At 67.7% G+C, this 115,343-nt stretch carries 102 protein-coding genes and 1 pseudogene (1 of these 103 running past the window's edge); 48 read left to right on the plus strand and 55 right to left on the minus strand.

Annotated features, from left to right (window positions below; translation table 11 throughout):
- Positions 1-826, minus strand: an 826-nt coding sequence (gene sucD / locus CHC08_RS22780) for a succinate--CoA ligase subunit alpha (protein ID WP_089209385.1), incomplete at its 3' end; no start/stop codon positions are given.
- Positions 827-905: 79 nt separating this feature from the next.
- Positions 906-2,069 carry an ADP-forming succinate--CoA ligase subunit beta gene (gene sucC, locus CHC08_RS22785; protein ID WP_089209386.1) on the minus strand — a complete coding sequence of 388 codons (1,164 nt, stop codon included), beginning with the start codon at positions 2,067-2,069 and terminating at the stop codon, positions 906-908.
- Between the two features lie 100 nt (positions 2,070-2,169).
- On the opposite strand from sucC, the gene CHC08_RS22790 reads away from it, so the two are divergent.
- The 3 genes from CHC08_RS22790 to CHC08_RS22800 all read left to right on the plus strand — a co-directional run bounded on the left by CHC08_RS22790 (position 2,170) and on the right by CHC08_RS22800 (position 5,673).
- The gene (locus tag CHC08_RS22790; RefSeq protein WP_143653316.1) at positions 2,170-3,618 is read left to right on the plus strand and encodes an MFS transporter; all 1,449 of its coding nucleotides are present in this window, start codon (positions 2,170-2,172) and stop codon (positions 3,616-3,618) included.
- A 127-nt stretch (positions 3,619-3,745) separates the two neighbouring features.
- A complete protein-coding gene (locus CHC08_RS22795; protein ID WP_089209388.1) occupies positions 3,746-4,498 on the plus strand; it encodes a GntR family transcriptional regulator in 753 nt (250 codons plus the stop codon).
- Positions 4,499-5,493: 995 nt separating this feature from the next.
- Positions 5,494-5,673, plus strand: a complete 180-nt coding sequence (locus tag CHC08_RS22800; protein ID WP_089209389.1) for a hypothetical protein — start codon at positions 5,494-5,496, stop codon at positions 5,671-5,673.
- 55 nt (positions 5,674-5,728) lie between these two features.
- Here CHC08_RS22800 and CHC08_RS22805 read toward each other — a convergent pair whose 3' ends face one another.
- The 7 genes from CHC08_RS22805 to CHC08_RS22835 all read right to left on the minus strand — a co-directional run bounded on the left by CHC08_RS22805 (position 5,729) and on the right by CHC08_RS22835 (position 15,430).
- Positions 5,729-6,778, minus strand: a complete 1,050-nt coding sequence (locus CHC08_RS22805) for a TerC family protein (protein ID WP_089209390.1) — start codon at positions 6,776-6,778, stop codon at positions 5,729-5,731.
- Between the two features lie 58 nt (positions 6,779-6,836).
- Positions 6,837-7,385 (minus strand): hypothetical protein, encoded by a 549-nt coding sequence (locus CHC08_RS22810; RefSeq protein WP_089209391.1) that lies wholly within the window; start codon positions 7,383-7,385, stop codon positions 6,837-6,839.
- 8 nt (positions 7,386-7,393) lie between these two features.
- Positions 7,394-8,899, minus strand: coding sequence for an Nramp family divalent metal transporter (locus CHC08_RS22815; RefSeq protein WP_239514170.1), 1,506 nt, complete (start codon positions 8,897-8,899; stop codon positions 7,394-7,396).
- Between the two features lie 68 nt (positions 8,900-8,967).
- The gene (locus CHC08_RS22820; protein WP_089209392.1) at positions 8,968-11,103 is read right to left on the minus strand and encodes an acetate--CoA ligase family protein; all 2,136 of its coding nucleotides are present in this window, start codon (positions 11,101-11,103) and stop codon (positions 8,968-8,970) included.
- Positions 11,103-12,326, minus strand: coding sequence for a formyl-CoA transferase (frc, locus tag CHC08_RS22825; RefSeq protein ID WP_089209393.1), 1,224 nt, complete (start codon positions 12,324-12,326; stop codon positions 11,103-11,105). The genes CHC08_RS22820 and frc overlap by 1 nt, the downstream gene beginning before the upstream one ends.
- A gap of 13 nt (positions 12,327-12,339) precedes the next feature.
- Positions 12,340-14,031, minus strand: coding sequence for a thiamine pyrophosphate-binding protein (locus tag CHC08_RS22830; protein ID WP_089209394.1), 1,692 nt, complete (start codon positions 14,029-14,031; stop codon positions 12,340-12,342).
- A 76-nt stretch (positions 14,032-14,107) separates the two neighbouring features.
- Positions 14,108-15,430, minus strand: coding sequence for a molybdopterin molybdotransferase MoeA (locus CHC08_RS22835; RefSeq protein ID WP_275937196.1), 1,323 nt, complete (start codon positions 15,428-15,430; stop codon positions 14,108-14,110).
- Positions 15,431-15,688: 258 nt separating this feature from the next.
- On the opposite strand from CHC08_RS22835, the gene CHC08_RS22840 reads away from it, so the two are divergent.
- The 7 genes from CHC08_RS22840 to CHC08_RS22870 all read left to right on the plus strand — a co-directional run bounded on the left by CHC08_RS22840 (position 15,689) and on the right by CHC08_RS22870 (position 21,490).
- Positions 15,689-16,678 (plus strand): 2-dehydropantoate 2-reductase, encoded by a 990-nt coding sequence (locus tag CHC08_RS22840; protein WP_089209396.1) that lies wholly within the window; start codon positions 15,689-15,691, stop codon positions 16,676-16,678.
- 468 nt (positions 16,679-17,146) lie between these two features.
- On the plus strand, positions 17,147-18,112 hold the full coding sequence (locus CHC08_RS22845) for a metal ABC transporter substrate-binding protein (protein WP_245878483.1): 966 nt from the start codon (positions 17,147-17,149) through the stop codon (positions 18,110-18,112).
- A gap of 9 nt (positions 18,113-18,121) precedes the next feature.
- Positions 18,122-18,901, plus strand: coding sequence for a metal ABC transporter ATP-binding protein (locus CHC08_RS22850; protein ID WP_420823584.1), 780 nt, complete (start codon positions 18,122-18,124; stop codon positions 18,899-18,901).
- Complete coding sequence (locus CHC08_RS22855; protein ID WP_089209398.1) at positions 18,898-19,731, plus strand: metal ABC transporter permease; 834 nt, start codon at positions 18,898-18,900, stop codon at positions 19,729-19,731. Before CHC08_RS22850 ends, CHC08_RS22855 begins: the two co-directional genes overlap by 4 nt.
- Entirely contained in the window at positions 19,728-20,135 is a 408-nt protein-coding gene (locus tag CHC08_RS22860) for a Fur family transcriptional regulator (protein WP_089209399.1), read from the plus strand. Before CHC08_RS22855 ends, CHC08_RS22860 begins: the two co-directional genes overlap by 4 nt.
- A gap of 224 nt (positions 20,136-20,359) precedes the next feature.
- The gene (locus CHC08_RS22865) at positions 20,360-20,908 is read left to right on the plus strand and encodes a CGNR zinc finger domain-containing protein (protein ID WP_089209400.1); all 549 of its coding nucleotides are present in this window, start codon (positions 20,360-20,362) and stop codon (positions 20,906-20,908) included.
- An 87-nt stretch (positions 20,909-20,995) separates the two neighbouring features.
- The gene (locus CHC08_RS22870) at positions 20,996-21,490 is read left to right on the plus strand and encodes a beta-class carbonic anhydrase (protein ID WP_089209401.1); all 495 of its coding nucleotides are present in this window, start codon (positions 20,996-20,998) and stop codon (positions 21,488-21,490) included.
- On the opposite strand, the gene CHC08_RS22875 is transcribed toward CHC08_RS22870, so the two are convergent.
- Both CHC08_RS22875 and recO read right to left on the minus strand, forming a co-directional pair.
- Positions 21,480-22,274: an isoprenyl transferase gene (locus tag CHC08_RS22875; protein WP_089209402.1), complete on the minus strand. Its 795-nt coding sequence runs from the start codon at positions 22,272-22,274 to the stop codon at positions 21,480-21,482. The two genes, CHC08_RS22870 and CHC08_RS22875, sit on opposite strands and share 11 nt — an antisense overlap.
- Positions 22,271-23,008 carry a DNA repair protein RecO gene (gene recO, locus CHC08_RS22880; protein WP_089209403.1) on the minus strand — a complete coding sequence of 246 codons (738 nt, stop codon included), beginning with the start codon at positions 23,006-23,008 and terminating at the stop codon, positions 22,271-22,273. Before recO ends, CHC08_RS22875 begins: the two co-directional genes overlap by 4 nt.
- Positions 23,009-23,321: 313 nt before the next feature.
- Here recO and CHC08_RS52470 point away from each other — a divergent pair, with 313 nt between their 5' ends.
- From CHC08_RS52470 to rocD, 5 genes and pseudogenes are all read left to right on the plus strand, one after another.
- The gene (locus CHC08_RS52470) at positions 23,322-24,899 is read left to right on the plus strand and encodes a CDP-alcohol phosphatidyltransferase family protein (protein ID WP_089209404.1); all 1,578 of its coding nucleotides are present in this window, start codon (positions 23,322-23,324) and stop codon (positions 24,897-24,899) included.
- Positions 24,896-25,606 carry a DUF5941 domain-containing protein gene (locus CHC08_RS52475; protein WP_089209405.1) on the plus strand — a complete coding sequence of 237 codons (711 nt, stop codon included), beginning with the start codon at positions 24,896-24,898 and terminating at the stop codon, positions 25,604-25,606. The genes CHC08_RS52470 and CHC08_RS52475 overlap by 4 nt, the downstream gene beginning before the upstream one ends.
- A 162-nt stretch (positions 25,607-25,768) precedes the next feature.
- Positions 25,769-26,242 carry an Lrp/AsnC family transcriptional regulator gene (locus CHC08_RS22895; protein ID WP_089209406.1) on the plus strand — a complete coding sequence of 158 codons (474 nt, stop codon included), beginning with the start codon at positions 25,769-25,771 and terminating at the stop codon, positions 26,240-26,242.
- 102 nt (positions 26,243-26,344) lie between these two features.
- Positions 26,345-27,169: pseudogene (gene ddaH, locus CHC08_RS22900) on the plus strand (dimethylargininase); the annotation flags it as partial.
- A gap of 54 nt (positions 27,170-27,223) precedes the next feature.
- A complete protein-coding gene (gene rocD / locus CHC08_RS22905) occupies positions 27,224-28,435 on the plus strand; it encodes an ornithine--oxo-acid transaminase (RefSeq protein ID WP_089209408.1) in 1,212 nt (403 codons plus the stop codon).
- 150 nt (positions 28,436-28,585) lie between these two features.
- Here rocD and CHC08_RS22910 read toward each other — a convergent pair whose 3' ends face one another.
- Both CHC08_RS22910 and CHC08_RS22915 read right to left on the minus strand, forming a co-directional pair.
- Positions 28,586-30,190: an alkaline phosphatase D family protein gene (locus CHC08_RS22910; protein ID WP_089209483.1), complete on the minus strand. Its 1,605-nt coding sequence runs from the start codon at positions 30,188-30,190 to the stop codon at positions 28,586-28,588.
- 440 nt (positions 30,191-30,630) lie between these two features.
- On the minus strand, positions 30,631-31,104 hold the full coding sequence (locus CHC08_RS22915; RefSeq protein ID WP_089209409.1) for a MarR family winged helix-turn-helix transcriptional regulator: 474 nt from the start codon (positions 31,102-31,104) through the stop codon (positions 30,631-30,633).
- 74 nt (positions 31,105-31,178) lie between these two features.
- Between CHC08_RS22915 and CHC08_RS22920 the strand changes: the two genes are divergently transcribed.
- The 3 genes from CHC08_RS22920 to CHC08_RS22930 all read left to right on the plus strand — a co-directional run bounded on the left by CHC08_RS22920 (position 31,179) and on the right by CHC08_RS22930 (position 34,919).
- Positions 31,179-32,267 (plus strand): substrate-binding domain-containing protein, encoded by a 1,089-nt coding sequence (locus tag CHC08_RS22920; RefSeq protein WP_089209410.1) that lies wholly within the window; start codon positions 31,179-31,181, stop codon positions 32,265-32,267.
- A gap of 76 nt (positions 32,268-32,343) precedes the next feature.
- A complete protein-coding gene (locus CHC08_RS22925; RefSeq protein WP_089209411.1) occupies positions 32,344-33,759 on the plus strand; it encodes an APC family permease in 1,416 nt (471 codons plus the stop codon).
- Positions 33,760-33,908: 149 nt separating this feature from the next.
- Positions 33,909-34,919 (plus strand): acetamidase/formamidase family protein, encoded by a 1,011-nt coding sequence (locus CHC08_RS22930; RefSeq protein ID WP_089209412.1) that lies wholly within the window; start codon positions 33,909-33,911, stop codon positions 34,917-34,919.
- A gap of 96 nt (positions 34,920-35,015) precedes the next feature.
- On the opposite strand, the gene CHC08_RS22935 is transcribed toward CHC08_RS22930, so the two are convergent.
- Both CHC08_RS22935 and CHC08_RS22940 read right to left on the minus strand, forming a co-directional pair.
- Positions 35,016-35,906: a Gfo/Idh/MocA family protein gene (locus tag CHC08_RS22935; RefSeq protein WP_089209413.1), complete on the minus strand. Its 891-nt coding sequence runs from the start codon at positions 35,904-35,906 to the stop codon at positions 35,016-35,018.
- Positions 35,907-36,057: 151 nt separating this feature from the next.
- Positions 36,058-36,402 (minus strand): YrdB family protein, encoded by a 345-nt coding sequence (locus CHC08_RS22940; protein ID WP_089209414.1) that lies wholly within the window; start codon positions 36,400-36,402, stop codon positions 36,058-36,060.
- A gap of 115 nt (positions 36,403-36,517) precedes the next feature.
- Between CHC08_RS22940 and CHC08_RS22945 the strand changes: the two genes are divergently transcribed.
- Both CHC08_RS22945 and CHC08_RS22950 read left to right on the plus strand, forming a co-directional pair.
- Positions 36,518-37,216 carry a TetR/AcrR family transcriptional regulator gene (locus tag CHC08_RS22945; protein ID WP_089209484.1) on the plus strand — a complete coding sequence of 233 codons (699 nt, stop codon included), beginning with the start codon at positions 36,518-36,520 and terminating at the stop codon, positions 37,214-37,216.
- 164 nt (positions 37,217-37,380) lie between these two features.
- On the plus strand, positions 37,381-39,567 hold the full coding sequence (locus CHC08_RS22950; protein WP_089209415.1) for a GmrSD restriction endonuclease domain-containing protein: 2,187 nt from the start codon (positions 37,381-37,383) through the stop codon (positions 39,565-39,567).
- A gap of 274 nt (positions 39,568-39,841) precedes the next feature.
- Here CHC08_RS22950 and CHC08_RS22955 read toward each other — a convergent pair whose 3' ends face one another.
- The 3 genes from CHC08_RS22955 to CHC08_RS22965 form a co-directional block, all read right to left on the minus strand.
- Complete coding sequence (locus CHC08_RS22955) at positions 39,842-40,096, minus strand: hypothetical protein (protein WP_143653317.1); 255 nt, start codon at positions 40,094-40,096, stop codon at positions 39,842-39,844.
- Between the two features lie 427 nt (positions 40,097-40,523).
- On the minus strand, positions 40,524-41,798 hold the full coding sequence (locus CHC08_RS22960) for an FAD-binding protein (protein ID WP_089209417.1): 1,275 nt from the start codon (positions 41,796-41,798) through the stop codon (positions 40,524-40,526).
- A gap of 319 nt (positions 41,799-42,117) precedes the next feature.
- Positions 42,118-42,504, minus strand: a complete 387-nt coding sequence (locus CHC08_RS22965; RefSeq protein ID WP_245878484.1) for a TraR/DksA family transcriptional regulator — start codon at positions 42,502-42,504, stop codon at positions 42,118-42,120.
- Between the two features lie 198 nt (positions 42,505-42,702).
- Between CHC08_RS22965 and CHC08_RS48430 the strand changes: the two genes are divergently transcribed.
- From CHC08_RS48430 to CHC08_RS22980, 4 genes are all read left to right on the plus strand, one after another.
- Positions 42,703-42,903 carry a hypothetical protein gene (locus CHC08_RS48430; RefSeq protein ID WP_143653318.1) on the plus strand — a complete coding sequence of 67 codons (201 nt, stop codon included), beginning with the start codon at positions 42,703-42,705 and terminating at the stop codon, positions 42,901-42,903.
- Positions 42,904-42,915: 12 nt separating this feature from the next.
- Positions 42,916-43,614, plus strand: a complete 699-nt coding sequence (locus tag CHC08_RS48435) for a type IV toxin-antitoxin system AbiEi family antitoxin domain-containing protein (protein ID WP_143653319.1) — start codon at positions 42,916-42,918, stop codon at positions 43,612-43,614.
- Between the two features lie 80 nt (positions 43,615-43,694).
- Positions 43,695-45,899: a GmrSD restriction endonuclease domain-containing protein gene (locus CHC08_RS22975; RefSeq protein WP_089209419.1), complete on the plus strand. Its 2,205-nt coding sequence runs from the start codon at positions 43,695-43,697 to the stop codon at positions 45,897-45,899.
- A 112-nt stretch (positions 45,900-46,011) separates the two neighbouring features.
- Positions 46,012-47,643, plus strand: a complete 1,632-nt coding sequence (locus CHC08_RS22980) for a GmrSD restriction endonuclease domain-containing protein (protein WP_179282163.1) — start codon at positions 46,012-46,014, stop codon at positions 47,641-47,643.
- 94 nt (positions 47,644-47,737) lie between these two features.
- On the opposite strand, the gene CHC08_RS22985 is transcribed toward CHC08_RS22980, so the two are convergent.
- The 4 genes from CHC08_RS22985 to CHC08_RS23000 are packed head-to-tail and all read right to left on the minus strand — an operon-like array spanning position 47,738 to position 51,904.
- Positions 47,738-48,796, minus strand: coding sequence for a UDP-N-acetylmuramate dehydrogenase (locus tag CHC08_RS22985; protein ID WP_089209421.1), 1,059 nt, complete (start codon positions 48,794-48,796; stop codon positions 47,738-47,740).
- A gap of 21 nt (positions 48,797-48,817) precedes the next feature.
- Positions 48,818-49,858 (minus strand): serine hydrolase domain-containing protein, encoded by a 1,041-nt coding sequence (locus CHC08_RS22990; RefSeq protein WP_218825430.1) that lies wholly within the window; start codon positions 49,856-49,858, stop codon positions 48,818-48,820.
- Positions 49,858-51,162, minus strand: coding sequence for a UDP-N-acetylglucosamine 1-carboxyvinyltransferase (locus tag CHC08_RS22995; protein ID WP_089209422.1), 1,305 nt, complete (start codon positions 51,160-51,162; stop codon positions 49,858-49,860). Before CHC08_RS22995 ends, CHC08_RS22990 begins: the two co-directional genes overlap by 1 nt.
- A gap of 7 nt (positions 51,163-51,169) precedes the next feature.
- The gene (locus CHC08_RS23000) at positions 51,170-51,904 is read right to left on the minus strand and encodes an LbetaH domain-containing protein (RefSeq protein ID WP_143653320.1); all 735 of its coding nucleotides are present in this window, start codon (positions 51,902-51,904) and stop codon (positions 51,170-51,172) included.
- 819 nt (positions 51,905-52,723) lie between these two features.
- On the opposite strand from CHC08_RS23000, the gene CHC08_RS50760 reads away from it, so the two are divergent.
- Positions 52,724-53,473: an NsdA family TPR-like regulatory protein gene (locus CHC08_RS50760; RefSeq protein WP_218825431.1), complete on the plus strand. Its 750-nt coding sequence runs from the start codon at positions 52,724-52,726 to the stop codon at positions 53,471-53,473.
- Positions 53,474-53,912: 439 nt separating this feature from the next.
- Here CHC08_RS50760 and CHC08_RS48440 read toward each other — a convergent pair whose 3' ends face one another.
- The 4 genes from CHC08_RS48440 to leuA all read right to left on the minus strand — a co-directional run bounded on the left by CHC08_RS48440 (position 53,913) and on the right by leuA (position 61,277).
- Positions 53,913-55,049: a restriction endonuclease subunit S gene (locus CHC08_RS48440; RefSeq protein WP_143653321.1), complete on the minus strand. Its 1,137-nt coding sequence runs from the start codon at positions 55,047-55,049 to the stop codon at positions 53,913-53,915.
- Positions 55,046-56,527, minus strand: a complete 1,482-nt coding sequence (locus CHC08_RS23015) for a class I SAM-dependent DNA methyltransferase (protein ID WP_089209426.1) — start codon at positions 56,525-56,527, stop codon at positions 55,046-55,048. The genes CHC08_RS48440 and CHC08_RS23015 overlap by 4 nt, the downstream gene beginning before the upstream one ends.
- Before the next feature lie 196 nt (positions 56,528-56,723).
- The gene (gene hsdR, locus CHC08_RS23020; RefSeq protein WP_275937197.1) at positions 56,724-59,186 is read right to left on the minus strand and encodes an EcoAI/FtnUII family type I restriction enzme subunit R; all 2,463 of its coding nucleotides are present in this window, start codon (positions 59,184-59,186) and stop codon (positions 56,724-56,726) included.
- A 378-nt stretch (positions 59,187-59,564) separates the two neighbouring features.
- Positions 59,565-61,277 carry a 2-isopropylmalate synthase gene (gene leuA, locus CHC08_RS23025; protein WP_089209428.1) on the minus strand — a complete coding sequence of 571 codons (1,713 nt, stop codon included), beginning with the start codon at positions 61,275-61,277 and terminating at the stop codon, positions 59,565-59,567.
- 368 nt (positions 61,278-61,645) lie between these two features.
- On the opposite strand from leuA, the gene CHC08_RS23030 reads away from it, so the two are divergent.
- Positions 61,646-61,891 carry a DUF2630 family protein gene (locus tag CHC08_RS23030; protein ID WP_089209429.1) on the plus strand — a complete coding sequence of 82 codons (246 nt, stop codon included), beginning with the start codon at positions 61,646-61,648 and terminating at the stop codon, positions 61,889-61,891.
- Positions 61,892-62,043: 152 nt separating this feature from the next.
- Here the strand turns inward: CHC08_RS23030 and CHC08_RS23035 are convergent, their stop codons facing one another.
- From CHC08_RS23035 to urtA, 7 genes are all read right to left on the minus strand, one after another.
- Positions 62,044-63,087 (minus strand): hypothetical protein, encoded by a 1,044-nt coding sequence (locus CHC08_RS23035; protein ID WP_089209430.1) that lies wholly within the window; start codon positions 63,085-63,087, stop codon positions 62,044-62,046.
- Between the two features lie 4 nt (positions 63,088-63,091).
- Positions 63,092-64,510 carry a transporter substrate-binding domain-containing protein gene (locus CHC08_RS23040; protein ID WP_089209431.1) on the minus strand — a complete coding sequence of 473 codons (1,419 nt, stop codon included), beginning with the start codon at positions 64,508-64,510 and terminating at the stop codon, positions 63,092-63,094.
- Positions 64,511-64,640: 130 nt separating this feature from the next.
- Complete coding sequence (urtE, locus tag CHC08_RS23045) at positions 64,641-65,330, minus strand: urea ABC transporter ATP-binding subunit UrtE (protein ID WP_089209432.1); 690 nt, start codon at positions 65,328-65,330, stop codon at positions 64,641-64,643.
- Positions 65,308-66,057 carry an urea ABC transporter ATP-binding protein UrtD gene (gene urtD / locus CHC08_RS23050; RefSeq protein ID WP_089209487.1) on the minus strand — a complete coding sequence of 250 codons (750 nt, stop codon included), beginning with the start codon at positions 66,055-66,057 and terminating at the stop codon, positions 65,308-65,310. The genes urtE and urtD overlap by 23 nt, the downstream gene beginning before the upstream one ends.
- Positions 66,058-66,062: 5 nt before the next feature.
- Positions 66,063-67,172 carry an urea ABC transporter permease subunit UrtC gene (gene urtC / locus CHC08_RS23055; protein ID WP_089209433.1) on the minus strand — a complete coding sequence of 370 codons (1,110 nt, stop codon included), beginning with the start codon at positions 67,170-67,172 and terminating at the stop codon, positions 66,063-66,065.
- The gene (urtB, locus tag CHC08_RS23060) at positions 67,169-68,035 is read right to left on the minus strand and encodes an urea ABC transporter permease subunit UrtB (RefSeq protein WP_089209434.1); all 867 of its coding nucleotides are present in this window, start codon (positions 68,033-68,035) and stop codon (positions 67,169-67,171) included. Before urtB ends, urtC begins: the two co-directional genes overlap by 4 nt.
- Before the next feature lie 121 nt (positions 68,036-68,156).
- Positions 68,157-69,392 carry an urea ABC transporter substrate-binding protein gene (gene urtA, locus CHC08_RS23065; protein ID WP_179282164.1) on the minus strand — a complete coding sequence of 412 codons (1,236 nt, stop codon included), beginning with the start codon at positions 69,390-69,392 and terminating at the stop codon, positions 68,157-68,159.
- A 396-nt stretch (positions 69,393-69,788) separates the two neighbouring features.
- On the opposite strand from urtA, the gene CHC08_RS23070 reads away from it, so the two are divergent.
- From CHC08_RS23070 to CHC08_RS23095, 6 genes are all read left to right on the plus strand, one after another.
- Positions 69,789-70,091 (plus strand): urease subunit gamma, encoded by a 303-nt coding sequence (locus tag CHC08_RS23070; protein ID WP_089209435.1) that lies wholly within the window; start codon positions 69,789-69,791, stop codon positions 70,089-70,091.
- A 48-nt stretch (positions 70,092-70,139) separates the two neighbouring features.
- Positions 70,140-70,466, plus strand: a complete 327-nt coding sequence (locus CHC08_RS23075; RefSeq protein WP_089209436.1) for an urease subunit beta — start codon at positions 70,140-70,142, stop codon at positions 70,464-70,466.
- Positions 70,456-72,171, plus strand: coding sequence for an urease subunit alpha (locus CHC08_RS23080; RefSeq protein ID WP_089209437.1), 1,716 nt, complete (start codon positions 70,456-70,458; stop codon positions 72,169-72,171). The genes CHC08_RS23075 and CHC08_RS23080 overlap by 11 nt, the downstream gene beginning before the upstream one ends.
- Positions 72,172-72,315: 144 nt before the next feature.
- On the plus strand, positions 72,316-72,981 hold the full coding sequence (locus CHC08_RS23085; RefSeq protein WP_089209438.1) for an urease accessory protein UreF: 666 nt from the start codon (positions 72,316-72,318) through the stop codon (positions 72,979-72,981).
- A gap of 21 nt (positions 72,982-73,002) precedes the next feature.
- Positions 73,003-73,689 carry an urease accessory protein UreG gene (ureG, locus tag CHC08_RS23090; protein ID WP_089209439.1) on the plus strand — a complete coding sequence of 229 codons (687 nt, stop codon included), beginning with the start codon at positions 73,003-73,005 and terminating at the stop codon, positions 73,687-73,689.
- On the plus strand, positions 73,676-74,746 hold the full coding sequence (locus CHC08_RS23095; protein WP_245878485.1) for an urease accessory protein UreD: 1,071 nt from the start codon (positions 73,676-73,678) through the stop codon (positions 74,744-74,746). Before ureG ends, CHC08_RS23095 begins: the two co-directional genes overlap by 14 nt.
- A gap of 119 nt (positions 74,747-74,865) precedes the next feature.
- Here the strand turns inward: CHC08_RS23095 and era are convergent, their stop codons facing one another.
- The 7 genes from era to CHC08_RS23130 all read right to left on the minus strand — a co-directional run bounded on the left by era (position 74,866) and on the right by CHC08_RS23130 (position 80,723).
- Positions 74,866-75,786: a GTPase Era gene (gene era / locus CHC08_RS23100; RefSeq protein WP_089209440.1), complete on the minus strand. Its 921-nt coding sequence runs from the start codon at positions 75,784-75,786 to the stop codon at positions 74,866-74,868.
- Positions 75,787-76,065: 279 nt separating this feature from the next.
- Positions 76,066-76,398, minus strand: a complete 333-nt coding sequence (locus CHC08_RS23105) for a cytidine/deoxycytidylate deaminase family protein (RefSeq protein WP_089209441.1) — start codon at positions 76,396-76,398, stop codon at positions 76,066-76,068.
- Between the two features lie 187 nt (positions 76,399-76,585).
- On the minus strand, positions 76,586-77,185 hold the full coding sequence (locus CHC08_RS23110) for a hypothetical protein (protein WP_089209442.1): 600 nt from the start codon (positions 77,183-77,185) through the stop codon (positions 76,586-76,588).
- Positions 77,186-77,421: 236 nt separating this feature from the next.
- A complete protein-coding gene (locus CHC08_RS23115; protein ID WP_089209490.1) occupies positions 77,422-78,726 on the minus strand; it encodes a hemolysin family protein in 1,305 nt (434 codons plus the stop codon).
- Positions 78,723-79,205, minus strand: a complete 483-nt coding sequence (gene ybeY, locus CHC08_RS23120; protein WP_089209443.1) for an rRNA maturation RNase YbeY — start codon at positions 79,203-79,205, stop codon at positions 78,723-78,725. The genes CHC08_RS23115 and ybeY overlap by 4 nt, the downstream gene beginning before the upstream one ends.
- Before the next feature lie 7 nt (positions 79,206-79,212).
- Entirely contained in the window at positions 79,213-80,277 is a 1,065-nt protein-coding gene (locus CHC08_RS23125; RefSeq protein WP_143653322.1) for a PhoH family protein, read from the minus strand.
- A gap of 92 nt (positions 80,278-80,369) precedes the next feature.
- A complete protein-coding gene (locus CHC08_RS23130) occupies positions 80,370-80,723 on the minus strand; it encodes a histidine triad nucleotide-binding protein (protein ID WP_089209444.1) in 354 nt (117 codons plus the stop codon).
- Between the two features lie 281 nt (positions 80,724-81,004).
- Here CHC08_RS23130 and CHC08_RS23135 point away from each other — a divergent pair, with 281 nt between their 5' ends.
- Positions 81,005-81,484 (plus strand): SigE family RNA polymerase sigma factor, encoded by a 480-nt coding sequence (locus tag CHC08_RS23135; RefSeq protein WP_089209491.1) that lies wholly within the window; start codon positions 81,005-81,007, stop codon positions 81,482-81,484.
- Complete coding sequence (locus CHC08_RS23140; RefSeq protein ID WP_089209445.1) at positions 81,481-82,143, plus strand: hypothetical protein; 663 nt, start codon at positions 81,481-81,483, stop codon at positions 82,141-82,143. The genes CHC08_RS23135 and CHC08_RS23140 overlap by 4 nt, the downstream gene beginning before the upstream one ends.
- A 144-nt stretch (positions 82,144-82,287) precedes the next feature.
- Here CHC08_RS23140 and CHC08_RS23145 read toward each other — a convergent pair whose 3' ends face one another.
- From CHC08_RS23145 to hrcA, 3 genes are read right to left on the minus strand one after another with little or no spacing between them, the layout of a single operon-like run.
- Positions 82,288-83,019 carry a 16S rRNA (uracil(1498)-N(3))-methyltransferase gene (locus CHC08_RS23145; RefSeq protein WP_089209446.1) on the minus strand — a complete coding sequence of 244 codons (732 nt, stop codon included), beginning with the start codon at positions 83,017-83,019 and terminating at the stop codon, positions 82,288-82,290.
- A 42-nt stretch (positions 83,020-83,061) separates the two neighbouring features.
- Positions 83,062-84,201 (minus strand): molecular chaperone DnaJ, encoded by a 1,140-nt coding sequence (dnaJ, locus tag CHC08_RS23150; RefSeq protein ID WP_089209447.1) that lies wholly within the window; start codon positions 84,199-84,201, stop codon positions 83,062-83,064.
- Positions 84,202-84,213: 12 nt separating this feature from the next.
- Complete coding sequence (hrcA, locus tag CHC08_RS23155; RefSeq protein WP_089209448.1) at positions 84,214-85,227, minus strand: heat-inducible transcriptional repressor HrcA; 1,014 nt, start codon at positions 85,225-85,227, stop codon at positions 84,214-84,216.
- Positions 85,228-85,411: 184 nt separating this feature from the next.
- Here hrcA and CHC08_RS23160 point away from each other — a divergent pair, with 184 nt between their 5' ends.
- The 3 genes from CHC08_RS23160 to CHC08_RS52480 are packed head-to-tail and all read left to right on the plus strand — an operon-like array spanning position 85,412 to position 87,811.
- Positions 85,412-86,161, plus strand: a complete 750-nt coding sequence (locus tag CHC08_RS23160; RefSeq protein ID WP_089209449.1) for a hypothetical protein — start codon at positions 85,412-85,414, stop codon at positions 86,159-86,161.
- Positions 86,162-86,218: 57 nt separating this feature from the next.
- The gene (locus tag CHC08_RS23165) at positions 86,219-87,034 is read left to right on the plus strand and encodes a DUF3097 domain-containing protein (protein ID WP_089209450.1); all 816 of its coding nucleotides are present in this window, start codon (positions 86,219-86,221) and stop codon (positions 87,032-87,034) included.
- 24 nt (positions 87,035-87,058) lie between these two features.
- Positions 87,059-87,811 carry a DUF4870 domain-containing protein gene (locus tag CHC08_RS52480; protein WP_089209451.1) on the plus strand — a complete coding sequence of 251 codons (753 nt, stop codon included), beginning with the start codon at positions 87,059-87,061 and terminating at the stop codon, positions 87,809-87,811.
- Between the two features lie 135 nt (positions 87,812-87,946).
- Here the strand turns inward: CHC08_RS52480 and hemW are convergent, their stop codons facing one another.
- Together hemW and CHC08_RS23180 are read right to left on the minus strand one after the other, a co-directional pair.
- Entirely contained in the window at positions 87,947-89,158 is a 1,212-nt protein-coding gene (hemW, locus tag CHC08_RS23175) for a radical SAM family heme chaperone HemW (protein WP_089209452.1), read from the minus strand.
- Between the two features lie 423 nt (positions 89,159-89,581).
- The gene (locus CHC08_RS23180; RefSeq protein ID WP_089209453.1) at positions 89,582-90,220 is read right to left on the minus strand and encodes a hypothetical protein; all 639 of its coding nucleotides are present in this window, start codon (positions 90,218-90,220) and stop codon (positions 89,582-89,584) included.
- 1,050 nt (positions 90,221-91,270) lie between these two features.
- On the opposite strand from CHC08_RS23180, the gene CHC08_RS23185 reads away from it, so the two are divergent.
- Positions 91,271-92,545, plus strand: coding sequence for a glycoside hydrolase family 18 protein (locus CHC08_RS23185; protein ID WP_245878487.1), 1,275 nt, complete (start codon positions 91,271-91,273; stop codon positions 92,543-92,545).
- Between the two features lie 293 nt (positions 92,546-92,838).
- Here CHC08_RS23185 and lepA read toward each other — a convergent pair whose 3' ends face one another.
- Positions 92,839-94,677 carry a translation elongation factor 4 gene (gene lepA / locus CHC08_RS23190; protein WP_089209454.1) on the minus strand — a complete coding sequence of 613 codons (1,839 nt, stop codon included), beginning with the start codon at positions 94,675-94,677 and terminating at the stop codon, positions 92,839-92,841.
- Positions 94,678-94,799: 122 nt separating this feature from the next.
- Between lepA and CHC08_RS23195 the strand changes: the two genes are divergently transcribed.
- Together CHC08_RS23195 and rpsT are read left to right on the plus strand one after the other, a co-directional pair.
- Positions 94,800-95,753, plus strand: a complete 954-nt coding sequence (locus CHC08_RS23195; RefSeq protein WP_245878497.1) for a glycoside hydrolase family 18 protein — start codon at positions 94,800-94,802, stop codon at positions 95,751-95,753.
- A 147-nt stretch (positions 95,754-95,900) separates the two neighbouring features.
- On the plus strand, positions 95,901-96,173 hold the full coding sequence (rpsT, locus tag CHC08_RS23200; RefSeq protein WP_089209456.1) for a 30S ribosomal protein S20: 273 nt from the start codon (positions 95,901-95,903) through the stop codon (positions 96,171-96,173).
- 170 nt (positions 96,174-96,343) lie between these two features.
- Here rpsT and CHC08_RS23205 read toward each other — a convergent pair whose 3' ends face one another.
- Positions 96,344-96,964: a GNAT family N-acetyltransferase gene (locus CHC08_RS23205; protein WP_218825432.1), complete on the minus strand. Its 621-nt coding sequence runs from the start codon at positions 96,962-96,964 to the stop codon at positions 96,344-96,346.
- A gap of 146 nt (positions 96,965-97,110) precedes the next feature.
- Positions 97,111-98,082 (minus strand): DNA polymerase III subunit delta, encoded by a 972-nt coding sequence (gene holA, locus CHC08_RS23210; RefSeq protein ID WP_245878488.1) that lies wholly within the window; start codon positions 98,080-98,082, stop codon positions 97,111-97,113.
- Between the two features lie 109 nt (positions 98,083-98,191).
- On the opposite strand from holA, the gene CHC08_RS49690 reads away from it, so the two are divergent.
- Positions 98,192-98,347: a hypothetical protein gene (locus tag CHC08_RS49690; RefSeq protein ID WP_179282165.1), complete on the plus strand. Its 156-nt coding sequence runs from the start codon at positions 98,192-98,194 to the stop codon at positions 98,345-98,347.
- 209 nt (positions 98,348-98,556) lie between these two features.
- Positions 98,557-99,498 (plus strand): MFS transporter, encoded by a 942-nt coding sequence (locus CHC08_RS23215; protein WP_245878489.1) that lies wholly within the window; start codon positions 98,557-98,559, stop codon positions 99,496-99,498.
- Positions 99,499-99,609: 111 nt separating this feature from the next.
- Here CHC08_RS23215 and CHC08_RS23220 read toward each other — a convergent pair whose 3' ends face one another.
- Entirely contained in the window at positions 99,610-101,910 is a 2,301-nt protein-coding gene (locus tag CHC08_RS23220) for a ComEC/Rec2 family competence protein (RefSeq protein ID WP_245878490.1), read from the minus strand.
- Positions 101,911-102,103: 193 nt separating this feature from the next.
- Positions 102,104-102,505, minus strand: a complete 402-nt coding sequence (locus CHC08_RS51635; protein ID WP_245878491.1) for a ComEA family DNA-binding protein — start codon at positions 102,503-102,505, stop codon at positions 102,104-102,106.
- 853 nt (positions 102,506-103,358) lie between these two features.
- Between CHC08_RS51635 and CHC08_RS23230 the strand changes: the two genes are divergently transcribed.
- Entirely contained in the window at positions 103,359-103,889 is a 531-nt protein-coding gene (locus CHC08_RS23230; protein ID WP_179282166.1) for a GNAT family N-acetyltransferase, read from the plus strand.
- A gap of 17 nt (positions 103,890-103,906) precedes the next feature.
- On the opposite strand, the gene CHC08_RS23235 is transcribed toward CHC08_RS23230, so the two are convergent.
- From CHC08_RS23235 to hutI, 5 genes are all read right to left on the minus strand, one after another.
- Positions 103,907-104,338 (minus strand): hypothetical protein, encoded by a 432-nt coding sequence (locus CHC08_RS23235; protein WP_089209460.1) that lies wholly within the window; start codon positions 104,336-104,338, stop codon positions 103,907-103,909.
- A gap of 123 nt (positions 104,339-104,461) precedes the next feature.
- Positions 104,462-105,226 carry an SDR family oxidoreductase gene (locus CHC08_RS23240; RefSeq protein WP_089209461.1) on the minus strand — a complete coding sequence of 255 codons (765 nt, stop codon included), beginning with the start codon at positions 105,224-105,226 and terminating at the stop codon, positions 104,462-104,464.
- A gap of 141 nt (positions 105,227-105,367) precedes the next feature.
- Complete coding sequence (locus CHC08_RS23245) at positions 105,368-108,514, minus strand: ATP-binding protein (protein ID WP_089209462.1); 3,147 nt, start codon at positions 108,512-108,514, stop codon at positions 105,368-105,370.
- A 103-nt stretch (positions 108,515-108,617) separates the two neighbouring features.
- A complete protein-coding gene (locus CHC08_RS23250) occupies positions 108,618-109,472 on the minus strand; it encodes a DegV family protein (RefSeq protein WP_089209463.1) in 855 nt (284 codons plus the stop codon).
- A 199-nt stretch (positions 109,473-109,671) separates the two neighbouring features.
- Positions 109,672-110,880, minus strand: a complete 1,209-nt coding sequence (gene hutI / locus CHC08_RS23255) for an imidazolonepropionase (RefSeq protein ID WP_089209464.1) — start codon at positions 110,878-110,880, stop codon at positions 109,672-109,674.
- 949 nt (positions 110,881-111,829) lie between these two features.
- Between hutI and CHC08_RS23260 the strand changes: the two genes are divergently transcribed.
- The 5 genes in view from CHC08_RS23260 to CHC08_RS23280 are tightly spaced (at most 2 nt apart) and all read left to right on the plus strand, a layout consistent with a single transcriptional unit that may run on beyond the window.
- Positions 111,830-112,705: an STAS domain-containing protein gene (locus CHC08_RS23260; RefSeq protein WP_179282167.1), complete on the plus strand. Its 876-nt coding sequence runs from the start codon at positions 111,830-111,832 to the stop codon at positions 112,703-112,705.
- Complete coding sequence (locus CHC08_RS23265; protein WP_179282168.1) at positions 112,705-113,085, plus strand: STAS domain-containing protein; 381 nt, start codon at positions 112,705-112,707, stop codon at positions 113,083-113,085. The genes CHC08_RS23260 and CHC08_RS23265 overlap by 1 nt, the downstream gene beginning before the upstream one ends.
- Positions 113,086-113,087: 2 nt before the next feature.
- Positions 113,088-113,483: an anti-sigma regulatory factor gene (locus CHC08_RS23270; RefSeq protein ID WP_089209465.1), complete on the plus strand. Its 396-nt coding sequence runs from the start codon at positions 113,088-113,090 to the stop codon at positions 113,481-113,483.
- Entirely contained in the window at positions 113,471-114,484 is a 1,014-nt protein-coding gene (locus CHC08_RS23275) for an ATP-binding protein (RefSeq protein ID WP_089209466.1), read from the plus strand. Before CHC08_RS23270 ends, CHC08_RS23275 begins: the two co-directional genes overlap by 13 nt.
- Positions 114,481-115,343: the 5' portion of an ATP-binding response regulator gene (locus CHC08_RS23280; RefSeq protein ID WP_245878492.1), read on the plus strand. The gene runs 862 nt beyond the window's last position; 863 of the gene's 1,725 nt are visible here — the first part of the coding sequence; its start codon is at positions 114,481-114,483; its stop codon lies beyond the right edge, outside the window. The genes CHC08_RS23275 and CHC08_RS23280 overlap by 4 nt, the downstream gene beginning before the upstream one ends.

Below are 115,343 nucleotides of genomic sequence, written 5' to 3' on the forward strand. Positions count from 1 at the left end.
GGACGCCGACCTTCTCCAGAGCCTCCTTCTTGCCCTGCGCGGTGCCGGCCGAGCCGGACACGATCGCGCCCGCGTGACCCATGGTCTTGCCCTCGGGGGCGGTGAAGCCCGCGACGTAGGCGACGACCGGCTTGGTCACGTGCTGCTCGATGTAGGCGGCGGCACGCTCCTCGGCGTCTCCGCCGATCTCCCCGATCATCACGATCGCGTCGGTGCCCGGGTCGTCCTGGAAGGCCTGCAGGGCATCGATGTGGGTGGTGCCGATGACCGGGTCGCCGCCGATGCCGACCGCGGTGGAGAACCCGATGTCGCGCAGCTCGTACATGAGCTGGTAGGTCAGCGTGCCCGACTTCGACACCAGGCCGATCCGGCCGGCGCTGGTGATGTCGGCCGGGATGATGCCCGCGTTGGAGGCACCGGGACTGATCAGTCCGGGGCAGTTGGGGCCGATGACGCGGGTCCTGCCGCCGGCGGCCCGGGCGTGCGCCCAGAAGGACAGCGTGTCGTGGACGGGGATGCCCTCGGTGATCACTACGCAGAGGCCTATCCCCGCGTCGATCGCCTCGATGACCGCGGCCTTGGCGAACCTCGGCGGCACGAAGACCACCGACACGTCCGCCCGGGTCTCGGCGATCGCCTCGGCGACTGTTCCGAACACCGGAACCTGCCGCTCGGCGAAGTCGACCGTGCCGCCGCCCTTGCCGGGCGTGACCCCCGCGACCACGTCGGTGCCCGCCGCGAGCATCCTGGCCGTGTGCCGTTTCCCCTCCGAGCCGGTCATGCCCTGCACGACCACCCTGCTGTCGCCGGTCAAGAAGATCGCCATAATTGCCACTCCCTCTCAGCGCCCGCGTGCCCTCCGTCTGCCGGATCCGCGGGCTGGCCGTGTCTGGTGGTCGGCCCGCTCATGCCGCCGCGAGCCTGGCGGCCTCGTCGGCGGCGCCGTCCATGGTCGTGATCTGGTGGACCGCCGGGTGTCCGGCCTGGCTGAGGATCTGGCGGCCGAGCTCGGCGTTGTTGCCGTCGAGCCGTACGACGATGGGGCGGCCCATGCCGCGGTCGCCGAGCAGTCCGAGGGCGGAGACGATGCCGTCGGCGACCGCGTCGCAGGCCGTGATGCCGCCGAAGACGTTGACGAGGACCGATCTGACGTCGGGATCGGAAAGGATGATCTCCAGGCTGTCGGCCATGACCTGTGCCGAGGCCCCGCCTCCGATGTCGAGGAAGTTGGCCGGGCGGACGCCGCCGAAGCGCGCACCGGCCTGGGCGACGACGTCGAGGGTGCTCATCACCAGGCCCGCGCCGTTGCCGACGACGCCCACCTGGCCGTCGAGCTTGACGTAGTTCAGGCCCTTGGCGTGGGCGCGGGACTCCAGCCCGCCGTCTCCCTCCTGACCGGCGAGCGCCGCGTGGTCGTGGCGGAACGCGGCCCCGGCGTCCAGGCTGACCTTTCCGTCGAGGGCGAGGATCGCGCCGCCGGCGGTCCAGGCCAGCGGGTTGACCTCCACCAGGAGGGCGTCCTCCTCCACCATGACCCGCCAGAGGCTGACCAGCACCTCGGCCGCGGCCTCCCGGACCTCGGCCGGGAACCCCGCGCGTGACAGGAGCTCGTGCGCGGCGCTCGCGGTCATCCCGGTCAGGGGGTCGATCTCCATCCTGATCAGCGCCTCCGGCCGGTTGGCGGCGACCTCCTCGATGTCCATGCCGCCCTCGGTCGAGGCCATGGCGAGAAAACACCGGTTGGCCCGGTCGACGAGATAGGCGGCGTAGTACTCCTCCACGGCGACCGTGGCCGACTCCACCAGCACGGTCTCCGCGATGTGGCCCTTGATGTCCATGCCGAGGATCCGCCGCGCCTCGTCCTCCGCGGAGGCCGGGCCGGGGGCGGCCCGCACGCCCCCGGCCTTGCCCCGGCCGCCGGTCTTCACCTGGGCCTTGACGACCACCGGGACTCCCAGGTCCGTCGCGACCCGGCGGGCGTCCTCCGGAGTCCCCGCGACCGCGCCTTCGGGGACGGGAACCCCGTGCCGTGCGAAGAGCTCCTTCGCCTGGTACTCGAACAGGTCCACGCGGCCTCCCTGAATACGGTTCTTGTAGACGGTATACCGTATGGAAATCTGGCCGTCCAGACCTCGACAAGGACCATCCATGGCGGATATTCCATACAGTATGGAAAAAACTCAATTGATCCGGGACTGGCGCGGACGTGACTACCTCGTCGGCGACACCCCGCAAGAACTGATCAACCGCCCCAGGTCATGGATGTTCTGGCTCCCCTGGGCGGCCATGGCCGCCATCGGCCCCATGCAGTACGGCTACGCCGCCGCCGTGCCCGCTCTGCTGGAGGCGCACGGATGGTCGGCGATCGCGACCCTGACACCGCTGGCCGTCTGGATCGTCTGCCAGGCCGCCGTCGCCCTGCCCGCGGCCCTCCTGTTGCGGCGCGGCGCACTCGGGATCCGCGTCGCGCTGTGGGCCGGGGGCCTGCTCAGCGGAACGGCGCTGCTCACCGTGGCCCTGGCCCGCGATCTCCCGACGATCATCGCGGGCTACGCGCTGCTCGGCGGCGTGGGCGCCGGCCTGGTGTACGGCGCGTGCACCGAGGCCGTGGCCCGCTGGTATCCCGAGCGCCCGGCCGCGCGCGTGGGTTTCACGACCGGGGCCTTCGCCTACGGCACCGCCCCGCTCGCGGTGGCGATCGGCCTCGACGGGCGCGGCCTCCAGCCGTTGTTCGTGGCGGCGGCGGTCGTCGCCTGGGCGGCCGTGGGCGCGGCGGCGGTGTTCGTGCGCCTGCCGCCCCGGAACTGGTGGCCTTCACACCTCGACCCGCGCATCTGGGCCCTCGACAGACTCGCGCTGCGCAGGGAGCCTCGGGCGGTGCGGCAGTTCTCCCTGGGCCAGGCGCTGCGGACGGGCTCGCTGCCCACGCTGGTGTCGATCCTGGTCTGCGCGGGCGCGGTCTCCATCTTCGACGTGGTCGCCCTGGCGACCTCCGGCGTTCTGGTGCCCTCGGCGACCACGCCCGGGATTGCCGAGGCGATCTTCGGCGGTGCGGCGCCCCCTGCGACCACACCCGAGGTGGCCGGGGCAATCTTCGGCGGTGCGGCGCCCCCTGCGACCACGCCCGAGGTGGCCGGGGCAATCTTCGGCGGTGCGGCGCCCTGGGCCGCGGTGGCCCTGCTTCTGGTGCTGAACGGCGCCGGCCGTGCCTGCGCGATGCTCGCCGCCGAGGTCGCCGGGCGCGGACGCACCCTCAGCGCCGTCCTCGCGCTGCTCACCCTCGGACAGTTACTCCTGGCCTGGGGTGCCGTGACAGGATCGGAGGCTATGCTTTTGGTGGCGACAGTGCCCGCCGGCTTCGGTGGGGGGGCGTTCTACCCACTCATCGCCAGCCTGGTGCGCGAATACTTCGGCGAGGAGCACACCGCTCCGATCAACGGCGTGGTCTACAGCGCCAAGGCGGTCGCCGGACTGGTCGGCGTCGGCCTCGCGGGCCTCGCACTGACCGTGTCGGATCACGCGGCGGTTCTCTTCCTCGCCGCGGCACTGGTGCTGGCCGCCGCGGTCCTCAGCGTCACACTGCGTCAGCCGGGTCACCCGGTCACACTCCCGCGATGAGCGATGATGTGATCAGGCTCACCACGGAGAGTCCACCCTGAACTGTATACTGTAGGCAGTCGACGACAGACAATAGGCCATCCAAACAAAGGAGGGCCGGGTCGTCTCATCCTGGAGCTGAACACACATGGTGCGGTCGGAATTGGCGAACTCGGGGGCGGCGCCCAAGATCCCGCGCCCGGCCACTCTCCGGGAGAGCGTCTTCGAGGCGATCCTGGAGCTCATCATCAACGGCAGTCTCAGCCCCGGTCGGCATCTCGCGGAGAGCGATCTCGCGGAGTTGCTGGGCGTCTCCCGGCAGCCGGTCCGTGAGGCCCTCCAGATGCTCAACGGAGAGGGCTGGGTAGATCTGCGTCCCGGTCACGGGGCGTTCGTCCACGCGCCGACCGTGCAGGAGGCCGACCAGCTGCTCGCCGTACGCTCGCTGCTGGAGACCGAGTCCGCACGGCTGGCCGCCCTGAACCGCGAGGCCGACGGCGTGGCACGGCTCCGCGAGCTGTGCGCCCGGGGGCTCAGCGCGCTGGAGGCCGACGACATCGAAACCTCCGTGGCGGCCAACTCGGATCTGCACGCCCTGGTCACCGAGCTCTCCGGCAACAAGGTGCTGGCCGAGCTGGCATCCCAGGTCTCCCGCCGCGTCCGGTGGTACCACACGCCGGTGGCCCGCCAGCGCGGCCGCGCCTCCTGGGAGGAGCACGAGCTGCTGATCGACGCCATCGAGGCGGGCGACGAGACGCGCGCCGCGCAGATCATGCGCGACCACACCGAGCACACCCGCTCGTCATACCTCGATCAGCGGACGTCCCAGCCGGACGGAGCCGACGAGCCCGAGGCACCCGCCACACGCCGGAGGCGCCCGCGCTCACTGAGCCCGAGCTGACCCGATCCGGAGCGATCCGGCCCACGCCGAGCCGGTCCAGGCCGAGTTGGCCCGGACCGATGTCGACCCGGACCGATATGGCGCGTTCGCTCCGGTGCGCGCCGACCCCAGTGAGTCCAAGCAATGTGTGCGGACCCGGCACGAACCGACAGGACCCGGACCCGACACGAGTTCAAGCATGTCAGCGTGGTCCCCGCGTGAGCCGACCGGACCCGGACCGAACCCGGCGCGAGCCGACCGGACCCGTGCCGAACCCGGCGCGAGCCGACCGGACAGGCGCCGGATCCGGCGCGAGCTCGCTCGGCGTGAGCCGATCCGGCTCCCGCCCGAGACGACACGGACCGGCCTGAGACGTGCCGGGCCGCTGCCGGACCGACCTGGGGCGAGCCGAGCCGTTGCCGAACCGGCCTGAGGCAGGGCGGCCATTCCCGGAACGGCCGGGAGTGCTTCTCATTGATCTGGCGCGATTCGGGAATTTCCCAAAAAACCGAACGCGCGTCAAGCCGCTTCGACCGGCCTGCTGCGAATCAGGCATTTCCGACCAGCTATCGCAAGCCGACCACTTTCGACCCGGTTAAACCCGATTCACATCCTTCCCATGTCGAAGCCGGGAAATTCCGATCCCACGTATCGGGTCTCCCGCCTCACCGGCAACCGCCCGCCCGGCTCACGCCGTTCGGGTTCACATCGCCTCCACAGGCGTTTCACCTCTCCGCCGACCGCGGAGAACGCACCGCCGAACGGCGGGAAGCGCACTGCCGAACACGCGCGCGAGCGGCATGGTCACCGCCGTCGCCGAACGCGCCACCGAACCGCGCGACACTCCGCCGCGTTTCCTTCCCGGGATTAAAATCGGAGGTTTTCACGCTGGAAAGATGCAGATGAAAGGCCCGGCGCGAGCCGGCCAAGCTCAGTTGACACAGAGTTCACCCGCGGATTGTTTCAACGAAACACCCGGGGCAGATACTTAAGAACAGAATTGGTGGTGATGATCGATGAAAGCGTTTCTTCAGCGCTTCCGTTCTCTCTCCGACAGACTCGGAGGCTACAACGCCGATGGCCGGATGATGGGGCTCGGCCTCGCGACGGCCATGCGGAAGTACGGCTCGGCCGACGGCGCCGAGCGCCATCTGGGCCACTGGACGACCGAGCAGAGGGTCAACGTGCGCAAATGAGCGAGCGGGAGGCCTCCCCCGAGGAGACCACCCGCTCGCGACGACCATCCGTGCCTCAGCCGTCGGCGTGAACCTCGCTCCGCTTTCCGTCCGGATCAGTGGGATCGACCTGGCCGGCCAGGTCACCCGGACCGGAACCGGCCGGTGGGTCGGCGAGGGCGCGACTGCGGTCGCTCCTCGACTTGATCAGGCTGAGGACCGCGGTGATCAGCAGAGTGCCGACGATGACCCCGAGCGAGACCATGATGGGGATCTCCGGAGCCCAGGAGACGCCGTCGTGGTGCAGCGCCTCCAGCACGAGCTTCACACCGATGAAGGCCAGGACGATCGACAGGCCCTTGCTGAGATAGATCAGGCGATCCAGCAACCCTCCGATCAGGAAGAACAGCTGCCTCAGCCCCATCAGCGCGAAGGCGTTGGCGGTGAACACCAGGTAGGGCTCCTTGGTGAGCCCGAAGATGGCGGGGATCGAGTCCAGGGCGAACAACAGGTCCGTGGTCCCGATCGCCACCATCACGATCAGCATCGGTGTGACGGCCCGGCGGCCGTTGATCTTCACGGCGAGTGCCGAGCCGTGATAGGCGTCCGTCGTGGGGACGATCCGCCTGACCGTGCGGAGCGCGATGTTCTCGGAGAACTCCGCCTCCTCGTCCTCGTGGCCTATCAGCTTCCACGCGGTGTAGATGAGGAAGGCGCCGAAGATGTAGAAGAGCCAGTCGAACCGGGTCACGGCCTCCGCACCGGCCGCGATGAAGACACCCCGCAGGAGGAGGGCCAGAACGACCCCGACCAGGAGCACCTTCTGCCGGTAGCGGGTCGGCACCGAGAAACGGCTCATGATGAGCAGGAAGACGAACAGGTTGTCGACGCTGAGCGAGTATTCGGTGATCCAGCCCGCGAAGAACTCGCCACCGTGGGCGGGTCCTCCGATCAGCAGTATTCCCGTACCGAAGGCGCCGGCGAGAAGTACGTAGAAGATCACCCACCACGTGCACTCGCGAAAGGAAGGCTCTCGCGGGTTACGCGCGACAAGATAGAAGTCGACCGCCAGCACGAGCATGAACCCTGCGATCGTGACCAGCCACACCCAGGTGGGGAGGTTCATCGCGCTCCTTTCCGCGCCAGACGGCGCTCTTTCACCTGCCACCCCCGGATGGCGATGTTCATCGCGCTCCTCTCTGCGCGCGACTCTGAGCTCTCTGTGCGCGGACCTGAGCGCGGCGGCGCTCCTTGGCCGTCCACATCGACTCGGCGTGAACGACGTAGGTGGCGAGCAGCTCACGCGCCTTCGGGTTGCCCTTCAGACGCATCAGCCAGTGCGGCATGAGCCTCTCGTGCAGCCAGATGAAACCGATCGCGAAGCCGAGGCTCACGATCGCCTGGTAGGCCAGGAAGCCGCCCACGCCTCCGGGCAGGTAGATCTGCCCGTGGATGGTCAGGCCCGTGACGGTCTCCTGGAACAGCCGGGCCAGCGGGAAGCCGGCCAGCCAGTACAGTCCGGCCGGGGCGAACACCCCGGGCCTGAACAGGCCGTGGCCCAGCAGCATGCTGTATCCGGTCCCGAGAAGCCCGAGGGCCAGGGCCAGTGCCAGCGCGGAGACCGCGGCCCAGCCGGCGGGCTGCCCCGCCAGCAGGGTCAGTCCCCCTGCCATGGCGCCGGCGACGACTCCGATCAGTGACCCGGGAAGGGCGAGTTCAGTGAGGTGTCGCATCGGCCGGATCAACCCACGACCACGCCGAAGGCGAACAGGCTGTAGAACAGCATTCCCAGGTAGAACACCGCTCCGAAGCCGATGATCAGGTTGGTCCAGATCTTCGGCCGGATCGGTTTGGGCAGCATGCGGTTGTTCACCAGGAGCAACGTGACGCAGTAGGCGCCCATGGCGAACGTCGACAGGAAGGCCAGCGTGTCGAGAATCCCGCTCGGGCCGTCGGCGGGGCCGAACAGCAGGATCAGGATGCCGAATCCGATGACGCCCCAGAGGAAGGCCGCATACAGGCGGGACATCCCGAGCTTCTTCGCACCGCGTACGAAGTGGAAGGACATGTCCGCCTGACCCCTGGAGAAGGAGTCGAACAGGCCGAGCGTGGCGTTCAGCCCGATCAGCGCGATGAACCCGAGGAAGACCGCGCCCAGCACCGAGCTGCCGGCCGAGGCGAAGGAGTTGGCCATCGCGTTCAGCGCCACCTCCCGGTCACCGGTCTCGATCACGGCGCGGACCCCGGGGGTGTTCCTCGCCGCGGCCTGGGCGATCACGGTGAAGGAGACCGTCACCAGCATCGTGATGCCCCAGAAGAGCAGGAAGGCGTCGAAGGTGACCCAGCGCCGCCAACCCTTCCACTTGCGCATCTCCTCGGGGTTGTCGGTGTCGAACATGAAGCCACGCGCCGGCATGACCTCTTCCTCACCGGCGTGCCGGAGGCCGCGGATGGTCGGGATGTGAGAGCCCATTCCTGCACCGGAGTCACGCAGGTGCAGGGTGTACCACATCTGCTGCATTCCGGACGGTCCCGCGAAGGCGATCGAGCCCACGATGACCGGGAACCAGGCCGCGGTGAGCGCCTGGTCAGGCAGGTAGCCGAAGGCGAACATCCCGGTGATCGTGCTCGTCACGTCGCCCCAGGTGCCGACCATCGCCGCCACGACGGCGGTCCCGACGACAAGCGTGCCGATCAGGATCGACAACAGGCTCTCCAGCAGGTTGTAGATCACCTTCGCCAGGCTGAAGACGACGCCGACCAGCACAAGCCCTATACAGGCTGTGACGAGCCAGGGTATTCCGGTTATCTGCTCCAGGGCCGCGGCGCCCGCCGACAGGTGACCCGGCCAGATGTAGACGAGTATCGCGACGACGAAGAAGAACCACATCAGGGGCTTGAACACCCGGGCGGCGCCGAAGAAGATGCTCTCCCCCGTCGCCATGGCGTAGCGGGCCATCTCCAGCATCACCACGGCCTGCAAGGTGACGCCGATGAGGAACAGCCACCGGATCTCGGGCCCGAACAGCAGGACGAGCCGGGGCCACATGTAAGACTCGCCCATGCCCACGCCGAGGGCGACGAGGAACACCGTCGGTCCAAGGATGTGGATCGATGGGGGCGCATCGGGCAGGGTGCGGATGGGCATCGGCTCCAGGCCGCCCGCCCGCCATACTCGTTCTTCCTGACCCGGCGCGGCGTTGACCTGGCTGGCCTCCGCCGGCACCGGTGTTTTTGACGTGTCCACCTGAGGACCTCCTGGGGGGTTGGTTGATCCTGGTAGTGCCCCGATTCGCCCCCTAGCTCATGACCCGATCAGCCGCGCAGCAGACCTGCCGCCCGCGCCCAGCGGTATTTGGCGCCGAGCACGGCCACCGGCTTCTCGGTCGTGTAGGGGTAGGCGATGACTCCGTTGGCGAACAGGTGGTCGCAGGCCTCCTCGACCTCGGTGTCACCTGCCAGTGACGCCACGACGGGCTTGTTGTTGCCCTTGGCCCGCTCCTCGGCCACCACGCGTGCGACCAGTTCCGCGAAGACCATCGGCGGGGTCACGATCGTGTGCCAGTAACCGATCACCAGCGCGTGGACGCGCGGGTCGGCCAGGCCGAGCCTGATCGTGTTCTCGTAGGTGCTGGGCGGCTCGCCACCGGTGATGTCGATGGGGTTGCCCGCCGCACCGAAGGGCGGGATGTAGGCGCGGAAGGCCTCATCGAGATCCGGCGGGATCTCCATGAGGGACAGTCCGTTGTCCACGCAGGCGTCGGAGAGCAGGACTCCCGAGCCGCCCGCCCCGGTGATGATGACGACGTTCTCACCCTCGGGCGTGGGCATCAGCGGCAGCGACCGCGCGTATTCGAGCATGTCGTTGAGGCCCGGGGCCCGGACGACCCCGGCCTGGCGGAGGATGTCGTCGTAGACCTTGTCGTCGCCGGCCAGCGCGCCCGTGTGCGAACCGGCCGCCCGGGCGCCCATCGCGGTGCGCCCGGCCTTGAGCACGATCACCGGCTTCTTGCGGATGATCCGCTGGGCGGCCTCGACGAACCCGCGCCCGTCCTTGAGGTCTTCCAGGTGCATGGCCACGCAGTTGGTGTTGTCGTCCTGCTCGAAGAACGTGAGCAGGTCGTCCTCGTCGACGTCGGCCTTGTTGCCGACCCCGACGATCGCCGACACGCCCATGCCCGACGACCGGCTGAAGCCCAGGATGGCCATGCCGATGCCCCCGCTCTGCGAGGTCAGCGCCACACCGCCCTTGACGTCGTACGGCGTGCAGAACGTGGCGCAGAGGTTTTCCGGGGTGTAGTAGTAGCCGTAGATGTTGGGGCCGAGCATCCGCATGCCGTGCTTGCGGGCGATCTCGACGATCTCGTTCTGGCCCTCGACGTTCCCGGTCTCGGCGAAGCCGGACGGGATCATGATCGCGCCCGCCACGCCCTTGCGCCCGGCCTCCTCCAGCGCCGAGGGCACGAACTTGGCGGGAATCGCGAAGACCGCGACGTCGACCTCGCCCGGCACGTCGGCGATGCTGCGGTAGGCGGGCAGCCCGAGGACCTCGGGGGATTTGGGGTTGATCGGGTAGATGTGGCCCCGGTAGCCGCCGTTGATCAGGTTCCGCATGACCGAGTTGCCGATCTTCCCGGTCTCCTCGGACGCTCCGATCACCGCGACGGCCCGCGGCTTGAAGATCCGGTTCATCGAGGCGAGGATCTCCTCGCGCGACAGCCGTGTCCTCTCCTGCGGGATCTCGTCGGCGAGCAGGATCCGCACGTCGGCCGCGGTCGCGCCGTGCGCGGTGGCGAAGACGGGGTTGAGGTCCACCTCCGCGATCTCCGGGAAGTCGCCGACCAGGGCGCCGACCCGCTCGATCATGTCCGCGAGTGCCTCCCTGTTCGCCGGCTCCGCACCACGGACACCACGCAGCACTTCGGCCGCCTTGATGTCGTCGAGCATCCCGAGTGCATCATCACCCGAAAGTGGGGCCAACCGGAAGGTCACGTCCTTGAGCACCTCGACCAGCACGCCGCCGAGACCGAAGGCGACGATCTTTCCGAAGGTGTCGTCGGTGACGGCGCCGATGATCACCTCGTGCCCGGCGCCGACCATGGCCTGCACCTGGATGCCGTCGATGCCCGCCTCGGGGTTGTAGGCGCGCGCCGCGGCCATGATCTGGTCGTATCCGGCGCGCACCGCCTCCGCGTCGCGCAGGCCGACGAGCACGCCTCCCGCCTCGGTCTTGTGCAGGATGTCGGGGGAGACGATCTTCAGCACCACCGGCAGGCCGATCTCCTCCGCGACGGACACCGCCTCGTCCGCCGAGGTCGCCAGCCCCTCGCCGGGCGTCGTGATGCCGTACGCGTCGCAGATCCTCTTGCCCTCGGGGGCGGTCAGCGCCGTGCGGCCCTCGACCCGGGCCTTCTCCAGCACCTCTCGCACGGCGGCCTGGTCATGCGTCATCAAATGACTCCGTTCGTCTTCAGGTCTGCCAGATCCTCGGCGGTCAGGCCCAGACCCGCGTAGATCTCGGTGTTGTGCTCGCCGAGCAGGGGCGGGCTGGTGATGTCGACCGGGGAGTCGGACATGTGCAGCGGGCTGCCGACCGTCGTGAAGGAGCCCCGCTCGGGGTGGTCGACCTCGACGAGCGCGCCCTCCTGCCTGAGGCTCTCGTCTTCCAGCAGCTCCTTGGTCGACAGGATCGGCCCGCAGGGGATGCTGACGGCGTTGAGCCGGTCGAGGACCGTCCACTTGTCCTGGCCGATGCTCCACTCCTCGATGAGCTGGAACATCTTGTCGAGCTTGGGCAGCCGCGCCTCGGGGGTGGCCCACTCGGGGTCATCGGCCAGCTCGGGGCGGCCGATGATCCCGGCGAGCGGCGCCCAGCCGACGGGTTGCACGATGACGTAGATGTAGTCGTTGGGACCGCCGGGGGCGCACCGTACGGCCCAGCCGGGCTGGCCGCCTCCCGAGGCGTTGCCCGAACGGGGGACCTCGTCGCTGAAGGTCTTGTTGGGATACTCCGTCAGCGGGCCGGAGGTGAGTCTCTGCTGGTCGCGGAGCTTCACCCGGCACAGGTTGAGCACGGCGTGCTGCATGGCCACCTGCACGCGCTGGCCCCGGCCGGTCTGCTCGCGCTGGTAGAGGGCGGCCAGGATGCCGGCGAGGGCGTGGACGCCGGTGCCCGAGTCGCCGATCTGGGCCCCCGTGGCCAGCGGCGGCCCGTCTTCGAAACCGGTGCTGGTCATCGAGCCGCCCATCGCCTGGGCGATCACCTCGTAGGCCTTGAAGTCGGCGTAACGCCCCGGGCCGAAGCCCTTGATCGAGGCGTAGACCAGCCGGGGGTTGAGCTCCTGGAGCCGCTCCCAGGGGAAGCCCATCCGGTCGACGGCCCCGGGGCCGAAGTTCTCGACGAGGATGTCGGACTCGGCGACCAGCTTGGTGAAGATCTCCTTGCCGCGCTCGCTCTTCATGTTGAGGGTGATGCTTCGCTTGTTGCAGTTCAGCATCGTGAAGTAGAGGCTGTCGACGCCGGGGACGTCGCGCAGCTGCTTGCGGGTGATGTCGCCCGAGGGCGCCTCCAGCTTGATCACGTCAGCGCCGAGCCAGGCCAGGAGCTGGGTGCAGGACGGACCCGACTGCACATGGGTCATGTCGAGGACGCGGACACCATCCAGTGCCTTCATGGGGAGCTCTCCCTCACTTGTACATGGTCTGGTTCATGGTTCCGGGGGCGTATACGTCTGGATCGACCCATACGTTGATCAGCGCGGGCTTGCCGGACTCACGCGCCCGCTCCAGGGCCGGCCTGATGTCCGCGGGGTCCCTGACCTCCTCGCCGTGGCCGCCCAGCATCCGGGCGAACTCGTCGTATCTGACGTCGCCGAGGGTGTTGCCGACCCGGCCGCGGTTGTCGCCGTATTTGGCGGCCTGGCCGTAGCGGATCTGGTTCATCGAGGAGTTGTTGCCGATGACCCCGATGAACGGGAGGTTGAAGCGGACCATGGTCTCGAAGTCCCAGCCGGTGAGGCTGAACGCTCCGTCGCCGAAGAGGCAGAGCACCTCCTTGTCCGGCCGGGCGTACTTGGCCGCCATGGCGAAGGCGACGCCGACGCCGAGCGTGCCGAGCGGTCCGGGGTCCATCCAGTGGCCCGGTGACTTGGGCTGGACGACCTGGCCGGAGAAGGTGACGATGTCGCCGCCGTCACCGATGTAGATGCTGTCCTCGGTGAGGAACTCGTTGATCTCGTGCACGAGCCGGTAGGGGTCGATCGGCTTGGAGTCGGAGAGCTGGCGGGGCAGCCGCTTCTCGTAGGCGGCCGTCTCGACGGCGCGCAGCTCCTCCAGCCACGCCTTGCGCCCGGCCGAGCCGTTCTCGATGCGACCGGAGGCCGCCTGGGCGGCGGCCGAGAGGATCAGCCCGGCGTCGCCGACGATGCCGAGGTCGACGTCGCGGTTCTTTCCGACGGTCCGGTAGTCGAGGTCGATCTGGACCACGGTCGCCGTGGGCGACAGGCGCTTGCCGTATCCCATGCGGAAGTCGAACGGCGTGCCGACGATGATGATGAGGTCGGCGTTGTTGAAGGCGTAGCGCCGGGAGAGCTGGTAGTGGTGCGGGTCGCCGGGAGGCAGCGTGCCGCGGGCGGAGCCGTTCATGTAGGCGGGCACGTTCAGGGCGCGGACGAACTCGATCGCGTCGTCGGTGCCCCGGGTGGTCCAGACCTGGCTGCCCAGCAGCACGCAGGGCTTCTCGGCGTGGGCCAGCAGGTCGGCCAGCCGCTCGATCGCCTCGGGGTCGCCGGCCTGGCGGGTGGAGGCCCGGTAGCGGCCGGCCTCGGGGATGCGCGCCTTGGACAGCGGAACGCTGGCGTCGAGCACGTCCCGGGGAATCTCCAGGAAGGACGGCCCCGGGGCGCCGTTGAAGCACTCCCTGAAGGCCATGGAAACGAGGTCCGCCACGCGCTCGGTCGAGGGGACCGTGGCCGCAAATTTGGTGATCGGGGTCATGATGTCGACGTGCGGCAAATCCTGTAGGGAGCCCATTTTGTGCTGGCTGAGGGCCCCCTGACCTCCGATGAGCAACATGGGGCTCTCCGCCCTGAAGGCGTTGGCCACCCCGGTGATCGCGTCGGTGGTGCCCGGCCCCGCCGTCACAACCGCGCACCCCGGCTTGCCGGTGATCCGCGCGTAACCGTCGGCGGCGTGCGCGGCCACCTGCTCGTGGCGGACGTCGATGACCTCGATGCCCTCGTCAACGCAGCCGTCGTAGATGTCGATGATGTGGCCGCCGCAGAGCGTGAAGATCACATCGATCCCCTCCGCCTTCAGCGCCTTCGCCACCAGGTGACCTCCGGAGATCGTTTCCGGTGCCGTGTCCGCTGGCTGGGTCATTCTGGATCCTCTCGATTGTGTTCTCCATACTGCATACCGTATGAGGGCAATGGTTACCCCCACGGTCGGGCGATGTCTAGCCCCTTTGTGCGGGCAGAGCCACAAGCTCCACCGGTCCGCCCTCCCATCCGGGCGGCACGACCGCCAGCGCGTCGGCGAGCGCCGCCCCCCACAGCGACCCCGGCCGGTCGTGCCCGACCGGCGTCACGCCCTGGGCGCAGCGCCGTACGGCGACCATCCGGGTGTCGGTGGCGTGGGGTCGCACCGAACCGGCCGGCGCGGCCGTCACCTCCGGCGCGACCGTCACAACCGGCACGTCCGGCCCATGCGACGCAGCCGTCGCGGCCGGCGTATCCGACCCGGTCGGCACGACCAGTGCGGCCGACTCTCCGGGGATCTCCGGCTCTCCCGAGAGCGCCCTGAGCGCGGGTACGAGCAGCGTCAGCGCGGCGACCAGCGCCGCGTAGGGATTTCCGGGAAGCCCGACGGCCAGACGCCCGTCGGGGAGCCTGGCGAGAAGCTGCGGGTGCCCTGGCCGCACGGCGACGCCGTCGACGAGGATCTCCGCGCCGAGCCCGGCGAGCACCTCCCTCAGGTGGTCCGCGGGCCCCTTCGAGGAGGCGCCGCACACCACGACCACCTCGCCCGGCGGGCCGCCGTCGGTCCCCGAGACCCCCGAGAGCGCGGCGGCGAGGGCCGAGGCGCCGTCGGGCAGCCAGAGCGGCTCCTCGGCCCGGCCTCCCGCCCACTCGACCAGGCCCGGCAGCATCGGCCCGATCGCGTCACGCACCCGGCCGGGGCCCGGGAGCCCCCGGGTGACCACCTCGTCGCCGGTGACCAGCACGGACACCACGGGTCTCGCCCTGACCGGGAGCGTGTCGTGCCCGAGCCCGGCCGCGAGACCGAGGACCGCGGGCGTGACGACCGACCCCGCGGTGAGCACGACGGCCCCCTGCGGGCAGTCCTCGCCGCGTCGGCGGATGTGCCGCCCCGGCTCGATCACTCCTGAGACGACCTTCGCCCGCCCCGCGGCCGGCGAGATCACCCGCACCGCCGCCTCGTAGGGCAGCACCGCCTCGGCGCCCTCCGGCACGGGGGCGCCGGTGGCGATCTCCACCGCCGTGCCCGGCACGAGTGCCGCGCCGAAGACCGCCCCTCCGGCCAGCACGAGGCCCACGACCCGCCAGGGCGGATCACCCGCGACCGCGTAGCCGTCCATGGCGGCCACGTCGGCCCCGGGGACCGGAACGAGGGCGTGCAGCGGCCGCGCCAGGCGGTGACCGTACGCAAGCCGGAGGGGAACCTCCGCGACGGGAAGCGGCCCCGCGGCCGACGCCGCCACCCGGCGGGCGGACTCCCAGGAGAGGCCCCCGGCGGCGCCGGCGCGATGCCCGCTCACCGTGGGCGGCGGTCGCCTCCCGGGGGTCGGATCCGCGCACGACTCTCCGGTGTGACCTTCGCCCGGTCCCCCGGGTGAGACTCCGGACGGCTCCCCGCCGGGACCCTCACGCGAGCGCCCCGGTGGCGCCCCGAGTGCGCCCTGACCTTTGAAGATCCTTTGAACGGCGGACCGGATGATGACCATCAGCGGCTCCTTGACCGGCGTTTTTCCATACTGTATACCGAATGCAATATGGACGCGAGAACGGAGTCACTTGTGAAAGTCGCTGTTCTTGGCGCCGGCGCTATCGGCGCCTACGTCGGCGCCGCCCTGCACAGGGCCGGTGCCGAGGTGCATTTGATCGCCCGGGGCGAACACCTCGCGGCGATGCGGAAGTCCGGCGTGCGGGTGCTGAGCCCGCGAGGAGACTTCACCGCCTACCCCCACACCACCGACAACCCCCTTGAGATCGGCAAGGTGGACCACGTCTTCCTCGGCCTGAAGGCCAACTCCTACGCGGCGGCCGGCCCCATGATCCAGCCACTGCTCCACGAGACCACCGGCATCATCGCGGCCCAGAACGGCATCCCGTGGTGGTACTTCCATCGGCTGCCGGGCCCTTACCAGGGCCACCTGATCGAGAGCGTCGACCCCGGCGGGACGGTCACCGCGGCACTGCCGCTGGAGCGCGCGATCGGATGCGTGGTCTACGCGGCGACCGAGATCGAGGCGCCCGGCGTGATCCGCCACCTCGAGGGCACCCGTTTTTCCATCGGGGAGCCCGACGGCTCCCTCTCACCCCGCTGCGTCGCCTTCAGCCAGGCCATGGTCGAGGGCGGACTGAAGTGCCCGGTCGAGGCCGACCTGCGACGCGACATCTGGATCAAGCTCATGGGCAACATCGCCTTCAACCCGATCAGCGCCCTCACCCGGGCGACGATGGCGGGCATCTGCCGCCACCGGCGGACGCGCGACCTCGTCGTCTCCATGATGCGCGAGACCGTCGAGGTGGCCCGCCGGGTCGGCTGCGACCCGGAGATCTCGATCGAGCGCAGGATCGCCGGCGCCGAGCGGGCCGGGGAGCACAAGACCTCCACGCTCCAGGACCTGGAGAAGGGCAAGCCCCTGGAGCTCGACGTGATCCTCGCCGCCGTCGTCGAACTGGCCGACCTCACCGGGACGGAGGTCCCCACGCTCCGTGCGATCCACGCGGTCGCCGACCTTCTCGACGAGCAGGTTCGGGAGAACCTTGTCGCGGCGAACTAATAGGGAATACCGTAGACCGTATACAACTCCGTCTTCACCGGTCGTGGAGCCGACCGCCAAGCCGATCGCCGAGGCGGGCCTCACCCTCATCGGGTTCGTCGGGGGCAGCTCGATGAACGTCCATGCCGGAGAGCGGCGGATCGACCCGGATCACCGCTGAACCCGGGCCCCCGCCGCCCGATCCCGTCGGCGGGTGCCACGGCCCGAAATCCTCGCCGGGCCGTGGCACCCGCCGCGACATTTGACTCCCCCACCCAACAAAAACACCCACAGACCGTCGACGCCGGGGTACGGCGGTTCGCCGGCGCGACGACGAGAGCCCGGCCCGCGATTCGCCCCCTTCGCCGGCCGGGCTCTCTGACGTCCGCCGGAGACCCCGAGGCCCTCCCGGCACGTGTCGATATCTTCCCGGGGCACCTTGACGTGCGACTTTGACAACGATTTTCATTTACGCGCATACTGGTACCCATGATGTCCGACTTCTCCCGACGTATCTATATGCGTGCCGCGGGTCCGCTTGCACTCACCGCCGTTCTCGTTACCTCCGCCTGCGGTGCCGACCCGGCCGGCTCCGCCACCCGGGCAGACGGCTCACAGGGAGAGAAGACCGACGTCACCGCCGCCATGTATCCCCTGCAGTGGCTCGCCGGGCAGGTGGGCGGTCCCGATGTGACCGTCACCGGCCTGACCAAGCCCGGCACCGAGCCGCATGACCTGGAGCTGGCCCTGACCCAGGTGGCGGGGCTGGAGAAGACCGGACTCGTCGTCTACATCAAGGGCGTCCAGCCCGCCGTGGATGAGGCGGTCGAGGAACACGCCCCCGACCGGGGTTTCGACGCGGCGACCATGGTCAAAACCCTCCCGGCGGTCGCCGAGGAGGGCCACGAGGGCGGTGCTCAAGAAGAACACGGCCATGAGGTCAGCTATGACCCCCACCTCTGGCTCGACCCGGCCCGCTTCGCGACGGTCGCGACCCAGCTCGGCGAGAAACTCGCCGCCGCCGACCCCGCCCACGCGCAGGGTTACAAGGACCGCGCGGCCAAAACGGCATCCGATCTCGGCACGCTGGACGGCGAGATGTCCCAGGGCCTGAGCACGTGCGCCTCTGACGCGATCTTCACCAGCCACACCGCGTTCGGCTACCTCGCCGACCGCTACAAGCTCCGCCAGGTCGGGATCAGCGGTCTCGATCCGGACGCCGAACCTTCTCCCGCCCGTCTCGCCGAAGTGGCGAAAGTGGCTAAGCAGGAGAAAGTGACTACGATTTTCACCGAGACACTCGTCAGCCCAAAGGTCGCCGAGGTTCTCGCCCAGGAGGTCGGTGCCAAGACCGCGGTCCTCGACCCGGTCGAAAGCCAGCCGGCGAACGGCGACTACCTGTCCGCCATGCGCCAGAACCTCACCGCACTTCAAGCGGCGCTCAGCTGCTCGTAAAGGCCACATGTGACATCCAACCAAGCGGTTTTCACCATGATCGGCGGCCAGGTCAGCCTGGACCGCCGACAGGTGTTGCGCGGCATAGACCTGACCGTCAAGCCCGGCGAAGTGGTGGCCGTGCTCGGTGCGAACGGGTCGGGCAAGTCCACCCTCATCCGCGCCCTGCTCGGCCTGATCCCCATGACCGGTGGCACGACCCTGCTCTACGACACTCCGCCCGCGCGGTTCCGCGAGTGGTGGAAGATCGGCTACGTGCCGCAGCGGCTCTCGGTGGGCGGCGGCGTGCCGACCACGATCCGCGAGGTCGTCGCCTCCGGCAGGATCGCCAGACAGCGGCGCCTCCGGCGGACCGGTGCGGCCGACCGCGAGGCGACCGCCAGGGCACTGGCGGTCGTCGGCATGACCGACCGGGCCTCGGACCCGGTCCAGGCCTTGTCCGGCGGGCAGCAGCAGCGGGTGCTGATCGCCCGCGCCCTCGCCGGGGAGCCCGACACCTTTGTCATGGACGAACCCACGGCGGGTGTCGACTCCGAGAGCCAGCAGCTTCTCGCCGACACCCTGTCCGGGCTCGTCGACCAGGGGAAAACGGTCCTGCTGGTCGCTCACGAGCTCGGCCCGCTGGAGCCCCTGATCACTCGCGCGGTGGTACTCAGGGACGGATTCGTCTGCCATGACGGCCCGCCGCCCCGGGCGGTCGGCACCCACGCTCTGCCCGGCCACGACCACGTGCATCCCCACTGCGCGGAGACGCCCGTGAGCCCGCTCGACTGGAGGCCCACGTCGTGATCGAGCTTCTGCAGTTCGACTTCATGCGGCGGGCGCTGATCGCCGCCCTGCTGGTCGGCCTGGTCGCCCCCGCCATCGGCACGTTCATGGTGCAGCGCCGCCTGGCCCTGCTGGGTGACGGCATCGGGCACGTCGCGCTGACCGGCGTGGCGCTCGGATTCCTCACCAACCAGGCTCCCGTGCTGACCGCGGTGGTGGTGTCGGTCCTCGGCGCCGTGGCCATCGAGCTGGTCCGCGAACGCGGCAGGACCAGTGGCGACGTGGCGCTCGCACTGCTGTTCTACGGCGGCATCGCCGGAGGCGTGCTGCTGATCTCACTGGCCCCCGGCGGCAGCAACGCCACGCTGATGTCCTATCTGTTCGGCTCGATCAGCAGCGTCCCCACGGAGGACGTGTGGGTCATCGGCTTTCTGGCGGTGGCCGTGCTCGGCGTGGTCGTCTTCTTCGGCCGCGAGCTCTATGTGCTCTGTCAGGACGAGGAGGTCGCCAAGGCCAGCGGCCTGCCGGTGCGCTTCCTGAGTTTGCTCATCGCCGTCACCGCCGCGCTGACCGTGGTCATCGCCATGCGTGTGGTTGGATTGCTTCTCGTCAGCGCGTTGATGGTGGTTCCCGTGGCGACAAGTCAGCAGCTCACCAGGGGTTTCAGGAGCACGATGCTGCTTTCTATGCTTTTCGGAATGATTGCCACTGTCGGCGGGTTGACCTCCTCGTTCTATGTCGAGGTTCCGCCAGGCGCAATCATTGTGATCGTTGCCCTCGCAGGGTTCGTTCTCGCCCTCGGGCTCGGTAGATTCGTACGCCGAAGCCGACCACAGGAGGCCAACTTATGAGCAACAGACGTGATGCCGTCCATGCGATTCTGCGCCAGAGCGAGGGTTTTCGCAGCGCGCAGGATGTATACGCAGAAATGCGCGCAGAAGGCGCCAAAATTGGACTTACAACGGTTTATCGGGCTTTACAGGCACTCGCCGACATCGGTCATGTCGACATGCTCAGGACCGACGACGGAGAATCCGTCTACCGCGCCTGTGCCAGCGGCCATCACCACCACCATCTGGTCTGCCGCACGTGCGGACGGACGGTGGAGGTGGCCGGGCCCGCGGTGGAGCGCTGGGCCGAGACGGTCGGCTCCGAGCACGGCTTCACCGAGATCACCCACACGGTCGAGGTCTTCGGCACCTGCGCCTCCTGCTCCGAAGCCCTCAAGATGGCCGGAGCGTCGAGCAGCTTCTGAGCGCCGGGCCGTGCCCCCGGACGCGGAGGTCTTCGAGGCGACCGTCACGCCCGGCGAGGCCGCGGAGCGCCGGTGCCCGAGCGCCACGGCCGCCGCTGGACGCGGGGCGGCGGGAAGACCTCGGCGATACGGGGCCGCGGGAGCGCCGCGATGGCTCGCCGGAGAGATACGCTTCCGAGACGGCGAGCCGCCGTACGCTGGAATCACCTCCAACAGGAGTCAACATGCCATTCGGACATGACATGGTGCACTCACTCGCCGTTGTGGTCGACCTGGTCAACACCTCCCCCTCCACCGGAGGCGAAGACCGGCTGACCGACCTGCAAGAACTCGGCGACTTCGTGGAGCGCTGGCAGATCAGCGGCATCGGAGAGCTCGGTGCCGCGGACCTGAGCCAGGTGCGCGCCCTGCGCGAGGCCTTTCACCGGGTCTTCACCGTCTCCGACCACGCCACCACGGCCACCTGGCTGAACGCCCTGCTGAGCGAGACCCGCATCACCCCGCGCCTGACCGAGCACGACGGCCATCCCCTGCACGTCCACTACTTCGCGCCGGACGCCTCCCTTCACGAGCACCTCTCGGCCGACCTGGGCGTCGCCCTGGCCCACCTGCTCGTCGAGAACGAGTGGGAACGGCTGCGCACCTGCTCGGCCCCCGACTGCGACAACGTCTTCTTCGACGAGTCCCGCAACCGCTCCCGGGTCTACTGCGACAGCCGCACCTGCGGAAACCGCATGCACGTCGCCGCCTACCGCGCCCGCCGCCGGGTCTGATGTCACGCTCCGCTATTACCTATTGACTGAGTAGGTAATAGCGGTAGGTTGGCCTGTGATGCCGCCTACTTCCCCCGGGAGAGCTTCATGAGTGTCACGGACGAGCTTCTCGCCAACGCCGAGCGTTACGCGGACACCTTCGACAAGGGCGACCTGCCCCTGCCACCCGCTCGCGGGGTGGCCGTGCTCGCCTGCATGGACGCACGCCTCAATCCCTACGGCCTGCTCGGGCTCACCGAGGGCGACGCGCACGTCATCCGCAACGCCGGCGGCGTCGTGACCGCCGACGAGCGCCGCAGCCTCGCCATCAGCCAGCGCCTGCTCGGCACCACGGAGATCATCCTCATCCACCACACCGACTGCGGCATGCTCACCTTCACCGACGACGACTTCAAGCGGCAGATCCAGGAGGAGGTCGGGACCAAGCCCGACTGGGCGGCCGAGTCGTTCACCGACCTCGACGCGGACGTCGTCCAGTCCATCAACCGGATCAAGAACGACCCCTACATCCCGCACACCGACTCCGTACGCGGCTTCGTCTACGAGGTCGAGACCGGGCGCCTGCGAGAGGTCAAGGCCTGACGGCCGGATCCGGCACGGCGTTGGGCACGGCTCCGCCGTATCTCCTGTCGCGCTTGGCGTAGGTCTCGCAGGCCTCCCAGAGGTCGCGGCGATCGAAGTCGGGCCAGAGACGGTTGAGGAAGACCATCTCGGCATAGGCCGTCTGCCAGATCAGGAAGTTGGAGGTGCGCTGCTCACCCGAGGAGCGCACGAACAGGTCCACGTCCGGGATCTCCGGCTCATCCAGGTAGCGGGCGAAGGTCTCCTCCTTCACCCGGCCTGGCTTGAGCCGGCCCTCGGCGATGTCCTGGGCCATGCGCAGGGCCGCGTCGACGATCTCGGCCCGGCCGCCGTAGTTGACGCAGAACTGCAGGGTCAGCGTGGAGTTGTCCTTGGTCATCTCCTCGGCGTCCCGCAGCTCCTGGATGACGCTCTTCCACAGCCGTCCGGGGCGACCGGCCCAGCGGACCCGCACCCCCATCGCGTTGAGGCCGTCTCTCCGGCGGCGGATGACGTCGCGGTTGAAACCCATCAGGAAGCGCACCTCGTCCGGGGAGCGCCTCCAGTTCTCCGTGGAGAAGGCGAAGACCGACAGATAGGGGATGCCGAGCTCGATCGCACCCTCGATCACGTCGAAGAGCGAGGCCTCGCCCCCCTTGTGGCCCTCGGTCCGCGGCAGGCCGCGCTGCTTGGCCCATCGGCCGTTGCCGTCCATCACGATCGCCACGTGCCGGGGCACGAGATCTCGGGGGATCGGGGGCGGGGTCGCGCCGGAGGGGTGAGGAATGGGTGGACGGACGTTCACGTGGCAAGCTCCCTTTCTACGTGTCGAAGAGAGCGTATGCCGTGTTCGAGATGCCACTGGAGGTAGGCCGCGACCAGGCCGCTGCACTCGGCGCGGTGCCGGGGGATGGAGGCGTCGGCGGCGGGCCAGTCACCCCGCAGGAGCGCGATCATCAGGGCCAGGGTCTCCCCCTCGGGCACCGCGGCGCCGGCGGGACGGCAGGCCCCGCAGACCACGCCTCCCGCCACGATGGCGAACGCCCGCACCGCGGGGGCCTTGCACCGGGCACACGATTCGAGGGCCGGGGCGTAGCCGGCGACGGCCAGCGAGCGGAGGAAGTAGGCGTCGAGGACGAGCCTGGCCTCGTGCTCCCCCGAGCCCAGCGTGCGCAGGCCGCCGACGAGCAGCAGGAACTGGCGGAGCGCGGGCTCCTTCTCCCCCATGACCAGCCGGTCGGCGGTCTCCAGCATCGCGACGCCCGCCGTGTAGCGCGGATAGTCGACGACGAGCGCCTCGCCGTACGGGCGGATGGTCTCGGCCTGGGTGATCACGTCCAGCGTGCGGCCGACGTGGAGCTGCAGGTCAACGTGGGTGAAAGGCTCAAGCCGGGCGCCGAATCGCGACGTCGTCCGCCTGACGCCCTTGGCGACGCCCCGGACCTTGCCCGTGCGTCTGGTCAGGACGGTGACGATGCGATCGGCCTCGCCCAGCTTGTGGGTGCGCAGCACGATGCCGTCGTCCCGGTACAGACTCACCCTTGCAGTCTAGCGTCGATCTTTCATGACCATTCGTGCCGCGCAAACGGTCGCGGGACGACCGCGGGCCGGCGCCGGGACCGAGGTTCTCGCACCTCACAGGCACGGTGGGAGCGGCGTTCACGGTGCGTGGGCGGAGGAGTCGCCGAGGGCGGCGCGGTGGCGGACGAGGGCGTCCGGCGAGACCCCAAGCATGATCAACTGATCCTCATAGATCACGGATGCATGTTGTTAACCTAAAACTCACTAAACTTTGGCTTCTGGCGAACTCCCCCGCCCGCGTTTTACCCCCGCCCCCGCACGAAAGGGTGCCATGCCCCGCGTGGTCCTGCTGGGCTCATCGCCCAGCCCCGATGCCGCTACCGGCCAGTCGACGCCGCCCGCCGCGCTGACTCTGCCCGCGCTTCCCGGCTGTCCCACGGTGATCGGCAAGCTGCACGGCCAGCTCGCCTCTCTTGATCCCGCACCGGTGACGATCGCCCGTTCGAGCGACGCGGCGGCCTACCAGGGCCTCCCCGGCCGGCTCGTCGAGACCTCCGATCTGGCCGGCGATCTTCGCGCCGTGGCCGACGCGGTCGAGGGCGCCACCGAGAACCTGCTCATCCTCCCGGCCAACTCGCTGATCCACGACGAGCTGATCTACCAGATCACCAAGTCCAAGCGCGGAGCGCTGGCGCTGATCACCAAGGAGCCCCGCGAGGAGGACGAGAACGGCGACGCCATCGTCCTCGACGTCCCGATCGAGGAGGCGCAGCCGGAGATCGGCGACCGGACGCTGGAGGGCCTCCCCGTCCGGGTGCGCTCCCGCCGGTCCCGGGTGATCTCGGTGGGCTCGGCCTACCACGCGGTGACCCGGCCCAACTCCGTCCTGCTCGGCCCGCTGCACCTGCACCACAAGCACGCGGCCACGCTGGCCGAGGCGGCCCGCGAGCTCGCCGGCATGGCCCATCTCCTCGGGCCCGAGGACGACCTGATCCAGCTCCTGGTCCTGGGTCTGGTACGGCGAGGCGTCTCGGTCGGCGTCCGCGGACGCCGCGACCTGTTCTTCCGCCGGCTGGACACCCCGGAGCAGGCCGCCGAGGCGGTGGCCGAGATGGCCACGTTCAACGAGGACAAGGCGCGGCTGAGCAACGCGGTGAAGGGCGCCGACGGCTTCTTCACCACCTACTTCGTCAGCACCTACTCCCGATACATCGCCCGCTGGGCGGCCAGGCGCGGGCTCACGCCCAACCAGGTCACGCTGATCTCGATCGCCCTGGGCGTGGCGGCGGCACTGTGCTTCGCCACCGGAGAGCGGGCCGGGATGATCGCCGGCGGCGTCCTGATCTACTTCGCGTTCGTGTTCGACTGCGTGGACGGCCAGGTCGCGCGGTACGCCCGCAAGTTCGGCGTGCTCGGGGCGTGGCTGGACGCCACCTTCGACCGGTTCAAGGAATACGTGGTCTTCGCCGGACTGGCGGTCGGCGCGGCCGTCTCCGGCGTCGGCGACGTCTGGACGCTGGCGCTGATCGCGCTCGGACTGCAGTCCATCAAGCACCTGCTGGACTTCTCCTTCGGCGCGGCCAACCGGCGCAAACCCCCGTCGCCGCTGCCCTCGCTGGAGCTGTCGATCAGCCCTGACACGGGCCTGCGCACGGCGCTGGAGCAGCGCAAGCTGGCACGGAGCGGGGGCATCCGCGGCCTGCTGAAAATGTGGGGCAAGGCGGGCAGATACCGGACCGTGCACTGGGCTCGGAAGATGATCGTGTTCCCGATCGGCGAGCGCTTCGCCGCCATCGCGATCGTCAGCGCCCTGTTCGACGCGAGGATCACCTTCCTCACCCTGATCATCTGGGGCGGCATCGGTTCCGCCTACTCGCTCACCGGACGCCTGATGAGGTCGCTCGCATGATCACCCAACCGCAGACCACCCCCGCCGTTCCAGACCCCTACGAGGAGCGGCTGCGCGTCCAGACCGCGCGGCTGCTCGCCTACCGCGACGACGGCCCGCTGGTGATGCTGCTCCGCGGCAAGGTGGGACCGGGGCTGCCCTCGGTGCCCTCCGCGCTCGTCGCGCTGCTCGCGATCATCGCGATGTCGGTGACCGGGATGCTCACCGACGGCCCGATCCTGCTCGTCCCGGTGCTGATCATGATCGTCCTGGTGCTGCCCACCGCGGCCCGCGACCATCTGGGCAAGCTCGACTGGCTGATGCCCCCGCTGATCCGGGCGGCCGAGTTCCTCACCATCATCCTGATCGGCCTGGCCGTCGACGCGCCCAAGTGGCTGCTGTACGTGCTGATCTACGTGATCGGCTACCACACCTACGACACGGTGTACCGGACGCGGCAGAGCATCTGGCCGCCCGACTGGGTGTTCCGCGCGGGACTGGGCTGGGAGATCCGGCTGCTGCTGATCGGCGCCGGCGCCGCGCTGGACGTGCTGACCTGGGTTCTGGCCGCGCTCACGATCTACCTCGGTGTGCTGTTCGCCGTCGAGAGTGTGACGAGCTGGGTCCGGCTGGACAAGGGTGCCGCGCTCGCCCAGGCGGGCGACGACCTGGAGGCCTCGCCCGAGGAGGTCCTGGAGCAGACCACCGGCGACGCCGAGCCCGCCTGACGTACGCGGGCGGCCACGGCGCGCCGCGACGCGTGGGCGCGAGCACGGGGCGGCGCGCAGCGCGCAGCGACGCGCGGTACGAGGTGACGCACAGCATGCCGTAACACCCCGGGAGAGGACCGCGACGGACTGTCGCGGTCCTCTCCTGTGTTACAAAACAGCGTGGAACTGGATCGGCTGGATCGTGACATCATCGGGGCGCTCGTCGAGGACGCCCGCACCACCTACGCGGAGATCGGGCAGAGGGTGGGCCTGTCGGCTTCGGCGACAAAACGGCGGGTGGACCGGCTGCGGGAGGCAGGGGCCATCACCGGATTCACCGCGAGGGTGAACCCCGCGGCACTCGGCTGGACCACCGAGGCCTACGTGGAGCTCTTCTGCGCGGGCAAGACCTCGCCGTCGGAGATCGGGGTGGCCGTCGCCCGGCATCCCGAGGTGGTCTCCGCCTGCACCATCACCGGCGAGGCGGACGCGCTGCTGCACATCAGGGCCACCGACGTGAGACACGTGGAGCAGGTGATCGAGCGCATCTCCTCGGAGCCGTTCGTGGTGCGGACCAAGAGCTCGATCGTGCTTTCCAGGCTCATCGACGCCCCTCTCATCACCGCACGCAACGAACCACCGTTCATCGCCTGAACAACGCGGGAAACCCGCGCCTCTACGCACGAACATGCTCTTGGCCTGCGCGAACACCGTTCGTAAGCTGTTGACGTTGTCGGTGCGTCAGTCACCGCGACCCCCACTACGACGTCTTCTGCGGAGTTACCCATGACGAGGCACTACCTCATGTGTCGGCCCGACTACTTCGCGGTTGAGTACGCGATCAACCCGTGGATGCATCCCGAGGCCGGCGCCGACCGCGAGGTGGCGATCCGGCAGTGGGAGACGCTCAAGAGCACCTACGAGGAGCTCGGGCACCGGGTCAGCCTCATCGACCCGGTCGAGGGCCTGCCGGACATGGTCTTCGCCGCCAACGGAGCCCTGGTCGTCGGCGGCCGCGTGTACGGCGCGCGGTTCACCCACCGGGAGCGCGCGGCCGAGGGGCCGGCGTACCTGAAGTGGTTCACCGGCAACGGCTACGACCGGGTGCGTGAGGCGGCCTTCACCAACGAGGGCGAGGGCGACTTCCTCACGCTCGACCACATGGTGCTGGCCGGGACGGGATTCCGCACCGACATCACCGCGCACAAGGAGGCCCAGGAGTTTCTCGGCCGCCCGGTGGTGACGCTGCAACTGGTCGACCCGCGCTTCTATCACCTGGACACGGCGCTCTTCCCGCTAAACGGACGACGGGTGGCCTACTTCCCGGGGGCCTTCTCCCCGGGAAGCCAGGAGGTGCTGCGGAGCCTCTTCCCCGACGCCGTCATCGCCGACGAGGACGACGCCGCCGTGCTGGGCCTCAACGCGGTCAGCGACGGCACCCACGTGGTGATCAACGCCGAGGCGGGCAACCTCCAGCTCGAACTCAAGCGTCAGGGCTTCGAGGTCATCCCGGTCGACTTGTCAGAGCTGCGCAAGGCGGGAGGCGGCCCGAAGTGCTGCACGCTCGAGATCCGGGAATGAACCGAAAATAAGGCCAGGCAGGACGGTTACGAAACAAGGAACGGCGAATATCGGATGACCACCACGAACGAGTTCATCGAGCTCAGCGAACGACGCAGCGCGCACAACTACCACCCGCTTCCCGTCGTGATCCATGAAGCTCAGGGCGCCTGGGTCACCGACATCGAGGGCAAGCGGTTCCTGGACTGTCTGTCCGGCTACTCCTCGCTGAACTTCGGCCACGGCAATCCGAAGATCATCAAGGCGGCGCAGGAGCAGCTGGCGAAGCTCACCCTGACCAGCCGTGCCTTCTTCCATGACCAGTTCGCCACCTTCGCCGCCGGATTGGGAGACCTCACCGGCAAGGACATGGTCCTGCCGATGAACACCGGCGCGGAGGCCGTGGAGACCGCCATCAAGGTGGCCCGCAAGTGGGGTTACGACGTCAAGGGCGTGGCCGCGGAGCAGGCCAACATCATCGTGATGGAGGACAACTTCCACGGTCGCACCACCACGATCGTCAGCTTCTCCACCGATCCCGACGCCCATGACGGCTTCGGTCCCTACACCCCGGGCTTCAGGATCGTGAAGTACGGCTCGGTCGAGGCGATCCGCGAGGCGGTCGACGCCAACACCGTCGCGGTGCTGGTGGAGCCCATCCAGGGCGAGGCGGGCGTGCTGGTCCCGCCGGACGGCTACCTCACCCAGGTCCGCGAGCTCTGCACCGCGGAGAACATCCTGATGATCGCCGACGAGATCCAGTCCGGCCTCGGCCGTACCGGCGACACCTTCGCCTGCGACCACGAGGGTGTCGTCCCCGACATCTACGTGCTGGGCAAGGCCCTGGGCGGCGGCGTCGTCCCGGTCTCGGCCATCACCGCCAACGAGGACGTCCTCGGCGTGATCAAGCCCGGCCAGCACGGCTCCACCTTCGGCGGCAACCCTCTCGCCTGCGCGGTAGCAGGCGCGGTCATCGAGCTTCTCAACACCGGCGAGTACCAGTCTCGGGCCAAGGAGCTCGGCCTGGTGCTGCACGAGAGGCTGCGCGGCCTGATCGGCCACGGCGTGGTCACCGTACGGGGACGCGGTCTCTGGGCGGGTGTGGACATCGACCCGTCCCTGGCGACGGGCCGGGAGATCTCCAAGGCGCTGATGCGCCGCGGCGTCCTGGCCAAGGACACCCACGGCTCGACCATCCGTCTCGCCCCGCCGATCGTCGTCTCCGAGGAGGATCTCCTCTGGGCCGTCGACCAGCTCGCCGACGTCCTCGCGGAGTTCTCGAGCTGACTCCCCCGGTACGGCTGGCGCGATCATGGACGCGTGAGCCGTACCGGCGTCATCCCGTCTCCGGCGGAGACGGGAGCGGTACCCGGCTCACCCCGCCCCGGCCTGCGCGTCAGCCGGCCTCGGCCGGAACACGCCGGTGACCGGCGCCGGTCAAACACCGCCGCGCTGGAGTGTCCCGGTCTCCTGGCTCCTGCCGGAGACCTCCTCGAGCTCCACCACGGTGATCTCCGAGACGTTCGTGCCGGCGGCGGTGTCCCAGCGGACGGACACGGGGTTGTTGTCCAGGCACAGGGTGGCCACCGCGTTGGAGAACCACGGGCCGTTGGTGATCCGCCACTTGAACGGAGGCTTGGGGATCTTGGCCATCCGGGAGAGCGAGCGTCCGATCAGGGTCGCGACGCCGAACTGGGCGATGATGTTGGCCAGGCGGAGCGTACGGCTCAGCGGGTTGCGGATCGGGGAGCAGACGAGCTGGTAGATGGGCAGCTCCTCCGCCTTGGCCACGTAGGAGTAGTGCACGTCGCCGGAGAGCAGCATCACGGGCTTGCCGACCCCTGCCAGCAGCGTGGACAGGTCCTCGAAGGAACGGCGGAAGGCCGCCCAGTGCTCCAGGTCGACGGCCTGGCGGATCTTCTCCGACCAGCGGGCCGTTCTTCTGCCCCAGGCCCCCTGCGCCAGCGCCTCGTTCCAGCTCTCGATGTGGTGAATGCCGGAGGGGAGCAGGAACGGCACCGACGTGCCGATCACAAAACGCTCCGCGCCCTCCTTCTTGAGCTCCCCGGTGAGCCACTCCCACTCCACCGGGTCGAGCATCCGCCGGTCTCCGGGGGTGAGCTGCCGCGCGGACCGGGAGTCGAGCATCAGCAGGCGGGTACCGCCGAGGTCACGGGAGTAGCTCCACCGGTTGTCCGCGGGAACGTCGTAGGCGTGCTTGGCGAACGTGTCGAGAGCTGCGCCCCCGTCACCCTCCATCGCGCACAGCTTGCCGAGCAGCTCGTCCGACGAGCGCTCCTGCGGTGACATGTTGCCCAGGTGCTGGTAGATCCAGTAGGCCCCGAGGCCGGAGGTCACCCTGCGCGGCCACCACTCGACCTTCTCCATCTGCTCGCGCCAGGAGGCGGAGGTGTTGAAGTCGTCGCGCAGGTCGTGGTCGTCGAAGATCATCGCACTGGGCACGGTCGAGAGGAACCAGCGGATCTCCGGGTCGGTCCACGCCAGGCGGTACAGCTCGGCGTACTCCTCGAAGTCGGCGATCTCGGTCTTCGGCTCGTTCTCCCTGCGGTTCTTGATGAACTCCAGCATCTCGGCGGACGGCTCGTCGGCGTAGACCTGGTCCCCGAGCAGGAGCACCATGTCGGGCCACTCCTCCTCGGGCCTGTCCATCAGGCTACTGCCGTACGCCCACAGCACGTCCACCCCGTGCGAGATCGTGTGCATCGTGTCGTGCGGCACACTGGTCCGGCAGGAGCCGAACATCACCCGCCGGGGTCCGTCGGGATCGAGCAGGCGGATACGGCTGGGCGCCTGGTCCGGAAGCGGCCAGACGGTCTCCTCGCCGAGGCGGACCTCGTAGGCTCCGCCGCCCTCGACGTCCACGATCGCGTAGTGGTGGCCGTGCACGGTGAACGTGCTCGCCCGCGAACGCGTCCCTCCGACCTCGATCGTCACCTCGCACGGCTCACTGGTCTCGACCCACACCGACGCACTCGTCTCGTCCACATAACGCAGCATCGGTCCGACCACAAGCTCTGGCACGTTCATCTCCTCAGCACCGCACACACATCATCAAGCACGCCGGTTGATCACGCTAAACCGGTCTATTCATCCCACACAGTGCCCCGGCCCTCCGAGGGATAACAACGGATCACTCCATGGTGGGGAAACACACAAGGGCCGATCACAAGAACGCAACATCCCCGGTATCACCCGGCAAAGAACCGCGACTATTTTGATCATGACAAACCGCCTGGTCGGAGCAAGGACGCCCCGCCCGCCGCGTGGAGGTTCCCCTTCATGACACCTACGGTGCAGCGGATTACCCGGACTCCGCAAGGGAAGGCCGTCGCGACCTGCTGTCCACGGGGCCGCACGCCTGAGGGCCCGCGGAACCCCGCTACCCTCGCAGACTTCCGCGAGGCTCGTGGCCCGCGCGGACTCCGCGCATGAGATACGCCTCAGGTGCGATGTCCGGGCGCTCAGCGGGTGAGGCCGCCCAGGTCCCGCTCGGGAACCGCGGTCGGCTCCTCCAGGGCGCTGACCAGGCCTTCCAGGTCACGCATGAGCCGTTCGGTGCGCTCGGTGCCGTAGGCTGCCTCTATCAGCCGATGGTGCCCGGCCACTCCGCCCTCCACCCGGGCGAGCAGGTCGGCGCCCCTGTCGGCGAGAAAGACGGCGACCTTGCGACGGTCTGCCGGATCGTGCCCCCGATAGACGAGGGAACGATCGATGAGCCGGTCGATGGCCTTGGTCAGCGTCGGGTGCGGCATCAGCACCGCCTCGGCCAGATCACCCATCGAGTGCCCCCTGCCGTCGGCAAGGGCGCGCAGGATGCGCCACTGCTCGACGGTGATCTCTTCCGCGGTCACCGCGGCGGCGAGACCTCGGTTGACGCTGCGCTCAGCCCGGCTGAGCAGGTAGGCGAGCGAGGATCCCAGCCCGGTCGTCACCATGTGGAGCTCCCGTCTGCATCCCGGCTATGTAACGGGTCTGCCGTACCCGTCCAATGGGGAGGATACTCGTCTTCGTGGCAGAAGCCATCGCACCCGTCATAGAACCCCTGGAAGCAGAGCTGATCCGGGGCAGTGCACTACGCGTCGGACTGGTCGTGCCGGTCTCCGGGGTTCTCGGCCTGGTGGGGCCGTGCGCGATCAACTGCGCGATCCTCGCCGCCGACGAGGTGAACCTCGCGGGCGGGATACTCGGCAGGCCGGTGGAGCTGGTCCTGATCGACGGCGGCGGCCCGGCGAAACAGGTGGCCACCCAGGTCGCGGGGCTCGCGCACAGCGGTGTGATCGACGCGGTGGTCGGCACCCACGGCAGCGACGTGCGGATCGAGGTGGTGCGGGCGCTGGCCGGAAGGGTGCCGTTCGTCTACGCCCCGCCGTACGAGGGGGGCGGCCACGCGCCCGGCGTCTACTTCCTGGGCGAGACCCCGAGCCGCCAGCTCAGGCCCGGCCTCGACTGGCTGATCGATCGGCGCCGCGCCCGCAGGTGGTTCCTGCTCGGCAACGACTACGTCTGGCCGCGCCTGGTCCACGGGGCCGCCCGCCGCCACCTCGCCGCCCGCAACGTCACGGTGGTCGGCGAACGGTTCGTGCCGTACGGCATGCGAGATCTCGCACCGATCATGGAGAGGCTCGTCGCCAGCCGGCCCGACGCCGTGCTGCTCAGCCTGATCGGCAGCGACCTCGTCACCTTCAACCGGGCCTTCGTCGCGGCCGGGCTGTCCTACCCGCGGCTCTGCGGAGCGCTGGAGGAGCACGGCCTGCTCGGCATCGGCGGCGACGCCACCGGCGAGCTCTACGGGGCGATGGGCTACTTCGCGAGCCTGGTCACCGATGACAGCCTGAGCCTCGGCGAGCGCTACATCCGCCGGTTCGGCTCCAGCGCGCCGCTGCTGAACGGGCACGGGCAGGGGTGTTACGAGGCGGTGCTGATGCTCGCCGCGCTCGGCTCACGGGCGGACACGCTCGCCGTACCCCAGGTGGACGCGATCGCCGACGGCACCTCCATCGTCACCGCGCGGGGACGGCTGACGCTCCAGGGCCGGGGAGTACGGCGGAGCGCGCACATCGGACGGGCCGAAGGCCTCGACTTCGACATCGTCCGGTAAAAACTTCCACCTGGAAACTTTTCCTTTTCAAGTTTTGGTTCTATGGTCAGGCTGCAGCCATATAAGGAGCCATTTCATGACCACCGAACCTTCACTGGAGCAATTCGGCTACCAGCAGGAACTCCGCCGATCCCTCAGCTTCACGGACCTGCTCGTCTACGGCCTGATCTTCATGGTCCCGATCGCGCCGTTCGGCATCTTCGGAAGCGTTTTCCAGGCCTCCGGTGGCATGATCGCCCTCGCGTACGCCGTCGGCATGATCGCGATGGCCTTCACAGCGATGTCCTACGCGCAGATGGCCCGCGCCTTCCCGATGGCCGGATCGGTCTACACCTACGCGGGCCGCGGCATCGCGCCACCGGTCGGCTTCCTCGCCGGATGGGTGATCCTGCTCGACTACGTGCTGGTGCCCGCCCTGCTCTACCTCATCGCGAGCGCGGCGATGGCGTCGTTCGTCCCCGCCATCCCGATCTGGGGCTGGCTGATCGTGTTCGTGGTGCTCAACACGGTCGTGAACTACACGGGCATCCAGATGACCGCGCGCATCACGAAGCTCATGCTGATCGGCGAGGTCATCGTGCTGGCGATCTTCATGATCGTCGGCGTGGTCGCGCTCGCCCAGGGCAAGGCCCAGGCAGGCGCGCTCACCCCGCTGTTCGACTCCTCGACCTTCTCCTGGTCCCTCATCTTCGGCGCGGTCTCGGTCGCGGTCCTGTCCTTCCTCGGCTTCGACGGCATCTCGATGCTGGCCGAGGAGAGCCAGGTGGACTCGCGGCGACTCGGCAAGTCGATGGTCGCCGCGCTCGCCCTGGCCGGCCTGCTGTTCATCGCGCAGACCTGGGTGGCCGCGCTGCTCGCTCCCAACCGGGCCGATCTGCTGGCCAACGGCGACCCCGCGGGAAGCGCCTTCTACGACATGGCCGAGTTCGCCGGGGGTCACTGGCTCAGCGTGCTGACCGCCGTCGCCACCGCCATCGCCTGGGGCTTCGCCAACTCCCTGGTCGCCCAGGCCGCCACCTCGCGCCTGCTGTTCGCGATGGCCCGCGACCGCCAGCTCCCCGCCTTCCTGGCCAAGATCGACCCCAGGCACAAGGTGCCCGTCAACGCCACCCTCCTGGTGGCCGTGATCTCCCTGGGCCTCGGGCTCTACCTGGACACCCGCGACGACGGCATCACGCTGATCAGCGGGCTGGTCAACTTCGGCGCGATGACCGCCTTCCTCGCGCTGCACGTGTCGGTGGTCGTCCACTACGTCGTGCGGCAGCGCAGCCGCGACTGGTGGAGGCACCTGATCGCCCCGGTGATCGGCTTCGGGATCCTGCTCGCCGTCGTGATCAACGCCAACATCGCGGCCCAGGTCCTCGGCGCCATCTGGTTCGGCATCGGCGTGGTGGTGCTCATCGTCTTCTACGCCCTCAAGCGCCGCCCCACCCTGGCAGGGATAAGCGACGTGCCGGACGCCCCGGACCCGTCGGCGAAGTACGTGCAGTAGCCGTCTCGCACCCCCCCGGCACGCCGTGCCCACCCGTAGATTCGATCATGCGAAGGTAGACCAATGTTTGAGATTTTTCTCGAGGTGGAGGAAGGTTTCTCGTCCTCTCTCCTCACCACGGTGCGGAACCTCGACGGGGCAGGTGCGCGGTGAACATCGTCTCCTACCGTCCCGCGCTCGAAGACCTGAGCTACACCTTCGGCGGACGGCCCGCCGTGGGCAGGATCCAGCCCGGAACGATCCTCGAGATGTACACCGAGGACTGTTTCGGCGGCCGGGTGCTCTCGGTCGACGACCTGCCTTCGCGTGTCTGCGAGTTTCCCTACCTGAACCCGGTCACCGGTCCCTTCCACGTCGAGGGGGCCGAGCCGGGAGACACGCTCGCCCTGCACTTCATCTCGATCGAGCCCGCCAGGGACTGGGCGGTGTCCGCCACGTTCCCGCACTTCGGCGCGTTGACCGGCACGCACACCACGGCCATGCTCAGCCCGCCGCTGGACGAGGTCGTGTGGCGCTACGACATCGACGTGGAGAAGGGCGTGGTCCGCTACCACGCCCGCAAGAGCGACTTCACGATGGAGCTCCCGCTCGACCCGATGCACGGCACGGTCGGCGTCGCGCCCGGGGCGTCCGAGGCCCGGATGACGATCACCCCGGACGCCCACGGCGGCAACATGGACACCCCCGAACTGCGCGCCGGGGTGACCGTGTACCTCGGGGTCAACGTCGAGGGCGGGCTGTTCGCGGTGGGAGACGGGCACGCCCGCCAGGGACACGGCGAGGTGTGCGGCACGGCCGTCGAGGCCGCGATGAACACCGTGGTGGCGGTGGAGCTGATCAAGGGGGTCGGCACCCCCTGGCCCCGCCTGGAGGACGACGACCACCTGATGTCGACCGGCTCGGCCCGCCCGCTGGAGGACGCCTACCGGATCAGCCAGCACGACCTGGTCACCTGGGCGGCGGATCTGACGGGGCTGGAGACCCTGGACGCCTACCAGCTGGTCAGCCAGATCGGTGAGGCGCCCGTCGGCAACGTCTGCGACACCAACTACACGATGGTCGCCAAGATCCCCAAGACCTACCTGGGCCGGCCCGACGTCTACGAGTCGGCGCACGAGCGGCTGCGCACCCTCGGCCGGCGGTATCTGGCCGAACGCTGACGAAAGAGGCGTTCACCTCGTGAGGAGCCGTCCCACGCCACGCATCACCGGGGCGCGTGGCGCGGGACCGCTCCCCACATGATCACCGGTCGAGGCCTAGCCCGCGCAGGCGCGGACGATGTCCTCGCAGATCGCGTGGGTGGCCAGGGCGTCGTCGGCACTGATCCGGACGCCGGAGCGGACCGCGTCCAGGAACTCCAGGCAGACCTGCTCGATGCCGCGCTGGCGGGAGACCGGGGTCCAGTCGCCGCGGCGGGTCACCGTCTCCGTCCCGGCGTAGTCGATCACGTCGGCGAGGTTGACCACTCGCCGCTTCACTCCCCCGCCCATGACCTCCACGGTCTCCTCGGCCGCACCGCTCATCCTGCTCATGATCCCGAACGCGGTGAAGCCGTCCCCGGACAGCTCCAGCGTCAGATGCTCCAGCAGGCCGTTCCTGACCCGGGTCCGGATCCCGGTGTGCTCGACCTTGCCGGGCGCCAGGAACCTGAGCGTGTCCACGACGTGGACGAAGTCGTCGAAGATCGCGGTGCGCGGGTCCTCCGGGAGGTCCCTGCGGTTCTTCTCCATCACCACCAGGTGACGGGGCAGGTCGAGCAGCGCCGCGTAGGACGGCGCCCTGCGGCGGTTGAATCCGACGAGCAGCGACCGCCCCCTCTCCCGCGCCAGCCGTACCAGAGCCTCGGACTCGGCGAGGGTGTAGGCGATCGGCTTGTCCAGGTAGACGTGGACGCCCGCCTGGAGCAGCGGCTCGACGATCTTCACGTGGGCGCTGGTGGCCGCGTGCACGAAGGCCGCCTCGACGCCCGCGCCGAGCACCTCGTCCACCGAGGTGAAGCGGTGCTCGATCCGGTGCGCGTCGCCGAGACGGTCGAGCGTGACCTGGTTGCGGGTGCACAGGTGGAGGTCAAGGCCGGGCAGCGCGGAGAGAACGGGCAGGTAGGCCTTCTCCGCGATGTCGCCGAGGCCGATCATGGCGATCTTCATGCTCCGAGCGTACGGCCTGCGCCGCCGTCGCCGTTCGGTTTCGCCGTCACGCGAAGCGCCGTGACCAGCGCCTCGTCCATCGGGGCCGGGGTCATGCCGAAGCCGGTGGAGCCGCGTTGATGGTCTTCGGTGGGGTTTCGACCGGTCCGCTTCACTGGTTCCACAGCAGCCGCAGCGCGGCGTTGACGAGGTAGACGGCGGCGAGGACGATCCCGGGGGTCACGCTGCCCGCCATGGCCAGCGCCGCGGCGCCGCCGCCGAACCAGAGGACCTCCAGGACGACCCTGGCGAATCCGGTGAGCGGGATCACGGCGCCGTTGGCCGCGCCGAACAGGGCCCAGGCCGCGATGAAGAGCGCGGGCGCACCGAGACCGAGGAGCAGCTTCACCGGCCAGTTCTGCCCCACGGTGAAACCCCAGTAGCCGACCGAGGCGAGAACGCCCAGTTCCAGCAGGAACGCGACCAGAAGGTTGACGTTCTTGGCCAAGGACAGCATCGGGGGCTCCTTAGAGAGTGGCATTCCGTTCTGAGAGCAATGCTCTCTTAGGAGAGCGATGTTCGTCAAGAGCGGTGCTCTTTTTTCCTCTCGGTGCTCTGATATGGTCCTGAGCATGAGCTCAAGCCGCACAGCACGGGAACGGGTCCGGGCCGAGCTGACCCGTGAGATCACCGACATCGCCCGCAGCCAGCTCGCCACCGAGGGCGCGGGAGGCCTCTCCCTGCGCGCGGTCGCCCGCGAGATGGGCATGGTCTCCTCGGCGATCTACCGCTACTTCCCGTCCCGGGACGACCTGCTCACGGCTCTGATCGTCGACGGCTACAACGCCGTGGGCGAGGCCATGGAGAGCGCCGACGCGGCTCGCCCGCGCGAGGACCACACCGGCCGATGGCTGGCCCTGTGCCACGCCGTACGCGACTGGGCGCTGGCCCACCCGCATGAGTACGCCCTGCTGTACGGCTCACCAGTGCCCGGCTACCAGGCTCCGGACGACACCATCGTCGCGGCGGTCCGCGGCACCCTCGTCTACGGCCGGATCGTCTCCGACGCCCACGGTGCCGGGTCCCTCACCCCGCCGGACATCTGCCCGCCTTCGCCCGCCTCGTTCGCCGAGGACGCGGCGCGCGTGCGCGAGATCATGCCCGAGGTCCCCGACGACGTCGTCGCCCGCGCCCTGATCGTCTGGACGGGCCTGTTCGGCTGGATCAACTTCGAGCTGTTCGGCCAGTTCAAGAACACGATCCTCGACCCGGCCGCGGCCTTCGACCATTCCGTGCGCTGCCAGGCCCGCTTCCTCGGCCTTCCCGCCTGACAGGACCGGCGATCCGCCGGCCTCCGCGTTCTTCCTCGGGCCGCCTGCATGACAAAGTACGATTTCGCCGAGATTAGTAACGCTTTTGTGTCTGGCGTGATAAATGAGAGTGATTCGGCTCTCAAGCGAGCCGTTTCCCCGCAGGCGAGAGGCGCTCCCGGTTCATGGCGGAAAGTCCTATTCACGGCGAAGGCGTAACGGTCCGTACCCTCTTCGAACGCAACTCCTTCGCCCTGGACTACTACCAGCGGGAGTACACCTGGACCCGCCACGAGGTCGGCACGCTGATCGACGACCTCAGCCAGCGCTTCCTCAGCCAGTGGAACCCCCTGCACGAGCGCGACGAGGTCAGCCGCTACGTCCCCTACTTCCTCGGCCCCTACGTCTACCACGAGGGTGAGGGCCGCACCTTCCTCGTCGACGGCCAGCAGCGCGTCACCACGCTCCACCTCGTGCTCATCTACCTCCGGCAGCTGCTGCTCGACCAGGAGAAGTGGATCTACGCCGACGAGCTGGAGGGGCTCACCTACACGGCGCGGCACGGCAGGCGGAGCTTCAAGGTCGGCAGCACCGAGGAGCTGGCCCGCGCGCAACTGCTCAACGCCCTGGTCACCGATTGGAACGGTCTCAAGGGATTCACCATGCCCGAGGACATCCACGTCTCGGTGAGAAACCTCCACGACCGGAGCAGAGAGATCGACGGGGAGTTCCCCGAAGAGCTGCGCGGCGAGGCCCTGGTGCCCTTCGTCCGGTGGCTGCTCGACCGCGTGTGCCTGGTCGGCATCCGCGCCCTCGACCAGGAGAACGGGCGCGAGATCTTCGTGTCCATGAACGACCGGGGGCTCCGGCTGAGCCACGTGGACCTGCTGAAAGGCCACCTCTTCCGGCGGGTCGACCCGCAGACGCGCGAGAGACTGGGCCGGTCGTGGGCCGACATGCTGGCCCGCCTCACCACCGCGGAGGCCGACTCCCCCGAGGCCAACACGCCCAGCGCGTACGTCCGCTCGTTCCTGCTGGCGCAGTACGCGCACCTCGACGCGGCATCCACGGACGCCGCCGACATCGGAAGAGCCGTCCACGAGTGGATCCTGCGCAACGAGGTCCAGCTGGGCCTCGACCGCCCGGCCGGAGCGCGGGAGTTCATCCACAGGCTCACACACTTATCCGAGCGCTACTGCCTGCTGCTCCGCGCCGGCCAGGAGTTCAGGCCCGACCTGGCCGCCGTCTACTTCAACGGCTACCACGGCATCGACAACCAGTTCACGCTCCTGCTCTCCGTCGCCTCGCCGGAGGACTCCGACCAGGTGTTCGTCCAGAAGTGCTCGATGGTCTCGACGTTCCTCGACCTCGTCTACGTACGGCGATGCGTCAACAACCTTCCCGTGCAGCGCCGCGACCTCGACGAGATCGTCCACCGGCTGATCCCCGTCCTGCGGATCTGCCGGACGGTCGACGACGTGGCCACGGTCCTCGGCCGGGAGACCTCCCTGCTTGAGCACGATTTCCGCGAGCTCACCTCCTTCGGGCTCCGGGCCAACAACCGCCGCCTGGTCCGCTACCTGCTCTCCCGCATGACCGCGCACGTCCAGCACGCGTGTGAGGGGGGCGAGCACGAGTACGAGTTCCTCCGGGGAGCCCGCGACTACGAGATCGAGCACATCTGGGCCAACCGCTTCGAGCGGCACAAGGACTCCGTCAAGACCACCGCGGAGTTCTACCTGCGGCGCAACCGCCTCGGCGCCCTGCTGCTCCTGCCCAAGTCCGTCAACGCGAGCTTCCGGGACGACCCCTACGAGCGGAAGATCGAGCACTACTACGCCGAGAACCGGCTCGCGGCCTCGCTGCATCCCAAGAGCCGCCTGCGGAACACCCCCTTCACCCACTACCTCAGGGACTCGGGACTCGACAAGGCGTTCCAGCCCTGCCCGGAGTTCGGCGTCCGGGAGATCGAGCGGCGACAGCAGCTCTACCGGCTCCTCTGCGAGGAGATCTGGAGCCCGTCCAGGCTCGGCTTCCGCCTGCCGGTGATCGAACTTCCTCCCGAGCCGCCCTCGGCCCGCCGCCACTACGGCGTCGAACTCCTCGATCTGATCAGGGAAGGCCTGATCTCCCCCAACTCCAAGATCTTCCGGACGGTCAGGGGCGAGATCCACTTCGCCACCGTCGAGGAAGGGGGGACGATCAGGGTGGAGGCCACGGGCCAGGCCTACCACTCCCTGTCCGCCGCCGGAGCCGCGGTCGCAGGAACCAAGGCCTGCGCGGGCTGGGACGTCTGGCGAATCGAGCACGGCGGTGCCGCGGTGCCGCTGAAACGCCTCCGCGAGGAGGCCATCAACCGTGGCCTGCCCTGATCAGGAGATGATCGGGGGCGAAGGTCCGTCACCCCACGTCCGAGTATGCCGGGCGCCGTGATGCCTACCGGCGTCAATCGTGGAGACGGTCCGTCACCTCACACCCAGGCCCGACCTCGACGCCTGTTCTGCCCACCCTCATTCCCCGGGAGAGCTGAGGGCCCGGGTCGCACGGCGATCCCCCCGAGGGCGATGAGCCGCCCCCGGAGGGATCGCATGACCTGAATGCCAGGCCCCACGGACCACCCGGCCGGATGGTCCGTGGGTCGCGGCCTCAGTAGTAGCCCCTCCAGTGGAAGCGGTGGAAGCGGAAGTGGTGGCCCCCGTAGAAGCGATAGTGATGACCACGCCGGTGGAAACGGTGGTAACCGCTGATCACCGCGGTCTGAGGTGCGGCGGTCGTGGTCGCCACGGTCGTGGTCGCCGGGGTGGCCGCGCTGGCCGGGGTGGCCGCGCCCACTCCGAAGAGGCTTCCTGCCGCGATCACCAAGCCGGACACGCTCAGTGCAAGGCGCCTAGGAATTTGCATTGATCGTCCTCCTTGAGAAACAGAGAGCGGGAGTCTGAATGTGATTCCAGGCAGGAATAGGGGCTGATTCACGGGGCGCTCTACATCCCGCCGACCGTCGTCCATACGCCCTGACCCAGCGAAAATCGGATGTCGCCAGACACGCGAGAAGACGGGGCTAGCATCAATGATCCCGCTCTCGGAACCCGCCGTCTTCGCGGGTAACCCCCATTTCGAGCCCGTGCCAGCGGTACTCCCGGCATTCCCACTAGCTGCAAAAATGACCGGTCGCTCGTTGCGACCCCGAGCCGGTGGCCTGTCTCGCCTCGCCGGAGGAGAGCCACATCACAGCCAGGTCGTCGTGGTCGACGGCGGAAACTCGATCCAGGAGAAGAAAGGCCCCGTCCCTTCCAGCGAGGGGACGAGGCCGAACACGGCGGGACTCCGCTCAGGCTTCGCCAAAAAGATGCTCGTCGACGAACGCGTTGCGGAACTTGCCGGTGGGATCGTAGTCGGTGAGCAGCCGCTGGAAGTCGGGGAGCCGCTCGTACAGGGATCGCACCCGCTGGGGGCTCATGACAAAGAGCTTGCCCCAGTGCGGCCGCGCCTCGAAGGGTTCCAGCGCCTCCTCCACCACCGCGAGCACCCGGCGCACGGCCGGCCAGTCCTTCTTCCAGGTGAAGTGGAAGGCGACGACGTCCTCCCCGTAGGAGGAGCTCATCCACAGGTCGTCCGCCGCGACGGCGCGGATCTCCGACACCTGCAGGACGGGGGCCACCGTATCTCTGACCTGGTCCAGCGCGCGGAGCGCGGAGATCGCGTGGCGGCGCGGCAGCAGATACTCCGACTGGAGCTCCTCTCCGCTGCTGGGAGTGAAGTCCAGGCGGAAATGCGGCAGCCGGTCGTACCAGGGCCCGGGCACGCCCATCTGCGCGGTGCAGTTGACGGCGGACAGCCCCGGAAGGGGATGCCGGTCGGCCGGCGCCGCGGTGGCGTCCAGCCAGCGCGGCGCCGCCTCCCACGGACCCGGCTCGTCGACGCGCTGCTTCACCCACACCTGGTCGATTCGAGGGCCGCTCCAGCCGGTGAACAGGCTCACGCTGTACGCGGCGGACATGATCTCCTCGAAGTGATCCTCCAACCGGGCCCACGGCAGGTTCTCGTAGACGTACTGCCGCACGTCGAAGGTCGGGACGACGTCCAGGGTGACCCGGGTGACGATACCCAGCGCGCCGAGCCCGACCACCGCACCGGCAAAACCGTCGCCGTCCTTCTCCCGGCTGAGGGCGACGATCTCACCGTCGGCGGTGACCAGTTCGAGGCCGGATACCGCGGTCGCCAGGTTGCCGTTGGCCGTACCCGAGCCGTGCGTGGCCGTGGCGCAGGCGCCGGCGACCGAGATGTGCGGCAGCGAGCCAAGGTTGTGCAGCGCGTAGCCCTCTCCGTGCAGCCAACGGCTCAGCTCGCCGTACCGAACCCCGGCACCGACCGTGACCGTACGGCGCGCGGAATCCAGCTCCGCCTGGCCCGGGAGGTCCTCCAGCGAGACGAGATCCCCGCCGGGCCTGTCGGCGATCTCGTTGAAGGAGTGACGGGTGCCGAGCGCCCCTATACCGTCGCTCTTCGCGACCAGCTTCTGGAGCTGCTCGACGCTGCCGGGGCGATGGATCCGCGCGGCATCGTAGGTGATGTTGCCGGCCCAGTTCGTCAGCCGTCCGGTCAAGGTATGCCCTCTCTACGCCTTACGCCAGGTCGCGCGCGATCAATGCACGTCTCACGCCGGGTCGCACAGGGGCACGACAGCGGCACTGACGCACCAAGCGTAGTTCAAGGGTTTTGTTCCGCCCATCCACGGGTGTCACCACCTGCGGACCGTCACCCGCAGGCCGTCACCGCCCACGAGCCGTCATCGCCGCAGGCCATCGCCGCCCGCGAGCCGTCATCGCCCGCAGACCGTCACTACCCACGAGCCGTCATCGCCGCAGGCCGTCGCCGCCCGCGAGCCGTCATCGCGCTCGCGGGCCATCACCGGCCCCGGGCTGTCACCGCCGGTGGGCCGCGCAGTCGATGCAGGTCCGCGCGACCGGGCGCGCCTGCAGGCGCTCGAAGGCGATGGGCTGCCCACAGCCCTCGCACACGCCGTAGGTTCCCTCGCGGAGCCGTTCGGCCATCTGATCCAGGTCCTCAAGGCGGCTGCGGGCCCTGTCAAGCAGGGCTTCGAGATGGGCTCGCTCGAAGGCGAGCGTCGCTCCCTCCGGATCATGCTCGTCGTCGTTCGCCACCAGCGTCGACGATTCGACGATGTCGTCCCAGTCACGCCGCAGCGCCGCGATCTGAACCATCGTGCTCTCACGATCCGCGGTCAGGAGATCCTGCATGGCCGCCCGCTCCGAGAGGGAGAGGGCAGCTCCGGAAAGCTGCTTGCCCATCGGCGTTTCACCCCGTTCTACCCCGGGTCCGCGTTCCCTGCCGGAGGCGATACCGCTACTCCGCACAAACGCGCTGATCTGGGGATTCTCCCCATTTTACGGCTCCCAACTCACCAAACCCGTCGCCATAAGAGCCGATCTCGGCCATACCCCCCCCGAGCCCGCGCCAGGCGAATGGCGCCCAGCCATCGGGAAACGATGCGACACAACGCCGAAGAAGAACGTGCGATCATGCCCACCGCGTTCGCGTCGAACACCTGCGGGCATCGCAAGGACGGGCGGTTGAATCCGGTCTTGGCGTTCACCGTGATTAGCCACGCATCCGCGGCCGAACCGCCCGCCGACGGTACCAATCGGACTGAGCAGAGCCTCGATCTGGCACGACTCTTTCACATATGAAAGAGTCGTGCCATGACAAGAAGTAGCGCAATAGCCACGCTGGGTACCATCGCTGAGGCACAGTGGGGCCTGGTCACAGCGAGACAGGCCGTACAGAACAACGTCTCCTACCCGGAGATGACCCGCCTGGCCAAGGATGGAGCGCTCAATCGTGTCGCGTACGGCGTATATCGCGTGGCCGGTTCGCCCGTCACCCCACTCACCGAACTGCGGGCTGCCTGGCTCCTCCTCGAACCGGAGACCGAGGCAGACCTTCGCGACATCAGTGCCGGGGTCGTGTCACACGGGAGTGCCGCCTTTGTCCATGGAGTCGGCGATTTCACCGGCGAAGTGCACGAGTTCACCTGTGAGAAGCGCAAGAGATCCGGCCGCCCTGAGATAAGGATCCACACCGGGCCTGTCGATCCGGAAACCGTCGTGTGGATTGAGCAACTCCCCGTCACCCCGATAACGCGGCTGGTCAGCGATCTGCTTCAGGATCACCATGACGGTCAGCACGTGGCCCATGTCCTGGCGGACAGTCTTGACAAAGGTCTCTCAACGCCGGCGGAGCTGGCCGCTGCGGTGAACCCCCATGCCGCGGCATACGGCGTCGCATCTGCCAGTGCATTCCTCGATCACCTGATCAGCCTGGTCAGGCCCTCATCCCCCGGGAACTCCCATCTAAACGATCTTGTCATGTCTAAGGCCATCCCTTCACAAGATCCGTAACGTTTTCCAGTCTGATGTGATAGAGGGGAGTAATCAGCTCGCGAAGAGCTCATCCCCCAGCGAAAGGCGTTCCCGACTTCATGGCGGACAGCCCCATTCCCGGTCAAGGTGTAACGGTCCAACAGCTTTTCAAAAACAACACGTTCGCCCTCGACTACTACCAACGGGAGTACACCTGGACGCGTGACGAAGTACGGACGCTGATCGAGGACCTCAGCCACAGGTTCATGACCCAGTGGGACCCCCTACACGAGCGTGAGCAGGTTGACGACTACGCCCCTTACTTTCTCGGCCCCTTCGTCTACCACGAGCACGGCGGACGTACCTTCCTCGTCGACGGCCAGCAGCGCATCACCACACTCCATCTCCTGCTGATCTACCTTCGTCAGCTCCTGGCCGACCAGGAGGAGGACGTTGATGTCAGCGCGGTGGAGGAGCTCATCTACACCGCACGACACGGCAAGCGAAATTTCGCCGTCGACGCCTCTGAGGAGCCGGCTCGCGCTCAACTGTTGAATGCTCTGGTCAAAGACTGGAACGGGCTTACGGGGTTCCTGCTACCCGACGATTCTCATGTCTCCGTAAGGAATCTCCACGACCGGAGCAGAGAGATTGACGAGGACTTCCCCGAGATCTTGCGCGGCGAAGCGCTCGTATTCTTCGTCGAGTGGCTACTCAGTCGGGTGTGCCTGGTTGGTATTCGAGCACTGGATCAGGAGAACGGGCGCGAGATCTTCGTCTCCATGAACGATCGAGGGCTTCGGCCCAGCCCCGTCGATCTTTTGAAAGGTCATCTCTTTCAGCAGCTCAACCAGAACGCACGCGCGGAGCTCGGTAAGGCATGGGCGGACATGCTGGCCCGCCTGTCGGCAGCGGGAGCGGACGCGCACGAGGCCAACACACCAAGCACCTACGTTCGCTCGTTCCTCCTGGCGCAGTACGCACGCTTCGACGAGCTATCTCAAGACGCTGTTGAAATCGAACGTGCCTTCCATGAGTGGGTTCTCAGCAACAAGGCTCATCTCAGGCTCGACCACCCCGCTGGCGCCCGTGAACTCATCACAAGACTCACAGAGGTCGCCAAGCGATACTGCACCGCGCTCCGGGCCAGCCGCGAATTCAGGCCCGAGCTGGCCGCAGTCTTCTTCAACGGCCACAACGGCATCGACAACCAGTTCACGCTTCTTCTCGCCATCGCCTCGCCCGAGGATCCCGATCGGATATTCGTCGAGAAGTGCGCGATGGTCGCGACTTTCCTCGATCTCGTCTACGTACGTCGCTGCGTCAACAACCTTCCTGTGCAGCGCCGCGACCTCGATGAGGTAATCAACGGACTGATTCCCGTCCTGAGAAAGTGCCGTACGACCGATGACATCGCCACCATCCTCGGCCGGGAAATCGCCCTGTTGGAACACGACTTTCGCGAGCTCAAGTCTTTCGGCCTCCGTGCGAACAACCGCCGCCTTGTCCGCTATCTGCTCGCACGCATGACCGCTCACGTACAACGGGAGTGTGGAGGCGGTTACGAAGAGGCCGACTATCTCCAAGGCCCCCTCAACTACGAGATCGAGCATATCTGGGCCGACCACTTCGAACGCTACAAGCCCCTCGTCAAGACGGGCGCGAACTTCGACTACTGGCGCAACCGGCTTGGCGCTCTGCTGATCCTGCCCAAGTCCGTCAACGCTAGCTTCCGCGACGACCCATACGAGCAGAAAATCGAGCATTATCGCGCTCAGAACCGACTCGCGGCCTCTCTCCATCCCAAGAGCCGCGAGCGGAATCCGCAGTTCACCAAGTACCTCAAGGCTGCTGGCCTCGACAAAGCCTTCCACCCCTGTCCGATGTTCGGCATGCAGGAGATCGAGCACCGCCAGGAGCTTTATCAACGCCTCTGTGAAGAGATATGGAACCCGCGAAAGCTGGGCTTCACACTGCCAAAGATCCCGCCATCTCATGAGCAGGTGGTCCGTAGGCGTACCCGCGCCCATTACGGCATCGAACTCGTCGATCTGATCACAGCCGGGCTGATGCCGCCAGGTGCCAAGATCTTCCGGAAGCTGAAAGGCGACACTTATTTTGCCACGGTAGAAGAAAGCGGCGTTATCAGGCTGGACACGGGTGAGCCTTTCCCCTCTCTCTCGGCAGCCGGGGCCGCGATCTCAAGAACCAAGGCGTGTGCGGGTTGGGATGTATGGCGGATCGAGCATGACGGCGCCACGGTCCCATTGAAGAACCTCCGCAACGAAGCCATCCGCCTCGGACTCTCCGATGCCAGGTCCTGAGCTCCACCTGTCAGTAAGTAAGATCGCCCGGACGAAGTGATCCACAGCGCTTGGACACGTCTGTCACCCTTTGACACAGCCATCTTCCCAACATCGTTTTCTCGGAGAACCAGTGCAGCGGCCCCCCTCTCGTAGACAGCTCCCACGTGATCCGGAGCCTTCGACACCACGGCTCGTCACCGTTGTCGGCGATATCCTCGCTGGCCGGATCACACTGCCCAAATTCCAGCGGGACTTCGTCTGGTCACGTCAACAGATCCTGAATCTGCTCGACTCCGTAGCAAAGAACTACCCGATCGGAAGCGTCCTGCTCTGGGAGAGCGACCAGGAGCTGGCTAGCGAGCGAACCATCGCGGATCTGGAAGTCGGCTCACCGCCGATCGGCCACCACGTCAACTATCTACTCGATGGACAGCAGCGGTTGTCCACGATCTGCGGTGCCCTCTATTGGGAACCTGACGGTGATCCAAAGAGTCGTTGGAACATCGTTTACGACCTCACCGAGACCGCCTTCCTACACCGGGATGACTTCGAGGAACCACCTCCGACCCAACTTCCGCTGCGGTTCCTCCTCGATGGAGCGGAGTTCGTTGTCCAACTGGAGCGGATCGACGGCGAGGAGCTTAAGCAGCGAGCGAGGCTGCTCTACAACCGATTCTCGAACTATCAGATCGCGATGGTAACGCTTCGGGACATGTCGATCGAGGAGATCGGCCTGGTCTTCGAGCGCATTAACACCACCGGGACACCTCTGACTCTGGTGGAATTCATGCGGGCCGCCACCTGGGCCCCCGATTTCGACCTGTTGGACTCGATCGATGAGATCAAGGAAGTTCTGCGCCAAAAGCGCTACGGGGACATCGATCCTAAGGTCCTGCTCCGAGCCATCGCCGCAACCGCCGGATTCGGCTACTCCAAGGAACACATCGAGCAGATCCGTAAACTACCTAAGCCCAGACTGAGAAAGGTGATCGAGGAGACCAGTGAGGCCGCCAGAAGGACAGTCGACTTCCTGGCGACCGAGATCGGGTCCCCCTCCTCCAGAACCCTGCCCAATGACACGCAGTTCGCCATCCTGGTTGAGATCTTCGCGCGGATCAACCGACCGACTGCGGCACAGCATGAGGCCATCCGTCGCTGGTTCTGGCGCACCACTCTCGGTGGTCGGTTCCAGTTCTGGAGCCTCAGCCAGATGATGGCGGATCATGAGGCAGTCACCAACTTCGTGACAGACAAAAAACCTGAAATCGAAGTTTCCATCTCTGTCCCGCACAGCGATATCTGGCGACAGAGCAAGTTCCGTGTTGAGAATTCTGCTTCCAAAATGGTTGCGCTCATACTCTCCGGCGCCAACCCTCTCGACCTGCGTACGGGGGCGAAACTAGACACCGGGAAGGCGCTCTCTTGGGCCAACGACAAGGAGTGGCATCATTTCTTCCCCAAGGATTACCTGAAGAGGCATCAGCGCGTTGACTATGACGGCGCGAATGTCCCGGCCAACATCGTGATGTTGAGCTCCGCTACAAACATCTTCGTCTCCAATCAACCGCCCGCCGGCTACCTCAAGGATTTCGTGGACGAGAGCGGTGAGGAGAAGATCCTCAGCCGTCTGGCCAGTTGCCTAGTGACCAGGCAAGCTTTCGAGGCGGCGATGCGCAACGATTATGAGGAGTTCCTGCGCATCCGCTCGGAAACACTGCACCGCCGCGCTCTCGAACTCGCCGGGCTCGACGCCGCTCTCTGATTCGCTGAACTCGTACAGCTAAAGGGCGTCTTCTCGTCCTATAAGGCCTCCGTGAGAGATCGGCGCGACGATCAAGTAAAGCAACAGAACACTTCTACGCGGTTGAAATAGGTGAGGTCACAGTCATTAGTGCGCCCAGCGACACTGGCTCTGGATGTAGATAGATTCCGGTCGCCTCATGGACCTGTGCAGCCAGATTCTGAAGTGTGGTTGCGAACGTGGCGGCAGTAGCGCCTGTCCGTGCGACAACGGTGAGGGTACGGAGGGCGGAGCAATACACGCCCAGAGCAAGACGCTGACCGCAGCCGTAACCGACGTGTTGCAGGAGCCAGCCGGCGCTACCACGTACGGCACCGTCGGCAGTGCGGTGCAGAGGGCCCCCTGTGGCACGCACGGTTTCGGCTTGCTTCGGAGTGAGCGGCGGGTTGAGGAAGACTGAACCGACCTGGCGAGCGTCCGGGCCGGTTGCCGGAAGGGTCAGGCCGCGCTGGCTGCGGTTAATCAGTACGGCTTCCGCTGCCTCAGCCAAGGGTGGACTCACCCCGATCGAGACATCGAGCGCATCGGCGAGATGCTGATAGGTGACCGGTGATGCGTAATTGCTGCGAAGAAGGCGAATCGTCACATCGAGAATCGTCCAGCGTGCGGGGTGCCTTTTGAACAAGCTGGTGCGGTAGCCGAACCCGCAGTGCACGGGAGCGAGGTTGACAACGTCACCAGTCTGCCAGTCGTACGCTGTAAGGCCGATGAGAGTGTCGCTGATTTGCTGACCGTAAGCTCCGGTGTTCTGGATCGGAGCCGCACCGATCGTACCGGGGATGCCCGTGAGGTATTCGAGCCCGGAAAGTCCTTCCGCTACGGCGAAGTCGATTAGTCCGGCAAGAGGGTGTCCAGCCTGGACCGTGACGTCGACCATCTTCTCCGGCGCTGAACGGACAGTGATGCCCTGGGTGGCCATACAGATAACGGGGCCGGAGTAACCCGCGTCAGCTGCCAGAACGTTACTGCCGTGACCGAGCACCACAGGCGTGCCGTGATGTCGAGCCGCCATACGGCTGGTATCCGCCCATGCTGCGGGATCGGCGTGGGTGAGCAACTGGTCCGCGGGACCCCCGAACTGGAGGGTGGTGTGGTCAGCCAGACGCTCACCCATTGAGGTCTCCCTTTTCTTGAATCAGAAAGTGGTAGAGATAGTTTTTCTGGCGAGTGCACGCAATGGGGCGATGCGCTCACGTGCGGGTCCGTGATAGACCGCATTGGTGCATATGACCACATAGCGGCCGGCGTACGGCGCGAGATAGAGGCTGGTGCCGGTGAAGCCGTGGTGATAGGCGGTCTGATGACCGTCCGCGAGAATCCACGACAGGCCACGGTGAAGGCCGGGTTCGATGTCGGCCTGCGGAGCGAGACTGGCGTCCAGCCATGCACCGATAGCAGTGGTGGCAGCGTGCTGGACAAGCAGGTGATCCGCGTAGACAGCCAGGTCAGCGGGAGTAGAGAACACACCAGCATGTCCGGCGACACCGCCCAGGAGCGCGGCGTTATCGTCATGTGGCGCGCCCCAGATCCGAGGGGCTCCATTTAGGCGCTGCTCGGTGGGAGCGACGTGCCGAGCCCGTGAGACCGGCCCATAGGTGGTATGCGTCATACCCGCTTCGGCCCACAAACGGTCGGCGAGCTCGTACAGGGGCCGGGCATAGATGTGCGCGAGCGCCAAGCCAAGCAGGATGTAGCCCCGGTTGATATACCGGTGACTGCCGGGCGGCTGTTCGAGCGCCTCACGGCACATGAGCTCAGCCAGCCCCGTGGCGGTGTTGCGGTAATGGTCAAGGCGGGTCTCGGCACGTAGCCCGGAGGTGTGCGCGAGGAGCTGCCGAATAGTGACGGCGCCGCTGGGGGCATCACCGTCGATCCTCGGCAGATAAGCGTGGATCGGCGCGTCGAGATCCATCCGACCGTCGGTGACGGCGCGGCCGACCAGAGGCCAGGTGGCGACCACCTTGGTCAACGAGGCGATGTCATAGAGGGTGTTCTCGCCTGGTGGGGCATCACCGCACTCGGGCGCGACGATCCCTGCGGTGAGGATGTGTCGATCCCCACCCGTCGTACCGCACACGATGACACCACCCGGGGAGCCGCCGCTGTCCACCAGCTCGTGCAGGGCTTCATCCAACCGTCGGGTGTCGTCCGAGGTGAACGGTCGGGAAATGTGCATCAGGTCTCCTGATCGGTGGAGATGTCAGCCCCCAGCGTGGCAAGGTTGGCCAGCAGTCGGCCATAGCCGCGCCGAAGGTGGTACATGCCGCGGATCGTAGAGGGTTCCGGTGCGATGAGGGCGGCGATCACCAAAGCGGTGACGGCACGGATATCCTCGGCCTGGGCTTCTGCTCCGTGCAGGCGGATTGGACCGTGCACACTGATCCTGTGATCCGTGGAGGACAGGATTGCGCCGAAGCGGCGTAGCTCTGCCACATGGGTGTCACGACGAGGATAAACGCGTTCCTCGATCCGGGAGACTCCGCGAGCCTGGGTAAGAAGCGCGGTGAGTTGCGGCTGGGTATCGGTCGGCAGGCCGGGGTGTGGGCCGGTCGCTGTATATACAGCGGTTAGTTCATGGCATGGCATCGTGTACGTACCGCATGGTGTCGCATGCAGGGCGATGCCCGCGTCCGCCAGGACGGACACCAGCCCCTCTGGGAACTCGGCTGGGATGATGCCTTCCAGATGCACGTTGCCGCCAGTCGCGGCGGCAGCCATCAGCATCGTGGCAGCCTCGATCCGATCTCCAGCGACGGTGAACACACCGCCACCGACCCGGTCCGTGCCCGTGACATGCAGACCCTCATGATCCAAGGTGATGTCCACGCCGCCGGAGGCGAGAAACTGCGCGGTGTCCAGGACCTCGGGTTCGATGCTCGGATGGGTGATGAGGCTGGTGCCCGGGGCACGGGCTGCCAGCAGCAAAGCACTTACCGTTGCCCCCAGGCTCGGACCGTAACGGGTGTCCACGTCCGTACGGAACGGACGTGGACACCCGTTGTCGAACGAAGCCCGGATGCGATCACCTTCGATGCTGACCTCGGCACCGGCCGCGCTCATCGCGGCCAGATGCCGGTCGATGTAGCGGGGGCAGAAGGCATCTCCTCCGGGCAACGGGAACGTGACGCGGCCGGCACGGGACAGCACGGCGGCGCCCAGAACGGCAGTGGTCCGTACTCGGCGGCCAAGCTCCAGGTCAACGACCGGTTCGACCACGTTGGCCGGAGTAACGGCGAACCGCTCGTCGCCCTCTTCCACGTCGGCGCCGATACGCCGGAGAATGCGGGCACACACCTGTGTGTCGATGATGTTGGGGGTCCGGTGCAAGGTGACCGGCTCGTCAGCCAGCAGGATTGCCGCGTACAGGTGCAGGGCGATGTTCTTGCTGCCCTGCACGGCGATCCGGCCAGTCAGAGGCCGTCCACCGCTGATGCGGATGGCGGCCGCAGCGTACCGGGCGGCGCGTGGTGATGTAGTCATGAGTGCCTCACCTGACCCGGCTACCGGATGGCAGGAAGCCACCGATGTGACCTCGGGGATACACCACGGTGCCGGAGCCGATCAGGGTTCCGGGCGTCAGAAACGTTCCTGCGGGCAGCGCAACCTCATCGCCGATCACAGCCCCGAATTTTGTCTGCCCGGTGCCGATGCGCCGACCGTCGAGATTCACCGTGATCTCGTCGATCGCCGGTTCAGTGACCGGTCCCCGGTCGCAGCGCAGACCTGTGGTGGAACAGAACGCTCCCATGTTGACGCGTCGGCCGATCACGGAGTCCCCGATGAACGACGGGTGCTTCATGAAGATGTCACCGACCAACAGACTCCGAGTGATCTCCGCACCGAAGCCAATGTGACAGCCGGGTCCGATCACGCTATGGTCGCGCACCAGTGCCCCGGCGGAAATGACCGCGCCCGCGCAGACAAGAACCGGTCCGCTGACCATGGCCCCGGCTTCGATTCTTGCTCCCTCCTGGACCAGTACTCGGCCGCTGAGCAATGTCCCCGTCTCCATGGCACCCAGGTGGGCGATGGCCGGATGCGCCTGCTCTATACGGTCCAGGTCAGCCGTCATCACGAGTTTGATGTCGAACACCGACGGGCACCGGTGCAGCAAGTCGGCGATGTAGGGGCTGCTGATGCCATCGAGGTCGAGATAGTAACCAGGGGTGAGTCGGATATCTATGGAGATCGCCGGCTCGGTAGTTGGGGCAGGAAGTCGCACGTGGGCCTCCTTCATCGGCCAGGCGTGGTCGGCCTGGCCAGAATGGTCGGTGGACAGCAGTACCCACCCGCGTAGGCGGCGGTCCATGAAGCTGGAGCGCTGACTAACGGGCGTGACAACAAGTGAAGCCGTATCGCCCGTGGATAGGTACGGTTACAGTCGGTGGATCGGTATACGAGGTATACGAGGCTGGCCATGACGCAGCGCGCACCGAACACACGACTGAAAGACGTTGTCGCGGAATCGGGATGGACATACGAGGCACTCGCACACGCGGTACGGCAGGTGGCCTCGGAGAACGGCGAGCCCCTACGGACTAATAAATCCGCCGTCGATCATTGGATCGCCGGGACGTTACCTTCGGGCCAGACTAGGCGGTATCTCGCCGAGGCACTGTCTCGCCGTTTGGGACGCGTCGTGACGTTGGACGACCTCGGTCTCCGCTGCGCAAGCAGCAGGGAAGAGGATGACAGCATTGGATTGTCCATCGGCCCAGACCCATTGGGCGTCCTCGCATGGATGTGGAGAGCGGATTTGGACCGACGACGTTTCTTGTCCGCCTCGGCATACTCCGTAGCCGCCGCGGTCCTGCCGCTGGAGTACGTCCGTGACATGGCCTCCCGTACGGCTGCGGCCCGCGCCAGCGGCATAGCCGGAAACGCGGAGGTAGCCGCAGTACGGGACATGGTGAGAATGTTCACCGAAATGGACGAGCGCCACGGTGGACAGCACGCTCGCTCCGCATTGGTCCAATACCTCATGAGCGATGTGGCTGTCCTATGCAAAGGACGTTTCCGTACGGAGGAAGCGCGTCGGCACATGCTGTCCGCCGCCGCCTCCGGGGTGCACCTGGCGGGTTGGAAAGCATACGATGCTGGTGAACAGGGTCTCGCCCAGAGGTATTACCTGCAGTCCTACGCCCTGGCTGCCGAGTCGGGTGTCATCGGGCATGACGCGTTCGTGATGCGGACCATGGCCCAGCAGGGAATGAAACTGCACCGGCCCGAGCACTGCCTCGCCCTCGCCGAAACCAGCCTTTCACGAGTCCGCGGAAAAGTCGACGCAGAGACCGAAGCCCTGTTCGTCGTTACGCACGCGCACGCCCTCTCGAAAACGGGCGAGCGCCGGGCCGCAGTCCTGGAGGTCGAACGCGCACATTCTCGCCTAACTACTGCGCAGGGTGATGAAGTGCCATTCTGGGCGTTGGCCTGGGGTCCGACCACAGCCACCGTCCACTCCCGCACCGCTAAGGTCTTCGAGACTCTCGGCGATCGGCGCAGAGCCGCCGAGCAATATGCCATCGCAGCCGCAAACCGGCCCTCGGGCACCTACGCGCGGATCGTCTCTCTCGACCTAGTTGCCCAAGCCGAGATGCAGGCCACGCAAGGCGGAGTCGAGGAGGCCTGCGCGATTTGGGGACGGGCGATGAACGTCATGGATGGCGTGCAATCTGTCCGCACACGCAAAGCCATCGTGGCCATGCGCCGTAGCCTGACTCCGTTCCGTGCCCGTGGGCTGCGGTGCGCCCAGGAACTAGACGAACGCGCAATCGACTTCCTTAGCAGCTAAAACAGTTCAGTTAGACGAAGGATCTCGCAAGAAAATCCCTGGGCTCATCCGAGGGCCGATTCGGCCAGGGCAACGGGGAAGGCTCTGGTCGGACAGGTGAGGGCGACTCTACCTCTCACCATCCAGAAGAAACCGAGCCCCCAATGTCGGCGCGCGATCAGTGGGGGCTGCCGTCCTCCCCCCTATCTGGAAATCGATTCGGGAGCGGACAAGTCACCGGAAGGTGGAGCGAACCTGATGACACACCAAACCGGTTCGACCTAAGCTGTGACTGTGTTCGCGGGCCCCCGCTTACCCTCAGGGAGTGGAACGCCTTCATCGGCAGCGTAAAAACGGCGAGTTCGACTGATTATCCTGCACCGTTCCGAGGAGAGCCCTCAACCAATACTGAGGACCTTCCCCCGAAGTCGCAACTCGTGAATACGAACTTGCGATGCACTCAAATCTGATTATTGAATGCAGCATTCAATGATGAAGCCTTCAATGCCTTCAAGATCTCTTCTTGATGTCTGCCAATCTTCTCAATTCGCGCTAAGCGATCGAACTTAATTGCAATGATTCGCTGCTCGTCGAGGTTGGGCAGAGGGACCCGGATCGAGAGCAACCTATTTGCAGAGACGCGCTCTCTACGTGCCCCCAATCCTTTCGATTCGCCCTGGAGCATGCCCCAGAAATCAGGCCACGAGCATAGATGCTTTATGTAATTCATGATTGCGCGGTCTTCACGGACAGCGAACGTAGGAAACTCTGGAGACAAGAACCATCCATCAAACTCGTCTGGCACTACACCAATGGCTCCTTCAAAAGCCTTCAAGCGGCTCATTACCAGGGAACCAGCATGAATGCGATGAAGCTTTTTATAACTAGTTTCATTACCTAGGATTGGACCTCGACCAAAAATCCCTCGCCCACGTCCGAAAACTCCCGCAATTCGATACGTCTCATCCGGAGAGACGTCAACCCCATCAATTTCCGAAATAAGAGCATCTCCAAGCGGAGCCCAGTTCGGAGAATCCCGCAAATATGACCCGAAAAGTTGTTCTCGAGCGATGGTCGAACGGGATCGATTTTGGCGAAAATCATCAATCCGACTGAACACCGCATCGAGCCGACCTGCAACGCGGCGCTGCTCATCAAGATTCGGAAGGGGGATCCTCATCGATTCAAAATTCTTGATAGATAAAGTCTGATTGCGCAAGACCGTCCCAGTCGAAGTACCTTTTATTAAAGTGCGACCCGCTTCGCTTTGAAAAAAGTAATTTATATAGGAGAGATCAATTTCGCCAGCGGGTGCGTAGCTTAAAAATCGACTAGAACCAACGCAGTCTTTCTCCGCATCTCCCGATACCGCGATAGCACCTTCCCAAGCCATGATGTTACTAACAATTAGACGGTTCGGCCTCAATTTAAAATACCGAAGCCTACTCAGATCTTCACCTTTAACAGGAAGACGATGAAAAATGCCCTTCCCGAAGGAGCGAATCCCAATCTGTACATACTCTGATTCCAGATCTATTTCCAAGGGAATTCGCTCAAGTTTGAGAACCGAACCCAGTGTCGTCTGCTTTACACTCATTTCGTCTCCTCAAAGTCGACGCCGAGCTCTTCGAGGAGGCATAGGATCTCGCGTTCAGCAGCGATCAGATCGGCAATCAATTCTTGCGGCCGTCGGTGAGCGAGATCTTCTCCGCTGTTTGGGTTGGTCAGATCGAGGTTAAAACCACCCGCTTCGATGTCCGCGATCGAAACCCACCAAGCATGATCGTTCTCTTCGCGTCTCTCACGCTTCTGCCCACCCCACCACGTCATACACTCGTCGAATTCCTCGTCCCGCATGGGCTTGGTCTTGCTATAACCCTTACGCCCTTCAGGAGGAAGAATTTGGTAAAACCAGGTCTCTTTCGTCGGACCAGTTTTATCAAAGAAAAGCACGTTGGCCGGGATCTGAGTGTAAGGCGCAAAGACACCTTGCGGCAGCCGTACGATCGTGTGAAGATCACACTCGCGCAGCAGTCGTTCCTTAATCCGGGCACCGGCGCCGTCACCGAAGAGCACACCGTTGGGTAGGACAATCGCACAACGACCGCCAGGCTTGAGCTTGTCGAGGATCGCAACGAGGAACAGCCAGGCCGTCTCCTTTGTCCTAATCCCCTTGGAGAAACGCTCCGAGACCGAGGTCTCCTCCTCCCCGCCGAACGGAGGATTGGTAAGGACCACATCGACCTTACTCGTATGGCCTAACTCGCTGGTCATCTGGACTAGGGCATTGTTCCGTACGATGGTCGGTTTATCGACCCCATGCAGAATAAGGTTCATCAGGCAGAGCAGGTAAGGTAGCGGCTTTTTCTCGATGCCCCGCAGATCTTTCTGTAGCTGCTGTCTCGCTGCCGTATTGTCGGCCTTGTCGTCCAGCGCTTCGAGGCTCTCGACCAGGAAACCTCCCGTTCCGCAAGCCGGGTCGAGAATACTCTCCCCCAACGCTAAGAATGACTGCTTCACCGCGAATCGAATCACCGGCCTCGGCGTGTAGAATTCACCCGAGTCTCCGGCGGCGTCGCGCACCTCTCGAAGAATCGACTCGTATAGGTAGGCCATCGTGTGAATGTCGTCGCTAGACGCGAAGTTAATCTCATTGAGCTGGCGGACGAGATCGCCGAGTAGATAGCCGGAGAGCATCCGGTTGTGGATGTCCTTGAAAAGGTCGATAAGCACTTTGTCTCGAGGAGCCGCTTCCTCCAGGCTTCCTTTGAGGTACGGCAGCAGCTGACCGTTGACAAAGTCACGTAGCGCGTCACCGTACATCTCAGTGTCACCCGCCCAGTCACGCCAGCGGTAAGGCGCCTCGATCGCCGGACGATAGTCGTCCTCGACCAGCTCCCGATTGTCCTCCAGGGCGTCGAAGGCCCGTAGAAACAGCAACCAGGAGAGCTGCGGCAAACGGTCCAGGTCGCCACTGAGCCCCGCATCCTTGCGCATGATGTCACGCGCGGACTTGATAACCGCGCTCAGCCGGGCGCGTGAGGTTTTGTCGGCGGTCTTATTGGCCGCTGCCATCAAGGGGGATCCTTCCGTTGTTGCCGGTGACTACGCCCGCGCGGAGAGTATCGGAGACTCCGGATGTCCCAGGACGAGCCGTGAACTGAACGGCAGCGAGGACGGTCACAGGCGCAGGCTCATCGTAGTGGACGGCCACGGCGATTCGAATTTAGTTTCGCGTATGTGGCATACGCGAAACTAAAGAGACTTGTAGCTACGCGGCGTCGTAGACGTACAGTCCGAGCCGGTCCAGGGCTTCTCGGAGCTCGTCTCCTCCGCCAAAGCGGGCCGCCAGTTCCGACGGACTGCCCATCTCCCTGAGCGGCGGCAGGGTGAGCACGTTCGGCCTCAGCTCGACCGGGCCATGCTCGATGTATTTGTCCAGTACGAACTCTAAGATCTCCCGCGCATCCGCCGCGAACGAGTCGAGGAACTTCCGGTGCTCTCTCCTCACCCTGCGGGCCCGCTCCCTGCGGGTCATGGCTGGGAGCTCCCAGGCCGCAGAGAGCAGGAGGTCAAGGGGGTCGGCGTCGTGATCGTCCATCTGCTCGGCCAGCACCTTGATGTCGATCCCCTGCCCTCTCAGCTCCCGAAGGATGTCCGCCCGCGACTTGGCCCGGGCCCACTGCCCGCGCAGCTCTGTGGGGCTCAAATTAAGTTTGCGGACCTGGCCTCCGGCAAACACGCGATACTCGATCATCTTGGGCCGGCCGCTGTCGGTGTCCATGACGTAGAGGGTGTCGTTCCAGATGAACACATCCTGGCCGTCCACATAGAGCCTGCGGGCCCGCGTAGTGAGCGTGGAGATCAACTCGTCGTCACTCATCCCCGCGCCGGGGTCGAGAGCCCCTTCCTCCTGCTGTTCGTATTCGGCTTCGGATTCGGTGACACCTGATTGCTCGGAGGTGAGATCCTCCTCAACGCTCTCGATCAGATGCCCGTCGTCGTCGACTCGGTCCTCGTAACGACGAACGGGCGGCCCGTCGAACGTCGGATCGTTGAACATCCTCGTCGCGTAGACGAAGTCAATGATGTCGAAGCTGAACTTGTTTTTCTCCTTGAACAGTCTCGTGCCGCGTCCCACGATCTGCTTGAACTCGGTCATGGAGCCGATCGGGCGGAAGATCACGATGTTTCGGACCGTGGGCATATCTACACCGGTGGAGAGCAGCCTCGACGTCACAGCGATCACTGGCGTGTCGGAGTCGACCTTCTTGAACTCGTCGAGATGTGCGAGTCCGGCCTCTCCATCCTTGGAGGTGATCCGGACAACGTAGTCATTGCCGTACTGCCGCGATAAGTCCTGGTTCAGATTATTCAGCGCGATGCGCATGCGACTGGCGTGGTCGGAGTCGACACAGAAAACGATGGTCTTGTCCATGCCCTTGGATTCGCTCTTGCGCAGCAGGTCCGTCAGATATTGGGCCGCGACCTCGGTGCGTTCCTTGATCTCCAACACCCGCTCGAAGTCCGGCTGGGTGTAGTCCCGGTCAGGAATCGGCGTGCCGTATCGGTCGACTTGACCCGACTCGGGCCTCCACCCGTAGACGTCAACGTTGATGTTCGTCCGGCGGACCCTGTAAGGGGCGAGGAACCCGTCCTCGATGCCGTCCTTGAGGGAGTACTCGTAGACGGGATCGCCAAAATATCGATAAGTATCGGCGTCACGTTCCCTGATGGGCGTCGCGGTGAGACCGACCTGCACGGCCGAATCGAAGTAGTCTAGGATCCGCCGCCAGTTAGAGTCCTCCTTAGCGCTCCCCCGATGGCACTCGTCGACGATGATCAGATCGAAGTAGTCCTTGCCGAATTTCTCGAACAATGCCTTCTGGTCACCAGTCGCCGCCTTGCCCTGTTGGTCAAGGGACTGATAAAGCGCGAAGTAGATGTGGCGCCCCAGCTTTGCCACCCCACCACCCAGCTTGTGAACGGCCTCGCCGAATCCCTGGACGAAGTATTCATCCTTCGGCTGATCCACGAGAACATTCCGGTCGGCGAGATAAAGCACCTTCGGCGGACGACCTTCGATCCACTTTCCTCTGGAGAGCTTCTTCACGATCTGGTACGCCACCAGAGTCTTCCCCGTGCCAGTAGCCAGGACGAGGAGAACGCGATCCTTACCTTGCCCAATGGCCTCAAGCGTCTTGTTGACCGCGAGCCGCTGGTAGTAGCGAGGAACCTTCGGCGTGTTGTCCCAGTTCGTCAACGACTGATCGAAGGGCGTGAGTACAAGGTCCGTGGCAAGCCCCTCATCGAGTCCCTTTGCCCGGCGGTAACGAGCCCACAGCTCATCGGGCGAAGGATAGGCATCGATCTCGGTGATCATGCCCGCGTCGAGGTCGATCTCTTGGATCTTGAGCCCGTTCGTGGCATAGGCGAAGGGCACTTCTAGCTTCTTCGCATATCGCTTGGCCTGCTCAATGCCGTCGTCCGCCTTGATGGACGTCCGTTTGACCTCGACCACCGCGATTGGCATCCCTGGACGATATTCGAGCCCGTAGTCAGCCCTCAGATGCAGTCCCCGCCTGGGCCTGCCACCGGCCGCGAGAATTCTCCCATCCGTAATGGGGTATTCATCGCAGATCTGATCTCGCTTCCAGCCCGCCAACTTCAGGTCGCGCTCGACCATCGTCCGCCGAGTCTCGTTCTCATTTGGGCTAAGAGATCCACTGGTCACAGTCAATTAATACTCGATAAAACCAGCGAAAGATCGTAGCTCCACCAGACCGTAACGTTGACCTCCCGTGTTTCTCGAGTCTCTTCCTGCTCAGCCCCGAGAAGGTCAGCGGGTGTCCCAGGCTGCCCAGTGGTGAGCTCGATGAAGACCAATGCAAAGACTCAAGGACTCGACCGCGCCCGTGCGGGTTTCGCGGTGGGCGCGGTCGGGTGAGCGACGTTGATGCCTTGTGGGCGGTTGTCGGGCGTCACTGATCGGCAGGTCGTACCGGGCAGCGGGTGTCGGCGGCCCGGCAGGTCGTACCGGGCAGCGGGTGTCGGCGGCCCGGCAGGTCGTGCCGGGCGGCGCGGGGCGTACGTCAGCGGAGGGCGCGGATGGTCAGCGTCCGGTCCGGTTGACGGCGGAGACCACGGCCTTGAGGGCGGCGGTGGTGGTGTTGGCGTCGATGCCGACTCCCCACAGGGTCTGGCCGGCGATCTCGCACTCGATGTAGGAGGCGGCCTTGGCCTCGGCGCCGGAGCTCAGCGCGTGCTCGGCGTAGTCCAGGACGCGGACCTCGACCCCGACTCCGGCCAGGGCGTCGCAGAAGGCGGAGATGGGACCGTTGCCGACCCCCTCGACCTCGCGGATCTCACCGCCGACACGCAGGTCGACGCTGATGGCGTCCTTCTCATCGGCCCCGGAGACGTGACGGTGGGCCAGAAGGCCCAGGCGGCCCCATGGGCTGGCAGCGTTCGGCAGGTATTCGTCGGTGAACGCCTCCCACATCTGGGCCGGGCTCACCTCGCCGCCGAGGGCGTCGGTGCGGGCCTGTACGGCGCGGGAGAACTCGATCTGCAGGCGGCGCGGCAGGTCCAGGTGGTGGTCGGCCTTCATGATGTAGGCGACCCCGCCCTTGCCGGACTGGCTGTTGACCCGGATGACCGCCTCGTAGGTGCGGCCGATGTCCTTGGGGTCGATCGGCAGGTACGGCACCGCCCAGGTGAACTCGTCCATCGGGACGCCCGCGGCGGCCGCGTCGCGCTCCAGGTGCTCGAGCCCCTTCTTGATGGCGTCCTGGTGGGAGCCGGAGAAGGCGGTGTAGACGAGCTCGCCGCCCCAGGGGTGACGCGGGTGGACCGGCAGCTGGTTGCAGTATTCGGTGACCCGGCAAACCTCGTCGATGTCGGAGAGGTCGATCTCCGGGTCGATGCCCTGGGAGAACAGGTTCATGCCCAGCGTGACCAGGCAGACGTTGCCGGTGCGCTCGCCGTTGCCGAACAGGCAGCCCTCGATCCGGTCGGCCCCGGCCATGTAGCCCAGCTCGGCGGCGGCCACGGCGGTGCCCCGGTCGTTGTGCGGGTGCAGGGACAGCACGATCGAGTCGCGATAGGCCAGGTTGCGGTGCATCCACTCGATCTGGTCGGCATAGATGTTGGGCGTGGCCATCTCGACGGTGGCGGGCAGGTTGATGATGACCTTGCGGTCGGGAGTGGGCTGCCAGACGTCGTTGACGGCGTCGCAGACCTCCACGGCGTACTCCAGCTCGGTGCCGGTGAAGGACTCCGGGGAGTACTGGAAGTAGATCTCCGTGTCGTCCATCTCGGCGGCCAGCTTCTTGCACAGCTTGGCGCCTTCGACCGCGATGGCGGTGATGCCCTCCCTGTCCTGGCCGAAGACGACCCGGCGCTGGAGGGTCGAGGTGGAGTTGTACAGGTGGATGATGGCCTGCTTGGCGCCGCGCACCGACTCGAAGGTCCGCTCGATCAGCTCGGGCCTGGCCTGGGTCAGGACCTGGATGACCACGTCGTCGGGGACCCGGCCCTCTTCGATGATCTGCCGTACGAAGTCGAAGTCGGTCTGCGAGGCGGCGGGGAAGCCCACCTCGATCTCCTTGTAGCCCATCTTCACCAGCAGCTCGAACATCTTGAGCTTGCGGTGGGAGTCCATCGGGTCGATCAGCGCCTGATTGCCGTCACGCAGGTCGACGGCACACCATCGGGGGGCACTCTCGATGACCTCGCCGGGCCAGGTGCGGTCATCGAGCCGAACCGGGACAAAGGGCTGATAACGCTTGAACGGCATGGGACTGGGCTGCTGCTGCGGGTACATGCAATGGCTCCTCGACTGGTGAAACAATCGCGGCCGACGCGCATGGCTCTCTCCGCGACAAGGGAGCCGACCTCTACAGGCCCTCGTCGCGGCAGCTAAGAAGCAGGCCGCGCAGCATGACTAGCAGGCTAGCAGACGGCCTTGAATTCCTGAGACCGAAGCCCACATGATGAGATCTCCGGCCTCCGTGAGCCGTTCCGGAGGACTTCTCCCCCGACGATTCGCCAGGTCGTCGCGGCGCCGATCCGGTGACGGCGGCCGGGGTCACGGACCGCATGATCCTGGTCGAGTACGGCTCTTGGGCTCCGAAGGAGTGGTCACCTGCTGATCGGATAAAGTCCCAGGGAAACTCTGACAGGGGAAACGGTATGAACGACGTCGATATTCTCGCCCACATCAACAAGCTCATCGCCGAGGAGCGCGAGCTCCGCGACCGGCTGGGGACCCACGCGATCTCCTCGAATGAGGAGAACAACCGGATCAAGCATCTGGAGGAGGCGCTCGACCAGGCCTGGGACCTGCTCAGGCAGCGCCGGGCACGCCGGGAGTTCGGGGAGGACCCCGACTCGGCGGCACCGCGCCCGATCGACGAGGTCGAGGGCTACCGTCAGTAGTCGCTCGCTCCGAGAAACCCCTGCGGACACGCTCGATGGGTCGCGGCGGGCGGTCAAGCGGGCGTGATCATCGAAGGAACAGGCGACGGGGGCGGGGGCGACGGGTGGTCACGGTCAGCCGGAGTCCGGGGGTGGGGCGCGGGCGGTCGCGGTCAGCCGAGGTCCGGGGTGAGGCCGGGAACGGGGGCCGACTCCGTGAAGCGGCCCTGGCAGGCCAGGTCAGGCGAGTCGGGGGGCACGATCGGCAGGGCCGGGGCGAGCCAGGAGATCATGCTCTGCTCGACGTACCAACCGTGCAGGTTCACGGACGTCCTGGGCACCTCTCCGGGATCGGGGCAGAGAATCCTCGACCGGAGCCGGTCGTTCGGGACGAAGCTGACGCGGCCCTCGCGGTCCAGGACGGTGGACATCTGGTCGTCACTGCCGACCAGATAGCCCACGATCACGCTGCTTGAGTCCTTCTCCTTCTCGTCATCGGTGATCGTCATGGCGATCAGCGGCAGGATCGGCGCCTTTATCACGACCACACCGACCAGGAACGGCGTGAGCGCCGCTATCGCGATCGCGATGCCGTGGGTCAGCACCTTGGCGGGCGCCACGGGCACCGGGCCGGTCAGCAGCGCCGTGAACCCCGGCGGGAGCACGAGGAGGAGCGCGGTCGCCACATCCCCCTCGGCGAACGCGATGACGATGGCCGGCCACAACAGTACGTAGGAGAGCACCGCCGCCATCAGCGGCAGCGCGTAACAGAACGTGGTCCGCAGCTCCGCGTGGCCCGGGAACCGGTCGCGCACCGTCAGGCCCATCACGGCCAGCGCGAGCATCGCCAGCGTCGGCAGGAATCGCAGCTGCCAGGTGAACGCGCCCACCACGACGGTCAGGACCACGACCCAGTCGGGCAACCGCTCGGCGACGCGCACCAGCCATGACGAGTGACCCGTACTGATCCGGTAGAGGGTGCCGAGGAGCCGTCCGCCGAGGACGACGACGGGCAGCACCCACAGCATCGCCAGCAGGACCGCGCTCAACATGCCCAGCGGGCTGACGGTCTGCACGAGCAGGAGCAGCGTCTGGGTGTCCTGCTTGCTGGCGTACCAGAGCCGCAACACCAGCAGGACGAGCGGGAACACCGGCAGCAGCGCGAGGAACCACTCCTGGTTCCTCGGCGCGTTCTTGATCCGCGTGTTGGGCTTCATCCGGCTAACACCCCAGTACGGAGAGGGTTCGCTCCCAGGGCCACCTGCGCACCGGGGGAGGAAGCGTGCAGGGCTGCTCCGCCCGGGCCACGCTCCCCTGGTAGCCTCCGGAGCCGTCGTCCAGCGGAAGGATGTACTTGTCGTAGGCCTCCTCCCACCTCCGGTCCCGGGGGTCGGCGTAGGAACGGTAAAGGGAGAGGTCGACCAGGGTGCGCAGTGCGGCGTTGCTGCCCGCGTTGACCGCCCACATCTCCGTCTTCTCCAACCCGAGATCGTGGTGGACCAGCCTCTCCGCGGGCCCCTTTTTCGCGGAGTCCTTGACGAATCCCGCCAGAAGGGCCGCATCCGTGGTCACCGCGTCGAAGTCTCCTTTCTTCAGCCCCTCCACGCAGTCCTTGAGCGAGTTCATGCCGGTGATCTCGGTCCCCGACGCCTGCCCCCCGGTCGCGTCGAACAGCGCGCCCTCGGAGGTCGAGGTGCCGAGCGTGCATACCCTGCTGTCCCTCAGCTGCTTCAAGTCAGTGATCTTCTTGGGAAGTTTGGTCCCCGCCTCCATGGTCACCACGGACTGCTCGGTGAAAAAATAGGGCTTGGAGAAGCCGACGGCGGGGTTCGCCTGACGGTCGGGCGTCACGCTGAAGCTCGCGACCACGAGGTCCGCTCTGACGGACTTGCCCTCGGCGTTCTTCCCCTGCATGAGGTCGTCGTTCCTCCCCTGCATGCGCGCCCTGTCCTCGGTCTCGATGGACAGGAATTCGATCTCTTTCGGCAGGTAACCCAGATCCGCGGCGATCATGCGCGCGATCTCGATGTCGAAACCCTCGAACCCGCCGCCCCGCTTACGCTCGGCGATGTACGGGGTGTCGCCCTTCACGCCGATCCGGATCTTGTTGTTGGTCCCGTTGGTGTTCTTGGTCCTGTTGTTGGACAGTCCCGCCTGCTCCCACAGCTCGGCCTCGGTGGGCGGCCCGCTCCCCCACAGGACGGACACTCCGACCACGGCCGCGGCGAGGACCAGCGCGATCCACGCGGACAGCCGGAATCGCCGGAACCTGCGCAGGCGGGGCTTCAGTGACGGCCCCGGCCATGCGACCTCGGCGTTCTCCGAGCCCTCGGCCCGCTGCTCCCCGGACCATCGATCAGGCTCGTCACCGTCCTGCGGAACCCGCTGGTCACCGCCCTCATCGGACGGTGGGTCGTGCTCGTCACCGGCCCACCGGACCTGCTGATCGTCGTCCTCGACAGGCGGCGGGTCGTGCTCGTCACCGATCCACCGAGCCTGAGGATCACGATCCCCGGCCTCCCCGGTAGACCACAATTCGTGCGCGCCGTCGGGCGGCCCGTGGTGCTCCCGGTCATGCCGCTCGGAGGGAGCCGACGACTCCTCCGGACGCATTCCCCCGTCCGCAGGTTTATCCGCCATAACGCCCCCGGACTCCGTTTTTTGACAGAGTATGCCGCCGTCATCCGCCGCATAGGCATCTTCACCAAGAAGAGATCGAATGCCGCTTTCGGGACGTCAGATACGGCTTTCCGGACGCGGGAAACCCTGTTCAGACGGCAAGGAGGCGGTGGATCTCCTCTCCGCGCAGTTCCTCGGCCGCCCCCGAGTGGACGACGTGCCCGGCGTCGAGGATGAGGAAGCGGTCGGCCAGGCGCAGTGCCAGGTCCAGGTACTGCTCGACCAGCAGGAGCGACAGACCCGAGGCGTGCAGCCGCTCGATCGCCTCCTCGATCTCGATGATGATCGACGGCTGGATGCCCTCGGTGGGCTCGTCCAGGATGAGCAGCTTGGGACGGGTGACCAGGGCGCGGGCGATGGCGAGCTGCTGTTGCTGCCCGCCGGACAGGAATCCGGCGCGCCGTTTGAGCAGCGGTTTCAGGCGGGGGAAGGTCTCCAGCGCCTCTTCCAGCGCCTCCTGCGGCCCGCCGGAGGCCTCCAGGGTGACCTGGAGGTTGCCGAGCACGCTGAGCTGGGGAAAGCTCTCGTGCCCCTGGGGGACGTACGCCATGCCGAGCCGTACCCGCTCGTGGGGCGGCAGACGCGTCACGTCGCGGCCCTCGAAGGTGACCGATCCGGCGGTGGCGGGCAGCACGCCCATCACGGTGTTGAGCAGCGTGGTCTTGCCCACCCCGTTGCGGCCCATCACGCAGACCAGTTGCGCGGGCTCCACCTCCAGGGAGACCCCGAACAGAACCCTGGCCCTGCCGTATCCGGCGTCAAGATTGTTTACCGACAGCATCGCTTGGCTTCCTTCCGAGATAGACCTCCTGCACGCGCGGGTCGTCGCGGATCTGATCGACAGATCCCTCGATGAGCACCCTGCCCTCGTGCAGGACCGTGACCTGCGAGGCATACCTGCGCAGGAACTCCATGTCATGTTCGATCACGATCACCGTGTGGTCGCGTGCCACCGACGTCATCAGCTCGCCGGTGCGCTCCCGCTCGTCCTTCGACATTCCGGCCACCGGCTCGTCCAGCAGGAGCAGCTTGGGCCCCTGGGTGAGCAGCATGCCGATCTCCAGCCACTGCCGCTGCCCGTGGGAGAGCACTCCGGCGGGACGGTCCGCCAGCGGTCCGAGCTCGGTGATCTCCAGCGCCCCGGCGACGGCGTCGGAAACGCCTCGTCTCCGCCGCGCCAGCGACCAGAGCGGCTGCCGGAACGACGCGGCCAGGTCGAGGTTCTCCAGGACGGTGAGCTCCTCGAAGACCACCGAGGTCTGGAAGGTCCGCCCGACGCCGAGCCGTACGATCTGGTGCTCGCGCAGGCCGACCAGGCTGCGCCCGTCGAAGACGACCTCGCCGGTGGTCGGGCGGGTGAGGCCGGTGATGACGTCGATGAGCGTGGTCTTGCCCGCGCCGTTGGGCCCGATCAGGAACCGCAGCTCACCCTGTTCGACGGTCAGGTCGATGCCGTCGATGGCCCGGAAGCCGTCGAAGACCACCGACAGCCCGCGCACCTCGATCATCGCGCTCACGCGACCTCCTCCATGACTCTCCTGCCGGGGGCGTCCGCGGGTGGGGGTTCGGGATCGCCGCTCCGGGCCGTCCGCCGTCGCGCCAGGGCGTCGCGGGCCGACGCCGCCAGGCCGAGGATCCCCTTGGGGGCCAGGGTCATGACGAGGATGAACAGCGCGCCCTGCAGGTACAGCCAGCCGTCGGCGAACTGCTCGCTGAAGGACGTCTTTGCGTATCCCATGACAACCGCGCCGAGGATGGCCCCGGCCAGGGCGAACCTGCCGCCCACCGCGACCGCGACGACGAGTTCGAGGGAGGGGACCACGCCCAGCAGCGCCGGCGAGATGATCCCGACGACGGGCACGAACAGCGCACCCGCGAGCCCGGCCATACCCGCCGAGATGGCGAAGGTGACGGTCTTGACCCTGGCGGGGTCGTAGCCGAGGAACCTGACGCGGTCCTCACCGTCCCTGACCGCGACGAGCAACCGCCCGAAGCGGCTGTTCACCAACTGCCGCGCGCCGAGATAGAGCAGCCCGGTCGCGATCGCGACCGCGAAGTACAGTCCCCGCTGGGTGGAGTCGGCCGCCAGGTCCTGGCCGAACAGGTCGAAGAAGTTGGTCAGGCCGTTGGTGCCGCCGGTCAGACCCTGCTGGCCGACGAGCAGGATGACAAACGCGGCGGCGAGCGCCTGGGTGAGGATCGCGAAGTACGCGCCGCGCACCCGCTGCCTGAACACCAGCAGGCCCAGCACCGTCGCGATCAGCATCGGCCCGATGACGACCATGGCCAGCGCGAACACCGGGTTGGCGAACGGTTTCCAGAGCGCGGGCAGCTGCTCGACCCCGCTCCAGACCATGAAATCCGGCAGGTCTCCCTGGGCGTCCACCAGCTTCAGGTGCATGGCCATCGCGTAGCCGCCGAGCCCGAAGAACACCCCCTGGCCGAGCGCCAGCATGCCACCCTGTCCCCAGGCCAGGCCGATGCCCAGGGCGACGATCGCGAAGCAGAGATATTTGGCCAGCAGGCCGAGACGGAAGGGCTCCAGCAGGAGCGGGGCCACGACCAGGGCCAGCACGGCCACCGCCGCGAAGACACCCGGTCCCTTGAGGCGTGCGAGGTTCATGTCAGCGCCCTCGATCGGAGTACGAACAGTCCCTGCGGCCGGAACTGGAGGAAGGCGACGATCGCGGCGAACACGATGACCTTCGCCAGACTGGCGTCGCTCCAGAACTCGGCGTAGGAGTTGAGCAGGCCGAGCCCCGCGGCGGCGATGACCGCTCCGCGCAGCTGACCGAGCCCCCCGGCGACGACCACGAGGAAGGCGTCGACGATGTAGTAGGTGCCGAGGGCCGGTCCGACCGGGCCGATCAGGGTGAGCGCCACCCCGGCCACTCCGGCGAGACCCGAGCCGATGAAGAAGGTGCGCTGGTCCACCTGGCCGGTGTTGATGCCGCTGACCGCGGCGAGCTGCCGGTTCTGCATCACGGCCTGCATCCGGCGGCCCTGGCCGGTGCGGTTCATGTAGGCCCAGATGCCGACGACGGTGGCGAGCGCGAGGGCGAAGATGAACAGCCGGTTGTACGGCAGGGGCCCGATCCCGCCCTGCAGCCAGGTGGGCGCCTGGACCTGGACGTTGGGCGCCCCGAACAGGTCGCGGGCGAGCTGCTGAAGCACGAGGCTGACGCCCCAGGTGAGAAGCAGGGTGTCGAGCGGGCGTCCGTAGAAGTGCCTGATCGCGGTCCGCTCCAGGATCAGTCCCATCAGTCCCGCGACCAGGAACGCCACCGGCAGGGCCACGATCACAGCCATCCGGCCGGTGAGATCCTGCAGCAGGTAGGCGGTGTACGCCCCGGCCATGATGAACTCGCCGTGGGCCATGTTGATCACGCCCATCTGGCCGAACGTGAACGTCAGTCCGAGCGCGATGAGGAGCAGCACGGCGCCGATGGACAGGCCGATCGGGAGCTGGTTGAGAAATGCCTCCACCGGTGTCCCCTTTCCTACGAGTGTGTGGCTCCGGAACCGGGCCGTGCCGCGTTGTGGGCGCGTCACGGTGCTGCCCGTGATCAGGTACGACCCGGATCCGAAGCCGGTCTACGGGGAGGCGTCAGCCGTTGGACAGGCCGCTCGCCCAGGGGTAGCCCTTCAGGTAGGGGTCGGGCTTGATCGGCTCGCCGGAGTTCCAGACCTCCTTGATGAGGCCGTCGGGCTGGATGACCCCGATGCGGGCCGTCTTGTACATGTGCTGGTTCTCGCCGTCGATGGTGACCAGGCCCTCGGGGCGCTCGACGGCGATTCCCCCAGCGGCCTTCCTGACGGCCTCGACCTCCACGGTCCCGGCCTTCTTGGCCGCCGCCGCCCAGAGGTAGACCGCGTTGTATCCGGCCTCCATCGGGTCGGAGGTCACCTTGTCGGCGCCGTACTTGGCCTTGAACGCGGCGACGAACTTCTCGTTGGCCGGGGTCTCGGTGGTCTGGTAGTAGTTCCAGGCGACCGGGTGGCCGGCGATGTTGTCCACGCCGATGCCCTTGACCTCTTCCTCGGCGACGCTCACCGACAGCACGGGCATCTCCTGCGCGGTGACCCCGGCGCTGTTGAGCTGCTTGAAGAACGCGACGTTGCTGTCGCCGTTGAGCGTGTTGAAGACCGCGTCCGGCTTGGCCTGGACGACCTTGTTGGTCAGCGTGCTGTACTCGGTGTGGCCGAGCGGGGTGTACTCCTCGCCGAGGATCTCCATCCCGTTCGCCGCCGCGTACGCCTTGATGATCTTGTTGGCGGTGCGCGGGAAGACGTAGTCGCTGCCGACCAGGAAGATCTTCTTCTTGCCCTGTTCCTTGAGGTAGTCCAGGCCGGGGATGATCTGCTGGTTGGTGGTGGCGCCGGTGTAGAAGATGTACGGCGAGCTCTCCAGCCCCTCGTACTGCACCGGATACCAGAGCAGGGCCTTGCTCCGCTCGAAGACCGGCAGCATCGCCTTGCGGCTGGCCGAGGTCCAGCCGCCGAAGGTGGTGGCGACCTTGTCCTGGCGGATCAGCTTGGTGGCCTTCTCCGCGAAGGTCGGCCAGTCGGAGGCTCCGTCCTCCACGACGGGGGTGAGCTTCTTGCCGAGCACGCCGCCGGACGCGTTGATCTCCTCGATGGCGAGCAGTTCGGCGTCCCTGACGGTCACCTCACTGATGGCCATGGTGCCACTCAGGGAATGCAGGATGCCGACCTTGATGGTGTCGCCGGCGCCACCGGCGACCGAGGCACTCTCGCTCGCCGGGGCTTCGCCGCCACACGCGGTGAGGGCGGTGGCCAGCGCCGCGATGGCGACACCGGAGCGCCAGACTGAATTCCTCAATGACTTTCCTCCTTGCCGGTACGGCCCCCGCACCGATCTATCTGCCGCCAAGGTGACTGAGTGAGGTTTCCCGTTGAGATCACATTTGTTAATTGCGCTTTACTGGGATATCACCGACGTGACAGGACAAGGCAGTACAAGCACGCCAGAGGGTAGAAACGCAAACATTCATCGGCGAATCAGCCCCGGTCCCGCCGCGATTCCCGCCACCTTCCGCGCACGCTGGCCTTCTCGCGAGAAAGCGCGGAGACTCGTCACGAAGAAAGAGCGGACCCCTTCATGAGAAAGGACCGCTTAGCGCCGTCTCTTTTCCATATTTTGGACATGCAGCACGTGGAAACCAGTTCGACATCGCCGTGCAACATTGTGGAAACCGTCGGTTCTTATGGTCCGGGAATGCGGCTCACACCACACGAGCAGGAACGCCTGCTCATCCACGTCGCCGCCGGTGTCGCCCGTGACCGCAGGTCCCGGGGCCTCCGGCTCAACCATCCCGAGGCCACCGCGATCATCGCCTCCTTCCTCATGGAGGGGGCCAGAGACGGGCAGACCGTCGCCTACCTGATGGAGGCGGGCCGCAAGGTCCTGTCCCGGCAGGACGTCATGGACGGCGTGCCCGAGATGCTGGCCTCGGTGCAGATCGAGGCCACCTTCCCCGACGGCACCAAGCTCGTCACCGTCCACCAGCCGATCCCATGATCCTCAAAGATCGGCACCCGGCGAGTTCCCAAGGAGCGGTGAGCGCCGATGACACCCGGTGAGATCCAGTACGGCGAGGCGCCCATCCCGCTCAACCCGGGCCGCGAGCGCGTCACCGTCCGCGTCGTCAACACCGCCGACCGGCCGATCCAGGTCGGGTCGCACTACCACTTCGCCGCGTGCAACCCCGGGCTGGCGTTCGACCGCCAGGCGGCCTGGGGCACCCGCCTCGACATTCCCGCCGGCACGGCGGCGCGGTTCGAGCCGGGCGTCGAGCGCGACGTGACCCTCGTGCCGATCGCCGGGAACCGGATCGTCCCCGGGCTCCGCTCCGAGTGGGCCGGACCTCTCGACGGGAGCCCCCATGTTCATTGAACGATCACGTTACGCCGCGCTCTACGGCCCCACCGTCGGCGACCGGATCAGGCTGGCCGACACCGACCTGCTCATCGAGGTCACCGAGGACCTGTCGATGGGGCCCTCGGGGGCGGGCGACGAGGCCGTGTTCGGCGGCGGCAAGGTCATCAGGGAGTCGATGGGCCAGGCCAGGACCACCAGGGCCGAGGGCTCGCCCGACCTGGTGATCACCGGTGCGGTGGTCCTCGACCACTGGGGCGTGGTCAAGGCCGACATCGGGATCAGGAGCGGCCGGATCGTCGCGATCGGCAAGGCCGGCAACCCCGACACCATGGACGGCATCCACCCCGACCTGGTCATCGGCCCCTCGACCGAGATCCTCTCGGGCAACGGGAAGATCCTGACCGCCGGGGCGATCGACTCCCACGTCCACCTCATCTGCCCGCAGATCCTGGACGAGGCCCTCGCCGCGGGGGTGACGACCATCGTCGGCGGCGGCACGGGCCCCGCCGAGGGCACCAAGGCCACCACGGTGACCGGCACCTGGTATCTCGCCCGGATGCTGGAGTCCCTCGACTCCTATCCGATCAACGTCGCGTTGCTCGGCAAGGGCAACACGGTCAGCAGGGAGGGCCTGTACGAGCAGCTGCGCGCCGGGGCCTCCGGCTTCAAGCTGCACGAGGACTGGGGCACCACCCCGGCCGCCATCGACGCCTGCCTGTCGGTCGCCGACGCCACCGGCACCCAGGTGACGATCCACACCGACACCCTGAACGAGGCCGGGTTCGTGGAGTCGACGCTGGCGGCGATCGGCGACCGGATGATCCACGCCTACCACACAGAGGGGGCGGGAGGCGGTCACGCGCCGGACATCATCCAGGTCGCCTCCTACCGCAACATCCTGCCCTCCTCGACCAATCCGACCCGCCCGCACACCATCAACACGCTGGACGAACACCTCGACATGCTGATGGTCTGCCACCATCTCAACCCCTCCATCCCCGAGGACCTGGCCTTCGCCGAGTCCCGGATCCGGCCGTCCACGATGGCGGCCGAGGACGTGCTGCACGACATGGGCGCGATCTCGATGATCGGCTCGGACTCCCAGGCGATGGGCCGGGTGGGTGAGACGATCATCCGGACCTGGCAGACCGCGCACGTGATGAAGCGCCTCCGGGGCGCGCTGCCGGGCGACGGCGGCGCGGACAACCTCCGTGCCCGGCGCTACGTCGCCAAATACACGATCTGCCCGGCGGTGGCCCACGGCCTGGACGGCGAGGTCGGCTCGGTCGAGGTCGGCAAGCTGGCCGACCTGGTCCTGTGGGATCCCGCCTTCTTCGGGATCAAACCGGACCTGGTGGTCAAGGGCGGCGTGATCTCCTACGCCCAGATGGGCGACGCCAACGCCTCCATCCCGACCCCCCAGCCGGTCATGCCCCGCCCGATGTTCGGCGCCTCTCCCGTCACCGCCGCCGCCACCTCGGTCCACTTCGTCGCCCCGCTGGCGATCGAGGACGGCCTGGCCGACCGGCTGGCCGTACGGCGGCGCCTGCTTCCGGTGGCCGACGTCCGCCGCCGGGGCAAGGAGAGCATGCCGCTCAACGACGCCATGCCCAGGATCGACGTGGATCCCGACACCTTCGCCGTCCGCGTGGACGGCGACCTGATCGAACCCGCCCCGGTCGAGTCCCTGCCCATGACCCAGCGTTACTTCCTGTTCTGATGCACGCCGCACCGCTGCCGGGAGTCGGTCGGCTCCCCGCCGGGGGCCACGGACTCGGGAGGCTCTTCTGATGCACGCCACGCTGCCGCCGGCCGATCCCCGGCTCACCTCCGGGGATCACGGGCACTCGGGAGGCGTCTTCTGATGCACGCCGCACTGTTGCTACTGGCCGACTCCCGGCTCCCCGCCGGGGGTCACGGGCACTCGGGGGGCGTCGAGGAGGCGGTCAGGATCGGCGCGATCCACGACCTGCCCAGCCTCGCCGCGTTCCTGCGGGGGCGCCTGGCCACCACCGGCCTGGTGACGGCCGCTCTCGCGGCGGCGGCCTGCGCGTACGGATCGTCCGCGAGCCGTACGGGATGGATCCGGCTGAACGCGGAGGCCGACGCCAGGACCTCCTCCCCCGCCCAGCGGGACGCCGGCCGTACGCAGGGCAGGCTGCTGCTGCGGACCGCCCGGCGGATCTGGCCGTCACCGGCGCTCGACGTCCTGGCGGAGAGCCTGCCGCAGGGCGCCCATCATCCGGTGGCGCTCGGCGCGGTGGCGTCCGCGGCGGGGTGCGTCCCCGGAGAGGCCGCTCTGGCGGCCGCCTACACCGCCGTCACCGGCCCGGCCACCGCGGCGGTACGGCTGCTCGGCCTCGACCCGGTCGCGGTCCACGGCCTCCTCGCCGGCCTCGCTCCGGACCTGGAGCGGATCGCGGCCACCGCCCCTACCGACTGGGAGGCGCTGCCCGCGCACGCCGCCCCCGCGCTCGACCTGCTCGCCGAACGTCATATCCGCGCCGAGTTGAGGCTTTTCGTCTCCTGACCAGTTAAGGACGGTGACCCCATGGGCGCCAACCACGACGACCACCATCACGCGGCCGACCCGCACGGCCGGGCGCTGCGCCTGGGCATCGGAGGCCCCGTCGGCAGCGGCAAGACCGCGCTGACCGCGGCGCTGTGCCGGACCCTCGGCCAGAGCCTGCGCCTGGGCGTGGTGACCAACGACATCTACACCACCGAGGACGCCGACTTCCTGCGGAAGGCGGGCGTGCTCGATCCGGAGCGGATCGCCGCGGTGCAGACCGGGTGCTGCCCGCACACCGCCATCCGCGACGACATCGCGGCCAACCTCGACGCGGTGGAGACCCTGGAGGAGCGGTTCGGCCCGCTCGACCTGGTGATCGTGGAGAGTGGCGGTGACAACCTCACCGCCACCTTCAGCAGGGGCCTGGCCGACAGGCAGATCTTCGTGCTGGACGTGTCGGGGGGCGACAAGGTCCCTCGCAAGGGTGGTCCCGGCGTGACGACGGCCGACCTGCTCGTGATCAACAAGACCGACCTCGCCCCGATGGTCGGCGCGGACCTCACGGTCATGTCCCGCGACGCGGCGGCCGTACGGGACGGCAGGCCCGTGCTGTTCACCTCGGTCAGGGAGGAGCCGGGCGCGCACGCGGTCGCGACGTGGGTCAGCGGCCTCGTCGAGTCCTGGGTCCGCGACCACGGCCACGAGCCCGACCATGTCCCCGCCTGACCGGCTCGCCATGACCTCACCCGCTCACGGCATCACCGCGCCCCCACCCGATTCCGGCAACGCCGGACCGGAAACCACCGCTCTTATCGAAATAACCAAAAACCATCCCGCCCCCGGCGGCGCCGCCGCGATCCCACCGGGCCTCGACGAGGCCATCGGGATCTCGTCCGGCCCTGACGGCACCGTCATGATCTCTCCCAGCCCCGGCGACGCCGCCACGATCCCGTCCGGCCGTCACGACATCGCCACGGTCTCCCCCCACCCTGGCGACACGATCCCGTACACCACCGCGACCCCACCTCGGCGATCAGGGCCGGGAGCGGCCCCTCGGCGTTCGATGAGGGCTCGGGCGGCGATCGTCACCGAACGCGACGCGGACGGCCGGACCCTGCTCGCCACGATGCGGTCCGATCCGCCGATCACGTTGCGCAGGACCGGGCCGGGTCAGGTGCACCTGGTGTCCACCGCGGCGGGACCGCTCGGCGGTGACGACCTCGCGCTCGACATCGAGGTGGCGCCGGGCACCGCGCTGGACGTACGGTCGGTCGCGAGCACGCTGGTGCTGCCCGGCGCCGCCGGGGGCGGGTCACTGATGACGGTCACCGCCCGGGTCGGGGCGGGGGCGTCACTGCGCTTCACGCCCGAGCCGACGGTGCTGGCCGTGGGCTGCCTGCACCGCATGGTCGTACGGCTGACACTCGCCGAGGACGCGCGGGTGTTCTGGCGCGAGGAGATCGTCTTCGGCAGGTACGGCGAGCGGCCCGGCAGCTGCCACTCCCGCTTCGACGCCACGTTCGCGGGCGGCCCGCTGCTCCGGCAGGAGTTCGTGGTGGGCGAACCGGCGATCGACGGCAGCCCCGCCGTCTACGGCGACGCCCGCTGCGTCGGCAGCACCCTGATGACCGGACGGGCGCCCGAGCCGGTCATCGGTGACGGCTGGGCGGTTCTTCCCCTGGCCGGACCGGGCACCCTGGTCTCCGCCCTCGGCCGGGACGCCGTGGAGCTGCGGCAGCGCCTGCTGCGGGGCGAGGCGGCAGCCGTAAAGCGTCAGCCGTAGGAGGCCGATCGTGAAGCGTCAGCCGTCGATCGATGCCGAGGTCTCATGCCTCGATCGTCAGGTGTCAGCCCTGGATCATGAGACATGGGCATGGATCGTGAGGACCGAGATACGAGGCGTCAGTCGTAGAAACCCAGGCGGCGCAGCTGCTTGGGGTCGCGCTGCCAGTCCTTGGCGACGCTGATCCGCAGGTCGAGGTAGACCCGGGTGCCGAGCAGCGCCTCGATCTGTGTGCGGGCGCGGCTGCCGACGTCCTTGAGCCGGCTGCCCTTGTGCCCGATCACAATGGCCTTCTGGGACGAGCGCTCGACGAACATGTGCGCGTAGATGTCGAGCAGATCTTCGCGACCCTCCCTGGGCGCCATCTCGTCGACGACGACCGCGATCGAGTGCGGCAGCTCGTCACGAACGCCCTCCAGGACCGCCTCCCGGATCAACTCGCCCACCAGCACCTGCTCGGGCTCGTCGGTGAGCTGACCGCCCTCGTACAGCGGCGGGCTCTTTGGGAGGCGTTTGATCAGAACGTCGGCCAGCACGTCGAGTTGCTCCCCCGACTTCGCCGAGACCGGGACGATCTCGGCGAACTCCGCGAGCCGGGAGACCGCGAGCAACTGCTCGGCGATCTGCTCCCGGCTCGCCAGGTCGCACTTGCTCACCACGGCGACGACCGGAGTCTTCTTGATCGCGGCGAGCTTCTCCGCGATGAACCGGTCGCCCTTGCCGATGGGCTCGTTGGCGGGCACGCAGAAACCGATCACGTCGACCTCGGTCAGCGTGGACAGCACCAGGCTGTCCAGCCGCTCGCCCAGCAGCGTGCGGGGCCGGTGAAAGCCCGGCGTGTCCACGATGATGAGCTGGGAGTCGGCGCGGTGCACGATGCCACGGATGGCGCGGCGGGTGGTCTGGGGCTTGGATGAGGTGATCGCCACCTTCGTGCCGACCAACGCGTTCATCAGCGTGGACTTGCCGACGTTGGGCCGGCCGACGAAGCAGGCGAAACCGGCATGGAAATCAGCAGCTGAGGAACTCACGTCAACCATTGTCGCCGATGTCGACCTCAGCTCTGACGCATCCACCGTCGCGACGGTCCCAACCCTGGCACAACAGGCCATCGCCGCGGACCCCGATCCTGACGCGACACGCCACCGCGACCGGTCCCGGCCGGACGCGAGGCGCCATCTCGAACGACCACAGCCCTGACCTGACCTGCCGTCGTCCCAGCCGGACGCGAGACGCCGGCACGATCGACCCCAAGCCCTGACACGCCTACCGTCGCAGACCGGTCGCACTCCTGACGCGAGACGCCGGAGCGACCGCTCTCAGCTCTGACGCAGTGTGCCGTCGGGATCGGCCACGAGCAGTGTCCTGCCGCCCAGATCGCGGACCGCCTGCGCGTCGGCGTCGGCCGGTCCGTCTCCCGCGGTGACCAGCGCGGCCGCCTCCAGGGACTCGGCACCGCTGGACACGGCCATCGCCACGGCGACCTGCAGTGCCGACAACGTCAGTGACGGCAGCGCCACATTCGTCGCCGAGTAGGTCCGGCCGGTCTCGTCACGTACGGCCGCACCCTCGGCCGTGCCGTTGCGGGCGCGGGCGGAACGGGCCAGAACGATGATTTTGTTGTCCTCGGGATCGAGGGTCGCGTCACTCACGGCACAAGAGTATTCAGCTCGTGGGAGGCGGTGCGACCCCGGCCGGGCCGCAATCCGGGCAGGTCAGCCTCGAACCGGTCAGGTCGATCAGGTCGGGCCGCGGTCCGGTCAGACCGGTCGTGGTCAGGCCACAGCTCTGCGGGCCAGGCCACAGCCCCGTCGGGGCGACCGGGTCAGGCCGGTCGGGTCAGGCCCCGGCCCGGTCGAGCAGGAAGTGGGCGAGCTGCCGGGTGCGCCCGACGTCGACGCGCGAGATCCCGGCGTGCACCAGCGAGACCAGCGTGCTCCCCGCCCGGGCGAAGACCAGGTGCATCTCGTAGGGATATCCGTTCAGCCGGCCTCTCAGCCGCCTGGCCTGCACCTCATCGCCGACCCCTCTCAGCTTCAGGGGGGAGACCCTGAAGGAGGTGCCCTTACCCGCCCGGGGGCTCGCCGCCACCGGACAGCTGCCCAGCGCCCTGGTGAGTTCGGCGAAGTGGGCCTTGGCGTCATCGCCCGTGTACGACGCCAGGCCGACCCCGGCCAGCTCGCCCAGCTTGTCGCCCGGGTAAGTCACGGCGACCCGGGCCCCCGGAGCCCACTGCGGCGGACTGCCTCCGGCCGTGTCGAGAACGAGCCGGCAGTCACTGCCGACCGGCCGGAACGGCGTCTTCCACCCGTCACGCTGCCGGGCGGAGAAACCGTCCGGGAGTTCCTTCGGTTCTTTCAGCAGTCCTCGTAGCCGTGCCAACTCCTCACCCGGATTCGCAGCGGTGCCGGGCCCCATCTTGTCGGCACCGCAGTTCACCAAAGAACCCGATAAAAGCCCACAGATCACCACTAAAGCGGCAATACACGTCCTCCGCGCCATGATTATTCCCCCGATGTTACGTGCGGGGTTTTTGTCCCCGCCGCCCGCTTTCCTCCCTTCCCCATTGGCAAAAGCGGCAATCATCAGGAAACGCCTAAGGGCGCCCTCAACCGCACGACACGGCAGAGAACGCCCTTAAGTGAGCAACACGGAGAAGATCGGTCGTACTGCCGTCACTTCCGCTCGGTGGAAGCCGAAACCGAGTCAGGCTCGGCCGGAGCGACTCGCCTGACGAGAACCGTGCCGATCCGGTTGCGACGCCCGGCGAGACTCTCGGCCGTCAGGCTGAGCCCCTCCACCACGGCCTCGGAACCGGCGATCGGCACCCTGCCCAGCGCGTGCGCCAGCAGGCCGCCGACGGTCTCCACGTCGTCCACCTCAAGCTCGACGGCGAACAGGTCCGCGAGATCGCCCACCGGGAGCCGGGCGGTCACCCGGACCGAACCGTCCTCGAGCGACTCCACCCGGGGAGCCTCCTGGTCGTATTCGTCGGCGATCTCACCGACGATCTCCTCCAGGACGTCCTCGATCGTGACCAGTCCGGCCGTGCCGCCGTACTCGTCGATGACGATGGCCTGGTGGATCTGGCGGGCCTGCATCTCCCGGAGGAGCTGGTCGATCGGCTTGCTCTCCGGCACGTAGGTGGCCGGACGCATGATCGACTCGACCGACTCGGCACGACCGTCGTCCCCGGTGTCCTGCACCCGGCGCGCGATGTCCTTGAGATAGGCGATGCCTATGACGTCGTCCTCGTTCTCGCCGACCACGGGGATCCGCGAGAAGCCGCTGCGCAGGGCGAGCGACAGGCTCTGGCTCAGCGTCTTGCCGCGCTCGATGAACACCATGTCGGTGCGGGGCACCATGACCTCGCGGACCAGGGTGTCGCCGAGCTCGAAGACCGAGTGGATCATCTCCCGCTCGTCGGGCTCGATGACCCGGCGCTCCTCGGCCAGGTCGACCAGGTCCCGCAGCTCGGCCTCGGAGGTGAACGGCCCCTCCCTGAAGCCCTTACCGGGCGTCACGGCGTTGCCGAGCAGTATGAGGAGCTTGGGGAGGGGCCCGAAGATCCGGGTCAGGCCGTACACCACGGGCGCGCTGGCGAGCGCGATCGGCTCGGCGTGCTGGCGGCCCAGGGTGCGTGGAGAGACCCCGACGATCACGTAGCTGACCACGATCATGATCGCCGCCGCGGCGGCGTAGGCCCAGCCCTGGTCACCGAGCCAGTCGATGAACAGCAGCGTCACGATCACCGTGGCGAGCAGCTCGCAGCTCAACCGGAGCAGGAGCAGCAGGTTGAGGTAGCGCGGCGGGTCCGCGACGATCGCCTGCAGGCGCACCGCGCCCCGGCGCCCGTCACGGACGAACTCCTCGGCGCGCACCCGTGAGATACGGGTCAGGGCCGTCTCCGCGCTCGCGATCAACCCGCCGACCACGACAAGGAAGACGGCCGAGAACAACCACCCGTTGGTGATGTTCACCGCTGGGGGCGCACCTCCCGCCACGACTCGAGAAGCTCGCCCTGGAGGCCGAACATCTCCTTGTGCTCGTCAGGTTCGGCGTGGTCGTAGCCGAGCAGGTGGAGGATGCCGTGCGTGCACAGCAGTTCCAGCTCCGCCTCGGTGCTGTGCCCGGCCTCGGCCGCCTGCTTGGCGGCCACCTGCGGGCAGAGCACCACGTCGCCGAGGAGCGCGGGATCGGTGGGGACGTCCCCCTCGTGCCGGGGCCCGGGGCCGGGGCCCGGACGCAGCTCGTCCATCGGGAAGGCGAGGACGTCGGTCGGGCCCGGCTCACCCATCCACTGCTCGTGCAGCACCGACATCGCCTCCTCGTCGACGATGAGGATGGACAGCTCGGCGAGCGGGTTGATGCCCATCCGCTCCAGCACGTGCCCGGCCAGCGAGACGATAAGCCCCTCGTCGACCTCGACGCCGGACTCGTTGTTGACCTCGGTGCTCATTGCTCGCTCATGTTCTCTCCCGGGAGCGCTTGACGACGCCCTTGATCGCCTGCGGCGCGTTCTGCCGTTGAATCTCGTCGTAACGCCCATAGGCGTCCACGATGTCGCCCACCAGCTTGTGACGTACCACGTCCGCACTGGTCAGACGGCTGAAGTGGATGTCGGAGACCCCCTCGAGGATATCTTGCACCACCCTCAGACCGCTCTGCGTGCCGTTGGGCAGGTCGACCTGGGTGACGTCACCGGTTACAACGATCTTCGAGTTGAAGCCCAGCCGCGTCAGGAACATCTTCATCTGCTCGGGCGAGGTGTTCTGCGCCTCGTCGAGGATGATGTAGGCGTCGTTGAGCGTGCGGCCGCGCATGTAGGCGAGGGGTGCGACCTCGATCGTGCCCGCGGCCATCAGCCGGGGGATCGAGTCGGGGTCGAGCATGTCGTGCAGGGCGTCGTACAGCGGACGCAGGTAGGGGTCGATCTTCTCGTAGAGCGTGCCGGGCAGGAAGCCCAGCCGCTCGCCCGCCTCGACCGCGGGGCGGGTGAGAATGATCCTGGTGACCTTCTTGTCCTGCAGCGCCCTTACGGCCTTCGCCATGGCGAGATAGGTCTTGCCCGTGCCCGCAGGACCGATGCCGAAGACGATGGTGAACTTGTCGATCGCGTCGACGTAACGCTTCTGGTTCACGGTCTTCGGCCGGATGGTCCGGCCGCGCGAGGAGATGATGTCCAGGGAGAGCACCTCGGCCGGACGGTCGGAGGTCATGCGCAGCATCGCGATGCTGCGCTCCACCGCGTCCGCCGTGAGCTCCGTGCCCCCGCGGACGAGCTCGGCCAGCTCCTCGAAGAGGCGCACCACCGCGCTGCTCTCCTCAGGGCTGCCAGTGACGGTGATCTCGTTGCCCCGGACGTGGATGTCGGCGCGGAAGGCGCCCTCGATGACGCGCAGCAGCTCGTCGCGCGAGCCCAGCAGGCTGACCATCGAATGATCGTCCGGAATCACTACCTTTGCCTGGGTCCGGCTTGGACCTTTGGATCTTGGCGATGGGGTTCTGCTGGAATCGTATGTCTCGGACATGGGCGGGCCTTACGGCCTGTTCGCCTCCAGATATCGACGTAGGACTTCAACGCCATCGTATCCGTGATCGACAGGATCGTGCCTTCGGGTTTTCACCCGGGCGGCCAGGTCAGCCCGCGCCCTCCGAGGACGTGCGCGTGCACGTGGAAGACGGTCTGGCCTGCGCCGGGGCCCGTGTTGAAGACCATCCGGTAACCGGAGCCGGCGACGCCCTCCTGCTCCGCGACCGCGTGCGCCGTCCTGAGCACCTCGTCGGCCAGCCCGTGGTCGGCGGCCGCCAGGGCCGCCGCGTCCGGGTAGTGGTCCTTGGGGATCACGAGCGCGTGGGTCGGCGCCTGCGGGTTGACATCCCGGAACGCCAGCGTGCGATCCGTCTCGTAGACGATCTCCGCCGGGATCTCCTTGGCGACGATTCTGCAGAATAGGCAGTCGGTTTCGCTTACCATGCAGGCACCCTACCCCCGAGGACGTTGCGAATCGGTGATGGTTAGCCGTCCGCAAACAAAGATCCACCCGGATATGGTGAGTATGCAAAACTTCAACGATGACAGACCGCTGTGACTAGCAGGATATGGCCGCCTGGCGAGGACACGACTGGCTCATGCCCCCTAATGAACCGGAAGAACGTAAACCGTCTGGGAAGGCCGCGCGTCCCACTGATGTGACCACCGAGACTCTCGTGGCCGACAGGTCGCTCGGGGCGGTGCCCGTCGGGTGGGATGCCGATATGGCCGTTACCGCGCTCTACAGCGCGCACTATCGGTCTCTTGTGCGTCTCGCCGTCCTCCTCGTCCGCGATATGGCAACCGCGGAAGAGGTCGTGCAGGACGCGTTCGTCGCCATTCATGGCGCCTGGCGCAGACTGCGTGACACCGACAAGGCTCTTGCCTACTTGCGCCAATCGGTCGTCAACCGATCGCGCTCGGTGCTTCGGCACCGGGCGGTCGTGGAGAAGTACGCGCCCAAGGGCATGCCGGACGCGCCGAGCGCCGAGAACGGGGCGATCGGCGAGTTCGAGAGGTCCGCCGTCATCGAGGCGCTCCGCGGCCTGCCCACACGCCAGCGTGAGGCACTGGTTCTGCGCTACTACGGAGATCTGTCCGAAGCGCAGATCGCCCATGCGATGGGCATCAGCAAAGGCGCCGTCAAGAGTCACACGGCTCGCGGGATGGCCGCCCTACGAACATCACTGGAGCAACTGTCATGACCGACTCCCCGGATGAGTACGGCGAGCTGCTCCGCCGTGCCCTCAGCGCGGAGGCGAACTCGGTCGTTCCCTCCCCGGATGGACTGGAGATCATCCGCGCTCGCGTAGAAAGACGCGGACTCCGCGGGCTGATGTGGTGGCGCGCCGGAGCCTCCGTAGCGGGAGTCGTCCTCGTCGCGGCCACCGTCGTCATGGTGGTCCCGCAGTTCCGTGAGCAGGTGATCCCACAGTTCCGCACCGGAGAGGTCAACTACACCGAGACGACCCCGCCCGCGGACGGTTCCGCCACCTCACGCCCCCCGTCGAACCAGGGGGTGCAGCCACCGCCGCCCATCGTCAAGTCGACCGCGCCGGCGCCCCTGCCCACTCAGTCCAGGAGCTTCGCCCCGAGCGTCAAGCCGACGCCGAGGCCCACCGTCAAGGCCACGCCTTCGCCGACCTGCCCGACCTCCACCAGCAAGCCGGTCCCGCCCGAGGAAACCCCCGAGCAGTGCGAGGAGACCGAGACCCCGACGCCGACGCCGACACCGACGATTCTGGAGCCCCCGGTCTCCCCGGTGAACCCATGTCCGCTCGCGGAGTGCCCGCCTCCGGACGACCCGGCGCCCCCGCTGCCGACGGAGGCGAGCACGCCCGTCCCCACCCCCGTGGGCAGCTAGGGTCCAGCGCGAAGGGGCTCCGGTGCTACGGCCGCGCCCCGCGCGAGAAGCCTTCCATCGTGGTGGGCACGGAGTGAGCGCCGACCACCACGGCCTTGGCCGGAGGCTTCATCGCGAGAGGGCGCCGTCCGGACCGCGGAAAGATCACCAGCGGCCGGTACGCGTCTGGAGCACGGCCACCGCGGCGACCCCCGCGGTCGAGGTGCGCAGCACCGTCGGCCCGAGCAGCGCCGGTACGGCTTTCGCCTCGTGGAACGCGGCGATCTCCTCTGCGGAGACCCCGCCCTCGGGGCCGACCACCACGACGATGTCGCCGTCGCCGGGAAGCCGCAGGGTCGAGAGCGGGGAGGCCGCCTCCTCATGCAGCACGATGCCCAGCGCCGCCGCGGAAAGCAGCTCGGCGACCTTCGCGGTGGTGGCGAGTTCGAGCACCTCGGGCAGGTGGAAGCGGCGGGACTGCTTGCCCGCCTCCCGCGCCGTGGACCGCCAGCGGGCCAGCGATTTGGCCGCCCGCTCACCCTTCCACTGGGTGACGCACCTGGCCGCGGCCCAGGGCACGATCACGTCGGCTCCCGCCTCGGTCATCATCTCCACGGCCAGCTCCCCTCGGTCACCCTTGGGCAGTCCCTGGACCACCACCAGGCGAGGGCGCGGTGCGGGCACGTCGTAGCGGCGCAGCACCTCGACCCGGAGCGAGTCCCTGTCGGCGGACAGGACCACGCACTCGGCCACGGCGCCCGCGCCGTCGGTCAGATCGAGCCGTTCTCCGGCTCGCAACCGCCGTACGGCCGCCGCGTGACGTCCCTCCGAGCCGCCGAACGTGAACTCCGCCAGCGCCAGATCGGCCGGCTCGGCCAGGAAGACCGGAGCCGTCATCGGCCGTCGGAGCCGTGCGGCCGGGCCCGGGAGGGGCCCCGCTCAGCGGCCATTGAACGCGTCTCGCAGGCGGGAGAAGAAGCTCTGCTGCCCGGGGGCGAACTTGCCGGGCGGGCGCTCTTCCCCGCGGAGCCTGGCGAGCTCGCGCATGAGCTCCTCCTGTGCCGCGTCAAGGCGAGAGGGGGTCTCGATGTTGACGTGGATCAGCAGGTCGCCCCGGCCGCTCTCGTTGAGGTGCTGGATGCCGCGGCTGTAGAGCGGAATGGTCTGGCCCGACTGCGTGCCGGGCCGGATGTCCAGCTCCTCGGGACCGTCGAGCGTCTCCATCGTCAGGATGGTGCCGAGGGAGGCCGCGGTCATCGGGATCTGCACGGTGCAGTGCAGGTCGTCGCCACGACGCTCGAAGATCTCGTGCGGGCGCTCGACGATCTCCAGGAACAGGTCTCCGGGCGGGCCGCCGCCCGGGCCGATCTCACCTTCACCGGCGAGCTGGATGTGGGTGCCGTCCTCCACACCCGCCGGGATGCGGACCTTGATGGTCCGCCGCGTGCGAACCCGGCCGTCGCCGGAGCACTCCTGGCAGGGGTTGCGGATGATCGAACCGAAACCGCCACACTGGGGGCAGGGCCGGGAGGTCATGACCTGGCCGAGGAAGGACCGGGTGACCTGGGACACCTCACCGCGTCCGTGACACATGTCACAGGTGTCGGGATGGGTGCCGGCCGCCGCGCCGGAGCCCGTGCAGACCTCGCAGAGCACGGCGGTGTCGACGACCAGCTCGCGGGTGGTGCCGAAGGCCGACTCGCTCAGGTCGAGCTCGACCCGGATGGTGGCGTTGCGCCCGCGGCGGGCCCGTGAACGGGGGCCGCGGCCACCGCCGCCCGCCGCGCCGAAGAAGGCGTCCATGATGTCGCTGAACGGGAAACCCGCGCCGAAGCCGCCGGCCCCGGCACCCGCGCCCGAGGCGAACGGATCGGCGCCCATGTCGTACATCTGCCGCTTGTTGGAGTCTGACAGGACCTCATAGGCCTGCGTGATCTCCTTGAACCTCTCCTGGGTCTCAGGGTCGGGGTTCACGTCGGGATGCAGCTCCCGCGCCAGGCGCCGGTAGGCCTTCTTGATCTCTTCCGCACTGGCGTCACGACGCACCCCGAGGGTGCCGTAGTAGTCACTCTTAGCCACTTAGTTGACCTCTTAGGATGCAGCCAGAATTTGGCTGACGTAACGTGCCACCGCGCGCACCGCGCCCATCGTGACCGGGTAGTCCATTCGCGTCGGACCCAGCACACCGAGCCGGGCCAGCTGCTTGTCTCCTGAACCGTATCCAGCCGCGACGATCGACGTGCCCTGGAGTCCGGTATAGGGGTTTTCCGAGCCTATCCGCACTGTCAGCGCTGACAGATCGGACGTCTCGCCGAGCAGGCGCATGAGCACGACCTGCTCTTCCAGCGCCTCCAGCACGTCACGGAGCCCGACGGTGAAGTCGGCCCCCGCGAGGTTGGCGGCCCCGGCAAAAACAATCTTTTCATCGTGCCGGTCCACAAGGGACTCCAGCAGCACCGACAGAATCGTCGCCGCGAGCGGTCTGTCCTCGGCCGCGAGGCGCGCGGGCAGATCGACGACCTTGTCGGGGACGCTGGTGAGACCGCATCCGTCCAGGGAGGAGTTGAGCATCGCCCGCAGATGGGCGACACGGGCCTCGTCGACCGTCTCGTGCAGCTCGACCACGCGCTGCTCGACCCGTCCCGTGTTGGTGATGAGCACGAACATCAGCCGCCGCTCGCTCAGCGGGACCAGCTCGACATGGCGGACCGTGGAGTTGGTCAGCGTGGGGTATTGCACCACCGCCACCTGACGGGTCAGCTGCGCCAGCAGCCGTACCGTGCGCATGACGACGTCGTCGATGTCCACGGCACCGGCCAGGAAGGTCTCGATGGCCTTCCTCTCCGCGCTCGACAGCGGCTTCACCTGAGAGAGCCGGTCGACGAACAGCCGGTAGCCCTTGTCGGTGGGCACCCGGCCGGCACTGGTGTGGGGCTGGGCGATGTAGCCCTGCTCCTCCAGCACCGCCATGTCGTTGCGGATGGTCGCGGGCGACACACCCAGGTTGTGCCGCTCGACGAGAGCCTTGGAACCCACCGGCTCATTGGTGGACACGTAGTCCTCGACAATGGCGCGAAGCACCGCGAGCTTCCGGTCGTCGACCAACGTGCTCACCTCCCTGCCTGCGTCCGAAGGGGGAAACCACAGGTCTGGCACTCAGTGTTCCCGAGTGCCAAGTGTACGGCCCACGGCCGCGAGGTGCGATAACAGGAGGGGCAGATGATCGGACCAAGCCGTCGTCAAGTCAACTGCTATCGCTATCCAAGCGGCACCAACCACAATTTGGCACATGTCCCACGATTTCGGTCCTTCCTCGGGTGACGCATCCACGCGCGCACCCGGTTACGGCGTTTCTCAGCAGCCATATGGCCAGCAGCAGTACCAGAACGGCCCCTCCTACGGTTATGCCCCTCCCGGTCCCGGTTACGGCACTCCCCAGGGCTCTTCGCCCAGGGCGAAGATCAAGCCCAGCATCGGCTGGATCGTCGGCGTCTGGCTGGTCGCGGTGCTCAGCGTGATCGTCGGCATCGGCGGTTTCGTCGGCGGCGTCTTCGGCGCGCTCGGGGACGTCCTGCCCGCCACGTCCTTCGGCTCGGGCAAGACCGTCACGGTCAAGCTCGACCCCGCGGCCGGTTCCGTCATCTACGTCTCCACGACCGGGCCCACCGATTTCGAGTGCGCGTTCCAGGGCGGTCCGGGAACCGCCACGCTCACGCGGCCGCAGGGCCAGCAGACCGTCACCGTCAACGGCGTCAGCTGGGAGATGGGCCTGCTGGTAGGGGTCGACAAGGCGGGTGACTACCGGCTCACCTGCACCGCCGACGAGGCGGCCGGCACCGAGTTCGGCGTGGGCAAGGAACTCTCCACCGACTCGCTGGTGGGCGGGGTGATCGCCCTGTTCGCGGTGCCGAGCGGCGGACTCCTGCTGGCCGTCATCGTGACGATCGTCGTGCTGGTGAGGCGGAGCGGCGCCCGCAGGCGCCAGGCCGAGGCCGCGTCGGCGGGGCAGTGGGGTCCTCAGGGACCGTACGGCGGGTGATCCCGGCTTTTGCTAACGTCCATCTGGTTCCTGGCGCGAGGTGGTGGGCGGTCGGTGATGTACGAACGTGACGTGCTGGCGGGAAACTGGCGACGTCCTTTGAAGGGGAAGATCCCTCAGGTCCCCGCGGAGCTCGACCTGGTCGTGGAAGACGCCGACGGCGGTTTCTGCGGTGCCGTGGTGGCCTGCGACAAGGAGGCCGTCACCTTGGAGGACCGGTTCGGGCGCCGGCGGTTGTTCCCGCTGGAGCCGGCCGCGTTCCTCCTGGAGGGCAAGGTGGTGACGCTCGTCCGTCCCGCCGCCGCGCCCCAGAGCCCGAGGCGGAGCGCCTCGGGCTCCATCGCGGTGGAGGGTCTGCGGGCGCAGGTCGCCAAAGAGAGCCGGATCTACGTGGAGGGCATCCACGACGCCGCTCTCGTGGAGAAGGTCTGGGGCCACGACCTGCGGGTCGAAGGCGTGGTCGTGGAGTATCTCGAAGGCGTCGACCACCTGCCCTCGATCGTCGAGGAGTTCGGCCCCGGCCCCGACCGGCGCCTGGGTGTGCTCGTCGACCACCTGGTCCCCGGCTCGAAGGAGAGCAGGATCGCCGCCCAGGTCTCCTCGCCGCACGTGTTGATCGTCGGGCATCCGTTCGTGGACGTCTGGCAGGCGGTCAGGCCGTCGGCGCTGAAAATCTCCTCCTGGCCGTCGGTACCGCGCGGCGTACCCTGGAAGGAAGGCGTCATCGCCGCCCTGGGCTGGAAACTGGAGCCCGGCGACGCGTGGCGCCGCATTCTCGGATCGGTCACGACATATGCCGATCTGGAGCCGGAGCTCCTCGGCCCGGTCGAGGAATTGATCGACTTTGTGACGGTTCCCGGCGAGGATGGCTAGTCCCTAAACCCACCAGGAGGGGCCATGAGCGAGAACCCCGAGGATCCACCGCGCGAGTCCGCAGGCGAGGACCGGACGCGGCGCATCGACCAGCCTTCCCCGCCCGGCCAGAGCCACCCGCAGCCCGACCCGGGCCAGAGCCACACCCGGCAGGACCAGGGCTACCCCCGGTTCAGCCCGCCCCCCGGCCAGAGCTACCCCCAGCCCGGCCAGGACCAGGGTTACACCCAGCAGAGCCAGAATTACAACCAGCAGGGCCAGAGCTACCCGCCGCCCGGTCAGGGCCGGCCGCCCTCAGGCCAGGGATACGGCTACCCGCCTCCCTCGGTCCCTCCGTACGACGTGAGCGGCCAGGGCTACCAGAGCGGCTACCAGGGCGGCCACCAGGCCGGCTATCCCCAGCCCGGCGCATACGGCTACGGGTATCAGGCGCCTCCGGGGACGTACGGCCCGCGGCCCGGCAGCGACGACACCACCCTGGCCATGCTCGCCCACCTGCTGGGTCTTCTGACCTGGTTCGTCGGCCCACTGGTGGTGTATCTCGCCAAGAAGGACGAGTCTCCCTACGTACGGGACCAGGCCGCCGAGGCCCTCAACTTCCAGCTCACCCTGGTGATCGCCTACATCGTCTCCTGGATTCTGGCGTTCGTGCTGATCGGGTTCCTCCTGATGTTCGTGGTCTGGGTCGGATCGATCATCTTTATGATCATCGCTGCCATCGCGGCCAATCGGGGCGAGAACTACCGCTATCCGATGAACATCCGTTTCATCAGCTGACGAAACGCGGTGTTCTGGGCCCAGGACGCGTCTTGCGAGGCGCCGGTCACCCGGCCGGCGCCTCTCGCATGCCCCCGTCCGGCCCTCACCGTGCCCCTGACGCGCCGGTCGCCGCGCTCAGGTTCCCCCCGGCGCTCAGGTGAGATCGCGGACCAGCGCGTCGGCCAGCAGGCGCCCGCGCAGCGTGAGCACCGCTCGGCCCTTCTTGAACGGCTCCACCTCCAGCAGGCCGTCGGCCAGCGCCCGTGCCACCACCGGCGGCCGTTCGAGCTCCTTGAGCGGGAAGCCCTGGACGAGCCTGAGCTCCAGCATCAACCGCTCCACCGTCCTGTCCTCGGGGGTGAGCACCTCGCGCGCATGCGCGGGCGAGGTGCCGGCGGCCAGGCGCTGGGCGTAGGCCGCGGGGTGCTTGACGTTCCACCACCGGGTGCCGCCGACATGGCTGTGCGCGCCGGGGCCGACCCCCCACCAGTCGCCGCCGGTCCAGTAGAGCAGGTTGTGCCGGCAGCGCCCGGCCTCGGAGGTCGCCCAGTTGGACACCTCGTACCATTCGAACCCGGCCTCGGCCAGCATGGCGTCCGCGATGAGATAGCGGTCGGCGGCCACGTCGTCGTCGGGCATCGGCAGTTCGCCCCGGCGGATCCTGGCGGCCAGCTTGGTGCCGTCCTCCACGATCAGCGAGTAGGCCGACACGTGATCGGGCCCGGCCTCGATCGCCGCGGCCAGCGAGGCACGCCAGTCGTCGTCGCTCTCCCCCGGCGTGCTGTAGATCAGGTCCAGGTTGACGTGGTCGAATCCCGCCTCCCTCGCCTCCCGTACGGCATGCGCCGGGCGGCCCGGCGTGTGCCGGCGGTCCAGCACCTGGAGCACGTGCTCACGGGCGCTCTGCATGCCGAAACTCATCCTGTTGAACCCGCCGGCGCGCAGCTCCGCCAGATAGGCGGGGTCCACGGACTCGGGATTGGCCTCGGTGGTGACCTCCACACCGGCGGCGAGCCCGAACTCCTCCTCGATCGCCCCCAGAATCCGGACCAGATCACCGGCCGCGAGCAGGGTCGGGGTGCCACCGCCGAAGAACACGGTCTCGACCGGGAGGTCCACGTCGCCGAGGTTGGCCCGCGCCCGCCGTACCTCGTCGATGGCGGTGTCGGCGTAGTCCTTGTGCGAGGCGCCGGGACCGAGCTCGGACGCCGTGTAGGTGTTGAAATCGCAGTAACCGCAGCGGGTCACGCAGAAGGGCACGTGGACGTAGAAACCGAAGGGCCGTCCGCCGAGCCCCTGGAGCGCACTGTCGGGAAGCCTGCCTGAGGCCGGTACGGGATCGCCGTCGGGAAGTGTGGATGGCACGGTGCAAGTCTGCCGCCTCCCGTGCCGTGCCCGGTACGGGCCACCGCCGCACCTGATACGACCTACCGGGCCGCGCGTGGGTACGACCACCGCCATGCCTGGTACGACCGCTGGGCTGGGCCCGGTACGACCACCGCCCTGCCTGGTAGGACCACCGCCATGCCTGGTACGACCGCTGGGCTATGCCAGGTACGACCACCGCCGCACCTGACACGACCTACCGGGCCGCGCCCGATACGGCCGTAGCCCGGGCTCCGGCCGCCCTCGCGGGACCGTGAGGGCGGCTCTGCACCGCCGGAGCCGCCTGTTCGCCCAGTCGCCTGACGGAACGGCTCCGGGGCGTGCGGCTGAGACCGTACACACCCCGGAGTTCCGGCGTCCCATGCGTCTCGGGCCCCATGCGTCTCGGGCGTCTCGGGTGTCTCAGATTTCGTGTTCGGCCCGCTTGGGCAGGTTGTAGCGCTGGGCGAGAGGGTTCCACAGCTCCAGGAAACTCCGCTTGGCGGCAGTCGCCTTGCCGGAGAAGGCAAGACCACGCTGGTAGTCCTTGTCACCGCTCCATGCCTTGTCACAATCGGCGTCCTGGCGAGTCGCCCAGGTGAGAAACGCCTCGTCGGCGTTGAACGAGGCGGTCAGAGCCTCCGTCAGGCGGTTCTTGACCGTGTCTCCGCCGTCTCCGTCGTCGAACGCGCCGGTGTCCAGCGCCTTGACCTGAACCACCTGCTCGCGGCGGGCGTCGGTGACCCGGCGAACCGTCTCGAGGGCCGGGGCCGTGTCGGTGCACGAACGGAGCTGGTTGAGGGCGGGGCCGAGACCCGATCTGGAGCCTCTGCTGTCGGTAAGCAGAGCGTCCAGCACCTTGGCCTGCTGCTCAGCCTGCTTCTCGCTCTCGGGGGAGGCGCCCTTCGAGGGGTCTTCGGCCTCCTGGGACGATCCGGCCTCGGACTCCTGCCCCGAAGTCGCCGCCGTCTCGACGCCCGTCACCAAGTTCGGGCCGTCGTCCCGCGCGACGAACCACGCGATCCCAGCGGCGATCATCACCATCAGGACCGACGTGACCACGAGCCACGTCCTGCGCCCCTTTTCCGGCCGTTCGCCTCTCTCCCACTCCGGCTGGGGCGGCGGAGCCCAGTTGCCCGGCTGCGGCTCCTGCCAGGCGGGCTGCGGTGGTGCCTGCTCCCACGTCTGCTGTGTGGGCTGCCGCGTGGGCTGCTGCCAGTCGGAGGGACCGTGCTGCGGAGGTTGCCGGTCGGCGGCGTCGTGCGATGGAAGCTGATGCCCCGCGGGAGATTCGGGCCGCAGGGCCTGCGAGTGCTGCTGCCAGTCAGAGGGATTCTGCTGCCAGCCGGACAGCGAGGGCTGCTGCGAAACCGAGGGGTCCTGCCCCCAGGCGGACGGCGAAGGCTGCTGCGGAACAGGAGGGTCCTGCCCCCACCCGGACGGCGGGGACTGTGGAACAGGAGGGTCCTGCCCCCAGGCAGACGGCAGGGACTGCGGAGCCGAAGAATTCTGCTCCCATCCGGGCGGTGACGGCTGCGGAGCCGAGGAATCCTGGCCCCAGACAGGCGGCGAGGGCTGCGGAGCCGAGGGGTCCTGCCCCCAGCCGGACGGCGAGGGCTGCTGCGGAACGGAAGGATTCTGCCCCCACCCAGGCGGCGGGGACTGCGGAACCGGAGGGTCCTGCCCCCATGCGGGTGGCGGAGACTGCGGAACCACAGGACTCTGCCCCCAGGCGGACGGCGAGGGGTCCTGCGCCCAGGCGGTCGGTGGAGGTTGTTGTGGAACGGAAGAATCCTGCTCCCAGGATGGCCGAGGCGGCGGCTGCTGCCGGTCGGCGGAATCGGGCTCCGTGGACGGCGGTGGCTCGTGGGCCGGGGTCCCGCATCGGGGACATAGCGGCAGCCCGTCCAGCTGTGTGCCGCATCGGTTGCAGAAAGCCTGCTCCATATCTCACGAAGGTATCGAAGTAATGGGCCGACTACGCAGCAAATTCCTGCAGACCGTTGACGCGTAGATCGGCCAGGTCTACGATCCGGGAAAACTTAAAGGAAAGTTTCCTATAAGTTACTACTCCAAGCAGTGGAGAAGCCCGTGCAGAGACTCCTCCGACACATGATCGCGGCCACTCTCGCCGCAGGTCTCGCGGCGATGGCCGTACCGATCCCGGCCCAGGCCGAAACCCAGAATCAGGCTCAGAGCAGCCAGAACCACGATGACCGCTTCAAGCGGGTCGCCTACTTCATCCAGTGGGGCGTCTACGGCCGCAACTACAACGTCAAGGACATGGACGTCAACGGCGCGGCCGCCAAGTTGACCCATGTCAACTACGCTTTCGGGTTCGTCAACGGCGACGGCGACTGCTACTCGGCCGACGCCTGGGCGGACTGGCAGCGCCCCCTGTCCGCCGAGCAGAGCGTCGACGGCGTCGCCGACGCCGCGGGGCAGGCACTGAACGGCAACCTCAACCAGCTGAAGAAGCTCAAGGCCAAGCACCCCGGTCTCAAGGCCCTGATCTCCCTCGGCGGCTGGACCGGCTCGAAATACTTCTCCGACGCGGTGCTGACCCCCGAGGGGCGCGCCAGACTGGCCTCCTCCTGCGTGGACCTGTGGCTCAAGGGCAACCTGCCCGGCACCGCACCCGGTACCGGCGCGGGCGTCTTCGACGGCATCGACCTCGACTGGGAGTGGCCCGGCTCCTCCGGCGAGGTCGGCAACGTCATCCGGCCCGAGGACAAGCGGAACTTCACCCTGTTCGTCACCGAGCTGCGCCGCCAGATGAACGAGTTCAACCGGAAGACCGAGCTGACCGCCTTCCTGCCCGCCGCCACGGCGAAGATCGACGCGGGCTTCGAGGTTCGCGACGTCTTCAAGCAGCTCACCTTCGCCACCGTCCAGGGCTATGACCTGCACGGCCCGTGGGAGACCATCACCGGCCACAACGGCAACCTGTTCACCGACCGGCGCGACCCCAACCCGGTGAAGTACAGCGTGGACCAGACCGTCCGCGACTATCTGAACCGCGGCGCCCCGGCCAAGAAGATCGTGGTCGGCATCCCGGCCTACGGCCAGGGCTGGACCGGCGTCACCGGTGGCCGCAACGGCCTCTACGGCACCGCCACCGGTCCCGCGCCGGGTGTCTGGGCCGCCGGAACCAACGACTACAAGGACCTGGTGAACAAGCCCGGCAAGCGCTACCGCGACCTGCTGACCGGCACCGTGTCCATCTACGACGGCAACGAGTTCTGGTCCTACGACGACCCCGCCACCGTGCTCCAGAAGGCGGCCTACATCCGCCTGAAGGGTCTCGGCGGCTCCATGATGTGGTCCATCGACCAGGACGACACCAAGGCCTCGCTCACCTCGGCGCTCTACAGCATCCTGCGCTGACGCCTGGCCTCCCATAACCGGGCGGGGCCGCAGGTCCTGGGTCGACCTGCGGCCCCGCCCGCACGCTCTTGTCCTGTCAACCAGGGACCCGGTGCTCGACGGATCCCGCCGGGATCGGATCCCGTCCCCGCGCCACGGAGTGTCACGGGGACGGGATCTCCCTGTGACACGTGAGCCGAGACACCGACGCAGCGGGGCGGCACAGCGGGTTCGCTCCCGCCGTACCGCCCCTGCTTGCTTCTTGGGCCCGCGGACCTTCTCGAAGGTCCGGCCTTCTCGAAGGTGCCGGCCTCTTACTTCTTGGACTTGTCGACGGAGGACTCGGTGGACAGCGCGGCGACGAAGGCCTCCTGGGGGACCTCCACCCGGCCGACCATCTTCATCCGCTTCTTGCCCTCCTTCTGCTTCTCCAGCAGCTTGCGCTTCCGCGAGATGTCACCGCCGTAGCACTTGGCGAGGACGTCCTTGCGGATGGCGCGGATGTTCTCACGGGCGATGACGCGGGCGCCGATGGCAGCCTGGATCGGCACCTCGAACTGCTGCCTGGGGATCAGCTCGCGGAGCTTCTTGGCCATCTCGACGCCGTAGGCGTAGGACTTCTCGCGGTGGACGATGGCGCTGAAGGCGTCCACGGCCTCGCCCTGGAGCAGGATGTCGACCTTGACCAGGTCGGCCTCCAGCTCGCCCGTGGGCTCGTAGTCCAGCGAGGCGTAGCCGCGCGTGCGGGACTTGAGCTGGTCGAAGAAGTCAAAGATGATCTCGCCGAGCGGCATGGCGTAGCGGATCTCGACGCGGTCCTCCGACAGGTAGTCCATGCCCATCAGGGTGCCGCGGCGGTTCTGGCAGAGCTCCATGATCGTGCCGATGAACTCCGACGGGATCAGAACGGTGGTCCTCACCATCGGCTCGAAGACCTTGTCGACCTTGCCCGACGGGAACTCCGAGGGGTTGGTGACGATGATCTCCTTGCCGTCCTCCATGATCACTCGATAGATCACGTTGGGCGCGGTGGAGATGAGCGAGAGGTTGAACTCGCGCTCCAGCCTCTCACGGACGATCTCCATGTGAAGCAGGCCGAGGAAGCCGCAGCGGAAGCCGAACCCGAGGGCCGCCGAGGTCTCCGGCTCGTAGACCAGGGCGGCGTCGTTGAGCTGGAGCTTGTCCAGGGCCTCGCGGAGCTCGGGGTAGTCGTCACCGTCGATCGGGTAGAGGCCCGAGAACACCATGGGCTTGGGATGGTCGTAACCGGCGAGCGCCTCGTCGGCCGGCCTCGTGCCGGAGGTGACCGTGTCACCGACCCTCGACTGGCGGACGTCCTTCACGCCGGTGATCAGATAACCGACCTCGCCGACGCCCAGACCCTTGTCCGCGACCTTCGGCTCGGGTGAGATGACCCCGATCTCCAGGGTCTCGTGGTTCACGCCGCTGGACATCATCATGATGCGCTCGCGCTTGCCCAGGTGCCCGTCGATGACCCGGACGTAGGTGATCACACCGCGGTAGGTGTCGTAGACGGAGTCGAAGATCAGCGCGCGGGCGGGGGCGTCGGCGGCGCCGACCGGAGCCGGAACGTTCTTGACGACGTGGTCCAGAAGCTCCCTGACCCCGATGCCGGTCTTGCCGGAGACCTTCAGCACGTCCTCCGGCTCGCAACCCAGGAGATGGACGATCTCCGCCGCGTACTTCTCCGGCTGGGCGGCGGGCAGGTCGATCTTGTTGAGGACCGGGATGATCGTCATGTCGTTGTTCATGGCCAGGTAGAGGTTGGCCAGCGTCTGCGCCTCGATCCCCTGGGCCGCGTCGACCAGCAGGATCGCGCCCTCACATGCCTGGAGGGACCGGGACACCTCGTAGGTGAAGTCGACGTGCCCGGGGGTGTCGATCATGTTGAGCACGTAGTCGGTCTCGTCGACCTTCCACGGCAGCCGGACCGCCTGCGACTTGATGGTGATGCCGCGCTCGCGCTCGATGTCCATCCGATCGAGGTACTGGGCGCGCATGGAACGGTCGTCGACGACGCCGGTGATCTGCAGCATGCGGTCGGCGAGCGTGGACTTGCCGTGGTCGATATGCGCGATGATGCAGAAGTTGCGGATCACCGCGGGATCGGTCTGGCCAGGCTGAATGCGCACCGGTGTCCGTTTCGACGGGATTGATGACGATCGACGACTGGCATACCAGCCGTCTTCCATGGTGACATGTCCGGGTGATTGCCCGGACCAGAGCACGGCGCGGCCTGCGGTTTCTCGTGACGGTGGCGGCCTTGCTCCTTGCGTTGCCAGGGGTGGCCGTGGCCATCCTCTCCATCCAGTTTACCGGGACACCCGCTTCATGGGCGAAGACGACGGGCCACGATGCCCTGTGGCTCGGCCACGCATGGGTTGACGGCCGCAAGACCGCCGACGATGTGAAGAAGCTGGCTACGCGACTCCGAAAGACGGGGATTAGTGACGTATACGTACATTCGGGACCATTTAACTCCGATGGGTCGCTGCCTCCCGCCCTCTATCCCAACGCCGCGAACTTCCTGAAGTGGTGGCGCGCCGAACTGCCGAAGGTCCGGGTGTCACCCTGGCTCGGCCAGAAGGTCGACGGCACCCTGGACCTCGACGATCCGGCCACCAGGCAGCGGGTCCTGGACGGAGTGCGCACGATCATGGCGCTCGGCTTCGACGGCGTGCACTACAACTTCGAACCGATCGGCAGCGGCGACACCGAATTCCTTGACCTGCTGACCAAGACCCGCGCGATCATCGGCAACCACCTGCTCTCCACCTCGACCCCGCAGATCGAACCGTTCCCCCTCACCCGTCAGGTCCTCCGCGCCGTCGTCGGCCGCGACAAGTATTGGTCACCCGACTACTTCCGCCAGGTCGCGGCCCTCACCGACCAGGTGGCGATCATGACCTACGACACCTACCTCCCCTTCAAGGGGACCTACGGCGGTTACGTCGTACGGCAGGCCACGATGGCGCTGGAGCTCGTCTCCGACGAGAAGACCCTTCTGATCGGCGCTCCCGCCTACCACGACCAAGGTTTCTCATGGCTCGACGAGGCGGAGAGCGTCGAGGGCGCGGCCCGGGGAGCACGACTCGCGCTGACCTCCCACGGTGTGCCGCGCGAGCGGTTCGGGCTGGCGCTCTACGTCGACTTCGCCGCCACCGAGGAAGATTGGGAGGAGTACGACCGATTCTGGTCACACCCATGACGCCCACACGGTAAACTGATCAGGCATCCCTCTGCCCAGGTTGTCGATTTGAGCGACGACCTGTGCTGTTGGTAGCCTAATCAACTGCGTGTGGCGCGCCCTCTCTGCCCGCGCGCCCCATCCGACGACATTCACCGAGGCTTCTTCGTGGCGAACATCAAGTCCCAGATCAAGCGCAACCGGCAGAACGAGAAGGCCCGGCTGCGTAACAAGGCTGTCAAGTCGTCTCTCAAGACGGCTGTCCGTAAGTTCCGCGAGGCCGCCGAGCAGGGCAACGCCGACGAGGCCGTTGTGCTGATGCGCGTCGCCTCTCGCCAGCTGGACAAGGCTGCCAGCAAGGGCGTCATCCACAAAAACCAGGCTGCCAACCGCAAGTCGGCGATCGCCCAGCGCGTCGCCGAACTGTCGGCCGCCAAGTAACACCGAGTTCCCGCGGACGCCGCATTCCCACCAGGGGTGCGGCGTTTCGGCATTCCACGACGGCCGGCGAACCTCCTCGCAGAAGCCGGGGCCCGGTTCTCCATGCCGCGGAGACCCTTGAGCCGCTGTCCGTCATCCGGCGCTTCGGAACCGAAAGAACACGCGCGTGATCACTTGGCGGGCGTGGAGGCTCCGGCATCGGGATCGCGCAGGCCGACGCAGTCCAGGGCCCAGAAAATCTCGGAGTAAACGAGGGTGCCGGTCATCCACGGCTCATGGGCGGACAGCCGGGCGACCTGGAACCCGGGAGCCGGGATACGCAGCGACGGCGAGCGGAAGCCCACCGCGTCGGCACGCTCGAAGCCGCGCCTGCCGTAGTAGTGCGGTGAGCCTTCGAGGAAGAGCAACGGCGCTCCCCGCCGATCGGCCGCGGCCAGGGCGTGCTTGACAAGCCGGCTGCCGATACCCCTGCGCTGAAACTCCGGGAGCACACCCAGGGGCGAGAGAACAAGAACATCCACGATCCTGGACGGGGCGTCGAGCCGGCTCGCGCTCAGCAGGACGTGACCGACGACCTGGTCGCCGAGCGTGGCGACGAAGGACATCGGCGGCAAGGGCGCGTCCGCGGCGCGGAGCGCGTCCGCGAGGTCGGGAACCCGCGGACCTTCTCCGAAGGCACGCTCATGAAGCTCGCGCACGTCCTGATGGTCGTTCTCCGTCTCCCACCGGATCAGCGGCTCCGCGCCGCCGGGGTGGGTTCCTGAAGCGCCAGGCGCCTGGTCCGCTGTCATGGCTACGAGCGTAGGCGGCGCCGCTCACCCGCACCACGCATTTTCAGACCACACAACCCGCCGGCCGGCTCGTGCGCGTTCACCGTCGGGTTTCCGCTGCTTCCGGTGACCGTTGAACCCGGTTCGCCCGGTCTCAGATCCAGACCTCAACGACCGTTACGGTTGGCGACGACGGTCTGGATCATGTGTTCCAGCGCGTAGGACGGGTCGGCACCGCCGCCCTTGACCTGTTCGTCGGCGACGGCGGCGGCCTGGATCGCACGGGCGAGACCGTCGGGACCCCAGCCGTTCAGCTGCCGCTGGACCCGGTCGATCTTCCAGGGCGGCATGCCGAGGTGACTGGCGAGCTGACCGCCCCGCAGATTACGCGGGGCGTCGCCTACCTTCGCCAATGACCGCAACCCCCCGGCAAGCGCGCTCACCAGCAGGACAGGAGCCGTTCCCGTGCCCAGCGCCCAGCGCAGCTGCTCCAGAGCCTCGCTCAGACGGCCCTCCACGGCCGAGTCAGCCACGGTGAACCCGCTGACCTCGGCCCGGCCCCGGTGATAACGGGCCACCGCGGCCTCGTCGATCGTCTTACCCGGAGTGTCGAAGGCGAGCTGGCTGCAGGCGGCGGCGAGCTCTCGCAGATCATTTCCCACGGCATCGAGCAGCGCCGCGGCGGCGTCGCCGCCGATGGTCCGCCCGGCCCGCTTCACCTCGGCCTTGACGAACGCGAGCCGCTCGGCCGGTTTGGTCAGCTTGGTGACGGTGACCACCTGAGCGCCGGCCTTTTTCACCCCGTCGACCAGGGCCTTCCCCTTGACCCCTCCCGGGTGGACGAGAACCAGCACGGTCTCCTCCCCCGGGTGCGCGGCATAGGCGAGAACCTCGGCGATGACGTCCTTGACGAGGTCCTGGGCCGAGCGGATGGCCACCACCGACCTGTCGCCGAACAACGAAGGCGACGTCATCCGGGTGAGCTCTCCGCGCTCCAGCTTCGCACCGGGCAGGTCGTGCACCTCGGCGGTCGGGTCCGCCGCCTTGACCGCCGCGATCACCTCGCTCACCGCGCGGTCGGCGAGCAACTCCTCATCGCCGAGGATCAGGATCACGGGTGCTGGATCGATTGCCGCCATGTCGAGCAGCATGCCACGTGTCGGCGACCGGATCCCAACCGTCAAGTCGTTCGCAATCGGAATGCAGGCGAGGAGAGGCAGTCTTATAACCACACAGGAGGTGAGAACAATGACGAAGTCCACTACCTGCCGCCACGCCTGCCCGCGCTGCGGGACGACCCTCGACGAGGGCCCCATCATGTATCGCTGTACTCCGTGCAGCCGCTCGGTCTACGCCGCCGACGTGAACACCGAGTTCCGCCGCCCGGCCAAGACCTCGCGCTAGGTCCCATGCTCGCGCCCTGACCGTCTGCCGATCCTTTCTTGCAAAATCGGCGCGTCAGGCGAGCCTGTCCTTGAGGTCTGGGACAGTTACCACGCCCACGACTCCGCAATCCTTGGCCGCACAGCGACCGACCCCTGGCCGAGGCGCGGACAGCGAGGCGATGGCCTCAGGACCAGCCCGATCACGCCGAGATCCCCGCGTGTGCCGCCGTGACGCTGCTCGGGATCGCCGGCGCCACGCTGATGCCCTCCACCCTGGCGTTGATCGTCAACATGTTCCGAGACGACACGCAGCGAGGCGTGGCCATCGCGGTGTGGGCGACCTGTCAGTTCGCCGGCGCCGCTCTCGGCCCGGTCCTCGGCGGGCTGCTCCTTGAGCGCTTCTGGTGGGGCTCGGTGTTCCTGCTGGCCGTACCGCTCATGGTCGTGCTGGTTCTTGTGGGTCCGGTGCTGCTGCCCGAACATCGCAATCGTGACGCCGGGCGGCTGGATCTCACCGGCGTCGCCCTGTCCCTGGCTGCGATCCTTCCGATCGTCTACGGCATCAAGCGCCTCGTCGCCGACACCACGACCACGGTCATGCCCATCGCCGCGCTCGTCGTGGGAACGGTGTGCGGGGTGGTTTTTGTGCGCCGGAAACTGTGGCTGGACGATCCGCTGCTGGACCTGCGCCTGCTCTCCCAACGCTCTCTCCGTCTCGTGTTGACGACCCTGGCACTCGCCGGGGTCGTCATGGCTGGAACGGGTCTGCTGGTCACCCAGTATCTGCAGACGGTGCTCGGATATTCACCGGCCGAGTCCGCACTGTGGTTCGCGCCCATGGGACTGGCCGTCGCCGTCGGTGTCACGCTGACCCCTGTCATCGCCCGATCGGTCGCGCCCCAGACGGCCATCGCCGCAGGACGCCACCGGCCTGATCCACGCGGCGCACGACGCCTTCAACAGCGGGATCAACACCGTCGGCCTGATCGGCGGGGTCATCTTCGCCGTCCTCGCGATCCTCATCGCCACCCGGCTGCGCTGAGAGGCCAACAGCAAAACCCGGCCCGTACGTGGTCCGGCGAACACTCGACGACATCACCCTGTCCGTCTTCACGCCCTGGAAGGGCGCTCCTCGAACGCATCAACGGGGATGAGCTTCTTGATCGTTGACTGCTACCGCGTCCGCTGTCAAGCAGCGCTGCCTTTTGTGGAGCTGGCCAACCTCCCGCCGCTTGATCGCCACCGATATCGACTCATCCCGTGCCCAGGGGATGAGCCGGGCTAGTGGCCGCGGGAGATGACGGACAGGGCTCCGTCACGGGCCACCACGGCGAGGTCGCCCGACAGGTCCGTCCGATAAATTCGCGCACCGATCCGGTGCAGCTGGGCCAGGGCCGACGGGGCCGGATGGCCGTAGTCGTTGCCCGCTCCGACGCTGATCAGCGCCGCACGGGCACCGGACGCCGCGAAAAAAGCGGGATCGTATCGACCGGATCCATGATGAGGGACCTTGAAAATCTCGGCGGGGGGCAGGCCCCGCAGCAGCAGCTCCGCCTGGGCCTCGGTCTCGACATCACCGCTGAGCAGCGCCGCCCCGGCCGCCCAGCGCACGTGCACCACGACGCTGGCGTTGTTGACGGCCGCCCCCTCTCCCGCCCCCTGCGGGGACGTCTCGGCCGACGGGCCGATGATCGTGAGTTCGGAGGGCCCCAACCGCCATCTCGCATCCGGTCGGGCCACCCACTCGACGACCCGGTGACGGGCCAGATCGCTGCTCAGCCTGGCGCTCTCGCGGCCCCCGACCCCCTGCGGGGTCACGACCACCGCCCCCACCTCCCGCCCCCGGAAAACCCCGTCCAGCCCACCGATATGGTCGGCGTGCGGATGGGTCAGGATGACCAGCGGCACCTCTCTGACACCCATCGAACGCAGGCACCGATCCATCAGCACCGGATCGGGCCCCGCATCCACCACCACGGCCCGGCCGGGCCCCGCCGCGACCAGCAGCGCGTCTCCCTGACCGACGTCGCACATCACCAGCAACCAGTCTCGGGGCGGCCAGCGGGCCACGATCGGCGCGGTCACGGCCACCGCTGCGATCGCTCCTCCCGCCACGGCCAGGAGGATCCAGCGCGGCCACCGATGTCGCAGAGCCAGCACCGCGACCGGGACGGCGACGGCCAGCGCGATCAGCCCGGTGACACCACCCGGCCATGGGATCACGGCCAGCGGGAGTCCGGCCGCGTGCTCCGCCACCCCGATGATCCATCCGGTGGCCAGACCCGCCGGGCGGACCAGCAGCTGAGCGGTCCCCATGTGCAGCGGTGCGACCAGCGCCGCGACGACGCCCAGCAGGGTGGCGGGTGCGACGGCGGGACCCGCCAGCAGGTTGGCCGGGATCGCCACCGGCGTGAGCTGTCCCGACATGAGGATCAGCACCGGGGTGACGGCGGCCTGGGCCGCCGCCGCCACGGCGGTCGCTTCGGCGGCCCATCGGGGCATTCGCCTCGAAAGCCGATCCCGCCAGCGGGGAGCGAGAACCAGGATGCCCGCGGTGGCACAGACCGACAGGGCGAAACCGTAGGACCGGGCGAGGGCCGGGTCGAAGAAGATCAGCCCCAGGACGGTCGCCGACAGGGCCGCGACGCCGTCACGCACCCGGCCTGTGCCGAGCGCCACGGCTGCGACACCGCCCATAAGAAGGGCTCGGAGCACGCTCGGCGATGGGCGGGCGACCACCGCGAAGGCGAGCATGGCCAGCGCGGCCAGCACCGCCCGGGCCGCGAGAGGGAGCCCCGCCGTCCTGGCCAGCGCGACCGCGGCTCCGGCCACGATCGCCAGATTGGCCCCGGAAACCGCCGTAAGGTGACTGAGCCCGGCTTCCTTGAAATCGGCTCTGACCTGCTCGTCCATGCGCGACACGTCACCGACCACCAGGCCCGGCAACAGACCGCGCTGGGCCGGTGGCAGCACACCGGCCGCTTCCCTCAACCCTGACCGGAGCACCTCGGCCACACCCTGCATCCACGAGGGTCCGCTCAGGACTCGCGGTGGCCCCCGTACCAGCACCGTCCCGGCGAGCAGCTCGCCGGGATTGGGCGGGGCGAACCGCCCGGTGACCGCGATTCGCTGGCTGGGCAACAGGGAACGCCACTCCCCTCCCGAGGCGAGCAGCACCACCGGAGCCCGCAACGCCACCCGGTCCGCCCCCGCCCCGATCGATTCGACCCGGGCGGAGACCACAAAGCTCTCCCGTCGAAACAGCCCGCCGTGCTGCGGCAACGCCCGGGGATCGTCGGTCACCACTGCTTCCATCACCCTCGAGGCCCGCTGCTCCACCAGCGCGGCCACCGGTCCCGTGCTGACCGCGTGCACCCGGAAGGCCGTCGTCCCGGCGACGGCGGCCACGCATCCCAGCACCGCCACCACGACGTTCCGCCAGCCCGCGATTCCCTCGGCGGGAACCATGACGACCACGATGAGCATGCCCGCGAGCACCACCACGGCCACCACGGCACCGGCCGAGGCGGAGCAGCCCAGCAAGGTGAGGGCGGTGGCCCATGAGGCGAGAGCCGGCAGCACCAGGTGAAGGGCGTGTGCGCGCCGGCTATTCTCCGCGGCATCGCCGTCATGGACCACGGCAGACGCGCTGAACCGCGTCATGGTCCCGGCCCACGCTGATGAGACGAGGACGCAGCCCAGGCCCGCATTCGTGTTCGGGTTGAAGGCGGACGCACCAACTCGGATCGGGCCCACCATCGACATGAGCGCCGGGTCATACGCGGACCTTCTCCCTCATCTCGGCGTACTTTCGATCTCCAATGCCGCTGACCTCCCGGAGCTGCTCGACATTGCGGAAGCCACCGTTTTTGTCGCGGTATTCGACGATGCGGCGAGCGAGCACCTCGCCGACGCCCGGCAGCTGTTCGAGCTGTTCCGGAGTGGCGGTGTTGAGGTCGATGACAGCCGTGGCGGGATCGACCGGGGCGGGCGCCGCCACGACGCCCGGGCCGGGTGAACCGACAACGATCTGTTCACCGTCGATGATCTTTCGTGCGAGGTTGAGAGGCCCCAGGGCGGCTCCTTTACGAACGCCCCCTGCGGCCTGGACCGCGTCGGTGACTCGAGAACCACCGGGCAGCATGATCACTCCAGGGTGGCGAACCTTGCCGGTCACGTGAACGGTCAGCTCGACGGCGGGCGTGGGTTGCGGGCGTGAGGCGGAGACGGGTGCCGAGAGGGGGGATCCGGAGAGCGGCGCGGGCGGAGGCAGTGGCTCGGGCTCCGGCTGGGACTGCCAGGCGTATACGCCACCCACGACGGCGGCGATCAGGGCGATGAGAAGAAGCAGACGCAATCCGGGACCGCCGGGGCCGAGCACGGGCCCCTGTGCGGCGACGACCTTACGGAGGGCGTGAAAGGAGGGTGGAATCGGCGCGGAGCGCATACGGGCGGAGGGTCCGTCACGGTGAGCCGGACCCTCCGGCCCCGCCCAATCGTCACGACGAGCAGGACCATTCGTACCGGAGAAGCGGGCCGACCCGGCTGACCCGACCGAACCGACCGAACCGACCGAACCGACCGAACCGCTGCGATCGTCAGGATGGGCCGGATCCTCCAGCCGGGACGAGCTTACGCGGAGCGGCCCGGATGAGCCGGCCCCGTCATCGAGGGCGTCGGCCCCCGTCAGCATCCGCAGCCGCGACTCAGCTCGGAATCGCTCGGAGGTCTCACCTGTGGTCCGCACGCCCAGGACGCTACGGTGGCGCCGTACAACGAATCCCGGCCGAATTCGACTCTGTGGATAACCATCGGCCGGAGCGCGGAACTGTGGACAGACCGCACCACCGGCTCGGTCACGTTCACGGCCCGGCCGCGTATGTCGTCCATCGAGTCGGCGCCCACGCCGGGGCCGTCCGCCCGACGAGTGCCGCCAGGACGCGCGGCCAAGGCGGTTCCGGTGAACGCCGCCGGGAAGCCCGGAAGCACAGCCGGGTGGTCTCCGCGAGCTGGTCGGTAACCTGACGGCCGTGAAAGACCTGGTCGGTAGTCTGGCGACCGTGAACCACCTTCTGACGACGGAACGCCTGATCCTGCGCCCGGTGACCGTACAGGACCAAGCCGGGCTGCTGGCTCACTGGACCGCGCCGGACGTGCGGAAGTTCCTGTTCGACGGGGTGGTGCTGTCCCCCGCGGAGATCACCGAGGCCGTCGAGGACAGCGTGGGAAGCTTCGCCGCGGCCGGGTACGGCCTCTGGCTGATCCGGGAGGCGGGCGGGAACGACCTGGTCGGCACGGCCGGGCTACGACCGCTGGAGGATCTCGGAATCGAGGTCCTCTACAGCCTGGAGCCCGGCGCATGGGGCAAGGGATATGCCACCGAGGCCGCCCGCGCCGTGGTGGAGCACGCCCTCGGTCCGCTCGGGCTGCCCGAGGTGCTGGCCGAGGTCGACGCGGACAACGCCGCGTCGGTCGCGGTCGTCGAGCGGCTGGGCATGACCCCGTTCGAGGTGGTGCCCGGCCTGCTCGGGCCGATGACCCGCTACCGCAGGACGCGCTGAACCATCGATCCTGTGGTTCAGACGGCGGAACCACTCCGTTGCTCATACGCATGGATCACCCGCGCGCTTGGATCCGGCGCGTTCGGGTCCCGCATCCGATCGGTGATCAGGAAATGGGTGAGCTCGAATGCCCTGGCGTGCCCGCTCTCGGTCAGCGAGAACGTCCCGCCGACCGCGTCCGGCTCCCAGCCGTGCTCCAGCGCGTAGTCAACGACCGCCCGCACATCCTTCGACGTCGGGTAGGCGTTGTCGGTCGTGCACGCTCCCCACGGTCCGGGCCAGAACTTCGACACCAGGTCCACCTGCAGCGCCCGGCTGTTCTTCCCGGCCCCCCACACGCGCAGGCGGATGGCCCGATGGCAGTCGACCTCGCCCTTCACATGGCGGATCCCGGCCGTCCACGCGCATCCACGGTCACCGACGCGCAACATCCGCAGTCTTGTCTTCATACCGCCCGCTCTACCTCGCCGATCCCAGGCCCGCACGATACGACCGGCCGCAAGGACGGCGCCACCGGATATCCCTCGACCGCGCCAAGCGAGCGCCATCGCCAGAGCTCAACGTCGTGAGGTTCACGCCCGGGGGCCGAGATACATGCCGCCGCTGGCGTCGAGTACGTGGCCGGTGATCCAGCGGGCGTCGTGGGAGGCGAGGAACGCCACGACGTCGGCGATGTCGGCGGGCTGGCCGAGGCGGTCGAGCGCGGTCATGGCGGCCAGGTACACCTCGGCACCGGAAGTCTTGAACAGCGAAGCGTTCAGATCCGTGACGGTGGCGCCCGGTGTCACGGTGTTCACCGTGATTCCCCGGGTGCCCAGCGCGTTGGCCAGCGTTCGGCCCATGACCTCGACGGCCCCCTTGGTCATCGCGTACGAGGTCTGGAAGGGCGTGGCGACCCGGGTGCAGGTGGAGGAGATGGTGATGATGCGCCCGCCGTCGCGCAGCAAGGGAAGAGCCCGCTGGATGATGAAGAACGGCGCCTTCACATTGACCGCGAAGAGGCGGTCGAACCCCTCCGGGGTGGCCTCCTCGATGGGGCCGTCCGATGGGCCGGCCGCGTTGTTGACCAGGATGTCGAGCGGCTGCCCTGACAACCCCTCTTCGAGCGCGGCGAACAGGGTGTCCACGTCGCCGTCGACACCGAGCTCGGCCCGGACCGGGAAGGCCCGCCCGCCGGCCTGCTCGATCGAGGCCACCGTGTCCTTCGCCGCGGCCTCGTCGCTTCCGTAGTGCGCGGCGATCAGTGCGCCGTCGGCGGCCAGTCGCTGGGCGATGGCCCGGCCGATGCCCCGCGAGGCTCCGGTCACCAGTGCCGTCTTTCCGGTCAGTTTCGCCATGTCGAACTCCCTTGCCGGTGGTTGATGCGGCCAGTCTTGATGAAGGCTCTGACCGTCCACGCACCGAACGCCGACCGTCACGCACCGGCCGACACCGTCCCGACCCCCGTCACGCACCGGACTACACCGTCCCAATGACCGTCACGCACCGGACGGCGCTGTCCCGAGCAGGGCGAGCGCCTCCCGCAGGGTCATCGCCGCCCCCCGTTCGAAGGCCGCGGCGTATCTCCCGTCTCCGATCCGACCCTGGGAACCGGTGGCGACGCGGGCGACGTCGGTGTCTCCGGCGATCGACGTGCCGCGTACCGCCACGGCCACGCCCAGCAGCAACGCGGCCCGCTCACCATCGCCTTCGAGCAGGGCGAGCCCTGCGGCGCCTTCGATCGCGTCGGCGGCCGCCGGGTGGTTCCGGTGGTCGAGCGCGACGGTCAGTGCCTGGTGGTGCCGGTATCGGGCCTCGTCGGTGTTTCCCTCGGCCTCGGCGATCCGGCCCAGTCCGACCAGTGCCCGCGACCGTGTTTCCCCGGTGCCTGCCGGCCCGATGGCACACCCGTCCAGCGCCAGCTCGAACAGGCGGCGGGCCCCGACCAGGTCGCCGCGGAGGCGCGCGATCTCACCGAGCCCCCGATGCGCGCCGGCCACCGTCTCCGATGCGCTGGCCGCCGTCTCCGGTATGCCGGCCGTACGGGCCAGCTCGACGGCGCGTTCGTAGTCGCCGTATGCGGCGGCGAGGCTGCCGCCGACCCGCATCACCCCGTAGGCACGCCGGCACAACAGGTCCGCGGTGTCCTCGACGGCACCAAGCTGCCCGAGCAGGGCGAGCGCCTCCTCGGTCAGCGCGAGGGACCTTCCCCGGTCGCCCCGCCAGCCGGCGAGCTCGGCCAGCCGGTCCAGCGAGTTGGCGATTCCCCACCTGTCGCCGATCGAGCGGAAACTGTCGAGTGCCTGCCGGAACGCCGCTTCGGCCCTGGCCGGTTCCCCACTGAACAAACGCCGGAAACCCTCGTCCAGCCGCCCCAGCCCCTGGGACCACGGATCGGGACCGAGCAAACCGGGCGGGATCGGAAGGCCGGCGGGCCGTGGACCACCCGCCATGGAGAACAGGAGAAGAAGCTGCGGTCGCCGAAGCCACTGTCCCGGGGGGATCGTGCTCGACTGGATCCGCTCCAGGGCGGAAGATCCGCCCGCGGCGTTCACGACGCACAGGACATACTCCTCCGCCAGCCCGGGAGGCGGCCCGGGAGACGGACCCGAGGTGATGGACCGAGCGCCGAGCACGTCGATGAGCTCTGCGGCCAGCGGAGCGCTCTCGTCACGCAGGCCGCTCAGCCACCAGTACCATGACAGCGCGGCGACCAGGCGCAACCCCAGCTCCGTGTCGGCGCGGACGGCCCAGCGCAGCGCCGCATGGAGATTGCCGTGCTCGGCGGTCAGCCTGGCCATCCACCCCAGCTGTTCCGCGCCGCGCAGGCGGGGATCGGCGGTTTCGGCGAAGTCGAGGAAGTAGACGGCATGGGCACGCCGTAGCTCTTCCTGCTCTCCGGTGTCGGTCAGCCGCTCGACGCAGAACGCGCGAACGGTGTCGAGCATGCGGTATCGCCCACCGTCCGCCTCCACCAGGGACTTGTCCACCAGGCCGGCCATCAGGTCCGCGGCATCGGGCACACCGCAGATCCGCGCGGCCGCCTCCAGGGTGGCGCCTCCACTGAAAACCGTGAGTCGCCGGGCCAGCAGCCGCTCGTTCTCGTCGAGGAGGTCCCAGCTCCACTCGATCACCGCGCGTAGCGTCCGGTGCCGTGCCGCCGCCGTACGGTCGCCACGGGACAGGAGCCCGAACCGGTCGTCCAGCCGGGCGGCGACCTCATCGACCGTGAGCGACCGCAGCCGCGCGGCGGCCAGCTCGATGGCCAGCGGGAGACCGTCGAGGGTCGCGCATATCCGCAGGACCGTCTCGACGTTACCGGCGTTCACCTCGAACTCCGGTCGCACCGCGGCGACCCGATCGGCGAACAGCCGTACGGCCGGATAACCAAGCGCCTCCTCGGGCGCGGCTCCGAGCGCCGGGAGCGCGAGCGGCGACAACGGGCACAGCGATTCGCCCGTGATGCCCAACGTCTCCCTGCTGGTGGCCAGCACCCGCAGCTCGGGACAGGCACCCAGCAGTCGCCGGACCAGCCGTGCCACCTCGCCGACGAGGTGTTCGCAGTTGTCGAGGACGAGGAGCATCCGGCGGCCCGCGAGACCTGTGACCAGGCGAGTGTCGGAATCCGGTGAGCCTGACACCGGCGGGAGCGGTCCGGACTCACGCAGGCCCAGCGCCGCGATGACCACCTGCGCCACCTCCGCGCCCTCGCCGAGGGAGGCCAGATCCACGAAGCACACCTCGCCCGCCTGCCGCCGGGCCGCCTCGATCGCCAGCCGGGTCTTCCCCACCCCACCCGCACCCGTGAGCGTGACCAGACGCGCCCCGCCCAGCAGCCCGCCGACCCGCGCGAGCTCCTCCCCACGTCCCACAAAACTACTGAACTGGGCGGGCAGGGTCAGGCGAGCAGCGAGCGAGGGCGTCGCCAGCAGCACGGCCAGATGCACCTCCGCGAGTTCGGCGGACGGATCCGCACCCACCTCCTCGGCCAAGGTCCGCCGGGCGTCCTCGAACGCCAGGAGCGCCTCGGCCTGCCGGCCCGCGCCGTACAGCGCCCGCATGAGCTGTCCCCGCAGCCTCTCCCTCACCGGGTGCGCGGCCACCATCTCCTGAAGCTCCGTCACGATCCCGCGGTGTTCGCCCAGCGCCAGCTCCGCGTCGGCGAGGTCCTCGAAGGCGGCGATCCGCAGCTCTTCGAGGCGAGCCGCCTGGGCACTGGCGAACGGTGCGTCGGACACATCTGCCAGGGCCGCCCCTCGCCACAGGCCCAGTCCCTCACGCAGCAGACCGGCCGCCCGAGGGTGATCACCGGCAGCCAGCGCACGCCGCCCCTCACGGGCGAGCCGCTCGAACCGATGCGCGTCGACGTCCTCGCGATCGACCACGAGCCGATAACCCGCCGGATGGAACTCGACCCTGTTCCGCAGCCCACGGCGGAGCCGGGACACCTGGGACTGGAGGGCGTTCGCCGCACCGGACTGCGGCGTCTCGCCGTAGAGACCGTCGATCATCCGCTCCACGGTGACCACCCGATCCGCGTCGACGAGTAGCAGGGCGAGCAGCGCGCGCAGCCGCGGCCCACCGACGGAGACCAGATCTCCCTCGGTGGAGCGTGCTTCTACCGGGCCAAGGATGCCGAACCGCACGCCATTGATTATCGCTCAGCGGCGGGGCGGATCCCGGATCGCGACCACTGCGGCAGATTCGGTGCCGACCCAGTAAACATCGGCGTCTTCTCCGCGAACGGCCTCATGGGGAAGGCGGGGAGGAGAGGGTCAGGCCGAGCATGCCGGGGCCCACGTGGGCGCCGACGGCCGCACCGACCTCGACCACGGTGACCCTGACCAGGGTGGGGATGCGCCGGGGCAGCCGTGCGGCCAGAGCCTCCGCGCGAGGCAGGGCGTCGAGGTGCTGGACGGCGACCTCCACCGGAGCCGTGCCCGCGGCCTGGACAGCGAGGTCTTCGAGGCGGGCGATGGCCCGGCTCGCGGTGCGGACCTTTTCGAGGGGGACGATCACACCGTCGGAGATGTGCAGGAGCGGTTTGATCATCAGGGCGGATCCGAGCAGGGTCGCCGCCGCGCCGATGCGGCCTCCCCGGCGGAGATGCTCCAGGGTGTCGACGTAGAAGAAGCTGCGCACCGATTCCATGCAGCGGCGGGCGGCGTCCGCCACCTCGGCCGGCGACGCGCCACGGGCCGCCGCCTCCGCGGCGGCGAGGACGGGGAACCCGAGGCCCATCGCGATCGACCTGCTGTCGATGACGTCGACCGGGACCGGCGAGTTCTCGGCTCCGGCGCGGGCCGCCTGGACGGTGCCCGACATCTCCCCCGACAGATGGATGGAGACGACGCCGGCCGCGCCCCGGGCCATCGCCTCCTCGTAGGCGTCCGCGAAGCGCTGGGGGGCGGGTCTGGAGGTCGTCACCGGAACCCGTTTCCTGAGCGCGTCGTTCATCTCCGCGCTGTCGATCTGCACCATGTCGTCGAGTGCCCGGCCGTCCACGACCACCTGGAGCGGCACCACGACGATCCCCAGGCGGGAGACCTCCTCCCGCGGGAGATACGCCGTGGAGTCTGTGACGACGGTGACCGGTGGTGACATATCCAGAGGTTATCCAGGGGAGATCACCTGAGGGATACAAAAGTCACCGCGGCGTCGTTCTCCGTACGGCCTCGCGATCCCGTGGCCGCCGGACGCGCCGGCCCGGATCCGCGACGGCGCACCGGTGCTCGTGCCGACACCGGACGGCGGTGCCATCACTGTCGCGTACGGATGGCGCCGCCGGGCGGGGATCGCGGTGTTACTGGACGGGGGTGCCGCCGCGCCAGACTCGGCGGGGCTTGAGACCGAAGGCCCAGGCGAAGGCGCCTTCGTGGTCGGCGTCCCACTGGACGATGTCGGCCAGGCGGCCGGGGGCGAGGACGCCACGGTCGGGAGCGCCGAGGGCGGTGGCTCCGCCGAGCGTCGCGGCGCGGAGCGCGTCGCCGACGCTCATGCCGAAGGCCGCCACCGCGAGGCTGATGACCAGGGACATCGAGGTGATCCCGCAGTGGCCGGGGTTGTGGTCGCTGCCGAGTGCCACGGTGACACCCTGGGCGAGCATGCGGCGGACGGGTGGCAGGCTGCCACGCTGGAGTGCGGTGCCCGGGCAGACCACGGCGGGGACGCCGTAGCGGGCCAGGATCGCGATGTCCTCGTCGGTGGTGTGGTGGAGGAGGTCGGCGGAGGCGCAGCCGAGTTCGGCGGCGAGCTGGACGGCGCCGCGACGGCTGTAGGCGCCGGCGTGCACGCGGGGCAGCAGGCCGACGTTACGGCCGGAGCCGAGGACCCAGCGGGCTTCCTCGGTGGTGAAGTGGCCCTCGTCGCAGTAGACGTCGACGCTGTCGGCGCCGGCCGCCGCGGCGTCGGCGCACCAGGCGCCGACGGCTTCGATGTAGTCGCGCTGACGGCCGAAGTATTCCGGCGGGACGACGTGCGCGGCCATGAAGGTCACGTGCACCCGCGGCATCATCGGCTCTTTCTCAAGCTCGCGCAGGAGCCGTACGTCGGCCAGCTCGCCGTCGCGGGTGAGGTGGTAGCCGGTCTTGGCCTCGACGGTGGTGGTGCCGCTGAGCAACCAGTCGTGCAGTCGCTCGCGCACGCCGTTGCACAGGGTCCAGGGGTCGGTGCCGCGGGTCACCGTCACGGTGGAGCCGATGCCGCCGCCGGCCGCGGTGATGGCGGACGGGGTGGAGCCGCTGGAGCGCATGGCCATCTCGGCGTAGCGGTTGCCCGCGTAGACCGGATGGGTGTGGGCGTCGATCAGACCAGGTGTGACCAGCGCGCCGCCCAGGTTCTCGACGTGGTCGACATCGACGATGTCGTCCACCACGCCGGGCACGCTCTGCGGCAGGTCGGCCGCGCGGCCGACCCAGGCGATTCGATCGTTGTGAACGAGGATCGCCGCGTTGCTGAACACGTCATTGCCGGTCCATAGCCGGCCAATGTTGGTCAGAAGGCGGACCGTCATCGCATCACCGCCTTGTGTGCAGGGAAAGATACTTGGGAGGGGACCACTGCCGGGTGGGAGGAGCCGACCCAGACACTGCCGGGCGTCGTGCCCATCAGGCCCGCTCTGAGTACGGACGACATCGGGGGTCTCCTGCTCTCATCCGCGTATCTGTTGTGCGGCGACAGTATCGCCGAGATCATGATCGGGCGATTTCAGTTCAGTTACGTTATTTCACAAGTCAGCTCGTTGTACAGGCTAATGAGGAAGAACGCCACCTCACCGCAACCACTTCTGACCTACGGTTCCCCGGCCGCATCAAGCCCTGAGCGGCTTTTCACAGCTCAGACTACTTCTTCCTCGCCTGTAACAGTAGTCGCCGGAGCAACTTGCGTCATAGCATCTCGTTAGATTTGCCTTATGTTAGCAATCCAAACCTTGGTCGACCACTGTCGTTTTAGCGGCTTTTGTACGGTTTCGACACTCCTACAGTGCAGCCCACGAAGCCCTTTCCGTGCAAGCCAGCCCGTTGAACAGCGACCCGCGATCAGCCTAAGTTGTTAATCAGGGCGATCGAACGGTGATCCTGAGCCGATTGACGGGTCGTCGATCAGGTTGTCGTGATCACCGGCACGGGCCGCGCCGGTGGTGCGGGCCACGACATCCCCCCGGGGCGCGGCATCGACGTAAGATGTGGTACTGGCGCAGCCGACGCGGCGACCCGGGCAGGCGCCGATGTGGTGTCCGCGCCCGGACCGTGAGGGGGCGACGGCTCCATTGTCCCCGACCTCCCCCGCCGAGGCCATATCACTGGAAAGATTCTCGAAGTGAGCAGCGGGATCAGTCGGCCCGCTCTTACATTTCGGCCTGTTTGATCCCTAACCGGAACAGACCCGGCCGAACCACCAAACCGGCCCTAAGCAGGGCGTTTCATGTAATCTTTCGTGCGAGCTATCCATAGGCCGCACGCATGGGAGTCATCTTGTCCATCCCCGCGGACGCCGGTCGGCGTCGCATCGAAGAGCTTCTGCAGGAGAACGAGGACCGCGTCTTCAAACGCTGGCTTGAGATAGCCGGTTCCGCCTCCGGCGGCCAGGTGGACCGCAGCAGTCTGGCGAGCCAGCTCCGCGAGCTCTACCAGGCGCTGCGCCAGTCGTTCGGCGACTCCGGCGACCTGAGCGATCTGCGCGGTCTGCTCGCCGAGCTCTCACGGACCCGTGCCCGCCAGGGGTTCACCTCGACCGAGACCGCCATCGTGGTGTTCGGGTTGAAGGAGGCCCTCTACGAGAGCGTCGAGGACGACGCCTCCCCCGAGGCCCTGAGAGGTTTCATCTGGTTCTCCCGGGTCATTGACGATCTGGGGCTCTTCACCGTGGAGAGCTACGCGACGGCCAGGGAGAAGGTCATCCTCGACCAGGCCGAGCAGCTCCTGGAGCTCTCCACCCCGGTGGTCAAGCTCTGGGACGGCATCGTCGCAGTCCCCCTGGTCGGCACGCTCGACTCGGCCAGAACGCAGGTGGTGATGGAGAAACTGTTGCAGATCCTGGTCGACACCGGTTCGGAGCACGCGGTCATCGACATCACCGGCGTGCCCGCCGTGGACACCCAGGTCGCCCAGCACCTGCTCAAGACCGTGGTGGCGGCGCGGCTGATGGGCGCGGAGTGCGTGATCTCCGGCATCCGCCCGCAGATCGCCCACACCATCGTCACCCTCGGCATCGAGTTCGGCGACATCGTGACCAAGGCCACGCTCGCCGACGCGCTCGCCCACACGCTGCGCGCCAGCGGTGTCGAGTTCACCAAGAGCAGAGGGTCCCGCATCGCCGTACGGACGGTGGAGGACTGATGGACCGTGTGCCCATCCTCAAACTCGGGGACATCCTCATCGTCTCCATCCAGATCGACCTCCAGGACCAGAGCGTGCTCGCGCTCCAGGAGGATCTGTCGGAGCAGGTGGTCGCGACCGGTGCCCGCGGAGTGATCATCGACATCAGCGCCGTGGAGATCGTCGACTCCTTCATCGGCCGCATGCTGGCCACCATCGCGGGAATCTCCCGGATGCTCGACGCCGAGACGGTCGTCGTCGGCATGCGACCGGCGGTGGCGATCACCCTCGTGGAGCTGGGCCTCTCGCTCGGAGGAGTGCGCACCGCCCTCAACCTTGAGAAGGGCGTCGCCCTGCTGAATCACATCGAGAGCGTCCAGATCGCCTCGGCCACGCGGTGACGATGGCCGGCGAGCTGCCCGTGAACAGCAACAGCGACGTGGTCCTGGTGCGCCAGCACGTCAGGACCGCAGCGATCGAGATGGGGCTCTCCCTCGTCGACCAGACCAAGGTGGTGACCGCGGCCAGCGAGCTGGCCCGCAACGCGCTGGTCTACGCGGGGGGCGGGCAGGTGCGGATCGAGATCGTGCAGAAGGGTGTACGGCGGGGCCTTCGTCTGACCTTCAGCGATGACGGGCCAGGCATTCCCGACATCCAGCAGGCACTCACCGACGGGTGGACCACCGGCGGCGGCCTCGGCCTCGGCCTCAGCGGCTCCCGCCGCCTGGTCGACGAGTTCGACCTGCGGTCCGCCCCAGGAGAAGGGACGCTGATCACGGTGACGAAATGGGGTCGGTGATCCGCTCTCAGAACGACACCTGGATAAGGACCGAGGACGCCAGCGCGATCGGCTCTCTTCGCCGCTCCGCCGTCGAGCTCGCCGAGCTCCGGGGGTTCGGCGAGGAGGACGCCGGGCGGGTGGCCGTCGCCGTCAGCGAGGCCGCGTCGAACCTGGTCAAACACGCTGTCGAGGGGGTCATGCTGATCCGGCTGCATCCCGAGCTGGATTCGGCGATCGAGGTCATCGCGATCGACCGGGGGCCGGGGATGCACGATGTCTCCCGCGCCCTGCGCGACGGCTACTCCACGGCGGGCACGCTCGGCATCGGCCTCGGCGGCATCGCACGGATGGCCAGCGGATACGAGGTTCACTCCCTGCCCGGCCGGGGCACGGTGCTCGGCATGTACTTCATCGCCCAGGACGCTCCGCGACCCGCGTCGCGGGCGAGCGGCGTGACCCGCCCGATCGGTGAGGAGATCGTCTGCGGCGACGCCTTCGCGATCATCGAGAACGGCGCCACGACGACGGTGATGCTCTGTGACGGGCTCGGCCACGGCACCGCGGCGGCCCACGCCTCACGGGAGGCGGTGCGGCTGTTCCTCGAGCACTCGGACGGTCGCTCCCCGGTCACCGTCCTCCAGCGCATTCACGACGGTCTCGGCCAGACCCGGGGCGGTGCGGTCGCCGTGGCCCGGATCGACGGGTCGGCGGGCACGGTGAGCTTCGCCGGTGTCGGCAACGTCTCCGCGTGGATCGTCCACCAGGAGGGCCGCCAGGGGATGATCTCGGTTCCGGGCATCGCCGGCTACCAGTCCAGGACCCTGCGCCAGTACGAATACACCGTGCCACCGCACAGCGTGGTCGTGTTCCACTCCGACGGGCTCTCCGAACGCTGGGACATCACCTCCTATCCCGGACTTGTCACCCGCGCCCCCTCCGTCGTCGCCGCCACGTTGCTGCGCGACGCGGGCACCCGCAGGGACGACGCCAGCGTGATCGCGGTGAGGCCGGACCCGTGACCGCGGAAGAGCTGATCCGTCTCCGGGTCCAGGACGACCAGGACGTGTTCGCCATGCGCAGGCTGGGCCGGGAGGTGGCGGAGACGATCGGGCTGGAGGCCCAGGACCAGATCCGGGTGGCCACGGCGCTGAGCGAGATCGGGCGAGAGGTCCTCGGCGAGGGCATCGACGCGTCGGTCGTCTTCCTGCTGGATCAGGACGGCCTGCTCATCGCGATCGAGTTCTCCGCGAAGACCGACTTCCGCCCCTCGGACGGAGTGACGCTGGCGAGACGTCTCGTCGACCTGATCGAGCTCGATCCCGCCCAGGGCAGGATAAGCATGCTCAAACGACTCCCTCCCGGCCGTCCGAGACCTTCGGGGGAGGAGATACGCGCCAAGCTCGCCAAGCTGGCGCCCTCGACCGCCCTCGACGAGCTGCGCCAGCAGAACCACGAGCTCGCCGAGACCCTGGAGGAGGTCATACAGCTCAACACCGAGCTGCAGGAGACCAACCAGGGCGTGCTGGCGCTGTACAACCAGCTCTCGGAGGAGCTGGAGGAGACCAACCGCGGCGTCGTGGCGCTCTATGCGGAGCTCGACGAGAAGTCCGGGCAGCTCCGGGAGGCGAGCGACGCCAAGGACAGGTTCTGGGCCACGGTCAGCCACGAGCTCCGGACCCCGCTCAACTCGGTCATCGGGCTGGTCCGCCTCCTGGTGGGTCCCGGCGGGGAGCCTCTGACCGCGGAGCAGCTCCACCAGATACAGCTCATCGGCTCCTCCGCGGAGACGCTCCTGTCACTGGTGAGCGAGCTGCTCGACATGGCCAAGGCCGAGTCGGGACGCCTCGATCCGCAGTCGTCCGAGGTGGACCTGGTCGC

This window comes from Streptosporangium subroseum, assembly GCF_900188345.1.
GTDB classification, from domain to species: domain Bacteria; phylum Actinomycetota; class Actinomycetes; order Streptosporangiales; family Streptosporangiaceae; genus Streptosporangium; species Streptosporangium subroseum.

What these genes read in the sequence shown, in the direction of transcription:
- CHC08_RS22790 (WP_143653316.1), top strand. Translation starts at nt 2,170, where the DNA reads ATGGAAAAAACTCAATTGATCCGGGACTGGCGCGGACGTGACTACCTC.
- CHC08_RS22795 (WP_089209388.1), top strand. Translation starts at nt 3,746, where the DNA reads ATGGTGCGGTCGGAATTGGCGAACTCGGGGGCGGCGCCCAAGATCCCG.
- CHC08_RS22800 (WP_089209389.1), top strand. Translation starts at nt 5,494, where the DNA reads ATGAAAGCGTTTCTTCAGCGCTTCCGTTCTCTCTCCGACAGACTCGGA.
- CHC08_RS22805 (WP_089209390.1), bottom strand. Translation starts at nt 6,778, where the DNA reads ATGAACCTCCCCACCTGGGTGTGGCTGGTCACGATCGCAGGGTTCATG.
- CHC08_RS22810 (WP_089209391.1), bottom strand. Translation starts at nt 7,385, where the DNA reads ATGCGACACCTCACTGAACTCGCCCTTCCCGGGTCACTGATCGGAGTC.
- CHC08_RS22820 (WP_089209392.1), bottom strand. Translation starts at nt 11,103, where the DNA reads ATGACGCATGACCAGGCCGCCGTGCGAGAGGTGCTGGAGAAGGCCCGG.
- frc (WP_089209393.1), bottom strand. Translation starts at nt 12,326, where the DNA reads ATGAAGGCACTGGATGGTGTCCGCGTCCTCGACATGACCCATGTGCAG.
- CHC08_RS22830 (WP_089209394.1), bottom strand. Translation starts at nt 14,031, where the DNA reads ATGACCCAGCCAGCGGACACGGCACCGGAAACGATCTCCGGAGGTCAC.
- CHC08_RS22845 (WP_245878483.1), top strand. Translation starts at nt 17,147, where the DNA reads ATGATGTCCGACTTCTCCCGACGTATCTATATGCGTGCCGCGGGTCCG.
- CHC08_RS22860 (WP_089209399.1), top strand. Translation starts at nt 19,728, where the DNA reads ATGAGCAACAGACGTGATGCCGTCCATGCGATTCTGCGCCAGAGCGAG.
- CHC08_RS22865 (WP_089209400.1), top strand. Translation starts at nt 20,360, where the DNA reads ATGCCATTCGGACATGACATGGTGCACTCACTCGCCGTTGTGGTCGAC.
- CHC08_RS22870 (WP_089209401.1), top strand. Translation starts at nt 20,996, where the DNA reads ATGAGTGTCACGGACGAGCTTCTCGCCAACGCCGAGCGTTACGCGGAC.
- CHC08_RS52470 (WP_089209404.1), top strand. Translation starts at nt 23,322, where the DNA reads ATGCCCCGCGTGGTCCTGCTGGGCTCATCGCCCAGCCCCGATGCCGCT.
- CHC08_RS52475 (WP_089209405.1), top strand. Translation starts at nt 24,896, where the DNA reads ATGATCACCCAACCGCAGACCACCCCCGCCGTTCCAGACCCCTACGAG.
- rocD (WP_089209408.1), top strand. Translation starts at nt 27,224, where the DNA reads ATGACCACCACGAACGAGTTCATCGAGCTCAGCGAACGACGCAGCGCG.
- CHC08_RS22915 (WP_089209409.1), bottom strand. Translation starts at nt 31,104, where the DNA reads ATGGTGACGACCGGGCTGGGATCCTCGCTCGCCTACCTGCTCAGCCGG.
- CHC08_RS22925 (WP_089209411.1), top strand. Translation starts at nt 32,344, where the DNA reads ATGACCACCGAACCTTCACTGGAGCAATTCGGCTACCAGCAGGAACTC.
- CHC08_RS22935 (WP_089209413.1), bottom strand. Translation starts at nt 35,906, where the DNA reads ATGAAGATCGCCATGATCGGCCTCGGCGACATCGCGGAGAAGGCCTAC.
- CHC08_RS22940 (WP_089209414.1), bottom strand. Translation starts at nt 36,402, where the DNA reads ATGCTGTCCTTGGCCAAGAACGTCAACCTTCTGGTCGCGTTCCTGCTG.
- CHC08_RS22945 (WP_089209484.1), top strand. Translation starts at nt 36,518, where the DNA reads ATGAGCTCAAGCCGCACAGCACGGGAACGGGTCCGGGCCGAGCTGACC.
- CHC08_RS22950 (WP_089209415.1), top strand. Translation starts at nt 37,381, where the DNA reads ATGGCGGAAAGTCCTATTCACGGCGAAGGCGTAACGGTCCGTACCCTC.
- CHC08_RS22955 (WP_143653317.1), bottom strand. Translation starts at nt 40,096, where the DNA reads ATGCAAATTCCTAGGCGCCTTGCACTGAGCGTGTCCGGCTTGGTGATC.
- CHC08_RS22965 (WP_245878484.1), bottom strand. Translation starts at nt 42,504, where the DNA reads ATGGGCAAGCAGCTTTCCGGAGCTGCCCTCTCCCTCTCGGAGCGGGCG.
- CHC08_RS48430 (WP_143653318.1), top strand. Translation starts at nt 42,703, where the DNA reads ATGCGACACAACGCCGAAGAAGAACGTGCGATCATGCCCACCGCGTTC.
- CHC08_RS48435 (WP_143653319.1), top strand. Translation starts at nt 42,916, where the DNA reads ATGACAAGAAGTAGCGCAATAGCCACGCTGGGTACCATCGCTGAGGCA.
- CHC08_RS22975 (WP_089209419.1), top strand. Translation starts at nt 43,695, where the DNA reads ATGGCGGACAGCCCCATTCCCGGTCAAGGTGTAACGGTCCAACAGCTT.
- CHC08_RS22985 (WP_089209421.1), bottom strand. Translation starts at nt 48,796, where the DNA reads ATGGGTGAGCGTCTGGCTGACCACACCACCCTCCAGTTCGGGGGTCCC.
- CHC08_RS22990 (WP_218825430.1), bottom strand. Translation starts at nt 49,858, where the DNA reads ATGCACATTTCCCGACCGTTCACCTCGGACGACACCCGACGGTTGGAT.
- CHC08_RS22995 (WP_089209422.1), bottom strand. Translation starts at nt 51,162, where the DNA reads ATGACTACATCACCACGCGCCGCCCGGTACGCTGCGGCCGCCATCCGC.
- CHC08_RS50760 (WP_218825431.1), top strand. Translation starts at nt 52,724, where the DNA reads ATGCTGTCCGCCGCCGCCTCCGGGGTGCACCTGGCGGGTTGGAAAGCA.
- CHC08_RS48440 (WP_143653321.1), bottom strand. Translation starts at nt 55,049, where the DNA reads ATGAGTGTAAAGCAGACGACACTGGGTTCGGTTCTCAAACTTGAGCGA.
- CHC08_RS23015 (WP_089209426.1), bottom strand. Translation starts at nt 56,527, where the DNA reads ATGGCAGCGGCCAATAAGACCGCCGACAAAACCTCACGCGCCCGGCTG.
- leuA (WP_089209428.1), bottom strand. Translation starts at nt 61,277, where the DNA reads ATGTACCCGCAGCAGCAGCCCAGTCCCATGCCGTTCAAGCGTTATCAG.
- CHC08_RS23030 (WP_089209429.1), top strand. Translation starts at nt 61,646, where the DNA reads ATGAACGACGTCGATATTCTCGCCCACATCAACAAGCTCATCGCCGAG.
- CHC08_RS23035 (WP_089209430.1), bottom strand. Translation starts at nt 63,087, where the DNA reads ATGAAGCCCAACACGCGGATCAAGAACGCGCCGAGGAACCAGGAGTGG.
- CHC08_RS23040 (WP_089209431.1), bottom strand. Translation starts at nt 64,510, where the DNA reads ATGGCGGATAAACCTGCGGACGGGGGAATGCGTCCGGAGGAGTCGTCG.
- urtE (WP_089209432.1), bottom strand. Translation starts at nt 65,330, where the DNA reads ATGCTGTCGGTAAACAATCTTGACGCCGGATACGGCAGGGCCAGGGTT.
- urtD (WP_089209487.1), bottom strand. Translation starts at nt 66,057, where the DNA reads ATGATCGAGGTGCGCGGGCTGTCGGTGGTCTTCGACGGCTTCCGGGCC.
- urtC (WP_089209433.1), bottom strand. Translation starts at nt 67,172, where the DNA reads ATGAACCTCGCACGCCTCAAGGGACCGGGTGTCTTCGCGGCGGTGGCC.
- CHC08_RS23070 (WP_089209435.1), top strand. Translation starts at nt 69,789, where the DNA reads ATGCGGCTCACACCACACGAGCAGGAACGCCTGCTCATCCACGTCGCC.
- CHC08_RS23075 (WP_089209436.1), top strand. Translation starts at nt 70,140, where the DNA reads ATGACACCCGGTGAGATCCAGTACGGCGAGGCGCCCATCCCGCTCAAC.
- CHC08_RS23080 (WP_089209437.1), top strand. Translation starts at nt 70,456, where the DNA reads ATGTTCATTGAACGATCACGTTACGCCGCGCTCTACGGCCCCACCGTC.
- CHC08_RS23085 (WP_089209438.1), top strand. Translation starts at nt 72,316, where the DNA reads ATGCACGCCGCACTGTTGCTACTGGCCGACTCCCGGCTCCCCGCCGGG.
- ureG (WP_089209439.1), top strand. Translation starts at nt 73,003, where the DNA reads ATGGGCGCCAACCACGACGACCACCATCACGCGGCCGACCCGCACGGC.
- CHC08_RS23095 (WP_245878485.1), top strand. Translation starts at nt 73,676, where the DNA reads ATGTCCCCGCCTGACCGGCTCGCCATGACCTCACCCGCTCACGGCATC.
- era (WP_089209440.1), bottom strand. Translation starts at nt 75,786, where the DNA reads ATGGTTGACGTGAGTTCCTCAGCTGCTGATTTCCATGCCGGTTTCGCC.
- ybeY (WP_089209443.1), bottom strand. Translation starts at nt 79,205, where the DNA reads ATGAGCACCGAGGTCAACAACGAGTCCGGCGTCGAGGTCGACGAGGGG.
- CHC08_RS23125 (WP_143653322.1), bottom strand. Translation starts at nt 80,277, where the DNA reads ATGTCCGAGACATACGATTCCAGCAGAACCCCATCGCCAAGATCCAAA.
- CHC08_RS23130 (WP_089209444.1), bottom strand. Translation starts at nt 80,723, where the DNA reads ATGGTAAGCGAAACCGACTGCCTATTCTGCAGAATCGTCGCCAAGGAG.
- CHC08_RS23135 (WP_089209491.1), top strand. Translation starts at nt 81,005, where the DNA reads ATGGCCGTTACCGCGCTCTACAGCGCGCACTATCGGTCTCTTGTGCGT.
- CHC08_RS23140 (WP_089209445.1), top strand. Translation starts at nt 81,481, where the DNA reads ATGACCGACTCCCCGGATGAGTACGGCGAGCTGCTCCGCCGTGCCCTC.
- CHC08_RS23145 (WP_089209446.1), bottom strand. Translation starts at nt 83,019, where the DNA reads ATGACGGCTCCGGTCTTCCTGGCCGAGCCGGCCGATCTGGCGCTGGCG.
- CHC08_RS23160 (WP_089209449.1), top strand. Translation starts at nt 85,412, where the DNA reads ATGTCCCACGATTTCGGTCCTTCCTCGGGTGACGCATCCACGCGCGCA.
- CHC08_RS23165 (WP_089209450.1), top strand. Translation starts at nt 86,219, where the DNA reads ATGTACGAACGTGACGTGCTGGCGGGAAACTGGCGACGTCCTTTGAAG.
- CHC08_RS52480 (WP_089209451.1), top strand. Translation starts at nt 87,059, where the DNA reads ATGAGCGAGAACCCCGAGGATCCACCGCGCGAGTCCGCAGGCGAGGAC.
- CHC08_RS23185 (WP_245878487.1), top strand. Translation starts at nt 91,271, where the DNA reads ATGATCGCGGCCACTCTCGCCGCAGGTCTCGCGGCGATGGCCGTACCG.
- CHC08_RS23205 (WP_218825432.1), bottom strand. Translation starts at nt 96,964, where the DNA reads ATGACAGCGGACCAGGCGCCTGGCGCTTCAGGAACCCACCCCGGCGGC.
- holA (WP_245878488.1), bottom strand. Translation starts at nt 98,082, where the DNA reads ATGGCGGCAATCGATCCAGCACCCGTGATCCTGATCCTCGGCGATGAG.
- CHC08_RS49690 (WP_179282165.1), top strand. Translation starts at nt 98,192, where the DNA reads ATGACGAAGTCCACTACCTGCCGCCACGCCTGCCCGCGCTGCGGGACG.
- CHC08_RS23235 (WP_089209460.1), bottom strand. Translation starts at nt 104,338, where the DNA reads ATGAAGACAAGACTGCGGATGTTGCGCGTCGGTGACCGTGGATGCGCG.
- CHC08_RS23240 (WP_089209461.1), bottom strand. Translation starts at nt 105,226, where the DNA reads ATGGCGAAACTGACCGGAAAGACGGCACTGGTGACCGGAGCCTCGCGG.
- CHC08_RS23250 (WP_089209463.1), bottom strand. Translation starts at nt 109,472, where the DNA reads ATGTCACCACCGGTCACCGTCGTCACAGACTCCACGGCGTATCTCCCG.
- hutI (WP_089209464.1), bottom strand. Translation starts at nt 110,880, where the DNA reads ATGACGGTCCGCCTTCTGACCAACATTGGCCGGCTATGGACCGGCAAT.
- CHC08_RS23260 (WP_179282167.1), top strand. Translation starts at nt 111,830, where the DNA reads ATGGGAGTCATCTTGTCCATCCCCGCGGACGCCGGTCGGCGTCGCATC.
- CHC08_RS23265 (WP_179282168.1), top strand. Translation starts at nt 112,705, where the DNA reads ATGGACCGTGTGCCCATCCTCAAACTCGGGGACATCCTCATCGTCTCC.
- CHC08_RS23270 (WP_089209465.1), top strand. Translation starts at nt 113,088, where the DNA reads ATGGCCGGCGAGCTGCCCGTGAACAGCAACAGCGACGTGGTCCTGGTG.
- CHC08_RS23275 (WP_089209466.1), top strand. Translation starts at nt 113,471, where the DNA reads ATGGGGTCGGTGATCCGCTCTCAGAACGACACCTGGATAAGGACCGAG.